The following is a 109991-nucleotide window of genomic DNA, read 5'->3' as shown; positions in this document are numbered from 1 at the left end:
GATCAGGAACATCCACTGCCAGCCGTGCAGGCCCAGACCGCTGATGTGCAACAGCGCGCCGGACACCGGACCGGAAATTACCGAAGCGATTGCCGAGCCGCTGAGAAACACCGCCATGGTCTTGCCGCGCTCAGAGGCCGGCAGCCATTGGGTGAAGTAATAAATGATCCCCGGGAAGAACCCGGCCTCGGCAGCGCCCAGAATGAAGCGCAGCACATAGAAACTGGTTTCACCCTTGACGAACGCCATGGCCATCGCGGCGGCGCCCCAAGTGAACATGATCCGTGTCAGCCAGGCGCGGGCGCCGTAGCGTTGCAGGAGCATGTTGGATGGCACTTCAAACAAGGCGTAACCGATGAAAAACAGACCGGCACCAAGGCCATAGGCAGCAGCGCCGATACCCAGATCGGTTTCCAGATGACTGCGCACAAAACCGATGTTGACCCGGTCGATGTAGTTGACGATGAACATCACCACGAACAGCGGCAGCACATGGCGCTTGACCTTGGCGGCGGCGCGGGCGAGTACCGTGATGTCCGGCGGACTCTGGAGGGTATTCAAGGGGCGACTCCCGATCTTTGTTTTTGTAGGGATGGCCTGCTCAGGCGTAGAGCGATCATGGACGGGGTGATTGATCCCGTCTAATCTAACTTGGCATTCGATTGATACCTGGATTAGATCAATGTTCGAGCTGACCCAACTGCGCTGCTTCACCACCGTCGCCACCGAACTCAACTTCCGGCGTGCCGCCGAGCGGCTGAACATGACCCAGCCGCCACTGAGCCGGCAGATCCAGTTACTGGAACATCACCTGGGCGTCGAACTGTTTACCCGCAGCACACGCAGCGTGGCGCTCACCGCTGCCGGCCGCGCATTCTTCATCGAGGCGCAGAACCTGCTCGAGCGCGCCCAGCAAGCCGCCGTCACCGCCCGGCGTTTTGCCGAGGGCGATATCGGTTCGGTGAACATCAGTTTTGTCGGCAGCGCGGTTTATGAATTCCTGCCCAAGGTCATCGCCGAGGCGCGCCTCAAGCAGCCGCAGGTGAAGATCGACCTGACTGAAATGAACACCTACCAGCAACACGAAGCCCTGCGCGCTCGACGCATTGACCTGGGGATCGTCCGCGCGCCGTTGCTGGAACCGGGCTACGCGACCGAGTGCCTGGTGCGCGAGCCGTTTGTGCTGGCGGTGCCGAGCGGCCATCGACTGGCCGAGGCAGACGATGTGTCAGTGAAGGATCTGGACGGGCAGCCGTTCCTGATGTATTCCCACGCAGCCTATCCGCCGTTCAACGAATTGCTCACCGGCATGCTGCGTTCGGCCCGGGTCGCCCCGGATTACGTGCAATGGCTTGGGTCTTCGCTGACGATTCTGGCGCTGGTCAACGCAGGCATGGGCCTGGCGCTGGTGCCGCGTTGCGCGACCAGTGTGGTGTTCAGGAATGTGGTGTTTCGCGAGATCGATCTGGGCGAAGGGGTGCAGAGCGAGCTGCATCTGATCTGGCGGGAGAACAACGACAACCCGGCGTTTGCGATGTTGCTGGAGGGCATTCGCCGGGCGGTGAAGGATGGATGGGGTTAGGATTGGGCATGCGGTGATGGGGGATACTTCAGCGGTGGTGGTGCCTTTGAAGCCTGAATCGGTGGATTCTCCAATCGCTTACCGTCTGGCCCATAAACCAGGTGTCTGAGATGCTCCGGCATAGGTCGTCGTGCTCTAGCAGTCATGTTGAACCCTCTGATGTCGGGTTGAACTCAACCCATTTAACCTTTGCGGAATCTATCAGCAAAAACTCCGCGCCCAAAGGCGACTTGGTGCCATCTTCATTGAGCCAGTACGGAGATCCCATCAAGAATTGCCCGGTGCTGGATTCGGGAGGCCATTCGACCGGCCAGCCTAGAACGCGCCTTTCGTCGTTCAAATGCAGGGTGATGAATTGATCATTTTGCGCAAACGCGCTGAACCATTCACTCGGATAGGAAGATTGTTTCGTTACGTTTCTACTGCGTAACCACCCATGCAATCGGTCATTGGTTGCCAGACAGCAAGCCATCAACCCAAGCAACAACGAAGCAGAAAATGCCCAGCACGCTTCAGCCTTCGCATCCCACTTCCCTACAGAAAACCCCTTCTCCCCCACCCACACACAAACCGCTCCAACCCCCAGCACCATCCCGTGAATCACAAACGTGAAAATCAGCGCCTGCACAATCTGGCCGAACGTATCCGGCCCCTTGAAGGCCGTCAGGGTGTAGAAAATCCAGGTCGAGACAAACCCCGGAATCAGGTACTGCAACAGCGGAATCACTTCTTTCACCAGATCATCCATGATCGGTCGCTCCTTGAATCAAAAACAATCCTCCAGAAACAGCAATGCCGGCCCGTAACGGGCCGGCATTCAAAGCCTAGTGCTCGCGGGAAAAACGCCCGCAATCAACTGTCACCGCGCATTACACATCCCGCAGAATCTGATCAGCACCGTTCCCTGCCGCCATCAGCACCGCCGCATGAAGGTTGATGCACGAGCCGGATCGTTTCATCATCGCGCAAGGTTTCGAGGAGTAACGCCATGACCCGTTATCAGCCGTTGAACTGTGATCTGCACGACTACCTGGAAATAGCCTGCCTGCGCGGCTATCAGCTGGACATTGAGTTGGTCGACGGTCAGCGTCTGATGGCCCGGGCCGTGACCACGCGAACCAGCAGTGACAAGGAAGAGTTCCTGGTGATCGAGCAACAAGCCGCGCGACAGGAAATTCGCCTCGACCAGTTGCTCGCGATCACACCTCAGGAGGCCAACGCCGAGTTCGGTCGAGTGATCCTTGCCGGAGGAGTTTGCGGAATCTGAACAAAAAAATCCCGCCCGGCATCAACCGGGCGAGATTTTCTGTGACACGCCGTTTTACGCGACGACAGGGATCATCGGATCCGCAGCCGCCAGCGCGATGGCACGGTCAGCCACCGGCGGGTAGATCCACTGGGTGTTGATCTGGGTCTTGAGCGACTTGCCCTCCTCCTTGACCAGTTTTACCTGACGATCCCAGCCTTCGCTGTACACCGCGCCCCAGGCGCCGAGGTCGAGGCAGGTCACGTATTTCGGCTGGCTGTACGGCGTCGGGTCGACCCCCAGAATCTGCGCCGCAACGTTGTTGCCGGCGTGACGACCGAGGGAAATCGCGTGTTGACAGGTCATCAGGGCGAAGTTGCCGATATCGTCGGTGGCCGCGTAAGCCACGTCGCCGGTGGCGAAGATGTCGTCTTGGCCGATGACTTTCAAATGGGTATCAACGTGCAGCCGACCTTGGCGATCGCGCTCGGCAGGAATCTGCTCGGTCAGGGAGCTGGCGCGTACACCGGTGGTCCAGACCACGGTTTTTGCCTCGATGCGCTGGCCGTCCGACAGGGTCACGCCGTTTTCATCGACCGACAGCACCGACACACCCAGTCGCCATTCGACGCCCAACTCTTCGCTCGCTTCGGCAATCGACACGCTGATCGCTTCGCCCATGGCAGCGCCGACTTTCTGCCCACGGTCAACGATGATCACTTGGATGTTGGCATCATCGCCCAGCACGGCTCGCAGACGCGCCGGCATTTCCGTGGCGGTTTCGATACCGGTGAAACCACCGCCGGCGACGACCACAGTATTACGCGCCTGGCTTTCAGGCTGGTCGATCAGGGATTTCAGATGATGTTCCAGGCGGATGGCGGCTTCGATCTGGTCGACGTCAAACGCATACTGCGCCACGCCCGGGGTGTCCGGCAGGGCCAGGCCGCTGCCGGCGGCCAGCACCAGTTTGTCGTAGTTGAACACCTGTTGCGTACCGGCTGCGTCGGTGTAGCCCACGGTTTTCGCCTGTACGTCGATGGTGTTCGCCGCGCCTTTGATGAAGTTGACGCCAACCGCATCGAACAGATCGCCCAGCGGCGCGGCCAGCGTGTGGGCGTTCGGCTCGTAGAAACGCGGACGAACGCGCAGCTCGGCCTGCGGCGCCAGTACGGTGACGTCGATGTTGTCCCGATTGTGAATGTCGACCAGACGCGTGGCGCTCAATGCCGTCCACATGCCACCGAAACCTGCGCCGATTACCAGAATGTGCTGTTTCATTGTTCTCTCCAGGCACGAAGCCAAGTCACTGAATGAGGTTGAAGGATTCACATCATCGGGAGCGGACTCGGTTGTATTTTTCAAGAACGCGGAAGGCTGCTCACCTGACAACGGCGACTGTATTGGTCGCCTTTGAATCCGAAAAGTCAGATTTTGTGATGATTAGCATCGAAAACTTCGATAGCTCAGATCGAACGTAGCCACCTCCCTTAACTCATTGATTTAGCTAAAAACCAATAAATCCGGGATCCTCATAGCCAAACACTCAAGGCGCTCCCGATTTGTTTGCCACGAACAACCCTGATAACATCGGCGACAAATACAGTCGGAGATAGTTATGTCGCTTTACAGTGCGGGGGTCGAGTACGGCATTCACTGCCTGGCCTTTCTGGTAGGCAGCGGCGGTGACCGTCGTGAAGCCAGCGTGCGCGATCTGGCAGAGCTGCAAGGGGTGCCGCTGGATTATCTGGCGAAGATCTTCACCAAACTGGCCAAAGGCAAACTGGTGGAATCCACCGGCGGTGTGCGCGGCGGCTTTACCCTGGCGCGTCCGGCGGATGAAATCACCCTGCTCGACATCGTCAATGCCATCGATGGTCGCAAGAACATTTTCGAGTGCCGGGAGATACGCGGACGTTGCGCACTGTTCGACGGCTCCCCGCCGGACTGGGCGCTGGACGGCACCTGCTCGATTCACGCCGCGATGATGACCGCGCAAAAGCGCATGGAAGAAGCCCTCGCCCAGCAGACCATCCTCGACATCGCCAGAAAGGTCGGGCGCAAGGCACCGGCAGGGTTCAACAGCCAGGTGGAAGACTGGATGCAGGATCGCCGGGAAAAGAAGACCGGTGGCGCCGGCATTCCGCTCACCGACATCTCGGACTGAGCCCGATCAGCAGGCAAAAAAAAGCAGAAACCGATCTCCGGTTTCTGCTTTTTTTATTTCGCCATTACAGGCAGTCGCGCACCGCTTTGCGCAACGACCCGGACTTCGCCCACGGCGGCCCCTGGTACAGGGAAACGCGGCTGCCGTCCTTGTACTTGACCACATCGAGAATCTCGTCGGCGGTGACGATGCTCGGCGCGGTGATCCGGTAGCCATTGGAAATCGCTGTCTGGGACGTCTTGGCAACGTCCTGCTGCCATAGCGGCAATACACACGCGGCGTAGTCCTTGGGAGTCTTGTCGCTGGTCTTGCTGACATTCGGCTCGCCCGGCACCAGTGACGCAGGCAACGAACAACCGGCCAATGCCGCCATCAGCATCCCTCCGATCAACATCCGCATAGTGATTCCTTCATCTGAAAAAACGCAAATGTACCCTGTAACTGTTCGGACATCCATCGTAGCGCTCTGCCGGTACTCCCCGAAAACCGGGCCATTCAGCTCACCGACAGAAGACCATGCCCCACACCGGAAAAATGCGGCTACTCTGTTTTACCGAGAATGTTCCGGAGGTGATCATGCGGCTCAATGAATACGAACACGAACTTCAGCGTGACCTGCAAAGCGTGGCATCGGACCTGAGATGGTCGGCGGTGGACCTCAAGCGCATCGCCGAGCAACTGCGTCAGTCGGGCAACGAGGCGGACGCCCAGGCGGTACTGCGATCCTGCGAAGTGCTGCAAAGCGATGAAGAACGCCTGCAACTGTATGCCCGCGAAGTGAAAGCCCGCGCCATCAGCCGAACCAAAGTCCACTGAACCTCACTCAGCCCACAGCAAAAAGCCCCGGACAACCGGGGCTTTTTCTTCACAGACCTTCAGTCTGTCTTGCGGCCGCGTGCGCGGCTTTTGTACCCCGGCAGCGCAGCGGCATACGCCAGCGCTTCCTCGCGACTGGCAAACGATGCGAGCCGGTCACCCTGCGTGCAGACCCGCCACGGGCCGTTGTTCACGCTGAGTACGTCGTAGCCATTCATGTGCATTTTGTTCAGCATCGCCATGCTCATAGGCACCTCCTGTCTGCTGACGAACTTTTCCACCTTACACCCGCAACGCGCTGCCGTGCCGACCGGACGTCGCACCGTGGCCGCGTCAAGTCTCCGGCACTTTTGCCGCTTCCAGGCACTCAGAAGCTCTAAACCGGTAGCGGCCCAAATATTGCTAATTCATGACAGATTTATGACAACCGGCAATCGGGTAACACATGAAAGTACGAGCAACCGTCATCTGCGAGCAGGATCGACACATTCTCCTGGTGCGCAAACCCAGGTGCCGCTGGACGCTTCCGGGGGGCACCGTCGAACCGGGAGAAACCCGCGCGCAAGCCGCCGTCCGAGAACTCAAAGAGGAAACCGGGCTGGACAGCGATGACATGCTTTATCTGATGGAATTGCAGAACGGCAGCACCCGCCACCACGTCTACGAGGCATCGGTGCTGAACATCGATCAGGTTCGCCCGCTGAATGAAATCGTCGACTGTCTCTGGCACCCGCTCGATGCGGTGCAGAATCTGAACGTCAGTGACGCCACGCTGAGCATCGTCCGCGCCTTTCAGCGACGCCTTTGACCCTCAGCCGGCAAACGCCCGGCGTCCGGCGCTCATTTCCGTGCGCAATTCACCGATGAAATTGGAGATGTCACGAATAGTGACCAGATGTTCAGGAGAAACACCATTGAGCAGCAACTCGACACGCCCGCTGTCGGGTTCGTAAACCTTGATCTGCAAGAGGCCTTGCGCCGTTTCGGTGCAGTCGCAATACAACGGCGAAAAGCCGGATTCGACGATGCGGCAAATATCGGCAATGGCAATCATGGTGGGCACGCCTCACAGGCGTTGGCTCGGGCGACCCGATGAGCATAGATGAGCTTTCACTGCCCCGCCCCTGCCGCCCAGTGTAAAAATTGCCAACCGCTTCACAACTTCAAATCGCGGCTCTCAATGGGCGTCATGGTCCCAGATCCAGTTCCATATTCCCGGCAGATTCACCGGTTTCGACGACTCGCGCACCGTGCGCGCCAGCGCAGCCTTTTCCAGCGCCGCGCGATCGTCATAGAACGGTTTGCCTGCCAGTCGCACGCCGGTGGCGGCGGCACTGTCGAGCAGTATCTGCAAGTACTCGCGGGTGTGACGGGCGGTGTAGCGGTTGAGGTCATGGAAGGTCACTACCACCGGAATCACTCCGTCCACCGTTGGCAATTCGCCGAGGGCAATCCGTTCGCGGACCTCCGACAGTTGTCGCAGCATGTTCGCCCGCCGCCGGGGGCTGGCGTTGAAGCCCCAGATCTTGCCGTCGTTGGCGCTCAGGTCGGTCAGCAACACTTGCATATGGTGCTGTTGATAGGCGGCGAAGGTACGTTTGTCGTAGTTCCAGAACGGCGGACGCAATAACGTCGGCGGCGCGCCGGTGATCGCCGCGATGTCTGCCGAGCCGTTGGTCAGCGAAGTTTCGAGCTCATCCGGGTCGAGCAATCGATGATTGGTGTGCCAATGGGTGGCGGTGTGAAAGCCCAGAATGTGCCCTTCGTCATACTCGCGGCGCATGACTCGCCGACCGATCTCGCTGTTGCCCGCTCGGGGTGCGCGGGTCTGGACGAAAAACACCGCTTTGATCCCCGGTTGCAGCGGGTTGTCCTTGAGGCTGTCGAGCACGGTGTCGGTAGGATTGAAAAGACTCGAAGCGCTGGGGCCGTCATCGAAGGTCAACAGAAAGCGCACAGGCGCCTGCTCTTTGAGCCGGGCTTCGGTCTGCGCGGACATTTCGATGGGAGCGGCGATGCATCCGGCCAACCCGACGACCATCGCCATCGCGCAGAAAAGCTTGAACCACTGTGTCATGTTTTGCCTTGAGCCCGACCGTTGCGGTCATGTTGTCGATTGGCAAAACTCCTTCGCCGCTGCTGCCTCCCTGCGACCCATTGAGATGGGCCGAGGTTGGATAAAGATACACAGGGTTTGGTTCCGGCGCTCGCTCAGCGTGCCAGTGCCTGTTGAAACGAGCCGTCGATGATCCCCGCCGTGGCCAGCGGAGCCGGTAGCGCCTTGACCTTGAACAGAAAATCGGCGGTGCTTTGCAGGTCAGCGGCGGCCTGCTGATCCACCGGGCCGACCGTCATGTGCGCCTGGCGCAACCAGTGCCGCGAAACCTGTTGATCGAGGTTGGCCTTCTTCGCCCACAGGTCGGCGTACTCGTCGGTGTGACTGTCAACCCAGGCCCGGGCCTGCTTCAGGCGCCCAAGGAAATCGGCGATCGCTTCACGCTTGCTGTCGATGGACGGCGCAGACGCGGCGATGGCGCTCAAGCCCGGCATCAGGTTTTTCGCGGTGAGAATCGGCCGGGCGCCGGAGAACACGATCTGCTGGGAAATATACGGCTCCCACACCGGGAACGCGTCGATGCTGCCTTGCGGTAGCGCGGCCGCCGCATCGATCGGCATCAGTTTGACGAAGTCGACGTAATTCTCCGGCAAACCACCCTGCTCCAGTGCGCGAAGAGTCAGCTGCTGACTCCAGGCGCCCGGCCAGTAGGCGACTTTCTTGCCCTTCAGATCCTCGATGGTTTTCACCGGAGAATCCTTGGGCACCAACAGGGCGATGGTATCCGGATTCTGTCGCGACACACCGATCAGCTTCACCGGCGCTTGTTTAGCGGCCAGAAACAGAAAACCCGAATCCCCCAGGAAACCCAGATCCAGCGACCCGGTCTGCAACGCTTCGGCCAACGGCGCGGCAGCCTGGAAGTGTTTCCAGTCAACCGTGTAAGGCGCGTCCTTCAACACGCCGGACGCTTCTATCGAAGCGCGGATGTTGTAGTAATTCTGGTCGCCGACGTGCAGTACCAAGGGTTCGGCAGCGTAGGTCAATGGCGTGGCAAACAGTGCGCTGGTCAACGCGGCGCGTAGGAAACGTGAGAGCTTCATGGCGAGTCCTGCAGAGGGATTTTTATAGACCATAACGCTCTTACAAATCAGATTTGAAATTCGATTAACGCATAAGCTCAGCACCTTCCCTCCGCACTGTTGGCCGAGCAACAGTGGCTCGTCAGAGTGTTTTCCCTGCAACACTTCAAACCTGCAAAACCGGCGTTAAGCCCAATAAATGCGGGACAACGCGCACATGGCACAGAGCCTGCAATATTCCATTCATGCAGGAAGCATTCGATAAAAATATCTTTTTTGACATAAGAATCTGTTGCCTTGCCGGAGCGTGCCCATGAAACCCCTCTTACCGTTTTCCCGCATCAAAACGCTGCTCGCGGCCTGCGCAGTAGCCCTGAGTCTGCATCCTCTGGCCCACGCTGCCGAAGCGCCGCCGGCTGAAGTGCATCTGGATTACGCCTATTACTCGCCGGTCAGCCTGGCGCTGAAACATCTGGGCTACCTGGAAAAAGCCTTGCCCCAGAGCAAAGTCAGCTGGGTGCTGAGCCAGGGCAGTAACCGCTCGCTGGAATACCTTAACAGCGGCGGCGTGAATTTCGCCTCGTCGGCCAGCCTCGCCGCCGTGCTCAGCCGCGCCAATGGCAGTCCGATCAAATCGGTCTACGTCTACAGCCGCGCCGAATGGACCGCGCTGGTGGTGCGCAAAGACTCGCCGATCCAGTCTGTCGCCGACCTCAAGGGCAAGAAAATCGCCGCCACCAAAGGCACCGATCCTTATCTGTTCACCCTGCGCACCCTGCAACAGGCCGGGCTGAAAAAGGACGACGTGGAACTGGTACACCTGCAGCACCCGGACGGCCGCACCGCGCTGGAGAAAGACGATGTCGACGCCTGGGCCGGCCTCGATCCGCACATGGCCGCCAGTCAGGTGCAGGCCGGTTCGCGCCTGCTGTACCGCAATCGCGACTTCAACAGCTACGGCGTGGTCAGCGTCACCGAGCAATACGCCAAGCAACACCCGCAAACCATCGACACCGTGATCAAGGCCTATGAGCAGGCCCGCGAGTGGTCGGTGAAGAACCCCGACGAATTGGCCAAATTGCTCGCCAGCGAATCCGGCCTGCCGCTGGACGTGGCCAAACTGCAATTGTCGCGCACCGACCTGAGCAGCCCGCAGCTGACCGCCAGGGACGTGCTGGCCTCGAAAGCCGCCGCGCCGATTCTGGTCTCCGAAGAACTGGTGCGCCGTGGGGTGAATGTCGATCAGGTCATCGATCAGTTGATCGACACCGGTTTCCAGCAAGTCGCCGCCCAGTAACCCACCAGGCTCACAACAAGTCCGCGCCCGTCGCGGATTTGTCGTGAGCGGAGAACCGTCCATGAGCAACGACTTGCCCGCCCGCCTCGCCGTGCCGGCACCACACCGCAAACGCCCACTGCTGAATCCGCTCTGGCGTCGGCGCCTTAAAGGCCTGGCCCTGCCACTGCTGATCGTGATCGCCCTCGAATTCATCGTACGCATCGGCTGGCTGCCGTCCTACCAGATGCCCGCGCCAAGCGAGATCGCCCTGACCCTTACCGATTTGGCCGAAGGCGCCTTGTGGAAGCACATCGGCGCCAGCCTGATTCGCGTACTGCTGGGGTTCGCCATCGGTGCGAGTCTGGCGCTGGTGTTTGCCGCGTGGGTCGGCCTGAGCCGTGAAGCCGAGGCTTATCTGGAACCGACGTTCGCCGCACTGCGGTCGATTCCCAGCCTGGCCTGGGTGCCGCTGTTGCTGCTATGGCTGGGGATCGACGAGACCTCGAAAATCGTTCTGATCGCCATCGGCGCGTTCTTCCCGGTGTACGTCAACGTGGTCGCGGCGATACGCAACATCGACCGCAAACTGGTGGAAGTCGGGCACATCTACGGCTTCAGCCCGCTGCAACTGGTGCAACGGATTCTGTTGCCCGCCGCCCTGCCCGGCCTGTTCACCGGATTGCGCAGCGGCATGAGCCTGTCGTGGATGTTTCTGGTGGCGGCCGAACTGATCGCCGCGACCAAAGGTCTGGGTTACCTGCTCAGTGACGGTCGCGAAACGTCGCGGCCGGACATCGTACTGGCTGCGATCATCGTCCTGGCGCTGCTGGGCAAACTCAGCGACGGCCTGCTGGCCGTGCTGGAACGTCGCTGGCTGGTCTGGCGCGACGCGTTCACCGGCCAGGGCAGCAAGGATTGAACCGTGCAACTAAGCTCAAACCTTCAGGCAGGTGTTCGCTGGAGGGTCGGCCGATGTGCGGAAGACTGTCGCAATACCGGGGTATCCACGATTTCGTCGCGGTGCTGAGTATTCCCGATGCGCTGATCAATCACGTCGGCGACGCCCCGCTGGCGCATTACAACGCCGCGCCCACCACGTCACTGGCGATCCTTCATCAGCACCAACAACGGCTATACGCCGACAATCTGCGCTGGGGCTGGCGCCCGCACTGGGCCAGGGATCGCGCCGCACCGATCAACGCGCGGCTGGAAAAAGTCGCCCACGGGCCGTTCTTTCGAGCGATCTGGCGTCATCGACTGATCGTGCCGGTCGACAACTGGTTCGAGTGGGTCGATGCACCCGACAAGAGCCGACAACCGTGGCTGATTCGTCGGACCGATCACCAGCCGGTTTTCTGCGCCGCCATTGGCCAGTTTCCGATACCCGGCGAACCTTCACGGGAAGACGACGGCTTCGTCATCATTACCGCCAACAGCGAAGGCGGCTTGCTCGATGTGCATGACCGGCGCCCGATTGTGCTGCGCCCTGACCGGGTTCAGGAATGGCTCGATCCCGCCACGCCCACAGAGCGTGCCGCGCAGATGCTGTTGTTCGAAGCCGAACCCAGCGAAGCGTTCCAATGGCACAAAGTCGGCAAAGCGGTGGGCAACTCCCGCAATCAGGGTGCGGAATTGATTGATGCCGTACCGTAAATAAATGTCGACGTGGTGCGTTATCAAAAGCAGGAATTCACGAATCGAATCCTGCGTGTTACACGCGGTGTTTCAAACGCGAAACATTCAACCTAAACAGTCGTTTGATTGAACTAACCGCCTGTCTGACATTTCAACCGTCATACATACATTTACAAACACTACGGATAGCATGCGCGCCGCATTTCCTTTTGGCATACCAGTTGACCAAAGAGTCAGCAAAACCAGGAATCCCCCACAAACTTACAAGCCTTGCAGAGAATTAAGTTGCGCGACGATTTTGCAATCAAACAGGTCACAGGCCTGGAGTGTATTCATCTGTCCCCGACAGAACGCTTTCAACTCGACTGTTTTATCGGCCATTACATAAAGACTCGAAACCTGCGTGACGTACCCGATATCGACCGCATCCTGCGCGCCACCCTCGAAAGCTATCCCTGCCACCCGCCGGTGATGGTCAACGAGTTGAATGCCTGGATCGACAAGACCTTGGGTTATCGGGCCTCCCACCCCGATTTCACGCACTTGGACGATCTTTGATGAACGAAAAGCCCCGCAATCGCGGGGCTTTTCGTTGTGGCGTTCAGGGTTTCAGCGGGCGTTCCTGATCACGGTCGGACAACTCGCGGCTGTCGTCATGCTTCCAGGTCTGCTCCTTGTGTTTCTCCCGTTCGATTTCTTCTTCGCTCGGTTCGTCATCTTCTTCAGGACGCTTCTGCTCGGTTGCCATGTTCACCTCGCTCTTGAAATTGATCCATTAAGCGTAGAACTTAAAGCCACCAGCGCAATACAAAGAAAAACGCCATGCTCAATAGCATGCTGAGCAACGTGTTGCGCGTGTAGATCACCAGTGCGATTGCCACTAACGAACTCAGCAGATAAGGGTTATCCCACTGCAGATTCAGTTGTTTGTCCGGCATGAACACAATCGGCCCGCAAATCGCGGTCAACATGCCCGGCACGGCAAAACCGAGAAATTGCCGTGCGTTACTGCTTAATCGCAACGGCAAGCGTGGTTCGAGAAACACGTAACGATTGAGGAACACCAGAATCCCCATGCCGAAAATCACAGCCCAGACCATCATGTGCGCTCCCGATACAACTTGTTGCAGATAAACCCGGCCGTCATGCCGGCCAGCCCCGACAGCACCAGCGCCGAACCCCATTGCCAATAACTGAACAACACCGAGCAGAACAGCGACACTGCCACGCAGACCACCGTCGGCACATTGCGCACCACCGGTGTGATCAGAGCGATGAAAGTGGCGGCAATCGAGAAGTCCAGCCCAAGGTGTTCAAGCCCCGGAATGCTGCTGCCGAGCACGATGCCGGCCAGGGTAAAGAGGTTCCAGGCGATGTAGAACGTCAGGCCGACGCCCAGGGCGTACCAGCGGTTGAACTGCTGACGATCGTGCTGACTGGTCAGGGCGAACAACTCGTCGGTGAGCAAAAAGCCCAGGCCGATGCGCCAACGTCCCGGCAACGGCGAAATCACCTGGCGCAAGCTCATGCCGTAAAGCAAGTGCTGCGAGGTCAGCAGCAGCGTGGTCAGCAGAATCGAGAAAATCCCGGCGCCGCCCTTGAGCATGCCGATCGCCACCAATTGCGCAGCGCCGGCAAACACGATGCTCGACAGGCCCTGCCCTTGCAGCGGCGTGAGGTTGGCTTCAATCGCCATTGAGCCGGCCAGCAGCCCCCAAGGGGCGGTCGCCAGGGATAACGGCATGATCGCCGCGGCGCCGCGAAGGAAGGCACTGCGCGGCATTAATGAGTCAGACATAACACGCTTCAACCGTGAGACAAGGCCCCGGACTCTGCCAGCAAACGCCCTTTCATGGCTTGAACAATCTTGCGCAGTTGGCGCAAATCCTTCCTTCCGTCAGTCGTTTACGGGCGTAACATGGCAACCATTCACACACGCGTCAGGGAGACGACATGCTGTATCGAATAGCCGCCGACGGGCTGGTGCTGTTTCATTTGCTGTTCATTCTGTTCGTGCTGTTCGGCGGACTGCTGGTGCTCAAGTGGCCGCGGCTGATGTGGCTGCATTTGCCGGCGGCGGCCTGGGGCGTGGCGGTCGAGGTGTTGCACCTGACCTGTCCGCTGACCTATTGGGAAAACCTGATGCGCCACGCCGCCGGGCAAACAGAGTATGCCGGCGGCTTCATCGAACATTACGTCTGGCCGATCATCTACCCGGCCGGGCTGACCACGCAGATTCAGCTGGTACTGGGCAGCGTGGTGCTGGCGGTCAACCTGCTGGTCTACGGGCGCCTGATTCGCCGCTGGAAACTCAGACGCGCCGCGCGCATTCCGTTTTAGCGCGCTTTCAAGGTTTCCAGCCAGGCCGGATCGAGGCGCGTCTGATCGGTGTCCAGACCGAGCGCCTCCATCCGCGCCTTGTGCGCTTCGACTTCCCGGTGCAATTGCGCGTGATCGCTGGCGTTGCCATCCAGTTCATGCATCTGAGTCAGGCCCAGGTGATAGAAACGCAGCACCTTCATCGCCACCGGATCACCCTTCTCCACCGCCGCCGTCACCTGATGCATCACATTGGTGACGCTCATCAGGCTGCGCTTGAGCCGCCAGCCGTACACTGCCGGAGCCATCCAGGTCTGGTTCCAGAAACGCCCGCGCAACAACGCCGCCGTCAGCAGAAATGCGCCAAACACCCCGCCAACATTGAACCGCAGATTATCCCCGCCCGGCTCGCCGAACAGCGCCACCGCCGCCGTCGAAAACGCCATCGCCAGCACCAGAAACAGCAACGCGATGATCAGCGTGCTGCGCCGGGTCTGCTGGCGATAACTGATGGCATCGATCGGTTGAATCTCGAACATCGCGACAGGCTTCCATGGCTTGAAATAAAAAGAGGCCGGCGCATTATCGCCTCTGAGGCGGATTTAGCTATGCTGGAGCGCCTTTTCATCTTTTCTACGTCCAACGGGGACATGGCGATACCACGCAGATCGTGCCATCTTCATTCATGGATACACACTATTCGGATGCCATTGGCCAGGCCGGCAATGACATCGTTTTAAGGATCACTGCATGACCCAACGACACGTAATCAATGCCTCGGTCAGCCCGAAAGGCAGCCTCGAAACCCTTTCCCAACGTGAAGTTCAGCAACTGAGCCAGGCCGGAACCGGCAGCACCTACACCCTCTTTCGCCAGTGCGCCCTGGCCATCCTCAATACCGGCGCCCATGTCGACAACGCAAAGACCATCCTTGAAGCCTACAAAGACTTCGAAATCCGCATCCACCAGCAGGATCGCGGCGTGCGCCTGGAATTGCTGAACGCTCCGGCCGACGCCTTCGTCGACGGCGAAATGATCGCCAGCACCCGGGAAATGCTGTTCAGCGCCCTGCGCGACATCGTCTACACCGAAAACGAACTCGACGCCCTGAGCATCGACCTCAGCACCTCCCAGGGCATCAGCGACTACGTCTTCCACCTGCTGCGCAACGCGCGCACCCTGCGCCCGGGCGTCGAGCCGAAAATCGTCGTGTGCTGGGGCGGCCACTCGATCAACACCGAAGAATACAAATACACCAAGAAAGTCGGCCACGAACTGGGCCTGCGCAGCCTCGACATCTGCACCGGCTGCGGTCCCGGCGTGATGAAGGGCCCGATGAAAGGCGCGACCATCGCCCACGCCAAACAGCGGATTCACGGTGGCCGTTACCTCGGTCTGACCGAGCCGGGCATCATCGCTGCCGAGGCGCCGAACCCGATCGTCAACGAACTGGTGATCCTGCCGGACATCGAAAAACGCCTGGAAGCCTTCGTCCGCGTCGGCCACGGCATCATCATCTTCCCGGGCGGCGCCGGCACTGCCGAAGAGTTCTTGTACCTGCTGGGCATCCTGATGCACCCGGACAACGCCGGGCTGCCGTTCCCGGTGATTTTGACCGGGCCGAAACACGCCGCGCCGTACCTGGAACAACTGGACGCCTTTGTCACCGCCACCCTCGGCGAGGCGGCGAAAAAGCACTACGAAATCATCATCGACGACCCGGCCGAAGTGGCGCGGCAGATGACCGCGGGCCTCAAAGCGGTGAAGCAGTTCCGCCGCGAACGCAACGATGCGTTCCACTTCAACTGGCTGCTGAAAATCGACGAAGGCTTCCAGCGCCCGTTCGACCCGACCCACGAAAACATGGCCAACCTCAAGCTGCACCGCGATCAGCCGCCTCATGAACTGGCGGCCAACCTGCGCCGCGCGTTCTCCGGGATTGTCGCCGGCAACGTCAAGGACAAGGGCATTCGTCTGATCGAGGAACACGGGCCGTATCAGATCCGTGGCGACGCCGCGATCATGCAGCCGCTCGATCTGCTGCTCAAAGCCTTCGTCGCCCAGCACCGGATGAAACTGCCGGGTGGCGCGGCGTATGTGCCGTGCTATCGCGTGGTGTCCTGACACCGCCTATGAATAAGCCTGAAGACCCATTCTTCAGGGCATCCCATAACACTGTGGGAGCCGGCTTGCCCGCGAAGGGGCCATCGAATTCAGCATCTTTGTTGACTGACGGACCGCCTTCGCGAGCAAGCTCGCTCCCACAAAAAGAGTGTGAACCATGGATCACATCAACCACATCCTGATCGTCGACGATGACCGCGAGATCCGCGAACTGGTCGGCAATTACCTGACAAAAAACGGCCTGCGCAGCACCGTGGTCGCCGATGGCCGGCAGATGCGCAGCTTTCTGGAAGCCAACACGGTCGACCTGATCGTGCTCGACATCATGCTCCCCGGCGATGACGGGCTGGTGCTGTGCCGCGAGTTGCGCGCCGGCAAGCACAAGGCGATCCCGATCCTGATGCTCACCGCCCGCGACGACCAGACAGACCGCATCCTCGGCCTGGAAATGGGCGCCGACGATTACCTGACCAAACCCTTCGCCGCCCGCGAGCTGCTGGCGCGGATCAACGCCGTGCTGCGCCGCACGCGAATGCTGCCGCCCAATCTGCTGATCACCGAAACCGGGCGGCTGCTCGCGTTCGGCCGCTGGCGCCTGGACACCACCGCCCGCCACCTGCTCGATGAAGACGACACCATGGTCGCCCTCAGCGGCGCCGAGTATCGTTTGCTGCGGGTGTTTCTCGATCATCCGCAACGGGTGCTCAGCCGCGACCAGTTGCTCAATCTGACTCAGGGCCGTGACGCCGACCTGTTCGACCGCTCCATCGATTTGCTGGTCAGCCGCCTGCGTCAGCGGCTGCTGGACGACTCCCGCGAGCCGACCTACATCAAGACCGTGCGCAACGAGGGTTATGTGTTCTCCTTCGCCGTGGAGATGCTCGCCGAATCCTGACGGATTTGTATCGCTCTGTATAAATTCGCCGCGCAGATACGTAACCGGTGTTTTTGGGCCGTAACACCACATATCAGCGATACACCCTCGCGTTTGAATGAACCCACCAGAAAGCACTGGTTCACTCATCATCAAACGCAAGGAGAAGCACCATGTTCAAGTCCTCGAAATCCCTGGTACTCGCACTCAGCCTGCTGGGCGGCCTGGCCATGGCCGACCTGGCGTCCGCCAGCTCCCAACCACTGGTTGCCGAATACGGTTCGGAAAACCTGCAGAAGGATCGCGTTGCCGAAGGTGGCGCGGATCGCTTGCAGGAACTGCGTGAACGCGTGGCTGAAGGCGGTGCTGACCGTTTGCAAGATTTGCGCGAACGCGTCGCTGAAGGTGGCGCCGACCGCTTGCAGGAACTGCGCGAGCGCTCGGCCCGCAGCGTACTGGTCGCCGAGAACCGTCCCGAGTTCGGTTCCAAGTATCAGCGCTACTGATCGGCTGTACCCGTCGTACTCGATTCCTGCCGGGGGTGTCACACCCCCGCAGCGATCACGACTTCCCGGTAACGAGGCACTGTCAGATGCCATGCAATATTGCCGTGCCATTGCACCTCGAGCGTCCGGGCACTGCGCAAGACTTGTTCGCGTAAAACATCGTCGCACTCAAGTCGATCCAGCTCGCGCGGCAAGCGCCGTTGCAGCTTGAAAAACTCACCGGCCCACACATCGATTCGACGGCGAACCTCGCTGGCAGCTTCACGCGGGGAACATTGTCGATGATGAATGAGATGAGTCAGCAGGTTGTACACGTCCTCCATGGGGTTTTTCATGATGGAGAAAGACAACAAGTCATTAACAGCCTTCAGCAGGTTCAAGCTCAGCCTGCGTAGCGCCTGCCAGATGTCGCTGTAATAAACACGAGATGGCAGGTGTACACGATCGGCGAAGTAATTGAATTCCACACACACCTGAAACCCGCCGGCATTGCGCCAGACACTTTCAAAATCCTGTTCGGCCGGCTGCGAACCTTCAAGCCGATGCATCGCTGCGCGCAAACAGGGATAGAGATAACTTTCATATTGCTCAAGCGTTCGTTGTCGCCACTGCGCGGGCATCTGCGCCCCCGCCTGCTGAATGATGTCCGCCAGACCGCCCGCCAGACCGGTGCAAAACGGTTGTCCATCGCGGCTTGCCATCTCATGCACGTCACGGATGCTCTGCTCCAGTAACTCAGGTGCCTGACTCAAATCCTCATCGGCCAGATCGTCTTGACAACTGAACCACCCGGTGAGGTGAGCAAACAACAGAAGGTCCTCACAGCCTGCATCGGGCCACATATAACCGGCGTAGAGCCCTGGCTGGTATATATCAAGTTGATGACGCGCATGCGGCCCATCCTCCAGCCCCAGTCGAATCAGCCATTGGCGAGTATGCAGTTCCGCTGCCTGAGCATGGGGGCTTAGCGCAAATGAAAGCCGTTGCAGCCGAGGTGGAAGAGCGAAGTCTTTTCGATGCTGTTTGATTAACGCGTCACGGTCACGAAGCTGCTTGTGCCACCCGCGTACGGTCGAGATGTCGTGCTGCCTGAAAATTAACTGCAGCCAGACGGTGAACTGTGCCGCATCTCGCCTGATTTCGCCAAAAACCGCATGCAGACTTGACCATCTCCAATCCATCGCTTCATCGGAATTCACCTTGGGATCCACTCGACTGAGCCCGACAAAGACGTGGTCATACTCGTTCTCGATCAAACCATTCGAAACCGGTGTCCGATAAACGAAGGCCTCGACCTCGATCAGCGCTGGGCAGTCCAGTCCCATTTCTTCGAACAATCGTCGTCTGGCTGCCGCAAGGATCGGTTCGCCGGCTCGAGGATGACCACAACACGTATTAGTCCATAATCCTTGAGAGTGATATTTGCCCAGCGCCCGTTTTTGCAGGAGCAGTCGGCCTTTCAAATCGAAAATGAAGATGGAGAAGGCGCGATGCAAAAGTCCGTCGCGGTGAACCTGCATTTTTTCGGCAGTTCCGGTTTCCCGATCGTATTCATCTACAAGAATCAGCTCTTCCATTCTCGTCACCGTCGCCCTTCAAGACTGGACGATACGTCGGACCAGGCTTCACTTTGCATGTGGGGTTAAAACTTCATTCTAAAACTAGACAAATTTGAGCAAGTGACAAGTTCGGCACTCAACCTCTCTTTAGACAACATCTGGATATATCTGAAAATTCTACAGTCGATAACCAATCGGTTTTTACTTGAGCATGAATCGCCACAAAAAATACGCTACGTTTCAACTGTCACTCCCGTATAACCCGCCCTTGCCAGAAGTACGCTGTTGGCAACCCGCCCAAAGAGTCTTCTGCAATGTTGCAATCAACCAGCTCAACCTACGCGCAAGCCAGAGAACTCTGGACGTTGGCCTTTAACTATCAAGAACAGCACGCCGGCATGAAAGTCAGGACAGCACTGACGCTCGCGCTTGCGGACATTTACCAATTAGCGCCGATGCATGCGCAAACGCTTTGCCAGATTGTCGAGCTCTTCAACACGGCGTCTCTGGTACACGATGACATCATTGACGAAGACCCTACACGTCGTGGTGCCCCGTCCGTCTGGGTGAAATTCGGTATCGCCAGCGCACTGGTATCCGGTATGCATGGCTACATTGAAGGCCTGCAAAAGTTGAACGCTTTGGGGGATCCGAATCTTATTCACGCAGCCCTGGGAAGTCTCGAGGCGTTGCACATCGGTCAGCACCTCGACACGCAGTTGAGTGCAGGCGACAGCCTGCCGACGCTGGATCAATATCGTTTTATTGCACAAGCCAATACCGGATGCTTTTTCATGTTTATCCTGGACTCATGCCAAAGCCTCAATCCGATGCCGGTAGCAGTTTATTTGGCATTGCAGGACTTGATGCTGGAACTTGCCGTCTATTACCGCTACATCAATGACTACTGCGATATAAATCACACGCCCCACTTCAAGAAAAAAGGCTTTGCCCCTGATTTGGAAGGAGGTCCGAAAACGTTTCTCATGATCCTGGCCAACAGTCCATTAATCAAAAGTAAAAGAACGGACTTGCAGAAGCGCAGAATCATTTCTGACTGGGGTGATGCCGGAGTTTTCACCCGAGCGATGAACATCATGGAAGACAGTTTCAAGACCATTGAGCTTCATTTTGAGCAAGCCCGGTGCCTAGCTGGGGAACGAAACTTCGGTTCTCTACACACGTTCCTGCGGAACGTGCACTTTGAGCAAGAACCACAGGATAACTACTATCAGTCATTAATCAGGTAGCCTGGGCCCCTCGCTACTACCGATAAGCCTTGTTCTCTGACACAAAAGCCCCGCTGTTTCCCCACGACAGCCGTCATGGCTCGTACTAAGCTGCGCGATTGTTTTGTTCAGGGACGATCCATGAAACGATTTGCCGCCTGTCTGCTGTCAATGCTGGCCCTGACGGCCACTGCGGCGGACCTGCAACTGCTCACCGACAACCACCCGCCCCTGCATTTCATGCAAGGCAATCAGCTCGCAGGATTCGGTGTGGACGTGGTGCAGGCCCTGGCGACCCAGACCGGCGATCGTATCCATCTGCAACAAGTCCCGCTGCTGCGCGCCCTGCGCATGGCCAGCGATACCCCCGACACCGGCGTATTCACCGTGCTGCGTACCGACGAACGCGACGATCGCTATCAATGGGTCGGGCCGCTGATCGAAGTCGAAACCGCGCTGTACGCCCGCGACAATCTCCAGCCTCCCGTGCACAGCCTGCGTGAAGCCGATCACCTGGGCCGGATCACCGTGCCGCGCAAATGGCTGGTCTACAGCTACCTGCAAGGGCAAGACCTGAACAACCTCTACGGCGTGGAAACCCCGGAACAGATGATGCGACTGTTCAGCCTGGGACGTACCGATTTCGTGGTCTCCGATACCTGGTCCAAGGCCGCCCTCGCCCGCGAACAAGGCATGGAGCCGGGACGCCTGCAGTACCAGATCCCGTTGATGAAACAGAACACCTACATTGCCTTTTCGCCGCAGACCGATCCGAAACAGGTTGCACGCTGGCAGCAGGCGCTGGATACGTTGCGGACCGACGGTCGTCTGGAGCAACTGCGCCAGCGCTGGCTGAGCAATACCCTACCGCGCTGATCGCGCATCAACACCTTCGATAACAACTATGCGCAAGGGTGTTTTCACATCAAAACCCTCCAGCACTACAGTGGGCCCCATCTTCTCCCCACTCTCTGGAGCAACATCATGAAAGACATCATCGCCCTCGGCTTCATCGTTTCCCTGATCGGCGCCACCTCCGCCATCGCTGCCCCACACGCCAGCACCCCGGTTGTCGCGGCTACGACCATTGGCCAGTCCGGTACCCTGAACGTCGACACCGTCAGCAACGACGCCGAACACCAAGGCCTCAAACTGCAACAGAACGCCGAACAGACCAAACTGTACGTCGCGGAAAACCGCCCGGAATTCGGTTCCAAATATCAGCGCTACTGAGTGATCGGTTTGAGCTGCCAGAAACAGGAAACCCCGCCGAAGCGGGGTTTCTTGCATTCGGGCGTCAGCGCACCAGTCGCGCGGCCAGCGCCTTGGCCTGCAACGCCACGTCGGTGACAGCGGTGCTTTCCCACCACATGCCACGCAGCGGCGGGCCCATGGCGAACAGGCGGTTCGAGACCCGACCCTCTTCATCCAGCACCGCACCGTCCACCGCCGCCGCGATGCCCAGCGCCAACGGCCCCGGGCGAACCAGACCGCGCGCCAGCAATTGCTGTGGCAAAGGTCGCGCGACCCGGCGCCAGTCGTATTCGATGCCGCTTGAGTTGATCAACGCCGCGCCCTGCACCACGCGGGTTTCAGCCTCACCGCGAGGGCGAATGCGGATACCCACGCCGTCGCCCGATACCGGCTCAAGCCCCTTGTAAGACGCCGCCTGAATGCGCAATCGCCCTTCCCGATGCAGTCGCTCGACCAATTCCGCGCTCAGCGGCGGTGAACGATGGTGATGACTTTCCCACCACGGTCGCACATGGCGCACGAACTGCCGGCGCTGCGCATCGCTGGCCTGGCTCCACAAGCGACCGATGTGCGCCCGCACGGTGTCGAGCGGCGCCTGCCAGTCGATGCCTTGGGCGATGGCGTCGCGGCAATGCCGGCGCAATTCGCGCAGTAACTGGCGCGGCGTGCGGATGCTGTGATCCTCGGCGAGGAAGTCCACCCACGCAGGCGGCTGCCGACGCACATGGGGCAACAGCCCGTGCCGGGAAAACACTTCGATCGGCCCGCGATGCCCGGCCTGCTCCAGCGAGACCACGGCATCGACCATGGTCAGGCCGGAGCCGATGATCAACACCGTGGATTGCGGATCGAGCTGGCGCATGGCCGCGACATCCCACGGATCGAGCGCCGCCGCGTTGAGGCCGCTGGATTCTTTTTGCGGGGTGCGGGCAGCCGGGAACATCCCGGTCGCCAACACGGCAAAAGCACCCTGCAACTGTTGACCGTCACTCAAGATGAGCTGCACGGAATCGTTGGAGGCCTGAACATCGACCACTTCGGCGCGCACATGCTCGACCGTCGAACCGTGTTGCGCGCCCACCTGCTGCGCCTCCGCCAGACGCTGCTGCACATACACGCCGAACAAACCCCGAGGTGGAAACAGTTCGCTGACCGGCACATGCTGCTGATCCGACTCTGGCCAGCCACCGCCAGCGATGTGAGCGGTCAGCCACTGGGTCAGGTCATCGGCATCGTCCGGATCGACGCTCATCCGCGCCGCATTGCCGTTGAGCGTGTGGCCCAGCTCCACCGCGCTGTACGCTTCGCCCCGGCCCAGTTCGGCCCGGGGCTCGATCACCAGAATCGTTCTGCGCCCCGGCAAACGCAGCAATTGCACCGCCAGCATCGTACCGCTGAGGCCGCCGCCGACAATCAGGATGTCGGCGTGACGGGTGGCGGTTGTATCGGTTTGAGTCATGCCGTTCTCGCAGCTGAGGATATGCTCGGGCCAGTGTCATTCAGACGCCGCGAAGACGTCTAGACAGACGCGACCTTTTTCTCCTGCCGATGCAGCTCGCCGAGGTTTCGATAGCCGCTGCCCGGATGGATCTCCGGCAGTCTCGGCCCTTCGCCAAACAGCTTCTCGCGCAAGGTGCCCGGCGCGTACTCGGTCTTGTAGACACCGCGCTTCTGCAACTCCGGCACCAGCAACTCCACGGCGTCAATGAAGGTTTCGTGGGTCAGCGCGTAGGCCAGGTTGAAGCCGTCGACGTCGGTTTCATCGACCCATTCCTGCAACAGGTCCGCCACCGTTTCCGGGCTGCCGACGAACAGCGGGCCGAAGCCGCCGATGCCGACCCAGTCAGCCAGTTCGTTGGGCGTCCAGACCTTGTTCGGATCCGCCGTGGAAAACGCTTCGACCGCCGACTGAATGGCGTTGGTGTGTACGTGCTTGAGCGGTTCGTCCGGTTTGAAGCGGCTGAAGTCGATGCCGGTCCAGCCGGAAATCAGCGCCATCGCGCCTTCGTAGCTGACCCAGGATTTGTATTCTTCGAACTTGGCTTTGGCCTTGGCGTCGGTCTCGCCCAAGATCACCGTTTGCAGATTGAAGATCAGGATCTTCGACGGATCGCGCCCGGCCTCGGCGGCGCGGCGGCGGATGTCGGCCACCGTTTTCTTCAGCAGCACTTTCGACGGTGCCGCGACAAAAACGCATTCGGCATGCTCGGCGGCAAACTGCTTGCCCCGGCTGGAAGCGCCGGCCTGATAGAGAACTGGCGTGCGTTGCGGCGACGGTTCGCAGAGGTGAATGCCCGGCACCTGGAAGTGTTTCCCGTGGTGGCGGATCTCGTGGATTTTGCTCGGATCACTGAAAATCCGCCGCTCGCGATCCCGCAGAATCGCGCCCTCTTCCCAACTGCCTTCCCAGAGTTTGTAGCAGACCTCCAGGTATTCCTCGGCGAAGTCGTAGCGCGCGTCGTGTTCGGTCTGGGCTTGCTGGCCGATGTTCTTCGCGCCGCTCTCCAGATAAGAGGTGACGATGTTCCAGCCGGCCCGGCCCTTGGTCAGGTGATCGAGGGTCGACAGGCGTCGGGCGAACGGATACGGATGTTCGAAGGACAGCGAAGCAGTCAGGCCGAAACCGAGGTGTTCGGTGACCAGCGCCATCGGCGGAATCAGTTGCAACGGATCGTTGACCGGCACCTGCGCCGCTTGCCGGATCGCCGCTTCGCCATTGCCGTTGTACACGTCGTAGATGCCCAGCACGTCGGCAATGAACAAACCGTCGAACTTGCCGCGCTCGAGGATTTTCGCCAGATCGGTCCAGTACTCCAGATCCTTGTATTGCCAGGAACGATCCCGAGGGTGAGCCCACAGGCCCGGCGACTGATGGCCGACGCAGTTCATGTCGAAGGCGTTGAGGCGGATTTCGCGGGGCATCAGATGGCACTCCCGATGTTCAGGAGGCGTTTAACGATTTGGTTTGAAGCGGTCATGCAAGGCGACTCCGTGGTTTCCGGATGAGGATCCACAACCCTTAGCAGGAGTCATGCCTGAATATATTTTCTATATTTATCAATGCATTGGGATAACAACCTAAAGTAGTCTGCAAACGGTAGGGAGCAAACTGTTTATTGGCTGTCGGCGCAGCAACAGTCAGATCACCACATTGCGCACGAAGCGCGCGGCCACTTCCCCGTCATTGCGGTAGGTGTGCGGCTGATTGCTGGCGAACATGAAAAACTCGCCGGCCGCGATTTGCTGGGGTTGGTCGCCGAGCATCAGCGTCAGGCAGCCTTCGAACACAAAAATCTGCTCGCTCCAGCCCTCGGCGTCCGGTTGCGACGGATAGACCTCACCCGGTTGCAGGCACCATTCCCACTGCTCCACCGCCCGGGTGGCGTTGGCCTTGGATAGCAAAACGGCTTTGCTGCCGGGGATGCTGCCGGCCCAGGCAAGTTCGTTGATACGGCCGGGATCGCGATTGTCCGGGGCCTGGATCAGATCGCTGAAGGCCACTTCGAGGGCTTCGGCGACGCGGTCGAGGGTGGTCAGACTGACATTCTTCTCACCCGCCTCGATGGCCACCAGCATTCGGCGGCTGACCCCGGACTTTTCGGCGAGGGCCGTCTGGCTCATGTCGGCGGCGTGGCGCAGGCGCCGGACGTTCTGGCTGACGTGTTGCAGGACTGAAGCCCGCTGAACGGAATCTCTGTGCACTATATTGCTCACTGGCTGGGGTTGGGCAGTATACTGCGCAACATTTGGCGCATTGTGCGTCTCCTCCTTAAAAGTGCGCAAGGTCATGACGTCAGCCAACTCCCCTCAAACTCCCCTGCGGTTTTCCCGGTTCAGCAAAGCCGAGTGCGTGCTGGTGTTGATCACCATGCTTTGGGGCGGCACCTTCCTGCTGGTGCAGCACGCGATGACCGTCAGCGGCCCGATGTTTTTCGTCGGCCTGCGCTTTGCCGCCGCAGCTGGCATTGTTGCGCTGTTCTCCTGGAAACACCTGCGGGAACTGACCCTGTTCGAATTCAAGGCTGGCGCCTTTATCGGCGTGGCGATCCTGCTCGGTTATGGCTTGCAGACCATTGGGTTGCAGAGTATCCCAAGCAGTCAGTCGGCGTTCATCACCGCGCTGTACGTACCGTTCGTGCCGCTGTTGCAATGGCTGGTGCTGGGCCGGCGCCCGGGTTTGATGCCGAGCATCGGCATCATGCTGGCGTTTACCGGGCTGATGCTGCTTTCCGGGCCATCCGGGGCTTCGCTGAATTTCAGCCCCGGTGAAATCGCCACGCTGATCAGCGCCATTGCAATAGCGGCCGAAATCATCCTGATCAGTAACTATGCCGGCCAGGTCGATGTGCGCCGGGTAACCGTTGTGCAGTTGGCAACGACCTCAGTGCTGTCGTTCTTGATGGTGGTGCCGACCGGCGAGGCGATTCCGGATTTCTCGTGGCTGTTGCTGAGCACCGCCCTAGGCCTGGGCGCGATGAGTGCGGCGATTCAGGTGGCGATGAACTGGGCGCAGAAAAGTGTTTCGCCGACCCGCGCGACCTTGATCTACGCCGGTGAGCCGGTGTGGGCCGGAATCGTCGGGCGCATCGCGGGAGAGCGTCTGCCAGCGATTGCATTGGTGGGTGCAGGCTTGATCGTGGCGGCGGTGATCGTCAGTGAATTGAAGACCAAAGGCAAAGAGACACAAACAGTCACGGAAGAATTGGAACACGAGACCGAAGGCTAAACGGGGGTTTTACGGCTACTTTGTAGGATTCAGAGACATCCTCGCGTTTGGCGATCCGGGAGCTGGCACGTATGATGCTTCACAAACTTCCGCAGATTAGAAGCCTATGTCCCTGATAGTTCTACTGCTTCTGCCTTTTCTGGGCAGCTGTCTGGCAGCCGTGCTGCCGCACAACGCACGTAACGCCGAATCCCTGCTGGCAGGTCTGGTCGCACTGATCGGCACTGTCTCGGTCGCGATGCTGTATCCGCAGATCGCCCACGGCGGCGTGATCCGCGAAGAATTCACCTGGCTGCCCAGCCTGGGCCTGAACTTCGTCCTGCGCATGGACGGCTTCGCCTGGCTGTTCTCGATGCTGGTGCTGGGCATCGGCACCCTCGTTTCCTTATATGCCCGCTATTACATGTCGCCGGACGATCCGGTGCCGCGTTTCTTCGCGTTCTTTCTGGCGTTCATGGGCGCCATGCTCGGGCTGGTGATCTCCGGCAACCTGATACAGATCGTGTTCTTCTGGGAGCTGACCAGCCTTTTCTCGTTCCTGTTGATCGGCTATTGGCACCACCGCCACGACGCGCGCCGTGGTGCGTACATGGCGTTGATGGTCACCGGTGCGGGAGGATTATGCCTGCTGGCGGGGGTCATGATCCTCGGCCATGTGGTCGGCAGCTATGACCTGGACAAGGTCCTGGCCGCCGGCGATCTGATTCGCGCACATGCCCTCTACCCCATCCTGCTTCCCCTCATTCTTATCGGCGCCCTCAGCAAAAGCGCCCAGTTCCCCTTCCACTTCTGGCTGCCCCACGCGATGGCGGCGCCAACACCGGTTTCGGCGTACCTGCACTCGGCGACCATGGTCAAGGCCGGGGTATTCCTGCTGGCCCGTCTGTGGCCGTCGCTGTCCGGCAGCGAAGAATGGTTCTACATCGTCAGCGGCGCCGGTGCCGCCACGCTGTTGCTCGGCGCGTACTGCGCGATGTTTCAGAACGATCTCAAAGGGCTGCTGGCCTACTCGACCATCAGCCACCTCGGTCTGATCACGCTGCTACTGGGACTGAACAGTCCGCTCGCCGCTGTGGCGGCGGTGTTCCACATTCTCAACCACGCGACCTTCAAGGCCTCGCTGTTCATGGCCGCCGGGATCATCGACCACGAAAGTGGCACCCGCGACATCCGCAAGCTCAACGGCCTGTTCAAACTGATTCCGTTCACCGCCACCCTGGCGATGGTCGCCAGTGCGTCCATGGCCGGTGTGCCGCTGCTCAACGGTTTCCTGTCGAAAGAGATGTTCTTCGCCGAAACCGTGTTCATCAACGCCACCGCCTGGGTTGAAACCAGCCTGCCGATCGTCGCGACCATTGCCGGTATGTTCAGCGTTGCCTACTCGCTGAGATTCACCGTTGATGTGTTCTTCGGCCCGACCGCCACCGACCTGCCGCACACCCCGCATGAACCACCGCGCTGGATGCGTGCGCCGGTGGAACTGCTGGTGTTCACCTGCCTGCTGGTGGGGATTTTCCCGGCCCAGGTGGTCGGCCCGTTGCTGGCAGCTGCCGCGTTGCCGGTGGTGGGCGGCGTGCTGCCGGAATACAGCCTGGCGATCTGGCACGGCCTCAATGCACCGATGATCATGAGCCTGATCGCCATGTCCGGCGGCATCGTGCTGTATCTGCTGATGCGCAACCAGCTCAAGCGCGGCCGCTTCAAGTATCCGCCGCTGGCGGGCCGCCTCAACGGCAAGCAAATGTTCGAGCGCAGTCTGGTGGCGATGATGCGTCTGGCCCGACGGCTGGAGCGGCGGATCGGCACCAAGCGTCTGCAAACCCAGCTGTTCTTGATGGTATCGGCGGCGGTGCTGGCCGGGCTGATCCCGATGCTGCACAGCAGCCTGAGCTGGGGTGACCGGCCGAAGATCCCAGGCTCGATCGTGTTCGTGACCCTGTGGCTGCTGGCAATCGCCTGCGCCCTCGGCGCCGCGTGGCAAGCCAAGTATCACCGTCTCGCGGCCCTGACCATGGTCAGTGTCTGCGGCCTGATGACCTGCGTGACCTTCGTCTGGTTCTCGGCGCCGGATCTGGCCCTGACGCAACTGGTGGTTGAAGTGGTGACCACCGTTCTGATCCTGCTCGGCCTGCGCTGGCTGCCACGGCGGATCGAAGAGGTTTCGCCGCTGCCAAGCAGCCTGCGCAAGGCGCGGGTTCGGCGTCTGCGCGACTTGCTGCTGTCGATTGCCGTCGGTGGCGGCATGGCGCTGCTGTCATACGCCATGCTGACCCGGCAGACGCCGAACGACATTTCCTCGTTCTACCTGAGCCGCGCCCTGCCCGAGGGCGGCGGCAGCAACGTGGTCAACGTGATGCTGGTGGATTTCCGTGGCTTCGACACCCTTGGCGAAATCACGGTGCTCGCCGCCGTGGCGTTGACCGTATTCGCCCTGCTGCGTCGTTTCCGCCCGCCGAAAGAAAGCCTGCAACTGCCGGCTCAACAGCGCCTGCTCGCCCCCGACGTGGTGACCGATCTGGTCAACCCGCGCTCGGCCAGCGACACCGCGCTCGGTTTCATGATGGTGCCGGCGGTACTGGTGCGCCTGCTGCTGCCGATTGCGCTGGTGGTGTCGTTCTACCTGTTCATGCGCGGGCACAACCAGCCGGGTGGCGGCTTCGTCGCCGGTCTGGTGATGTCGGTGGCGTTCATCCTGCAATACATGGTCGCCGGCACTCAGTGGGTTGAGGCGCAAATGAGCCTGCGCCCACTGCGCTGGATGGGCACCGGCCTGCTGTTCGCCACCGTCACCGGCCTCGGGGCGATGGCGGTCGGTTATCCGTTCCTGACCACCCACACCTGGCATTTCAGCCTGCCGCTGCTGGGTGATATCCATATCGCCAGCGCGCTGTTCTTCGATATCGGCGTCTACGCCGTGGTGGTCGGCTCGACCTTGCTGATCCTCACCGCCCTCGCCCACCAATCGGTCCGGGGCCACAAAACCGCTGCCGCCAAAGGAGCCGTCTGATGGAAGAAGTCATCGCAATCGCCATCGGTGTGCTCGCCGCGTCTGGGGTCTGGCTGATCCTGCGACCACGGACGTTCCAGGTGGTGATGGGCCTGTGCCTGCTGTCCTACGGCGTCAATCTGTTCATCTTCAGCATGGGCAGCCTGTTCATCGGCAAGGAGCCGATCATCAAGGACGGCGTGCCGCAGGACCTGCTCAATTACACCGATCCGCTGCCCCAGGCGCTGGTGCTGACGGCCATCGTCATCAGCTTCGCCATGACCGCATTGTTCCTGGTGGTGTTGCTGGCCTCACGGGGCCTGACCGGCACCGACCACGTTGACGGAAGGGAGCCCAAGGAATGACGGCGATGACTCACCTTATCGCCGCACCGATTCTGCTGCCGCTGCTGACCGCCGGCATCATGCTGATGCTCGGCGAAAAGCACCGTCCGCTGAAGGCGAAAATCAACCTGTTCTCCAGCCTCCTCGGCCTCGGCATCTCGGTGATACTGCTGCAATGGACCCAGACCACCGGCGTGCCCGGTTCGATTGGGGTTTATCTGCCGGGCAACTGGCAGGTGCCGTTCGGCATCGTGCTGGTGGTCGATCGTCTGTCGGCATTGATGCTGGTGCTGACCGGAATCATTGGCGTCAGCGCCCTGCTGTTCGCCATGGCTCGTTGGGACGGCGCCGGGTCGAGCTTCCACGCCTTGTTCCAGATTCAGTTGATGGGCCTTTACGGCGCATTCCTGACGGCGGACCTATTCAACCTGTTCGTATTCTTCGAGGTGCTGCTCGCCGCATCCTACGGCCTGCTGCTCCACGGCTCGGGCCGGGCGCGGGTGTCGTCGGGGCTGCATTACATCTCGATCAACCTGCTGGCGTCGTCGCTGTTCCTGATCGGCGCGGCGCTGATCTACGGTGTGACCGGCACGCTGAACATGGCGGATCTGGCCCTGAAGATCCCGCTGGTGCCGGAGGCCGACCGTGGCCTGCTGCACGCCGGCGCGGGAATTCTGGCCGTGGCGTTCCTGGCCAAGGCCGGCATGTGGCCGCTGAACTTCTGGCTGGTGCCGGCCTACTCGTCGGCCAGCGCGCCAGTCGCGGCGATGTTCGCGATCATGACCAAGGTCGGTGTCTACACCTTGCTGCGCCTGTGGACGCTGCTGTTCTCGGGCCAGGCCGGCGCTTCGGCGTACTTTGGCGGCGACTGGCTGATCTACGGAGGCATGGCCACCATGGCCGGCGCGGGTGTGGCGATCATCGCCGCGCAACGCCTGGAACGCATGGCCAGCCTGAGCATTCTGGTATCCGCGGGAATCCTGCTGTCGGCCGTGGGTTTCGCCCAGCCGAACCTGATCGGCGCCGCGCTGTTCTATCTGGTCAGCTCAACCCTGGCATTGAGCGCGCTGTTCCTGCTGGCCGAATTGATCGAACGTTCGCGCACCGCCATCGAAGTACCGCTGGAAGACGAAAATGAACTGCTGCCGCGTCCGCAGGAATGGCAACGACCGGTCAAGGGCATCAACCTCGACGACGATCAGAAAGCCGTGGTCGGTCAGGTGATCCCGTGGACCATGGCGTTCCTCGGTCTGAGCTTCATTGCCTGCGCTCTGCTGATCATCGGCATGCCGCCGCTGTCCGGCTTCATCGGCAAACTGAACCTGATCGGCGCCCTGCTCAACCCGCTGGGCCTCGGCGCCGGCGAACCGATCTCGAATGCCGCCTGGGCGTTGCTGGCCCTGCTGATTCTCACCGGGCTCGGCTCGCTGATGGCGTTCTCGCGCCTGGGGATCCAGCGCTTCTGGTCGCCTGAAGAGCGACCGTCGCCGCTGCTGCGCAAACTGGAATGCACGCCGATTTTCCTGCTGCTCGGCCTGAGCATCGCGCTGACCTTCAAGGCTGAACCGCTGCTGCGTTACACCCAGGCAGCAGCCGATGCCCTGAACAATCCGCAGCAATACGTGATGGCGGTACTCGGCACCCGCGCCGTGCCGAGCCCGGAAGCCAAGGCTGCGCTGCTGGAGGTGCAACCATGAAGCGTCTGTTCCCAGCTCCCTGGTTGTCGCTTGCGCTGTGGTTGCTGTGGCTGGTGCTGAACCTGTCGGTCAGCCCGGGCAACCTGCTGCTGGGCGCCGTACTCGGTTTCTGCGCCCCGCTGATGATGCGCAAATTGCGTCCGCAACAAATTCACATCCGCCGCCCGGGCAAGATCCTGCGATTGTTTCTGCTGGTCGGGCGTGACGTGATCGTCTCGAACCTGCAGGTGGCCTGGGGCGTACTCAACGCCGGTCGTCGGCCGCTTCGTTCACGCTTCATCAAGGTGCCGCTGGATCTGCGCGATGCCAACGGCCTGGCGGCGCTGTCGATGATCTGTACGGTCGTGCCCGGCACAGTCTGGTCGGAACTGGCGCTGGATCGCAGCATTCTGTTGCTGCACGTCTGGGATCTGGATGACGAGGCGCAGTTCATCCAGCACTTCAAGGTCACTTACGAGCGGCCGTTGATGGAGATTTTCGAATGAGCCCGCTGCTGTCGAACGCCATTCTGCTGACGCTGTTCCTGTTTTCCCTGGCCATGGTCCTCACGCTGGTGCGCCTGTTCAAAGGCCCATCGGCGCAGGACCGGGTACTGGCGCTGGATTACCTGTACATCGTCGCCATGCTGATGATGCTGACCCTGGGGATTCGTTATGCCAGTGACACCTACTTCGAAGCGGCGCTGCTGATCGCGCTGTTCGGCTTCGTCGGCTCGTTTGCCCTGGCGAAATTCCTCCTGCGTGGCGAGGTGATCGAATGAACGCTGAACTGTCTTTGTGGGTGGAAATCCCGGTGGCGATTCTGCTGGTGCTCAGCGGTATTTTCGCCCTGATCGGTGCGACCGGCCTGCTGCGGATGAAGGATTACTTCCAGCGCATGCACCCGCCGGCACTGGCCTCGACCCTCGGCGCGTGGTGTGTGGCGCTGGCATCGATCATCTGCTTTTCCGCGCTCAAGTCCGGGCCGGTGCTGCACGCATGGCTGATCCCGATTCTGCTGTCGATCACCGTGCCGGTGACCACCTTGCTCTTGGCGCGGGCGGCGTTGTTCCGCAAGCGCATGGCCGGGGATGACGTGCCGGCCGAGGTCAGCAGCCGGCGTACTGAAACCGGCAGCTAGATCCAGGCGACAGCCAACAGCCCGGCTCCCAATATCAGACACAGCGGCGAGTAAACCCAAGTGTCGAGCCGGGCGAACCGCGATCCCTTCACTTCCTTGAAAAAACCCACCAGCTCCGAATCGCCGATCGCCCGCGCAAACATCAACAGCGCAATCGCGCTGATCACCCATTGCAGCGCCCAGTGATGCACGGCGGGCAGCCACCACCCCACTCGCATGCACACCAGTGCGGCAATCAGTAGCAGGGCTGCCGCCACCACCAGCGTGATCCAGCCTGACGGCTTGAACGCAGGCCTGAGGGTCAGCCCGCCGTTATCCACCGGAACCTGCGGCACCACCGCAACGGCCGCCCATTGCCCACCCATCGCCCAATACACATGCATCAGGCTGATCACCGCGAATATCGTCACCAGCCATTGAGCCAACACAAAGGTCATGGTCGAGAATCCTTGAAAGGGATTTGAACAAAACATCCTAGTCGGCATTTTTCCATGTGCACGACCGATCGGCGGTGCGGTAAAGTGCCGCCCCATGAAATTCACCCGTACCGATCGCTCACTGCTGGCCTGGATGCTCTATTGCTGCGTCCTGTTCAACGTGTTCGCCTGCAGCATCGGTCACGGACAAATGGTCGGTATGCAGCTCAACGGTATCGGCGGACAGTTCTGTGCCGTCGACCCGAGCACCCAGGCGCCGCTCGCCTCGAGTCCCGCCGAAGAAAAACTGCCGACCCTGGCCAAAGCCTTCGGCTGTCCGCTCTGCTCCACCGGAGGCATGGGTCCGGCGTTCAACTCCAGCCTGACCCTGGCGATCCTGCCGGAACAACACAGCCCGCCGCTGCCGGCCATCGTCAGCGCCGACCTTCCTGCCCGCTTTATCTGGCCTTCGGCCAATCCCCGCGCCCCGCCGCTCGCCTGAGTGCCCTTGCCTTTTTGATCTGTCAGCCCACTGCGCCAACGCGCGGCGTTCGCCTGTGCGCTGACTCCGAGAACAAGCATTCAGGATTCAATCAATGAAACAACTTACCTTGCTGGCGAGCCTGTGCGGCTGCCTGTCCGTCAACGTCTGGGCGCAATCCACCGTGGATCTGGCGCCGATCACTATTGATGGCGAGTCCGGCGCCGAACCCGGCCTGAGCCTCGACCAGTCCAGCGGCATGGCCTCGCGCCTCGGCCTCAGCGTGCGCGACACTCCGGCTTCGGTGGCCATTGCCAACCGCAGTGACATCGAACGTCGCGGTTCGCAAAACTTTCAGGACGCGGCCAACACCTTGCCGGGGGTGAACGCCAGTGCGCCGCCGGGCTTTGGCGGGTTCGTCTCCTATCGCGGTTTCACCAGCAGCCAGATCACCCAGATGTTCAACGGGGTCAACGTTTCCGGCGGACTGGCACGGCCCGTGGATTCGTGGATCTATGACCGGGTGGAACTGGTCGGCGGCCCGTCATCGTTGATCAACGGCGCGGGCTCGGTCGGTGGCTCGCTGAACTACGTGACCAAACTGGCCACCCGCGACGAGCAAGCCATCGAAGGCCGGGTCAGCTATGGCACCTACGACACCACCGAAACCGCGTTCGGCCTCAATCACGCGCTGACCGAACCCGGTGCCGACGTTCAGCATTACGCGCGACTCGACGTCAGCCACAACACCAGCAACGGCTACATTGACCGCCAGGAACGCGATGCCTGGAGCGTAGCGTTCTCGCTGCTCAGCGATCTGACGCCGAACCTGTCGCACACCCTGGCCCTGGAATATCAGGACGAACACGAGGACAGCCCGTACTGGGGCACGCCGGTGCTCAACCCCAAGGCCGGCGAGTTGAAGATCGACAAGCACAACCGCTTCAACAACTACAACGTCGAGGACGGCCGCTACGAGCAGCGGACGATCTGGGTGCGCTCGATCATCGATTACCGGATCAACGACAGCACCACCCTGCGCAACACCCTCTATCACCTCGACAGTCAGCGTGATTACCGCAACCTGGAAACCTATCAATACAACGCCGACAACAGCGCGGTGAACCGCTCCACTGCGTATCAGGTGCGACACCAGGGCGAGCAGAACGGCAACCAATTCGAACTGCGCCACGACAACACCCTGTTCGGCCTCGACACCACCTGGTCCGGCGGATTCGAGTACAAGGTCAACCGGACCACCAACTCGCCGCTGAACGTCAAAGGCGCCAGCGCGGTGGACCCGAACAACTACCGACCGGGGCATTTCTATGACATCCCCGGAACGATGCCGGGTTTCGTCAGCGACAAGACCAACGAAGTCACGACCAAAGCGCTGTTTGCCGAAAACCGCCTGGCACTGACCGACAAGCTCTCGCTGCTGACCGGTCTGCGCTATGACGACATCGACCTCGACGTGACCAACCATCGCACGGTGACCGCGAGCAACCCGCGTCATTTGAAGCGCAGTTGGGAACCGGTCACAGGGCGTGTCGGCATGACATACCAGTTCATACCGTCAGCCAATATGTACGTGCAATACAGCACCGCCGCCGAGCAACCCAATGGCACGCAGGACTTCGATGTCTCGACCGGCAAGCAATGGGAAATCGGCAGCAAGTTCGACTACCTGAACGGGCGCGGCTCGGCGACAGTGGCCGCCTACACCATCGAGCGCAAGGACTTCGCAGTGACGGATCCACTGGACCCGACCAGCAGCATTCCGGTCGGCCAGCAGACTTCGAAGGGCATCGAGATTGCCAGCTCTCTGCGGATCACCGACAAGCTGCTGGCCGAAGGCAACTTCGCCTGGGTCGATGCGCAATACGATGAGTTCAACGAGAAGAACGCCGCCGGCGTAGTGGTCTCGCGCAAGGGCAATACACCGACCAACGTGCCGGACCGGGTGGGCAATCTGTGGCTGACCTATGATTTCTCGCCGCAGTGGCAAGGCGGGGTCGATGCGCGGTACGTGGCGTCGGTGTTCGCCGACACGGCCAACACCATGACCGTGCCGTCGTACACGTTGTTTGGCAGCTTTCTCAGCTACAAGGTGGACTCGCACACCACCGTGACCGGGCGGGTGCGCAACCTGACGAATGAGGTGTATGCCGAGTTCGCCCATGTATCGCCGGCGTATTACCTCGGCACACCGCGCACCTTTGAGTTGGCTGTGCAAACCCGCTTCTAAAAGCTTCGCGGGCAAGCCCGTTCCCACAGGAATCGATGTGTTTTCAAAGCTCAGAGCACACCGAAAAACCTGTGGGAGCGGGCTTGCCCGCGATGAGGTCCGTTGATTCAACCTCTATTTCAAATCAGCTGAAACCTTATCTGCCACATCCTTCGGCAGCCACGCCTGCCACACATCCGGATGCGCCTTCATGAACGCTGTCGCCGCATCCCGAGGTGGTGTGTGTTTTTCACTCATCTCGGCCAGCGCCTTGTTCAGATCATCAATCGGAAAGTCGACCTTGCTGAAGAACTCGGCGATCTGCGGATACTGCTTCTGGAACGGCGTAGACACCCCGATCGACAGCTTCGAGGCCAGTGACCGGGTCGGTTTCGGATTGGGGTTGTCGGCGTCGGTCAGGGTCTTCCAGGCCTCGGCATCGAACGGCGGCTCTTCGAGTTGGATCAGCTTGAACTTGCCGAGCAACGGCGTCGGCGACCAGTAATAGAACAGCACCGGCTTGCCCCGGCGGATCGATGAACTGATCTCGGCATCCAGCGCAGCACCGGAACCACTGCGGAAATTGGTGAAGTCATTCTGCAAGCCATACGCCGTGAGCTTCTGCTTGTTCACTACCTCCGATGTCCAGCCGATCGGGCTGTTGAGGAATCGGCCCTTGCTCGGGGTTTCCGGATCCTTGAACACGTCCTTGTACTTCTTCAGATCGCTGACGCTTCGCAGGTCCGGCGCCAATGGCTTGATGCCCTTGGCCGGATCGCCTTTGATCACGTATTCCGGCACCCACCAGCCTTCGGTAGCGCCTTTGACCGTGTCGCCCAGGCTGACGACCTTGCCCTCGGCCTCCGCCTTGACCCATACCGGACTGCGCCCGGCCCACTCTTCGCCGATGACCTGAATGTCATTGTTGGCCAGCGCAGTCTCAAGGGTGATGGTGGTGCCCGGCAAGGTATCGGTCGGCAGGCCATAGCCCTTCTCGACAATGATCCGCAGGACGTCGGTGATCAGGCTGCCGCTTTCCCAGTTCAGATCGGCAAAGTGAATCGGCGCCTGTGCCGCGCTCACCGAAGGCACCACCGTCATCAGGCCGAATGTGGTCAACCCGGCAGCCAGCAACCGTCGAAATCCGTTCATGCTTTTGCACCTCGTGCCGTTCACAGCAATAGCAGGATGGCCTGACAGAAGACCGCAAGCCTCTGAATACTCAGTCAACTGACTGTAGACGAGGTTCCTGCTTTTTCAGGGGCATGACACGCACGAGGCTACTTTTCAGACATTTCCTGCAGGCTCTTCAGCTCGCGTCTGACCATGCTGGCGTATTCCGCAGGCTGCAAAGCGTAGATTTGCGAGGCGACCCAACCCAGCCAGGCGCCCTTCAACTCGGCCTTCGCAGTGAACAGTCGACGTGCTTCTTCACGGGCGCTGTCGAGGTTCTGCAAATGGAAATCGGCGCGGCTCACTCGCTGGCCTTGAACGTCACCAGTTCGCCCTTGCGCCACTTGGCGGCTTTGGCGGTGACGGCTTTCAGGGTTTTGGTCAGGCCTTCCTGCAGTTGTTCATTGGCGGCAAACACGGTAACCGCGCTGTGGCCTTCCTTGAACACGATGGCGTGGCCATCGGCCGTGGTGACGAACGCGTAGTCGCCCAGACCGTACACGGTCATTTTGATTTCGCGAAAGCGGATGTCCATCTTGCCGCCTTCACGGCTGGGCAGTACCGACGCGCTGAAATGATCGCCGACCTTGAGCTTGAGGCCAGGTTTGTCATCGACCACCAATGCGCTTTCGGTGTCGATCTCGGCAACGTAAATGCCTTCGGCGTTTTGCTCGGTGATGTAAACAAAACGTGATTGAAACTGCTTGACCAGCTTTGCCCGCAAATCACCCAGCACGAACAAAGCATGCATATCGAGGTTACTGACTGCCAAAGAAACATCCCCACACTTGAAAAGAGTGCCATACGCGAAAGCGCGCACAGCAGAAAAAGTCGGCCGGGCCGAAGGTGTTGCGCGATGACTCGAATATACGCCTGAGCGAGCGAAGTGCTCATTCAACGCGAGTTGCACAAGACTACTGGAATGCCACTCGCGAAACCTGCAAAGACGTTCTCCAAATGTTGAAGGAAAACGCATCACGGCCGGCCAGGAAAAACTGACTACGAACTTTAGGGAAAAAACTCACCAACAAAAGCATTTTTCCGACATATCGCACGCAAAAAATTGCTTTAGATAGCGCCATGCCGACAACAGGTGTTGGCGATTCTAGAGCAGCGATGCTGTTCGCGACTACCCGCAACACCCTGTAAATGCGGGTCAATCCATGAAAAGGACTTCATATGTGCACTATGACGCATTTTGCCGTGACTCACGAACCCGCCTTTGCCTTGAACACTCCAGCCTTCGAGACTATTCCTGCAATCGAGTGTTGCGGTCAGGCACCGTTGTTTCAGGTAATCCCGGCGGGCAACGGCTTTTTCCATATCAGGGAAAAGTCGACGGGGCTTGTCAGAGGTTTCCGTGAGAATCACAACGCCGCTTGCGCCCTCGCCCGTTCACTGGAATCCCGGATCGAACTCCTGGCCAGCGAACACCTCAGATAAAGAGAGCGATCGACCCCACCATCCTTCAAGGAGTAAACCATGGAACTGCCTGCGTACAATCTGACAACCCTGTTCGACCAATTAGGGCTGCCTTCGGAGGAAACGGCGATCGACGACTTCATCGAAGCCCATCCGCTGGATGCCGATACCAAGCTGATCGACGCCGACTTCTGGAGCCCACAACAGGCGCAAATGCTCAAGGAGTGGCTGCGGGCCGATGGCGAGGAAGCCATCATGGTCGATGAGCTGAATGTGCGCCTGCACCGGGGCAAGTAATCTTGATCAGTGCAGGCTGTCACCGGTTTCAGCGCTCAATTGCGCAAGCCATGCGGCCCTGCACTCTTCCGCCTCGTTACGACTTGCAAACGCAGTGCCCCGGCGTTCGCCATTGAGCAGCACCACCCAGCAGACACTTTGCCCCATCGCGCGCAGACCGGCGGGTACACCGCTGCCGATCATCACCGCGACATCGACTCTGCATTGCATGTTGACCTCCCAACTTCATTAGCAACCTAACTATGTGGGCATGTTAATGATTTGGATCAAGAGGAAACAGCAACGCCGCTGCACAGCTTAATTGCAGTTCCGGCAACAATGGCTCAGCGCGGCTTCTCCGGTTTATAGCCCAGACGTAACCCGCCCCAATGCCGGCCCTTGACTATGATCGGCACCGACAGGTCGTGCATCAACTCGCCGGTATCGCGGGTGTAAGTCTGCAACAGCACCGGTTGCTGGTGGCTGCCGCAACGGATTCCGGTGCGGTCGGCAAATTTGCGTTTGGTGCGATTGTTGACGGTATCGACCTGCACATTACCGGTCAGAGGTTGGCTGAATGCCTGATTGTGGGTCGGCACATAACCCTGCTGCGTGCAGGCGATGGCGAACACCAGACCTTCGTGACGCGGCAGTAACGGTTCCTGGATGGCCGGCAGCACCTGATCGGTGTAGCGATCAAAACGAGTCTGGAACTTGGCCGGCTGGGTGTCGGGAATCGGCTGATACTGACGGTCGAACAGGTCCTCAAGACTGATGCGACCTTGCTCGACATCGGCCTCGAACCGCGCGGCAATCTGGCTGGCCCCTTCGCGGGCGAGGTCGTAGATGCGTTGGTGATAGTCATCCAGCCCGACTTCGGCCAGACGTTCGCTGATGGTTTCCGCCTGCCCTTCCATCTGCACGGCGGCCTCGGCCAGACGCCGGGTCTGTTGGTCGCTGATCGCCAGATCGCTGCGCATCTGTTCGATGGCGGTGAACAGACCGTCGAGCTGCTCACGATTGGTTTCCGCGCCTCGGGCGATTTCACCGACCTGGGTCTCCACTCCGGCTGCCAGTCGCGCGATGTTTTCCAGGTGCTGACCGGTGTGTTCGACCTGCTCGACGCCCGTGTGCAAATCGTCGGAGAGCTGGCGAATCTGCTCCACCACCTGCGCCGTGCGTTGCTGGATGTCGGCGACCATCTCGCCCACTTCGCCGGTGGCCGTCGCGGTACGCGCCGCCAAGCCACGTACCTCGTCTGCGACCACTGCAAATCCACGACCGTGCTCGCCGGCCCGGGCCGCTTCGATGGCGGCGTTCAATGCAAGAAGGTTGGTCTGACTGGCGATGGATTGAATCACCAGTGTCACGCGCTGAATGTCATCGCTGCGCTGGCTCAAGGCTTCGATCAGTTCGCGGCTGCCATTGGCGCGCTGGCTGAGCTGATGCATGCGCGAAATGGAATCCACCAGCTCGGTGCGCCCCGCCGCGCTGCAGTGATGGGCTTCGCTGGCAGCGCCCAAGGCTTCACGGCTGAGCTGCGAAGTGGCTTGCTCAGTGGCGATCATCACTTCAGCGTTGTTGACGATCTGCGCGGCGGCGTCGAGTTGCGATTGAAGCTTGCCGGCCAGCTCCTTGACGGAAAACGCCACGCCAGCAGCTGATAGCGCGTTATGACTGGTGGTGTAGGAAAGGTCGCGAGTCAGCTCGGACATCGCGTTGCTGCTGTCGACCGTTTGCGCATCGGGAACCGCCCGGGAACGCAGGCGCGGCAGCCAGACGATCAGCACCGCCAGCGGCATGCCGATGTACAAGGGCCATTCGCCCAGGCTCATCCCGGCCAGCAACAGCATCAGGGCGATGCTTTGCAGGGTCGGCGTCAGCCAGCGATTCTTCGGCAAAACAACTGGTGCAGGCAGAGCCGCAACCAGAGATCCATCTCTCGTCATTTTGTTACCCCACGCTTGTTCTCATTGTTGTGACTGCATTAAACGCCACTACAACGCCATTATCCATGGTCCGTTAGTCGTGGGTCTGTGGCAGGTCAATGGAATAGCGGGGAGACTTTCCGGCAGACGAGAAAAAGCAAAGATCGCAGCCTTTTGCAGTTCCCGGAGAAACTGCAAAAGGCTGCGATCTTTTCGCGACGACCCGCATTGAAGGGGTCGCCTCAGGAATCAGGCCTGACGCTGGTGCTTGTCGATCTGCTCGTGACGCTCTTGAGCTTCGATGCAGTACTTGGTGGTCGGGCTGATCAGCAGGCGTTTCAGCCCGATCGGCTCGCCGCTGTCGTCGCACCAGCCAAAGCTGTCTTCCTTGATACGCTCAAGGGCCTGCTCGAGTTGCGGCAGCATGCGCTGGTCGCGATCGATCGCGTTTACCAGCCAGGTGCGCTCTTCTTCCACCGATGCGGCGTCCGCCGGGTCAGCCGGGGTGTCCAGGCTCTCGATGGCAATACGGTTCTGCTCAATGCGCTCATGGGTTTCGACTTTCATGTTCTGCAACAGCTCTCGAAAGAAAGCATGTTGCTCGGCATTCATGTAGTCATCTGCCGGCATGGCCAGCAACTTGTCCTTTGTCATTGATATCTCTATAAAAAACGTGCATTAAGGCGAATTAGGGAGCGTTCCGGCGAACCGCCTGCGGTCATCGGAAAGGCATCGTTTATTGCAAACGCCACCCGGCACTCAATTTACGAAGGGGCGGCAGTCTAAGGCCCGTTTGAGGCCTCAGCAACTGTAAATACCGGGAATTTGTCCGACAAGGCCCGGAAACTGCTCTGACACAGGCTTCACAGCGCTCATCGGAGTGCGTTTATAGCAAGAAATTCAGTCGAGCGGCTGTATATAGAAGACAAACGTCAGACGAGCGGCGCTTTGCCGCAATTCGTCACGGTCGCTGACCGTAAAACCCACCCCTCGCAAAGACTGACAAATCCCCCCAACCTCGGCTACGTTATGCCCTCCCCGGTTCGACTAGAAGGAACGCGTCATGAAACTGATCGGCATGCTGGACTCCCCTTACGTGCGCCGCGTGGCGATCTCTGCCAAATGCCTGGGGATCGAACTGGAACACGACCCGGTCTCGGTGTTCCGCCACTTCGAACGTTTCCAGCAGATCAACCCGGTGGTCAAGGCGCCGACCCTGGTGCTCGATGACGGCGAAGTGCTGATCGACTCGACCCTGATCCTCGACTACCTCGAAGCCCTGTCCGGCAAAACCCTGTTGCCCACTGACCTGCCGCAACGGGTCAAAGCCCTGCGCCTGATCGGCCTCGGCCTTGCCGCCTGCGAAAAAGCCGTGCAGCTCTACTACGAACGCAACCTGCGCCCGGCCGACATTCAATACCAGCCGTGGGTCGAACGCGTCGAAGGCCAACTCGCCGCCGCCTTCACCGCCCTTGAACATGAACTCGAAAAACACCCACTGCCCACCGACGGCCCTCTCCAGCAGGACGGCATCACTCTCGCCGTCGCCTGGAGCTTCACCGGCCTCGTCGTCCCCGACCAGATCGACGCTCAACGTTTCCCGCGCATCGCTCAGTACACCGCGTACGCCGAAAGCACCCAGGCGTTCATCGACACCCCGATGACCTGACCATGAGCGCCACCGAAACCGCCGCCCCGGCCCTCAAAGAAATCTTCAACGCCGAACGCCTGCAACACATCGCTACAGAAATGAGCGCCGTGTACCCGGCATTCAAAGCCAAGGCATTTCTCAAGCATGCCAACGACGGCCTCGCCGACCTCTCCGTCATGCAACGCATGGCCCGCGTCAGCGAAAGCCTGCACGCGGTGCTGCCGCTGGATTACGCAAATTCCCTCGCTGTGCTGCGCGAACTTGCCCCGCGACTGAACAGCGGCTTCGTCAGCATGTGCCTGCCGCACTACGTCGCGTGCTACGGCGCGCACGCGTTCGACACTTCGATGGAAGCCCTGAAATACTTCACCACCTTCGGCTCCTCCGAATTCGCCATCCGCCACTTCCTGCGCAGCGACCTGGAACGCTCGCTGGAACTGATGCACGACTGGACCCGAGACGAAAACCACCACGTCCGAAGACTCGCCAGCGAAGGCAGCCGCCCTCGCCTGCCGTGGTCATTTCGGCTGGAACCGGTGCAAGCGGATCCGCTGTTGGCTGCCGGGATACTTGATCGGTTGAAAGCCGATGAAAGTTTGTACGTGCGCAAGTCCGTGGCGAATCATTTGAATGACGTGACCAAAGAGCATCCGGAGTGGGTGCTGGATACGGTTGAGGGGTGGTCGCTGGAAAACAAACACACGGCGTGGATTGCCAAACATGCGCTACGGAGTTTGATCAAACAGGGGAATTCTCGGGCGCTCACGGTTATCGGTGCGGGGGCGAAGGCTGAGGTTGAATTGCTGGATGTGAAGGTGGAACCGGCGGTTGTGCGGCTTGGGGAGACGATTACCTTGTCGTTTACCGTTCGATCATTGGTGCCGGTGGAACAGCGGTTGGTGATTGATTATGCGATTGACTATGTGAAGGCGAATGGCGGGACTTCGGCCAAGGTTTTCAAGTTGAAGACGTTGGAGTTGGCGGGGTTTGAGCGTGAGGTTGTGGTGCGGCGGCAGGTGATCAAGGATTTCACTACGCGCAAGCACTATGCGGGGGTGCATGCGGTGCATGTGGTGGTTAATGGGGAGCGGTTGGGGAGTACATCCATCGACATACTCGTTAACCATTAGATAATCAGCCGATCTAGCAGGAACATGAAGAGCCAACAGTGGAAAAATCAGATCTTGCTCATTTCACGAGCACGCCATACTAAGAACAAGACAAAAACAACACAATCGCTCTACACTTCTCGTTAAGAATCACGGAGGAAAAGTTGAAAGTCGAGCAAATCATAATCAGAGACGTTGGGGGTTTGAATCACCTCCACTTCAAATTAAACAGCAAAATGAACATTCTATGCGGGCCTAACGGCATAGGAAAAACCACTATATTAGAATGCATCGCTCATTGCTTTTCCAATGGAGAGACAATGATCTTGCGTCGAAATGTACTAGCACAAAACAGCAAAATAGAGGCAACGCTATCCCATAACGGAAAGTCGATTCCGGTAAAAATTGAGTTCGACCAATATGAACCAAATCAACGCGCATCAATTACCGGCCACACTGAAAACGCCGGCTACCTGCTATCTCTAAAAACAACAAGAACATTTGCATACACACCATTAAACTCCGTGAGTAAAGATTCAGAAAAGCCCATATATAGCATCTGGGAAGAGAGCAAGTCAGGCGTAAATATTCACGATATAAAAAACTGGTTTGTAAACCGCTATCTTTATTCGGCCCATGAAGGAGCACTTTCCGAAACACAGCTGGCAAACTTCGAATTAGCTAAAAAATGCTTTTCGGCATTAAACCCAGACTTTGCGTTCAGCAGGGTTGTTGCTTCTTCCAACGAAATTCTGGTCAATTCCCCAAATGGGGCAATCTACTATGAGTTCCTCTCTTCAGGCTTCAAATCCTGCTTAGCAGTTTTCTTCAGCATCATCAAGGAAATTGAATTCCGTTTTCCTGGAGTCAGAGCAATCGATTTCGAGGGAGTAGTGCTAATCGACGAGATTGAACTTCATCTTCATCCAGAATGGCAAAATAAAATAACCAGAATACTTTCCGAAATCTTCCCCTTGAGTCAGTTTATCTTGACAACGCACAGCCCTCACATAATACAGGCGGCCGGCCGCAATCAAATATTAGCCCTTGAGTTCAATGACGGAAAGGTAAGCACACGACCATTACCCGAATCAGATTATGGATTTAACGGTTGGACTGTGGATGAGGTTCTCACTGATGTTATGGGTATGACGGACACTCGAACGCAGCTTTTCAATCGTCTCATGAAGGATTTCACATTAGCAATTGATCAAGAAGACATACAATCTGCAGAACTCGCCTTTAAAGAGCTGGATAGTTCTCTCCACCCACTTAGCCATTCACGCAAGCTCCTGAGACTTCAATTAGCGTCACTGGGATGGAGCGAACAATGATTAAACTCGAGCGGCGCTTCCATCCTTTATGCTTAAACCCAAGCGAAACGACTAGACTCACAAAAATTTTTAAAGAAAAATCAACTTCAGTATGGAATTTTAACGACCTTAAATCAGCACTGTTAGAAACCAGCATTGGAAAATGCGCCTATTGCGAGTGCGACCTCACAAAAGAAAGCAAATATATGGAGGTTGAGCACTTCCTTGACAAAGACACATATCCAAACGAAGTCGTAAATTGGCAAAATTTATTGCCTTCCTGCAAGAGATGCAACGGTTCCAAAGGCAGCCACAACGTTGTAAAAACTCCCATAATCGATCCATATACTTCCGACCCCCGTCACCACCTTCAATTTCGGCTTTATCGATTTCGCGCCAAAACGAATATAGGTTTAGAAACGATCGGAGCCGTGGACCTAAACAATTCTGACCGCGCAGTCATGGTCCGATTCGAGATCGGAGAGCGACTTCACGAGACGCTCCTAAAAGCGCGAGAAAGGCTCGAAGCCTACAAAGCAAATTTGTCAACCAGAACGAAAAATCTTTTAATCGCCACAATTAAGAGCGTGCTTACAGAGTGTCAATGCTTCGCCGAATACTCTGCCACAACTGCAACAGTATTGCATTCTGACTCAGAGTACGGTTATATAAAAACCGAAATGTGTAACTTAGGACTATGGGACTCAGAACTCACGGATCTTGACTCTGCATCCTCCTTGCTCAAGCTAGATATTTGCTGAAACCATTTATAAATTTATAGAAGCACAAGAGCGGGCGATTTTTTTCAAAAAAAGCGACGGACAAAAAGAGGGACTATTTTTAAAAGTTCTTTCTCTTTTCCGTCCCCCTAACCACCCAGAGTTACCAACTGCCATATGGAACGCCAAACTTCTCTATATAGCGCTTAGCCTTCTCATTAACCGGATATGCGTAGCGCCCTCGATTCTTGCCTTGACTTGGGCCCAACGGCTCAATCTCAGCTTGAGCCCCAGCCACCTTGACCGGGTGATGACAAGAATCTCTAACCCACACTTGCACAACTCCGCCCGGCGCCAACCCCAGATAAACCGACGAAATATAGGTAGCCGTTTGCTCTGGCGCTTTCGCGCATCGCTGGTTGACCGACGTAAGCATCAGTTGCCTGGCTTCTTCGGGTATATCCACCCAAACACGATAGGTTTGTGGCTCTACGATCGATTGCCAGCGAACGTAGATTCGTTTGGGAAGATCCGCGCCTACCACTGCTTTCGCAGAACTACCTACACCGTGCCAACCTTTGGCGGATTCTGTGCCATCTTCTGGTTGCCCACCCGAAGCCGATCCAGAACCTGTGTGCAGGAACGTTCTTCCTCTGATGTCTTCCACAGCGGTGTCTTCAACCCAGACCGTCATGTAGCGAGGTTCGGTAATGCCGAGCTCCCACCATTCGGACTTGGGATCATTTTCGCCTGACAACGGATCAGTCAAATGACAGCCAGCAATCAGCAGGCATAGCAAACTTATGAATTGCCTCATGTGCTGACAGCTACCAACTCCCGTACGGAATACCGAATTTATCGATATAGCGCTTGGACTTTTCACTGACCGGATACGCATAACGCCCTTCATTTTTGCCCTGACTAGGCCCCAACGGCTCGATCTCTGCTTGGGCGCGCGCGACTATGACCGGGTGATGGCATGAGTCCCTTACCCAAACCTGCACAACACCGCCAGGCGCAAGTCCCAGATAGATCGACGCCATATACCTTCCTTTTTGATCAGGTGTCTTCGGGCAACGCTGATTGGTCGATGACACCATCAGTTGCCTGGCCTCCTCAGGAATGTCCACCCAAACCTGCCATGTCTTCTGCTCTACGATGGATTGCCAGCGTACGTAAATACGAATGGGTAGGTCGGCACCCACCACTTTTCTTCCACTGCCGCCAACGCCCTTCCAGCCCCTTGCGGACTCTGTTCCGTCTTCAGGTTCACCGCCAGCGGCGGTGCCGCCGCCAGTCCTAAAGAAGACTTTGCCGGTGATATCTTGGACGGAGCTGTCTTCCACCCAGACCTTCATGTAATCAGGCTCAATAAAAGCCATCTCCCACCATTCGGACTTAGGATCATTTTTAGCGGAAAGTGGATTAGCAGACTGGCAGCCAGTCATGAAAAGTGCACAGATGAGAGTGGCGAGTAACTTCATTACCAGAGCGTCCAGTCAGGTACGTGAGGATGTTGCACACGAATCGCGTCTGCCGTAGGCGCATTGATATAGACGGCACGGAGACCACTGCCGTCTCTGCGGCCGAGGGGATGATTCCAGTTTGCGGACATGTGAATGTACTTCAGCTTCAGCTGTTTTTCCTCTTGCGGTGTAGTGCTGTAGTCACCTGCCACAAACCGGTTGCACAGCGATTGAAGTTCGGAAGGAACAGCTAACTCTGGCGTGTCCGGAATATCGTTGAATCGAACACCCTTTTCTTTAGCCAACTGGTGCATTACACGCAGATATACCCTGGATAGTTTACCGCTCACGGGGCGCTTGAGCTGAACCGCCACGTAAACGCGTTTCTTGCGAGTACTGAGTCTATCTTGCAGATCTACCGGAAGGAGCCGTGCAGCGGGGGTGACGATTTCCAACATATCCGCCGGCCAACCTTTGTCCAACCATTGTTTTTTCACAACCAGCGCATCTTGGTAAATCGAGGTGGAGGACACATCGGTAAATTGCGAAACCTCAAGGGATTGCATAGGGCTGATGAGCACACACTCTTCAACCTCATCGCGGTAACCCCCACCAATATCCGAGTGAACGCCTGGCAGCGTGATCTCCAAATGGTCGGCTTTGACGCGACTCAGCGCAAAATTCGCTCGGCACTCATCTCGGGCAGATAATTGAACGACATCTGTAAAAAAACGACGGTCAAGGTACAACTTGATGCCCGTTGCGATTGGACTTTTGACGTCACCCAGATTCGACCATCCAGCAATCGAAGGCACCGTGTCAAAGAGGCCGATGAAGCCAATATTTATGCTGCTTTTGAATTGATCAACGAAGGTCCGGCTGAGGTGCTTTTCAACGTTTCTTAAAACATCCCCTAAAGGTCCCTGTTTTCCACGGGCGACTTCGTTGGCGAAATGCCGAGCGGCAGCAGCTCCGCGACTAAAACCGAATACATCAAATTTCAGCGAGGTAATTTCCCCATTGGGATGTAGATCCAACACGTCTTTTACACGCAGTTCAATCTCAGCAAATGAGCTTTGAACTCGTCCTGCAACACCGGTATCACCTCGCCCAGTACCAGCACCGAACGTACTGTCCTGTTTACCAGATCGCGTTCCAATCCCCTCGACATACACCATCCGAAACGCTTGTTTGTACAAGCTATCCCCTTCGGCTTCCTGGGGTGCGAAATACAGCTCACTCAGTTTCTGCACATTACTTGTGTCGTTGGCGTAGCTGCTATCAGGATCACTCATGAAAGGCTTGCAACTGGTATCGATATCTTCGGGCGCAATTGGATGATGGGCACCACAAAGCAAGCCTGCTGCGGTGTTATTCGCATTATTCCCCGTCCCATCGAAGAACACTCCGATCCGCAGGGCTATGCCAATTTTTTCACGTGCCGATGCCGGTTCCTTCCCGTGTTTCTCATACTCAGCCCAACGCTGGGCATGAATATCGACGGGGTTGGTGCCTGTGTTGCGATAGTTTTTAGGTGGGTTGGGAATGTAGCCACTCAATCCTTGATTCCTCGTTCTGATCCTTGAGAACGGGCAGGAGGGTGACAGTCGATGCAAGGTGGCGCAAGCCGTGGCCCAGTGCCAGCGCTTGGCTTCATGCGGAGAAGAACGGCTCCTCTTGTCACCGCAGAATTGGGTTTATGCCTTGAGATACACGTAATCCAGCACCTGACTCACAGCCAACCTCACAACAAGCGCTGGTGCGCACTCGCCACGCAAGTCACGCACCAGGCCCATCTGACCAGTTACCACTGGCCGCTTGCGAGACAGCCGACGATTTCCCAACCGCTGTACTCCCACCAGGAATATCGATCATCGGAGCAACTTCTGGCCAGACTGGCCATGTGGATTTCGCCCGCTGTTTGTTGGGTACCGAAAGGCGTGCCAATAGAAGCTGTTACTTGATTGACAGTTTGAGGAGCCTTAAGGGTGGTTGGATGTACGGAAGCATTCGCAACGGTGGCGGTGAAAGCGAGCGTTGCGGATACGGCCAGAGCAGTGATGGACTTTTTCATTTTCGAATCCTTTCAGTTATCTGACATGCGGCTTGTGCATTGGCCTGACCTGCCTCAATCAATAATCTGAACAGATCGGGCGCTCGTAAAAAGCCTACCACCGCGCTGCCGGCTGCACAGTCGCTCAACTGTGCTATTGACAAGCTGATGGAGTGAGGGGAGAGATCTTTTCGAACGCTCAGGACTCGGGCGACGCGCCAGGTTCTTTTCCTGTCTATCACCCTGCGTGCAATGGTGGCGCCGAGCCACGAATGATAAGGTTCAGCCTCAAAACCAGGGACGACACCTCGTGCACAAACAATGTCTTGCAGCAGCGATAACCTTCACCATCAGCCTTTCCGCTCTTGCCTCTCCTGTGCCGCAGGAAGAGCTCGAAGAGTGCCAACGAATAGAAAACTCGGCCAAACAGGTCATGAAAACCAGGCAGCAAGGCGTGCCCATGGCTTCGGTGTTGGAACTGGCCGAAGCGGCAGGTAAGCAGAACGAGTATGTGGGTGAGGTGTTCAAGTCGTTGATTCGCGAGGCGTACGAGATTCCTCAATACTCAAGCGAGAGTTTGCAACAGAAAGCGATCAGCGATTTCCATTCCAATTTCTACAAGGCTTGCATCGTGACGGCGGAAAAGAGAGCAAACGCCAACGGTTGAGCTTAACGAACAAAAAAGGGAGCAGATTCAGGTATTGAATCTGCTCCCTTTTTACTGAAGTACTGCCTTAGGTCTTCAGTTCGACGTTATCCAACGCCTGATTCACCGCCAATTCCCCAAGCATCACAATCTGCGCAATCCCTATCGCGGTCTTACGGTGAGCGGGCTCCAGCGTGGCCGCAAAGTTGTTGAGCATTTCGCTGGCCGAGCCTAGGGATTCGCTGGCATTGGCGAGCAGTGATTCGGTGTCATACGCCGGATTGGCCAGGTACATCGGATCATGTTTGTGATGACTCCCCATAACCCGTTGCTGCGGAGTCAGGTAATGGTCGAGCGCGCGTTCGGCTGCCTCGTTCAGGGTTCGGGAGTCGGGGAATTTGTAGGGTGAAACCGGATCGGTTTCCGGGGGGTTCGGTGTTGGTTTGATCATGGTGAAACTCCTGATTTTCAATAGGAGCTACCAGCATCACTTGCAGATGATGGGTGGCAGCCATGTGCGGGTCTGCAAGACCGGGAAACCAGGCACCCGGCAGACCCGAGGGTCTCCCGCACAAAGCCGCCATTGAGCGGACGCAAACAAGCGTCCTTTTGGCAGGCTGTGCGACTGGTTTTTCCGGCGGGCTTGCAGACCCGATCACTGATGGGCAGTGACGGGAATCAAGTTACGGTCGGAGGTCCAGACGCACAAGCCGGCGGATTCTGTCTTAGGTGTAGGGGACGGCGCAAGGCGCTGTGGGCGTCTGGGTGTGACTTCAGGACTGATTTAAACAACCAATGCGCGCCGCGTTTACCTCCGGGCAGAAGCCGGACTGTCACTCAGTCCGGCCCCCTCGTCACAAAAGCACATTTCAGTTTCCTGGCCAAAAAGCCCCATCACCTTCGCCAGCAGTAAAAGCCGCCCCTTCAATGTGATAAACCTGCGGCTCCTCCGAAAAATACCCCTCCAATCCCAGCATAAAGACCCTGTGGTCTTCCCCTGCTTCAAACTGCGTGTGAGCCTCAAGCGACTCCCACCGCACGATCAAATTGAGCCGCTCCGGCGTTTCAATCCCCTGCGCAAGCATGTGCCCGCCATACCCATTCGCGCGGCGGAGCAAAGGCGCAACCTCGGCAAATGCACGCCGGAACTCATCAACACGTTCTGCGTGAACAGGCAGCAAAGCGATCTCATAAATCATGACGCATCCCCCACGGAACCCGCCCGAAGCGACGGCACGACCGCAATCGCAATCTTCCCTTGAAGACCATTGTTAGGACTTTCCAGCCGCGCATGCGCCAGCGGAATCTCCGCAAGCGAATACACCGCGCCAACATGTGGCCGCAGTTGACCGCGCTCCACCAGGGCACTCAATTCATCGAGCTTGCCGCGGTTCTGGCGAGTGAAAACGAAGTGATAGCTCGCGTTCTTGCCCCACGCCTGGACGAGGTTTTGTGGTTTGGCGATGTCGACGATCGAGACCACGCGGCCAAGTTGTGCGAGGACGTCGGGGCTGCGCGAGAGGGTGTCGCCGCCAATGGTGTCGAATACCACGTCCACTCCCAGGCCATTGGTTTCTCGCAGGATGGCGTCGACGTAGTCGTCCTTTTCGTAGTCGATGATCACATCGGCGCCCATGCGACGGACGAACTCGGCGTTTGCTTCGCGCGCGGTGGTGAACACTTTGGCGCCCATCGCTTTGGCGAGCTGGATGGCGACGTGTCCGACGCCTCCCGCGCCGCCGTGGATCAGAATGCTCTCCCCCACTCTGAGCGCCGCCCGCACGATCAGCGCTTCCCACGCCGTCCCGCCGACCAGGCTCAGGCTGGCCGCTTCGAGATGGCTCAGCGAGCGCGGCTTTTTGCCGATGATGCTGGCGGACGCCACGTGGTACTCGGCATAACTGCCGGGGCCGTCGAAGATTTGCGGCGTGTACCAGACTTCATCGCCGGGCGCGAAAGCCGTCACGCCGGGGCCAACCGCTTCGACTACGCCGGAGACGTCATGTCCGGTGATGGCCGGCAGTTGCACCAGATCCTGATAGTCGCCGCGTCGGACCTGGTAATCCAGTGGATTGATCGAGGTGGCGTGTACCCGAACGAGCACTTGCCCCGCCTCCGGCACGGGTTTGGGTAAGTCGCAGAGTGTGAACGATTCCGGGTTGCCAAATGATTCAAGCAGCATCGCTTTCATGGTGATTCCTCGCATCGACAATAAGGGATATCGAGATATCTCGATATCATCCAGTAAATTTTTTTACAGCTCTTTCCCTATGACCTCGGCCAAAGCGCTGATATTGGCTTCATTGCGCTTGTAGTAGGTCCACTGACCGATGCGCCTGACTTCAACCAGGCCCACGCGCTGCAGCGTTGCAAGATAACCGGACACCGTTGACTGGGAGAGTCCGATGCCCTCTTGAATACTGCTCACACACACGCCCACCGTGTGAACGTCGCCCTCATCCTGCGGGGGGAAGTTCTTTACGGGGTCTTTCAAGCCTTTCAGGATTTCAAGCCGTACCGGGTTTGAGAGTGCTTTGAATACTTCGATCAGGTCCATGCCGCGAGAATATCGAGATTATTCGATATGTCAATACGCTGTTTGACCAGCGGAAAACGAACCGCTGGCCGGATCATCGTGAAGATGTCCTCACTTCCTGTTGTCAGGCAACAGACTGGACGCTGATCGTGCGTTCGGCAACCTGCCCGGCAGACTGCCTTTGGCTTTTTGATAACGAACTCAACGCTGACGCAACGGCAGCATGCGCAGCAGCGTGTTGTCCCGCACCCAATAGTGATGAAACAGTCCCGCCGCCGCGTGCAGGCCGATCAGCCAATAGCCCGTACTGCCCAGCAGTTCATGCCAGTACTTGATCTGCTTGGCCAGGTCCGGATCGACCGCCACCGGCGCCGGCACAGGAAAGCCGAAATACGGAAAAGGTTTGTCGCCGGCCGCGAGCATCAGCCAGGCCAGCACTGGCGTGACAATCATCAGCCCATACAGGGCCAGGTGCATCAGGTGCGCGATTGCCGTCTGCCAGGCAGGCGGTTTGGGGATAATCGGCGGACGTGGCGTCAGGCGGCCAAACAGGCGCACCCATACCAGAACAAAAATGCTCGCGCCGAACATTCCGTGCAGGCCCATTAACAGGCCTCGCGCTTCGCTGCCTCGGGGCATGAAGCCTTTTATTTCAACGCAGGCATACACGCCCACGAACAGCGCCAGCATCAGCCAGTGCAAGGTGATCGACAGTTTTCCATAACGGGGTGCGGCCAGGTCGCGGGTCATAGTTGCCTCGTGATTGTTGTAAGCGAAGGCCGATTCGTTCGGCTGTCTCGATCCGGTTGCCGGGCGAACCGACGGCGTCACACTGCCGTGACAGTCTTAAGACAATCTGAAGATCCGACATTCGTTAACCTTTTTTCACCTTCAGACTTCGTTAAGAAATGGTCCGGATACTCCACTCAAACCTATTGAGGGAGGCGTTCAGCCCATGCCCGATTCTGACTGGAACATCCCCCTGCCCCTGCGTTTCGGCCAAGGCGAAACACCGCGGATGCAACTGTCGAGCGCCCCACCCGGCGACGCTCAACGAGCGGCGTTCGAAGCGTTTATTCAACAACGTTTTCGCAAGGCCCACGGCGCCGATATCCGCCATTTCATGCCCGAACTGTTTGGTGTGCACAACGACTCCGGCGACCTTTGCGCGGTTGCCGGAGTACGTCGTGCGCACCTTGAACCACTTTTTCTCGAACGTTACCTGGATGAACCGATCGAGCCGTTGATCAGCGCGGCGGCAGACCATCCGGTGGAGCGCAGCGCGATTGTCGAAGTCGGCAATCTTGCCGCCAACGACACCGGCAGCGCGCGCCTGAGCATCATTGCCATCACTTACCTGCTGGCCATGGGCGGTCTGGAGTGGGTGACGTTTACCGGCAATATCGGGCTGGTCAACAGCTTCCATCGCCTGGGTCTGAAACCCGTGACGCTGTGCGCCGCCGACCCGGAACGCCTGGGCGATGACCGTCACCACTGGGGCAGTTACTACGAAAGCAAACCCTGGGTGCATGTCGGCAACATCCGCGCCGGTTTCATCCATCTGCGCAACATCGGTCTGTTCAGCCGGCTGGGATTGCCGACGTCTATCGAAGGAGCCTGCCATGTCGCTTGAACGTCAACGATTCCAGGAAACCCTGCGCAGCCATGCAGGGCGCAATGACAACGCTTTGGCATTGTGGGGCGACACGCTGAAAATCAGTTACACGACGCTGTACGCCGAGGTGATGTACCGCCAGCAGCGCCTGCGCGATGAGCAGGTGACAGTCATCGCCCTGGCGCTGGACAATGGCGTCGAAGCCATACTCTGGGATCTGGCGGCGTTGTTTGAAGGCTTGACGTGCGTGACCCTGCCGCCGTTCTTCAGTCCGGCACAACGTGCCCATTGTCTGGAACAAAGCCAGGCCGAACGAGTGATCGCCGAACCGGAGCTGGAGCCAGAATTGCTCGCTGCCGGTTATGAACAACGCGGTGAATTCTGGTGCCGCGCCTTTGAAGGCCCGAACCGCCTGCCCGCCGGTACCGCCAAACTGACGTTTACCTCCGGCACAACCGGCACACCGAAAGGCGTGTGCCTGAGCGCCGACAGTCTGCTGCGGGTCGCTCGGGAGCTGGAAGAGGTCAGCAAACCCACAGCCCCTCAACATCACGTGGCGTTGCTGCCGCTGGCAATCCTGCTGGAAAACCTTGGCTGTTACGCGGCCCTGTACGCCGGCGCAACGCTGAGCGTGCCGAGCCAGAAAACCCTGGGCATCCAGGGCGCCAGCGGCGTCGACCTGCCGCGCTTGCTGGGCTGCCTGGCCCACCGGGCGCCCGAGAGTCTGATCCTGGTGCCGCAATTGCTTTTGCTGTTGGTCAGCGCTGCCGAACAGAAAGCCTTCGATCCGCAATCGCTGCGTTTTGCCGCCGTTGGTGGCGCACGGGTTTCCGAGGATCTGCTGCACCGCGCGCAACGAATCGGCCTGCCGGTCTACGAAGGTTACGGCCTGTCAGAGTGCGCCTCGGTGGTCTGCCTCAACCGACCCGGCGCACGTCGTCCGGGCAGTGTCGGGCGGCCCCTGCCCCATGTCGACGTGCGCCTTGCCGAAGACGGAGAGGTGTTGATCAAAGGCTCGACCTTGCTCGGTTACCTTGGCGAGCCGACGTACAGCGATGAATGGTGGCCCAGCGGCGATCTGGGCGAGTTCGACCCGGAAGGTTTTCTCTACCTCAAGGGCCGCAAGAAGCATCAGTTCGTTACCAGTTTCGGACGCAACGTCAACCCGGAATGGGTCGAGTCCGAACTGACTCAGCGCCAGCACATCGCACAGGCCTTTGTGTATGGCGAGGCCTTGCCGCACAACCACGCCCTGCTCTGGCCGCACCGTCCGGACTGCACCGATGCTCAGTTGGCGGCCGCCGTCGCCGCCGCCAACGAGGCCTTGCCCGATTACGCCCAGGTGCATCACTGGACACGCCTCAAACAACCTTTCACGGCCGCCAACGGCCTGCTCACCGCCAACGGTCGCCCGCGCCGCGAGGCAATCGTCGCGCAGTACCGCGCCGTGCTTGCCGAATCCGCCCTTTGCGAGGAATCCGCACCATGAGTTTTTTCGACACCCTGCAAGAAGCCACACACCAGGAACGCCACGAGCTGTTCAATTTGCCGATCATCCTCGATGCGCTGCAAGGCAAGGTCAGCCTTGAAAGCTATCGCGCGTTTCTCGCCCAGGCCTACTACCACGTGCGCCACACCGTACCGCTGATGATGGCTTGTGGTGCGCGCCTGCCGACGCATCTGGAATGGCTGCGCAAAGCTGTGTGCGAATACATCGAGGACGAATACGGCCACGAGCAATGGGTGCTCAACGACATCGAGGCCTGTGGCGGTGACCGTAACGCTGTGCGTGATGGCCAGCCGTCGCTGCCGATCGAGCTGATGGTCAGCTTTCTTTACGATCTGATCGCCCGAGGCAATCCGGTGGGTCTGTTTGGCATGGTCAACGTGCTGGAGGGCACCAGCATCGCCCTGGCCACCCATGCGGCGGGCAGCATCCGCGAACGTCTGGCCCTGCCGGAAACGGCGTTCAGCTACCTCAGCTCCCACGGCTCGCTGGACATCGAGCACATGCAAACCTATCGCCGGCTGATGAATCAGCTGGAAGATCCGGCCGACCAGGCGGCGGTGATCCATGCCTCGAAAGTCGTCTATCGGCTCTACACCGACATGTTCCGCGGCCTGCCCCGTGACACGGAGGCTCAACATGCAGCTGCATGAAGCCCGTGTGGTGCTGACCGGTGCCAGCGGCGGCATCGGGATAGCGATCACGCGTGCCCTGTGCGCTGCCGGTGCGCAGGTCCTGGCGGTCGCGCGGCATCAGGAATCGCTGCGCCCGTTGCTCGATCTTTACCCACAGAACCTGTGCTGGGTCGCTGCCGACCTGACATTCCTCAGCGACCGGCGCAAGGTGCTGGCCGCCGCCGAGGCCATCGGCGGCATCAACCTGCTGATCAACGCCGCCGGGGTCAATCATTTCGCAATGCTGGAACAGCTCGACGACAGCGACATCAACGCCATGCTGGCGGTGAACATCGGTGCGCCGATCTGCCTGACCAAACTGTTGCTGCCGCTGCTCAAGCAGGCCGACAGTGCCATGGTGGTAAACGTTGGCTCGACCTACGGGTCGATCGGCTATCCCGGTTATGCCAGTTATTGCGCAACCAAGTTTGCCTTGCGCGGATTTTCCGAGGCCTTGCGCCGAGAGTTGGCGGATACCCGGGTCGGTGTGTTGTACGTGGCGCCCCGCGCCACACGCACCGCCATGAACAGCCCCGCCGCCCAGGCATTGAACGACGCACTCAAATCCAGCATCGACGATCCGCAAGCCGTCGCTGCCGCCGTGATCCATGCGATTGCCGGTGATCGCCGCGACCTCTATCTGGGCTGGCCGGAGCGCTTCTTCGTACGCCTCAACAGCCTGCTGCCCAATCTGGTGGATCGCGGTCTGCGCAAGCAATTGCCATTGATCCGCCGCCTGAGTGAAAAACCCGAGAACGAGACGCCGAAACCATGAAAAAACTTCTCGCCTGTGTGCTGCTGGGCGCCCTCAGTCAAAGTGTCTGGGCGCTGGACGCTGCCGATCAACAACGCCTCAACAGCATCCAGCAGAGCTGGGCACACATCCAGTACGAAACACCGGAAAAACAGCGGGCCGCTGCATTTGAACAGTTGGCCGTCCAGGCAACGCACTTCGCCACCGAACGGCCGGCCGTCGCCGAGGCCTGGATCTGGAAAGGCATCGTCACCAGCAGTTGGGCCGGTGCCGAGGGCGGACTGGGTGCTCTGGGTAAAGCCAAGGATGCCAAAGCCGATCTGGAAAAATCCCTGACCCTGGACCCCAAGGCGCTGCAAGGTTCCGCCTACACCAGCCTCGCCGCGCTGTACGATCGGGTGCCCGGCTGGCCGATCGGTTTCGGCGACAGCGACAAGGCTGAGCAACTGCTCAAGCAGGCCCTGCAACTCAACCCTGATGGCATCGACAGTTTGTACTTTTGGGGCGATCACCTTTACCGTCAAAAACGCTACGCTGAAGCCAGAGCAGCGCTGCTCAAGGCCCTGCAAGCCGCTCCGCGCCCGGGCCGGGAAAGTGCCGATGCCGGGCGCCGCAAAGAGATCGCCGCGTTGCTGGTGGACGTAAACAAGAAACTCGACTGACAGGAGTCCGTGTGCGCTTATTACTGATCGAGGATGACGTGGCCCTCGGCGAGGGCATTCATCAGGCACTGGGGCGCGAGGGCTACACCGTCGACTGGCTCAAGGACGGCAGCAGCGCCCTGCACGCCCTGCTCAGCGAAACCTTTGATCTGGCGGTGCTCGATCTCGGCCTGCCACGCATGGACGGCCTGGAAGTACTACGCCGTCTGCGTAGCACTGGTTCTAACCTGCCGGTGCTGATCCTCACCGCCCGCGATGCCACCGAAGACCGCATTGCGGGGCTGGACGCCGGCGCCGACGATTACCTGATCAAGCCCTTTGACCTGGCCGAGCTCAAGGCCCGCCTGCGCGCCCTGCTGCGACGCAGTGCCGGACGCGCGCAGATGCTGATCGAGCACGCCGGCATCAGCCTCAACCCCGGCACCCAGCAAGTCAGCTATCTGGGGCAGCCGGTGGTGCTCACGCCCAAGGAATATCAGTTGCTGCACGAACTGCTCTCGCCGCCGGGTCGGGTCATGACCCGCGACCACCTCACACAACTGCTTTACGGCTGGAACGAAGAAGCCGAAAGCAACACCCTGGAAGTGCACATTCATCACCTGCGCAAGAAGTTCTCCACCGACCTGATCCGCACCATTCGCGGCGTGGGTTATCTGGTGGAGGAGCGCCGATGACCTCGATCCGGCGCCGCACCCTGACCCTGATCATCAGCCTGATGCTCGCTGGTCTGACTGTGCTCAGCCTGTTCAACCTGCACGACAGCAACCACGAAATCGCCGAGGTCTACGACGTGCAACTGGCGCAGAACGCGCGTCTGCTGCAAGGCGTGATGCGCATGCCGTTGCCGGGGCAGGAACACGCGGATCTCTATCGGGCGTTCAACTCGGCACTGGCCGAAGCCGTGCCCAAAGGGGACGGCCATCCCTACGAAAGAAAACTCGCCTTTCAGGTCTGGAATGCCAAGGGCGAAATCCTGGTGCATACCGCCAGCGCGCCCTCCTTCAGCACGCCGCCGATCCAGCCAGGCTTCAGCGACGTGGAGGATCTGAACAAGCGCCACTGGCGGGCGTTTGTCCTGGAAGACAAACAGAACGGTTTGCGCATCTGGGTGGGTGAACGTGGCGACGTGCGAGCGGATCTGGTTGACCGGATCGTCCGCCATACCCTGTGGCCGAACGTAATCGGCAGTCTGATCCTGGCGGCGATGATCTGGCTGGCCATCGGCTGGGGGCTCAAGCCGCTGGCCAATATGGCGGCGACCCTGCGCGCCCGCCACAGTGGTGCTCTCGAACCGCTGCAACTGACGCCGCTGCCCAGCGAACTGGAACCGATGCAAGCCGCACTCAACCGCATGCTTGCGCAGATCCAGGAAGTGCTCGGTCGGGAACGCCGGTTCATCGCCGACGCCGCCCACGAAATGCGCACGCCGCTGGCGGTACTGCGGGTACATGCGCAAAACCTGCTGGAGGCTGGCACCGAGCAGGAACGTCGCGAGTCACTCGAATTTCTGATCGCCGGGGTGGATCGCACCAGCCGACTGGTCAATCAGCTACTGACCATGGCCCGCCTAGAACCCAAGGCCAGTGCGCCTGCCAACCAACGCATCGACCTTGGCGACACCGTGCGCAACAGTCTGGTGCAACTCACGCCATGGTTGCTGAGCAAACATCTGGAACTGGCCTTTGACGTCAGCGACCAACCTTTTCCAGCGTTCGCCGATGCTGCCACCATCGACATTGCCTTGAACAACCTCATCACCAACGCCGCCAACTTCTCCCCGGAGCACGGCGTGATCAGCGTGCAATTGACCCGCGTCGACGGTTTTTACCATTTGGACGTTGAAGATCAGGGCCCGGGTATCGATGAAACGGACCGGGCGCGATTGTTCGAGCGGTTCTACAGCCGGGGCAACCCCGGGGGCGCGGGCCTGGGGCTGACCATCGTCAATACCATCGCCACCCGTCTGGGTGGGCGGATCACACTGCAAAACCGGGTCGAGGGAGGCCTGCGGGCGACGCTGTCGATTCCCGCCGGTTGAACAGGTCTTGGGACCGTTGAGTCAAGGCGTAACCATCGGCGGCGCCTTGCTTTGCAGTGCCATTGAGTCGGCATTGGAACCCGACACTGTCTCGGGCACCGCCACCCAAAGCAGCACCAGCGCTACCAGCGCCACGGCCGCCAAGGTCAGAAACCCGGCGCTGTAACCGGCCTCTTGAACCACGATGCCCGCCAGACTGTTGCTCAATGCCGCGCCCAGTCCGAACACTGTCGAAATCGCCCCCAGACTGACGTTGAAGTGGCCGGTCCCCAGCGTCAGGTCTTTCACCACCACCGGAAACAGCGCGCCGAAAATCCCCGCGCCGATGCCATCGAGCAACTGCACCGAAACCAGCCACCACGGATCGTTCGACAGCACATACAGCACACCGCGCAACGGCAAAATTAGAAACCCCGCCAGCAGCAACGGCTTGCGTCCCCAAAGATCGGCCTTCGCCCCCACCAGCAGCGCGACCGGCACCATCACCAGTTGCGCCGCGACGATGCAGGCAGACGTGAGCGGCGTGGCCATCTGCAGATTGGCCTGCGCCAGCTTCTGACTCACCAGCGGCAACATCGCCGCGTTCGCCAGATGAAACAGCGCGCAGCAAATCGCGAACATCAGCAGCGGTCGGTTGGTGAGCAACACGGAAAAGCCCGAGGGCTGCTTGCCCTGCCCCGTTTCGCTGGGGGAAAGACCTCGGGCGAGATCGTGGTCAATCGCGTCTGCCGACACAAAGGAAACGGCAATCACACTGGCCAGCGCCATGACCGCCATCAAATAAAACACCGCGACCGGGCCGAACAGGTACGCGGACAAACCGGCCAACAACGCGGCGCAAGCGTTGCCGGCGTGGTTGAAGGTTTCGTTGCGCCCGGTTCTTCGCGTGAAGGCACGAGGCCCGGTAATCCCGAGGGTGATCGCGCAAATGGCCGGCGCGAAGATCGAAGCGGCGACGGCACTGATGGCTTGCGTCACCGCCACCAGGCTGAACGACGTCACAAACGGCAGCAGCAGACAGCTTGCGGTGACCACCAGCGCGGCAATCGCAATCAGCGACCGTTTGAAGCGCGTGCTGTCGACCAGCGCACCTGCCGGGGTCTGGGTGATGAGCGCGGCGATCCCGGCAAGGGTCATGACCAGACCAATACTCGCCGGCTCCCACTGGTGAACCGCCAGCAGGTAAATCGCCAGATAAGGACCGAGCCCGTCACGCACGTCGGCGAGGAAGAAATTCAGGCTGTCGAGGGACAGGTTATTGCGGCGATCGAGGTGAGTGGCCACGGGAAACGTCTTCGTTGTCGAGGTTCTGCGAAATGACTCAACCTCCGCAAATCGAATGACCCATTGGCGGTGATTTTAGTTGCATGGAAGGGGGGGCGAACTTGCCCCAAAGGCAGCGCATTGCAGATGAATTGACGAGTAACCGACGACACTATCGCCAAGTGCTCTAAAGAACTGTCAGTTCTGTCAGGTTACTTGCCGTTTGGCCAGGTTTACGCTGGCCTCTACGACAGTAAATCGAGGCGTCCAACATGTTCCGGATTCGTCATTTTGTGCCACAAGGTGTTCTCTTGTTGGCGATGCTGAGTTTGATCAGCCATGCTCAAAGCGCCGTCACGTTTACCTATTTTCTACCTGTGGACTTTGAGTGCAACAACGGTGTGACAACGCCGGGCTACAGCGTCTACGTCGTCGGCAACCTCCCGGAAATCGGCAGTTGGGATGTGACCAAGGCAGTGAAACTGACCCCCTCTGCCTACCCGACATGGACCGGTCAGACCAAGTTCACCCTTTTAACTGAAAAGACCTCCGTGGAATGGAAATGCATCATCCGCAGTGAGACGAATCCATCCGACGTAAAACAGTGGCAAGCCGGCGCCAATAACCAGGTGACGACGGCGTGGAGCCCTACACCGAAAAGCATTGGCACGTTCTGACGCATCGTTTTTTTGATCTCAGGGGTTGAGCAACAACCCCTGCTCCGCCTCACACAACCCCACGACATAATCCCAAACCACCCGCAACCGTACCGACTTGTGCAACTCGCGCCGCGTGCTGATCCAGTAGCTGCGTTCGATGCTCTCATCGGGCAACAGCGGCACCAGATCCGGGTCCGAAGCCGCCATGTAACAAGGAAGAACGGCAATGCCGAGACCTGAGCGCGCCGCCTGCTGCTGCGCGATCACGCTGGTGCTGTGAAACACCACCCGTGGGTTGCGACAGAAGCTGTTGAGAAACATCAGTTCCTGACTGAACAGCAGATCATCGACGTAGCCGATCCACGCGTGCCGTCCGAGATCTTCGCGACTGCGCAGCGGCGGCGCATTGTCGAGATAGGCGCGGCTGGCATAGAGCGCGAGCCGGTAATCGGTGAGTTTGCGGGTGACCAGCATGTCCGCCGCCGGCCGCTCCAGGTGAATGCTGATTTCCGCCTCGCGATTGAGGATGCTGACGAAGCGCGGCACCGCCACCAGTTCCACTTCCAGCCCCGGATAGCGTTCGAACAACCCGATCATGCGGCTGGCGAGAAACATGATGCCCAGCCCTTCTGTCACTCCGACGCGAATCTTGCCCAGCGGCGCCGTGGACTGGGTGATTTCTTCCTGAGCCAGGAGCGCGACGTTCTCCATGGCTTCGGCATGTTTGAGTAGCGCCTCTCCCGCCGGGGTCATTTCGTAGCCTTGGGCATGCTGGACGAACAACGCGGTGCCGAGGCTTTTTTCGATGGCTTCGATATGTCGGGCGACGGTGGCGTGCGTGGTGTTCAGGCGGCGGGCGGCGGTGAGCAGTCGGCCGCTGCGCTGCAACTCGAGAAAGAACCGCAGGTCGTTCCAGTCGAACATGGCTTGTCCTTGTCGGCTATCGTCATAAAGCGCTGTTTGAAAACGCACAGCGGCTGCGCAAAAACTAACATTCTTTTGACGAAAGCTAACAACTAGGATGACCGACAACAAAAACAATAAGCGAGGTCAGGGAATGCAGACGTCCCTTGATGAATTCGACTACATCGTGGTCGGCGCCGGGCCGGCCGGGTGTTTGCTGGCCAATCGGCTGTCGGCCGATCCACAGCAGCGCGTGCTGTTGCTGGAGGCTGGCGGGCGCGACAACTACCCGTGGATTCACATTCCCGTGGGTTACCTGTTCTGCATCGGCAACCCGCGCACCGACTGGTGCTTCAAGACCGAAGAACAACCGGGCCTCAATGGCCGCGCGCTGAGTTATCCGCGCGGCAAAGTGCTGGGCGGCTGTTCGTCGATCAACGGCATGATCTACATGCGTGGCCAAGCCAACGACTATGACGGCTGGGCCGCCGAAGGCAATCCGGGCTGGGCCTGGAACGATGTGCTACCGCTGTTCAAACAGAGCGAAAACCATTTTGCTGGTGCGGCGGACTTTCATGGCGACAAGGGTGAATGGCGAGTCGAACGCCAGCGCCTGTCGTGGCCGATTCTCGATGCCTTCCGCAGCGCTGCCGAACAGAGCGGCATCGCCAGCATCGACGACTTCAACCAGGGCGACAACGAGGGTTGTGGTTACTTTCAGGTCAATCAGAAAGCCGGGGTGCGCTGGAATGCGGCGAAAGCGTTTCTGAAGCCGATTCGCGATCGGGCCAATCTCACCGTGCTGACTGAAGTCGAAGTGGATCGCGTTTTGTTCGAAAACGGTCGCGCTTCGAAAGTCAGCGCCCGTTGGCAGGGTCAACAAAAGAACTTCAAGGCGCGCAAGGAGATCGTGTTGTGCGCCGGCTCCGTGGGCTCGCCGAGCATTCTGCAACGCTCCGGAATCGGCCCGCGTCCGCTGCTGGAAAAGCTCGGGATCGGCGTGGTGCATGAATTGCCGGGCGTCGGCGGCAACCTGCAGGACCACCTGCAACTGCGGCTTATCTACCAACTGGAAAACGCCCGCACCCTCAACCAGATTGCCGGCAGCATGTGGGGCAAGATGGGCATGGGCCTGCGTTACCTGTACGACCGCAGCGGGCCGTTGTCGATGGCACCGAGTCAGCTGGGTGCGTTTGCCCGCTCGGGGCCGGAACAGACCTCGGCCAACCTCGAATATCACGTGCAGCCGCTGTCGCTGGAGCGTTTTGGCGAGCCGCTGCACAGCTTCCCCGCATTCACCGCGTCGGTGTGTGATTTACGGCCGCAGAGCCGGGGCCGGGTCGAGATTCGCTCAGCCGATCCGCAAACCGCGCCGCTGATCCAGCCCAATTACCTCAGCCATCCCGAAGACCTGCGTGTGGCCGCCGACGCGATTCGCCTGACCCGGCGCATCGTCAGCGCTCCCGCCTTGCAAGCCTTCAACCCGGTGGAATATCTGCCAGGCGCCAGCCTGCAAACCGAAGAACAACTGCACGAAGCGGCGGCGAAGATCGGCACGACGATTTTCCATCCGGTCGGCACCTGCCGCATGGGCAACGACGCGGACGCCGTGGTCGATGCGCAGTTGCGCGTGCATGGCGTGCCCAATCTGAGGATCGCCGATGCGTCGATCATGCCGCGCATTACCTCGGGCAACACCTGTTCGCCTACGCTGATGATTGCTGAAAAAGCGGCACAGCTGATTCTCAACCCAACCGCCCGGAGTTTTCCCGCCGAAGAAAAAGCACTGACCGCACTCTCTTGACCAAAGGAACAGCGGCACCCGCCCACAAGGTCGGCGCCGACAGTGGAAACAACAAAAACAATCACTGTGAGGGATACCGATATGTCAGAACACGTTCAGCCTCTGGACGCCGTGCGCAGCGCGGACGCCAGCCCCGATACCCGAAAGGTCATCTTCGCCTCGTCCCTGGGGACGGTGTTCGAGTGGTATGACTTCTTCCTCTACGGCGCCCTGGCGGCGGTCATCAGCAAGCAGTTTTTCGCCGGGGTCAACGACACCACGGCGTTCATCTTTGCGCTGATGGCATTCGCCGCCGGCTTCATCGTGCGGCCGTTCGGGGCGCTGGTGTTTGGTCGGTTGGGGGACATGATCGGGCGCAAATACACCTTCCTCGCAACCATCATCCTGATGGGCGTGGCGACGTTCGCCGTGGGCCTGCTGCCGACCTACGCCAGCATCGGCATCGCGGCGCCGATCATTCTGGTGATACTGCGCATGCTGCAGGGCCTGGCCCTCGGCGGCGAATACGGCGGCGCCGCGACCTACGTGGCCGAACACGCGCCGATCGGCAAACGCGGTTTCCACACCAGCTGGATTCAATCCACCGCGACCCTTGGCTTGCTGCTGTCGCTGCTGGTGGTGCTCGGTTGCCGCTACTTCACCGGCGATCAATTCGAAGTCTGGGGTTGGCGTATTCCGTTCCTGTTGTCGATCGTGCTGCTGGGTATTTCCACCTGGATTCGCCTGAGTCTGCACGAATCGCCGGCCTATCTGAAAATGAAAGAAGAAGGCAAGGCCAGCAAGGCGCCGATCCGCGAGTCCTTCGGCAAATGGGAAAACCTCAAAGTCGTGCTGATCGCCCTGTTCAGCATCAACGCCGGCCAGGCGGTGACTTTTTACGCCGCGCAGTTCTACGTGCTGTTCTTCCTCACCCAGTTCCTGAAAATGGACCCCGCGGTGGCCAACAGTCTGCTGATCATCAGCGTGGTGATCGGCGCGCCGTTCTTCATCATTTTCGGCTGGCTGTCGGACAAGGTCGGGCGCAAACCGGTGCTGATGCTTGGCTTGCTGCTGGCCACCGCGCTGTACTTCCCGATCTTCAAATCCCTGGCCCACTACGCCAACCCGGCCATCGACCACGCCAGCCGACAGGCACCGATCACCGTGGTGGCCGACCCGGCGACCTGCACCTTCCAGTTCGATCCGGTGGGCAAGGCCAAATTCGACAGCCCGTGCGACAAGGTCAAGACCTTCCTGGTCAAGCAAGGCCTGCCCTACTCCAGCGTCGCCGCGCCGGCGGGCAGCACGGTGCAAGTGAGCGTCGGCGATGTGAAACTCGACGGCTTCGACGAGGCGGCTCTGCGCGGCGCGATCACCCTCGCCGGCTATCCGCAACAGGCTGATTTGCAGCAAATCAACAAACCGATGATCGTGGCCCTGATCGTCGGCCTGATCATCATCTCGGCCATGTGCTACGGCCCGCTCGCCGCGCTGATGGTCGAACTGTTCCCGACCCGCATCCGCTACACCTCGATGTCCCTGCCGTACCACATCGGTAACGGCTGGTTCGGCGGTTTCCTGCCGACCGTGTCGTTTGCGCTGGTGGTGTACACCGGGGATATTTTCTACGGGTTGTGGTACCCGGTGCTGATTACCGGGGTGAGCCTGGTGGTGGGGATGATCTGTCTGCGTGAGACGAAGAATATCGATCTGGACAAGAACTGATTGATATTCGTGTGGCGGGGGCGCAATGCCCTCGCCACCCTGCGGAATTTCAAACCTCCGCCTCCAACAACTCAAACTTCACCTGATCGGGATAAAACGCCACGTAGTCCTTGATCTGGCTGACCGAAATCTTTGGATTTTCGTACGTCCATACCGCGTTCGCCCCTTCGTGCCCCGGCACTTGCAGACTGAAATAGTTGGCATCGCCCTTGTACGGGCAGTAGGTGGTGTGGTCGGTGCGGGCGAAGTATGTTTCGTCGATGTCTTCACGCGGGATGTAGTAGACCGGCGGGTAATTGGCTTCGAGCAGCACCAGGGCTCGGGCCGAGGCGGCGACCTGTATGCCGTGGAATTTTACAAGCAGGCAGCCAGGCTGCTCGGCAACGGTGATGACGGGACTGGGACCGGAACTTTTCATCGGTTTCTCCTGACGGCGGCGAAGGCACCGGTTCAGGTATAACCCATGTGGGGGAATCTCGTCGGATCCGCAGCCGAACGGTTTTTTCTCCGATCAGTAACAACCGTCGCTTGCGAAGGCGGCGGTTTCTGTTTTCATATCACGCGCAAAACGACCAAGACGCCCACCGACAGGAGTCATCATGCGCAAGGATTACCTGGCTTTTTTCATCTCGCTGTTCCTGTCACGGCTGGCGGATCAGATCCTGTTGTTCATCGTGCCGCTTGTGGTGTTCCAGACCACCAACAGCGCGTCCTGGGCGGGGCTTGCATTCTTCGTCGAGTCGCTGCCGCGTTTTCTCGCGTTTCCGCTATGCGGAGCCCTGTGCGACAAGTTCTCGCCCATCAGGATCCTGCACATCAGTCAGGTCTACCGTGCTCTGCTTTGCGTGCTGGCAGTAGGGCTTTATGCCGTCTTCGGCGGTATCGCGTGGCTGGTGGTGCTGTCGGCGCTATGCGGCGTGCTGACGACTCAGGGCATCATGGCCCGCGAAGTGCTGATGCCGCGTATTTTCCAGCACTACAGCTACACCAAAACCCTGTCCTACTCGCAGATAGCCGACCAGACCGGACTGGTTCTGGGGCCTTTGGTGGCGGCATTGCTGCTCGAAGTGTCGGCCTGGCACTGGGTGGTGCTGTGGGTGGCCGGGCTGTTCCTGCTCGCCGACCTGAGCATGCGGGTGTGGCAACGTTTCAGCCGTATCACCCTGGAGGTGTTCGAGCAGCATCAGGACATCTGGCTGCAGCCTCTGCGCATCGCTTTCAGGCATATCCGCGAACGGGCGGAGCTGAAAAAGATCATCACACTGGCTGTGGGGGTCAACCTGATTGTCGGGGTCACCCTGGCCACTTCGGCGGCCATGGTGCTGGGTCAATACAGCGCCGGCAAGGACGACTACGCCATGCTGCAAGCGGCTGGCGCGGTGACCACCATCGTGATTCTGTTTTTCCTCGCCCGGGTGGTATTGCCGTTGCGCGTACTGGGTGGGGTTGCCTGTTCGATGCTCGCCGCCGGCGCCTTCATCAGTGCCCTGAGCCCGAACCTGGCGGGTTATGTGCTGGGTTTCCTGCTGATCGTCGGCTTCGACAAAATGTTCAACGTCTACATGCGCAGCATTCGCCAGCGAGTCATTCCACCTCAGGACTTCGGCAAGACCGTGGGCGTGGTCACCCTGCTCAACAACTTGTCGCAACCGCTGGCCGGTCTGCTGGTCGCACTGCTTGTTGCGCCATTGGGGACGCAACGTGTGATTCTGATTCTGGCCGTGCTGGCGACGCTGCTGGGCGTGGCGGCTTTCGGGTGGTTTGCCCGAGTACGTAATGCCCCCGCTACGTCGATCCTCGAGACCGAGCAGTAACGGATTTCACTGTCTTAGAGCGATGTCCAAAAACAAAAAAACCGCAGCCTGCGAAGGACTGCGGTTTTTTCGTTTCAGATTTTCCGGTTTCAGATCAGGCTACGATATCGGTCGCCACCGCCTGCCCCACCACACCCACGGCGAAGTCCACCGAACCCTGGCCTGTGAGGTCAATCATCAGGCTGGTCTGGTTGGTCTGTTCGAAGTAAGTGAGGATCGCGTCCCCGGCATGCCCTGTGAAGCCGCTGACGAAGTTCAGTGTGGCTGCGCCGGTGGCGAACCCGGCGATGCCTGACAGGTCGATCTTGTCCAGGCCGCTGGTGAAATCCATGATCCAGTCCGGCGCGGTCATGGTCGAGTCGCTGGCCGCGCCGAACACGAAGGTGTCTGCGCCCTCACCACCCCACAGCGAATCACCGCCGCCACCGCCGTAAATGATGTCGTTGCCGGCACCGCCGACCAGGTCGTTGGCCGCTGCGTTGCCGATCAGCAGGTCATTGCCCGAGCCGCCAATGGCGTTTTCCACGGTCACGCCGTGAGCGATGGACACGTTGCCCACCAGACCGCCGACATCGGAGAACGCCCCTTCGTTGAGGTTGATCTTCTGGTTCTGGCTGAAGCCGGAGAAATCCAGCGTGTCATTGCCGCCGCCGTCCCACACCGAGAACACCACTTTGGAAGTGTTCGAGGTAGCGCTGTAGAAGTCGCGATCGGCGTTCGAGTTGAAGCCGTACACGGTGTTGTCGGCACGGGTTTCGAAGTTGGCGCCGTAGAGTTTCTGCACCGCGACGATGTCGTCCATCAACGGTGCCGAGGCGTAGGCGCCGCTGCCGTCCTTGCTGAAGTTCTGGTCGGTGTTGGCTTCGCTCCAGTAGCTCATCAGGCTGTAGCCACGGGTGTCTTCGGCGTATTTGGCGTCGCCGTAGGTCGGGTTGCCGTTGCCGGCGTTGTAGGCGCCCGGGTGCGACAGGCCGAGGGTGTGGCCGATTTCGTGGGTCAGTGTCTGGCGCCCGTAGTTGTTGGTGTCCGGGGTCTTGTTGACCTGGTACTGATCGTTGATCAGGTACCACGACTGACCGTCGTAGCTGCTGCCCTGCGGCAGGTAGGCGAACGCCGCGCCGCCGGTGCTGACGTCGTAGTTGCCGAAAGTCATGTGGCCGTCGCCACCCTTGCCTTCGGTGAAAGTCACGTTGGCCACGTCGGACCACGATTGCATCGCCAGCACGGCCTGGGCCTTTTGCTGGGCGCTGAACTCGCTGAAGTTACCGAGTTTCGGGTTGTAGTTCGACGGTTTGTCGGTCAGGAACGTGTAGGTCAGATCAATCTTGCCGTCGGCATTCTTGTCCTGCCACGACATGCCCTTGCGCAGGATTTCGTCGGCGGCCTGGTCGGCGGTGAACGATGGTTTGCCGTTGACGGTTCCGGTGCCGCGATCGTACAGGTGGCTGAAGGTGTCGACGGCGGTGAAGGCGCTGCTGGCCTGGGAGGAAGGTTGAGACATGGTGTACGTCCTTGTTTCTGAAGAGTCAGTGTCAGACAGAAAAACGGCGATCTTCTGGCGAGATCGTCCTGTCACTCGCCCTGTTAGGCAGATTGAACCTGCCACAGCCGCCAACGCGGGCGCTAATCAATTTCTCGATAGCGTCCCGGATTGCTCCGACGGGGGCTGTCATGACCGGCAAACTATTCATCTGTATATCCATACAGATAAAAGTTGCCCGATCGCCCGAGTCAGGCCATTCTGTGCGCCTCTTCGGGCAATGATCGACGACGGTGGTTATGCGGCTGTACCTCTGTGAAAAACCTTCCCAGGCCAAGGACATTGCGGCCGTGCTCGGCGCAAAGCGTCGGGGCGACGGCTGCTGGCTGGGAACGGACGTCACGGTGACCTGGTGCATCGGCCACTTGCTGGAACCCGCACCGCCGGACGCCTACGACGCCAAATACAAGCGCTGGGTGCTGGCCGACCTGCCGATCATCCCGGACAAATGGAAAATGACCGTAAAGCCGCGTACCGCCAGCCAGTACAAGGCGGTCAAGCGCCTGCTCGGCGAGGCCAGCGAACTGATCATCGCCACCGACGCCGACCGCGAGGGCGAAATGATCGCCCGGGAGCTGGTGGAGCATTGCCGCTATCGCGGGCCGATCCGCCGCTTGTGGCTGTCGGCGCTGGATGAAGCCTCGATCCGCAAGGCGTTGGCAGCGCTCAAACCGGGCGCTGAAACCTTCAGCCTGTATCACTCGGCACTCGGGCGCTCGCGGGCGGACTGGCTGATCGGGATGAACATGAGTCGCCTGTTCACCCTGCTCGGCCGGCAATCGGGCTATCAAGGCGTGTTGCCGGTGGGCCGGGTACAGACGCCGACCTTGCGACTGGTGGTGGATCGCGACCGCAGCATCGCTGATTTCGTGCCGGTCGCGTACTGGGCCATCGATGTGCAACTGCTGCACAACGGCACGCCGTTCACGGCGCAATGGCGGGCGCCGGGCGATGCCTGTGACGATCAGGATCGCTGCCTCAATCAGGCCCTCGCCCAGCAAGCGGCCGCCGCGATCGGCAGCGCTGCCAGTGCCCGGGTGGTCAAGCTGCGCACCGAGCGCATGCGCGAGGTGGCGCCCCTGCCCTTCGACCTCGGCACCTTGCAGGAAGTCTGCTCGAAAAAGCTCGGCCTCGGTGCCCAGGAAACCCTCGACATCGCCCAGGCACTTTACGAAACCTACAAGGTCATCACCTACCCGCGCAGCGATTGCGGCTATCTGCCCCTGAGCCAGCACAGCGAGGCGCCAGGGATTCTTGCGGCACTGCGTCAGGCCGATCCGAGTCTTGAAGCATTGCGCGAGCATCTGGAGCCACAGCGCCGATCGCGCGCCTGGAACGACGCCAAGGTCAGCGCCCACCACGGCATCATCCCGACCGCTGCCGCGAAAAATCTCGAACGCCTGAACGGCAAGCACCGCGCGGTCTACACGCTGGTTCGCGCGCGGTATCTCGCACAGTTCCTGCCCAATCACGAATACGACCGCACCCAGGCCGATTTCGATTGCGCCGGGGAAGCCTTGCGCGCCGTCGGCAAGCAGATCATCGAGCCGGGCTGGAAACGCGCGTTGCCCGAAGCGCTGGCCCCGGCCAAGGGGCGTGAAGCCCCCGCGCCACAGACGCTACCGACACTGACCCAAGGCGCCGAATGCGCCGTGGCGGACGTGAAGCTCAAGGACCTTTGGACGCAACCGCCCAAGCCCTATACCGAAGGCGACCTGATCAAGGCCATGAAGAACGTCGCCAAACTGGTGGAAGATCCGCTGCTCAAGCAGAAACTCAAGGACACCACCGGCATCGGCACCGAAGCTACCCGCGCCTCGATCATTCAAGGGTTGCTGGATCGCGGTTATCTGGTGAAAAACGGCAAGGCGCTGTCCGCCACGCCCGCCGCCTTCAGCCTGATCGACGCCGTGCCGCGGGCGATTGCCGACCCCGGGACCACGGCGATCTGGGAACAGGCGCTGGACATGGTGCAGAGCGGCGAGATGAGTCTGGAGGAGTTCGTCACCAAACAGGCCGCATGGATGAGCAAGCAAGTGACCCGTTGCGCCGGGCTGAACCTGGCCATCAGCGGCCCGCCACCTGCCGGCAAAGCCGCTGCGCCATGGAAGAACAAACGCAAGACCACTCGGCGCAAAACCACCGGAACCGGCAAACGCTCGGCAAAACCGGCAGCCAAATAGCCCGCTGCACGCTACTGTTTCTGCAGTGATGGTCAGGAGGCAGCGGCATGTCTGTCATCGAACTGCGCGTCGCCCGGCGCGACGAACTGGACACCCTCGAAAACCTGATGCAGTTCTACACCTATGACTTCAGCGAGTGGCTGCCGCTGAAGCTGGGAGGACATGGTTTCTTCCCGATCCAGTTGAAAGACGATTACTGGCGCCAGCCAGCGACCCGGCCATTCCTGATCCACGTCGACGGCGAACTCGCGGGGTTCGTGACCGTGGATGACCACCTCCTCATCGAAGGCGCCGACTTCAACATCGGCTATTTCTTCGTCAGCCGGCGCTGGCGTGGCCAAGGCGTCGCGCAGTTTGTCGCCTCTGCCCTCTTGAGCCACTTGCCCGGTCGATGGCAGATTTTCCATGTCGACGCCAACCTGCCTGCACAGCGGTTCTGGGCCCGGTTCATCCCCGAGCTGAGCGGCGGCGACTTTACTCGCCAGACCAAAACCGTGGACGGCTATCCCTGCACGTTCTACTGCCTGCGCAGCCTTACTCCCACTGCCTGAAGCCCCCCTTTTTTCATTCCAGAATGACTTTGTCCGACAATATGTAGTGACCAAAAATAATCACTACAAAACCGTTGACGGCATCGTTTTGCTTTTGCATGATGCAGACGTCTCCCCGATCGGGAGCACTGGCAACACGCTTGAGCAAGCTCGTCTGACCGCCGAGCTGTTTTTTCCGGATACACGCTGCCCACAAGGCAGATTGAAGAAGCTGACCTGGCCTGAACGTCCAGTACAAGGACGAGAAGCGCTGGCGAAAATTCTCAAGACGCTTGTGGTCGACCCTGAAAATGTCGTCAAGGAGCCTCCCGGTTTTCGCTGCTTCTCCTCGTTGTGACGCTATTGCGTAGCAGTTATTCAACACGACTACATGCAACAGACGCATGACCCCGTACTTCACACGGGCGACCGCTGACGTCCTGGTTTCGGTGCCAGGGATCAACTAACCGATGGGCTACCTGTATTAGCGAATCAACTTTGAAAGATCACCAGACTGGTCAAGGGGCAATATGATGAATCTGAACAATCAACCTACTATCGAAGAACTGGCTCGTATGTTCGCTGCGCAAAAAGACAGCCACGACAGCCATATTCTGTGGATCAGCAAGTCGGGTCAGGTCCATATCGACTGCCTGTCGCCCCATGCTGGTGAAGAAGAGTTCGATCGGAACAACCAGAACCTGCTGGCCCGCCTGAAGATGTACCGCCGTGGCCACGGCTATGTCGGCAAGAAAGCCGCGGCCGACAAGGACTTCATCGGTAATGTTCTGCAAACGCTGAAACAGGCGTGGGACTCGATGCAGAACAAGAACGAAGTTCGGGTGATTGATCGGTTCTGCTAAGTTAAAACTTCAATAAAACAAGGGCCTGCTTCGAAAACGAAGCAGGCTCTTTTTATTGCTCGCAAAAAAAGCTCATGAACGAGTTTCCAGCACCAACTTCATAAACGCCTCAGCCGCCGCACTGTGATAGTTGTTCTTGCGCCGCAACAACGCCGCTCCCCGCTGCGGCGCTTCGCTCTCGACCCGCAACCTGCGCAACGCCCGGTCCTCGGTCGCAATCGCCTCGGGCAGCATGGTCGCAATCGGCGCATGCCGGATCACTTCCAGCAACGTACTCACCGAATTCACCTCTATCTGCACCTTGGGGGTGATGCCGTTCTGGCGGAAGTATTCATCGATCGACAGGCGCGTGAAAAAATCCGGCGCCAGCAAGGCGAAATCCAGCTGCGCAATGTCATCCGGGGTCAGCACCGAAGCGCTGTCATACAACGGATGTTCACGCCCGACCATCACCCCCAACGTCTCGACAAACGCCGGAATGCACTCAATGTCCGGATTGCGCACTGGCGTGAAGGCAATCGCAATATCCAGCGAGTCATCCGCCAACCCGGCCTCGATGTCGTCCATCGACAACTCGAAAATCTCCAGGTGAATCCCCGGATACCGCGCCACGTAATCGCGCACCAACGGCCCGACCAGGTACGCCATGAACGTCGGCGTCATGGCCAGCCGCAGCGAGCCTCGGGACAGATCCTTCACGTCATGCAACGCGCGCTTGCCCGCCTCCAGCTCCACCAGCACCCGTCGCGCGCATTCGATATAGGCCTGTCCGGCGTCCGTAGGTTTGACCGAGCGCGAGGTGCGATCAAACAGATCGACACCGAGGGTTTCTTCCAGTTGGCGGATCTGTTGCGACAGGGTCGGCTGCGACACGTGCAGCGCCTCGGCCGCCCGGGTGAAGCCGCCGTGATCGGCCACGGCCAGCAGGTATCGCAAATGTCGCAGCAGCATGGGACGCTCCATCTATAGGCAGCACTTATGCTTGGCATTGTATATCGGTCTTGGACGCTATGGATCAATCGGCAGAAGATGAATCCCACACAGCAAGCCAACCCCGAAAGGAGAAGCACCATGCAATCCCAAGCCTACAACGACAGCCGCATCGCCCTCACCACCCGCGCCCTGGATGCCAAGGCTCAGAAAAACCTGTCGTGGCAGGACCTGGCCGACGGCACCGGCCTGAGCCTGGCCTACGTCACCGCCGCCCTCCTCGGCCAGCACCCATTGCCGAAAGCCGCTGCCGAAGTGGTCGGCGACAAGCTTGAGCTGAGCGCCGAAGACGTCGCCGCTCTGCAAATCATCCCGCTGCGCGGCAGCCTCGACGGCGTGCCGACCGACCCGACCATTTACCGCTTCCACGAGATGATCCAGATCTACGGCACCACCCTGAAGGCGCTGGTTCACGAGCAGTTCGGCGACGGCATCATCAGCGCGATCAACTTCAAGCTCGACATCAAGAAAGTCGAAGACCCTGAAGGCGGCTCCCGCGCCGTGGTCACCCTCGACGGCAAGTTCCTCCCGCTGCGTCCGTTCTGATCCCTCCCGGGCCCGCACCCCGCGTGCGGCCCCCTCCAAACCTGATTTGCCAAGTCATCACCACATCTGTCTGGAGGCTGCCCCATGCAAAAAATTCTGTTGACCCTGGCCCTGCTCGCCGGCCTCGCCACCCAGGCCCAGGCTGATGAAGAGGCCGTCGCCTACCGCTACGGCATGTCGCTGGACATCGCGCAAGTCGTGAGCATCACCCCGGTCGCCGACGTCTGCGGCGTAGTGCCGGTCGAAATGACTTACCTCGACAGCCACGGCGCAAAACACATTCTTCAATACAGCGAATTCGGCACCGGCTGTTCGAACTGAGAGGACACACCATGAAAAACCTGATCGAAGGCTTCCTGAAGTTCCAGAACGAGGCGTTTCCGCAACGCACCGAGCTGTTCAAACACCTGGCGACCACCCAAACCCCGGGCACCTTGTTCATCACGTGCTCCGACAGCCGTGTAATACCGGAACTGCTGACCCAGCAAGAACCCGGCGAGCTGTTCGTGATCCGCAACGCCGGCAATATCGTGCCGTCCTACAGCCCGCATCCGGGCGGGGTTTCGGCGACGGTGGAATACGCGGTGGCCGTGCTCGGCGTAACCGACATCGTGATCTGCGGCCACTCCGATTGCGGCGCGATGACCGCCATCGCCCAGTGCAAATGCATGGATCACCTGCCCGCCGTCAGCGGCTGGCTGCAACACGCCGAGTCGGCGAAAGTGGTCAACGAATCGCGGCTACACGCCAATGACGCCGCCAGGCTGAGTTCGATGGTGCGGGAAAACGTGATCGCGCAACTGGCGAATATCCAGACTCACCCGAGCGTGCGCCTGGCTCAGGAGAAAGGCCTGCTGAATCTGCATGGCTGGGTGTACGACATCGAGACCGGCTCGATCGACGCACTGAGTGCCGACCGTCGCACCTTTGTCTCGCTGGCCGAGCAACCGTCGACGTGCGCGGTGTACGGTCAGGCAGTCGAAGCGGCTTGAAGACACAACGCCGCGCCCGTCATTGCGACGGGCGCGGCGTTGTTCTGTTCAGCGTTTTACGCCCAGATCGATCTGCGTCATGCGGCTGCGTACGGTGAACACGCCGTCACCGGAGAGGATCGCGCTGCGGGCAAACAGGCGGCCGCTTTCCCAGTTCGAAAGCCCCAGTTCCGGCTTGTTCAGCGCGTACTGGCCATCGACCCAACGGGTGATCCCGTTGCCCACGAACGGCGCGTTGACCGCGCTGTAGAAGCGCTCCTGAACCGCCGCGTCCTCGCTGATCAGCGACACGGTGAACTGCGGGCTGTAACGGTTGAACAGCGCGATGGCCTGATCCAGATCGTCGACGATCATCAGGCTGGTTTCCGGGGTTTCTTCCCATTCCCACTCGCGGCCCAGTTGAGCTTCGGGCAGCGGCTCGGCCAGGGCTTCGGTCTGGTAACCCTCGGCGCGATAGACCTCGACCGTCGCGTTCTGCCAGTCGCTCGGCAGGTAGCTTTCGCTGCCTTCGACGATATGCAATTTGCAGCCCTGACCACGCGCGGTGCCGGCCTGCTGCAAGGCGTCGAGGAACAGCGGCACCAGTTCGGCAGCACGGTCGCGCTGGATCAGGCAGACGTTCAACGTGTTGCAGACTTTGCGATCCAGCGAGTTGCGCACCACAGCGGCAAAGCGCCTGGCGTCGGCATCGCGGTCGGCGATCAGCCACGCGCCACCGGTGCCGTGCAGGCTGACGGCGGTACCGGCCTGCTGGGCGATGCTGCCCAACTGGCTGACTGCACGGCCCGAACCACGGGCCACCGCCAGCGACAGACGCCGGTCGGCGAACATCGCCCAACCGGCGGCGTGGTTGACGCTCTCCACCAGCGACACCGCACCCGCCGGCAGACCGGCATCGGCCAACGCCGGGTTCAGGGCGTGGGTGACGATCGCTTGCGCGGTGCCCAACGCATCGCTGCCAATGCGCAGCACGGCGGTGTTGCCGGTGCGCAACACGCCTGCGGCGTCGGCGAAGACGTTTGGCCGGCCTTCGAACACGAACGCGACGATGCCCAGCGGCGACACTACCTGCTCGACCTTCCAGCCATCATGTTCGACGCTGCTGATCACTTTGCCGCGGGTGGCCGGCGCATCACGCCAGGCCCGCAGGCCGGCGATCATGTCGCGGCGCATGCGCTCGTCGGCGAGCAAGCGGGTAGTGGAACGGCCGCGCGCCTTGGCCCGTTCGATGTCGGCGAGGTTGGCGGTTTCGATCAGTGCCCAGGCGTCCGGGTTTTCCAGACGTTGGGCAAACAGATCGAAGAAGCGGCTGATGGCCTCGTCCGACACCGCGGACAACGCGGTAAACGCCACCGCTGCACGCTCGATTGCCACCGAGGCTGCCTGCTGATCCGCCACCGGAATCAGCAACAGCTCGCCGCTCACCTGCTCCACCAGCAGATGGTCGCCGGGTCGGAAACGCTCGGCCAGTTCGGGGCTGACCACGGTGACGCGGTTACCGGCGAAAGGGATAGGCGTGCCAGCGACGAGACGTTCGAGCGCGAGAGACATGGAGCGGATTCACCATATTGAGGGCGGCCGGAAAATGTATAGGTTGGCCTCCCTCAACGCAACACGGGTTCAGAACACCGACCAGCCAATCCGCGAACTGAGCATTTCCAGCGCCGCCATCCCCGCCAGCGAATTGCCCGCCGTGTTCAACTCAGGCGACCACACGCACACCGTGAACTGCCCCGGCACCACCGCGACAATACCGCCACCGACGCCGCTCTTGCCCGGCAGACCGACGCGGTAGGCGAAGTTGCCCGCCTCGTCGTACAGGCCGCTGGTGGCCATGATCGAGTTGACTTGCTGGGTCTGGCGGCGAGTAAGAATCTGCTCGCCGCTGTGCTTGCAGAAACCGTCGTTGGCCAGGAAGCAGAACGCCCGGGCCAGATCGATGCAGTTCATGCGCAACGCGCAGTGGCTGAAGTAGCTGCGCAGCACCGCTTCAACGTCGTTGTGGAAATTGCCGAAGGATTGCATCAGGTACGCCATCGCTGCGTTGCGCGCGCGGTGCTGGTATTCGGAGTCGGCGACCTTGCCGTCGACCATCACCTGCGGATTGCCCGACAGCCGCCGCACGAAGTCGCGCATCGACAACGCCGGTGCGGCAAAGCGCGACTGGTTGATGTCGCAGATCACCAGCGCCCCGGCATTGATGAACGGATTGCGTGGGCGGCCGCGTTCGAATTCCAGCTGCACCAGCGAGTTGAACGGCTGGCCGGACGGCTCGTGGCCCAGGCGTTCCCAGATCGCCTCGCCGGAATGTTCGATGGCCTGCACCAGGCTGAATACCTTGGAAATACTCTGCACCGAGAACGGCGTCTCGGCGTCGCCGGCGCAATACATCTCGCCGTCGTTGCCATACACGGCGATGCCCAGTTGATTGGCCGGCACGGTGCCGAGGGCGGGAATGTAGTCAGCCACTTTGCCCTGCCCGATCAGGGGCCGGACAGCGTCAAGGATCTCGTTCAACAGCGCTTGCATGCCGGGTCTCGAAGTCTCGCCCCATGGGATTGCGGGGACACGGTGGCTAGACGCTGCGCCCGGCAATCGAATCACACCGGCGCTGTGTATCGCAGTGTGTACGGCCCGACGCCCGACACATCCCGCGCACAAATCCGGCCCTTTGCGACACATCCGCGATACAGCCTGACGCTCAAATACGCCTGTCGATCGGCAACCCCGATCAAGCCTTTGAACTCACCTATCGCATTGGAGATTCACCATGACCAAGCTCTCGAAAACCTCCCTGACGCTCGGCCTTCTGCTTGCCGGTGGCCTGGCTCTGTCCAACGCGGCTTCGGCCTCGGAAGCGTTCAGCGTCAAGCAACTGGATCACGGCTACAGCCAGACCCAGGCCAAAGCCGACTCGGCGGAAAAAACCTCGGAAGGCAAATGCGGCGAAGGCAAGTGCGGCGCCGGCGAGTAACCCTTTTCATGGGGCACGCCGGTGCCCCGTTTTCCCCCTTGAATGAATGGAGCCTTGCCATGACCACAGCTCTCTCGTCGGCCGTCAAAGGCCTGCATGTGAACCTTGACCGCGCCGGCCAGTGGCTCGCGCCGCTGACCTTGCGCCTGTTCATCGCCTGGGAGTTTTTCGAATCGGGGCTGGAGAAATTCAACGGCCAGAACTGGTTCGAAGACATTCAGGAGCGGTTCCCGTTTCCCTTCGACCACTTGCCGGCCACGCTGAACTGGGAACTGTCGATGTGGGCCGAGCTGATCTGCGCGCTGGCGATCCTGATCGGATTCGGCACGCGGATTTCGGCGATTTCTCTGATTGTCGTGACCGTCGTCGCCACCGCTGCCGTGCACTGGCCGGCGGACTGGTCATCGTTGAGTGAGCTGGCCCAGGGTTACGCGATCACCAACAAGGGCTTCGGCAACTTCAAGCTGCCGGCGATTTACTTGGCTGCGCTGCTGCCGCTGGTGTTTGCCGGGGCCGGCAAGTTGAGCGTGGATGCGTGGCTGGCGCGGTTTTTCTGGAAACGCGCCAGCCACTGAGGATCAATGCGCCCGGTCCAGCCCGGCCAGCAACGCACTGTCACGGCTGTAGATGTCCGGCGCGTAGAGCACACGCCCCTGGCCATCGACCTGTGCTGTCCAGTAAGTCATGAGGATCGGCACCGGATTGCTCAGGCGGAATTCATGGGTGGTGCCGGTGGCCAACAAGGTGTCGGTGCGCGCCTTTTCCGCCGGGCTGAGCAGGAAATCGCGCAGCTTCATCGGATGCTCGACCCGCACGCAGCCGGAGCTGAACGCCCGTGGCCCTTTGTCGAACAGCGCCTTGCTCGGCGTGTCGTGCAGGTACACCGAGAACGGGTTGGGGAAACGAATGACCATTTGCCCCAGCGGGTTGCGTGGCCCGGCGTCCTGACGCAGGAGGATGTTGCCGGGGTTGTCCCAGTCAATGTCGGCGGCGGCCAGCGGCTGGCCGTTGGCGTCGAGCACTTGCAGGTTCTGGCGGCTGAGGAAGGTCTGATCCTTGCGGATTTCCGGCAGCTTGTCTTCCTTCCAGATGGTCGGCGGCACGGTCCAGGTCGGGTTCAGCGTCAGGCGCGTGACCCGGGATTTGAGCAGCGGGGTCTGGCGTTCGGCGCGCCCGACCTGGGTGCGGGTCTGCCACACCGGCAGGCCACCTTGATAAAGCGTCAGCTCGGCAGCGGCGACGTTGACCAGCAGACCGTCCGGCTCCATGTCTTGGGCCATCCAGCGGAAACGTTCAAGGTTGACCCGCAATTGTTCGCGACGGGTCAACGGGCTGATGTTCAGCTCCGCAATCGTCCCCGGCCCGACCACCCCGTCGGCCTGCAACGAATGGTTGGCCTGAAAACGCTTCACCGCCTCCACCAATACGCCGTGATAAGCGTTGTCCGGCGTGCCGACCACACTGCTCAGATAACCTTCGCTGTAGAGCCGGCGGGCCAGTTCCGGCAAGCGTTTGTCTTCCATGTCCGGACGCAGCAACGGGCCGTTGCCCACCGACGTCCACTGAGGCAGGGCTTGCAGGCGCTGCGCGGCATACAGATGACGCAGGTTCTGGTACTGCGCCAACTGCGGCCGGGCCAGATCGAAGGCGGCGGGAACGTTGTGCACGCCTGGCACGGCGATCGCCAGCAATTCAGCCTGACGGTCGCGAGGCGTTTCGTCGGAATGCCACAGCGGTTCGAAGTGCGATTGCAACAGGCGGCCGTAATGCAGATCCTGCAGGGCTTGCAGGTAATAGCGGCTGATCTCGATATCGGCGCACAGTTCTCCATCCTGCGGGGCAGTGAGCGCTACCGGATAGCGTTTCGGGTTCAGGCCATCGTCGGCCAACAGCTGCAATTGCGCATGCAAGGCCGGCAATTGCCCGCCATCGGCCCACACTGGCAGCCAGTCCTGCTGCTGGTAGAACGCGCGCAACTGATCCAGCGCCGGGCCGTTGAGACTAGTGCCGATCGTCGGGCACGCCTGGGGCAGGCTGATCAGCGCGGCCTGCAGCGGGCTCTGCGGTTCGATGGGCATTTCCGTCGGCACGGGCGGCATCGTCGGGAGTCCCGGCAACGGCTCTTCGGCGCAAGCGACAAACGGCGCAGCGAGCAAACAAATGCTCAAGTAGCATGCGTACTTTTTGAACAACTGCTTTACTCCAATCCATGGCCGTCTTGATTGACGGTCAACCTTACCTCAGGTGCGGTGCACAGTCAGGCCCGATTCGCGGGCTTGCCGGGAACGACTGGACGTCAGGAGCCTAAGTGCCAAACAAGTAGCAAGTGGAGACTCACTTTAAATGTTGACGTTTTTGCGCCGACTTCTGCTGACTGCCACCGCCCTTGGCGTGCTGACCAGTCCAGCCTTTGCCGCCGGCACCACTTCGCCGGTTCTCTACACCAGCCTCGCGCACGCCGCGCCGGAACTCAATCCCCAGGCGCTGAAAGGTGCCTTGAACGCCATGCAATGTGCGATCAACAACGGCGCGAAGCAGTCTCGTCATCTGGCGATCATCGACTATTCGCAGCCGTCCACCGAGCGCCGGTTGTGGATCTTCGACCTGACGCGGAAAAAACTGGTGCTGCGCGATCTGGTCGCCCACGGCTCGAACTCCGGGGAAAACTTCGCCACCCGGTTCTCCAACCGTGAAGGCAGTTTTCAGTCCAGCCTCGGCCTGTTCCGGACCCAGGAAAGTTACCAGGGCACCCACGGTTACTCGCTGCGCATGGACGGTCTGGAACCGGGCATCAACGACATGGCCCGTGACCGCGCCATCGTCATCCACGCCGCCGACTACGTGAACCCGTTCTGGAGCAAACGTACCGGCCGTCTGGGCCGCAGCCAGGGTTGCCCGGCCGTGCGACCGCAAGTGGCCAAACGGGTGATCGACAGCCTGAAGAACGGCCAATTCATGTTCTCCTGGTATCCGGATCAGCAGTGGCTGAAATCCTCGCCGTACCTCAACTGCCAGCCACAACAGATCGCGAGCATTCTCAGCACTCACGCCAGCTGAATACGCTGTGGGAGTGCGCTGGCTCCCACAGGTTCGGTTTATTACAGATTTGTCATCGAGTTGTCGGTTTGCCGAGCGGATCGCCCGGTAGCTTGAAGTTGTCCCGGCCAGAACGCCGATCAACTTCAACGATTCGAGTGACTCATCATGAAAACCCTGATCCTCGCCTTCACCGCCCTCCTCGCCACCGGTTCCGTGTTCGCCGCGCCTGCGCCGGACGCTGCCGTCATTCATGACAAAACCGGCTTCTTCGTGCACCTGGATGTCGACAAAGTCCTCTCCAGCACCGATATTTCCCAGGCCTGCGGCGTGATCCCCGCGCAGCTCAACTACCTCGACCACCAGGGCCGTGAACATGTGCTGGACTATCAAGTGCAAGGCAGCGGCTGCACCAACGACCATTGAGGCGCAGTAGCCATGAATATCCTTGTTGTCGAAGACGAACCCAAGGCCGGCAATTATTTGCTCAACGGCTTGCAGGAACTGGGCTACAGCGTGAGCCTGGCCCGGGACGGCGCCGACGGTCTGCACCTGGCGCTGGAATTCGACTTCGACGTGATCGTGCTGGACGTGATGATGCCGAAAATGGATGGCTGGGAAGTCCTGCGCCGGCTGCGCAAGGAAACCGACACTCCGGTGCTGTTCCTGACTGCCCGCGACGACATCGCCGACCGGGTCAAAGGCCTGGAACTGGGCGCCGACGATTACCTGATCAAGCCGTTTTCCTTCGCCGAACTGGTGGCACGCCTGCGCACCCTGACCCGGCGCGGTCCGATCCATGAAGAAGAGCAATTGCAGGTGGCCGATCTGCAGATCGATGTGCTCAAGCGTCGGGTCAGCCGCGCCGGCAACCGGATCACCCTGACCAACAAGGAATTCGCCCTGCTGCAACTGTTCGCCACCCACACCGGGCAAGTGCTGTCGCGCTCGCTGATCGCCTCGCGGGTGTGGGACATGAATTTCGACAGCGACACCAACGTGGTCGATGTCGCCGTGCGCCGCCTGCGGGCGAAGATCGACGATCCGTTCCCGCTCAAGCTGATCCACAGCGTGCGCGGCATCGGCTACCGCTTCGATACCCAGCCATGAAAGTCGCCGGCACGTATTCCCTGACCTTGCGCCTGGCGCTGGTCTTCGCCGTGCTTGCCTTCGCCGCGCTGGCAGGCCTGGGCGCGGCGCTGTACAACCAACTGGAAGCAGCTCTGATTCGCCGCGACGACATCCAGTTGGTCAGTCGCGTCGATCAGTTGCGCACCTTCCTCAACGACAGCAACACCCTGGAGCTGATCAAGAACAAGCCGGCGCTGTTTCAGAACATGCTCGGCAACCGCGAAGCCTTGCTGACCATCGGCGCACCCGGCCAGCCGCCGCTGCTGGTGGTCAACCCCGGCAACCTCGCCACCCCGAACTTGCCCGCCGTACCGATCGATCATCCGATGGCCCTGAGCGATGTACAGCACTTGCCGAGCGTCGACGGTGTGCCGTTTTCGGCGGTGGCGGCGACCATCGACTCGGGCGATCTGGGCAACCTGCAGGTGCTCACCGGACGCCTGATGACCGAGCGCACGGCAATGCTCGCCAATTACCGCCTCAGCGTGTATGGGCTCGCATCATTGGCCGCGATCGTGCTGGCGCTGGTCGGCTGCCTGCTGGTGTATCGCGGTTTGCTGCCATTGCGGCGGATTGCCCGGCATGCCCACGGAATCGGCATCGCCAACCTCGGCGAACGCCTCGACCGCCACGGCACGCCCCGGGAATTGCAACCGATGATCGAAGCTTTCAACGCGATGCTCGACCGGCTTGACCGAGGGGTTGCGCAACTGAGCCAGGTCTCCACCGACATGGCCCACGAACTGCGCACGCCGATCAACAACCTGCTCGGCGAGACCCAGGTCGCCCTGCAACAGAACCGCAGCGTCGACGCCTATCAGCAGTTGCTCGCCTCCAACGTCGAAGAACTCGAACGGCTGGCGCGGATGCTCGACAACATGCTGTTTCTCGCCCGCACCGACCCGGCCAGCGCGCTGAGTCAGCGTCAGGAACTGGACGCCTGCGATGAGATGCAGCGCATTGCTGATTACTTCGAAGGGCTGGCCGCCGACGTCGGCATCAGCATCGAGGCCCGTGGCAGCGGCGTGATCTGGGCCGAACCGATGCTGCTGCGCCGCGCCCTGGCCAATCTGTGCGCCAACGCGATCAAGTACGGCGCGGCGGATTCGACGCTGCAGGTCGAGGCCGTGGCTGAAGCGGACGGCAGTTATCTGCGGGTACGCAATCAGGGCGCGACCATTCCTGCCGAACACCTGTCGCGGCTGTTCGAACGCTTCTACCGCGTCGATCCGTCCCGCGAGCGCTCGGCCCAATCCAACGGACTGGGCCTGTCGATTGTCGCGACCATCATGCAATTGCATCAGGGCCGCTACAGCGTCAGCAGCGCCGACGGCATCACCTGCTTTGAACTGTTCTTTCCGGCACGGGAGACGCGAGACGCAGGTGTGTGAAGGCACCGAGCGCAAACGCCGCGAACATCAATGCCGAGGCCACGCCGAAAGTCATGTGCAAGCCGGCCGCAATAACTTCGGCCGGTGCCTGAGTCGGATCGTCCGTGGCCAGTGCAAACACCGCGCCCATCGCCGCCGCCCCGGTGATCAACCCCAGATTGCGCGACAGCCCGAGCATGGCCGAGACCACGCCGCGCTGATCCTGAGCAACGCCGGACATCAACCCGGTGTTGTTGGCGGCCTGGAACAGCGCATAACTCAAGGCCACCACCGTGATCGGCAGCACGTATGCAAGCACTCCGAAACTCACCGGAAACAGCGCCAACAAACCGCAACCGCAGGCCAGGCCGAACAACGCACCCGGCACCATCCGCCGCGCGCCGAAATGATCCACCAGCCGCCCGGCCGGTACGCCGCTGAATGCCGCCAGCAACGGCCCGATCGACAACACCAGTCCGACCTGAGTGCTGGTGAGCCCCAAACCTCGGCTCAGGTAAAACGGCCCGACCACCAGCGTGGTCATCATCACCGTGGTCACCAGCAAGGTCAGCGCCAGACTGCTGCTGATTCGCGTGTCGGTGAACAATGACAGGTGAATCAGCGGCGCCTTGCTCCGCTTCTCGACCAGGATGAACAACCCCACGCCCAACAGGCTGAGCAACAGCAACGTCGGGGTAAGTCCTTCGATTGTCATCGCCAGCGCATAAGCCGCCAGCGTCAGCATCAACACGGCGGTGCCGGGATAATCAAATGCAACACCCGAGCGCACGATCCGATCCTTCGGCAAATAGCGATACACCAGCCACGCATTGAGCAAGCCCAACGGCACGTTGATCACAAAAATCGACTGCCAGCCGACATACGCCATCAACAGCCCGCCGAGCGACGGCCCGAGGGTCGTGCCGGTGGCCGACATCGTAGCCAGCAAGCCCATCGCACTGCCGGCTCGGGATTTGGGTACCGCGTCGGCCACCAGCGCCACCGTCAACGCGAACATGATCGCCGCGCCCAGGCCCTGCACCGCCCGCGCACCGATCAGCCAGCCAAGGCTCGGCGCCAGTGCGCAGGCCAGCGAAGCAGCGGTAAAGATGCCGATGCCGATCAACAGCAAACGCCGCCGCCCGAAGCCGTCACCCAGTCGCCCGACGCTGACAATCAACGTGGTGACCGCCAGCAGATAGGCCAGCACGATCCACTGCACCTGTTGAAAGGTCGCATCGAACGCCGCCGCCAGCGTGGGCAATCCGGAGTTGGCGATGCTGGTGTCGAGCGACGGCATCAGCATCGACAGCGCCAGACTGGTCAGCGCCCAGCGGGCTGAAGGGCTCAGGGGTTCTCGGTGCATGGGAGGCTCACAAGGCAGAAGTCATGGGACATAGCCTGAGCCTCGACAATACAAGGCGCAAGACGCATGCTTTGCACTTGATACCTGCATGGAACGCCATGTCATGAATGCACCGGATCTGAACCTGTTGATCACCCTCGACGTGCTGCTGAGCGAAGGCAGCGTCGCTCGCGCCGCCGAACGCCTGCGTCTGAGCCCGTCAGCCATGAGCCGCGCGCTGGCCCGGCTGCGCGAAACTATCGGCGATCCGCTGCTGGTGCGCGCCGGCCGAGGACTGGTGCCGACCCCGCGTGCGCTGGAGCTGCGTGACCGGGTCAGTTATCTGGTGCAGGAAGCCGAAGCGGTTTTGCGCCCGGCAGAAGTGCTCGATCCCGGCCAGTTGCGGCGCACCTTCACCCTGCGCAACACCGACGGTTTTGTCGAAACCTTCGCCGCCGCTCTGCTCGCCCGCATCGCCGAAGAGGCGCCCGGCGTGCGCCTGCGCTTTGTGCAAAAGGCCGACAAGGACAGCACGCTGTTGCGCGTAGGTCGGGTGGATCTGGAAACCGGCGTGGTCGACGACAGCACCGACCCGACGCTGCACAGCCGCATTCTGTTCCGCGATCAGTGGATTGGTGTGGTGCGCTTGGGGCATCCGTTGAGCAGCGGCAAGGTCAGCGCCAAACGCTTCGCCGCAGGCCAGCACATTCTGGTGTCACGCCGTGGACGCAGCAGCGGCCCGGTGGACGAAGCATTGCTCGCCTTCGGCCTGACGCGGGACATCGTCACCTCGTTTGGCGGGTTTTCGGCGGCGCTGACGCTGGTCCGTGAATCAGACCTGATCGCCACTGTCCCGGAGCGTCACACCAGCAAACTGCGAACGGGTCTGCACAGTTTCGCCTTGCCATTCCGGATGCCGGACATCAGCGTATCGATGCTCTGGCACCCGCGCATGGACGCCGACCCGGCGCATCGTTGGCTGCGCAATTGTGTGCGGGAAGTCTGCGCCTAACGCGCGTCCCCGCCAGCGGGTTTGTAGAACAGGAATTTCTTGGTCTCGGCGGTTTTTCTGTATTCCTTCGCCCAACTCGGATGAACGTTGCGGTCGTGGAAATACAGGGCGCCATGGGTGCGGTCGGTGAGCTGGCGGTTCAGTGCCTTGCCGGCGATTTCCTTGGCCAGCGCGTATTCGGCGTCCTCCTTGACCTGATCCGGACGCCCGTCGCACCACCAGGAAAACTGGCAACTCCTGGTTTCCGAGCCCTGCTTGACCACCTCGCAGACCGTGCCCGGAAAGCCGTCATGCCCGAGACGGTTCATCACCACACTGGCCACGCCTTCCATGTCGGCAGTGTCCTTGCCCTTGGCTTCCCAATAGATACTGCGTGCCAGACAGGTGATCGGATCGTCCAGCGGCGCAGCGCCGGCGGGGTCGACCGCCTGGGCTTCGGTCGGAGTGATGGCTTCGGATTTGGGTGCTGGGGGCGCGTCGGGTTTGTCGGCCGCTTTCTCTTCCAGTACTTCGGCTTTCGCTTCAGCCTTTTCCTTGATCGGCGCCTGATCGGTGGCCAGTGCCGTACCGCTCAGCAGGGTCAACGCAAGACAGCAAAGCAACCCGTTCAATCCCATGATCATTCTTCCGGCAGGGCCCGCTGCGGGCAAAGTGTTACGTGGTTGAGACGCCCGGATCCCGGGCTCTTCGCGAAGTGTAGACGGCAATTTTCACAGGATCGTTCCGCAGAAAAATCCGTGCCATGAAGAAAAAGACATTGCACCAACCGGGGCCCTTTCGCGCATGATGTGCGCACTCAGCCCAAGGGAGATTTCCATGCGCTTCATGCCATCCGTTCTGCGACTCGCCGCGTTGTCCGTGGGCCTGGCGCTGGCCACTTCGGCCATGGCCACCGACGAGTCGCAATTGATCGAATCGATCAACAGCTACCGCAGCCAGCCGCAGCGTTGTGGCAGCCAGGCGTCCAGCGAATTGCCGCCGCTGTCGGCCGATCCGCGCCTGATTCTGCCGGCCACCGGCGTGGTGGATTTGCAGCAGGCGATGTCCAGCGCTCGCTACCCGATGGTCAACGTGCAGGCGATCACCCTGAACGGACCACGGGACGCGGCGTCGGCGATGAAGGCGATTCAGGAGAGCTTCTGTCAGGTGGTGCTGGATCCGCAGTTCGTCGATATCGGTGTCAGTCGCGCCGACCGTGACTGGCGCATCACTCTGGCCCGACCGCTGCTGTCGGCCCGCCTCGGCGACGGTCAGGCGGAAGGCCAGAAACTCCTCGAACAACTCAATGCCGCCCGCGCCCAACCGCGCCAGTGCGGCAGTCAGGCATTCGCGGCGACCACGCCGCTGGCATGGAACGCCGTGCTTGGCGGCGTTGCCCAGGAACACAGCCGCGAGATGGCCAACAACAATTATTTCGACCACAAGGACCGCAACGGCGGCACTCCCGGCGACCGCGCCGAACTGGCCGGCTACAGCGGCCAGCAGGTCGGCGAGAACATCGCCGCCGGGCAGGACACGGTGCAGAAGGTCGTCGCCGGCTGGCTCGCCAGCCCCGGTCATTGCGCCAACCTGATGAACCCTCAGTATCGTGAGCTCGGCGCTGCGTACGCAGTCGATCCGAAGAGCAGTGCCGGCATTTACTGGACTGCGATGTTTGGCGGGGAGTAAACCTCAAGGCAGTTCCTCCCCCCGAGGGGAGGAAGTAAACCGCAGGCAATAAAAAACCGGAGCCAGGCTCCGGTTTTTTTATGGTCAATGAGTCCTCATCCCCGCCGCATACATCGCCAGTTTCAGCAGACTCGCCACCACCGCCAGCGAAACCACGCTGCCGGACCAGATCAACAGCAACCAGCCCAGGCGTTTGTACCAGCGGCTTTTCACTTCACGCATCTCAATGGTAGCCATCGCCAATCCTCACTTTGCCGCGGAACACGTAGTAGCTCCAGAAGGTGTACATCAGGATCACCGGCAGGATGAACAGCGCACCGATCAGGGCGAACAGCTGGCTGGTGGCCGGTGAAGCCGCCGCCCACAGGCTGACCGACGGCGGGATGATGTTCGGCCAGATGCTCAGTGCCAGACCGATGTAACCGAGGAACATCAGCGCCAGGGTGAACACGAACGGCCAGTGGGTGTGGCGCTGACGCAGCGAACGCAACAGCCCGAACAGCGCCAGCACCGCCAACACCACCAGCCCGGCGAACACGGTCAGGTGCGCATGGTTGAACCAGCGACTGGCTAGTTCCGGATGCAGTTGCAGCGTCCACACGCCGATCACCACCACCATCGCCAGCAGCAGCCACGCCAGTGGACGGCTGTAGTGACGCATCCGCGATTCGAGCATGCCTTCGGTCTTGACCAGCAACCAGGTGCTGCCGAGCAAGGCGTAGGCGATCACCAGACCGACGCCGCAGACCAGCGGGAACGGCGCCAGCCAGTCGAGACCGCCACCGGCAAACTGCCGATCCACCACCGGAATTCCCGACACATACGCGCCGATCACCACGCCCTGGGAGAACGTCGCCAGCAGCGAACCGCCAATGAACGCCCAGTCCCACAGATGGCGTTTTTCAGCCGGCGCCTTGAAGCGAAACTCGAACGCCACCCCACGGAAAATCAGACCCGCCAGCATGAAGATCAACGGCAGATACAGCGCCTCGAGAATCACCCCGTAAGCCAGCGGAAACGCGCCGTACAAAGCCGCGCCGCCGAGCACCAGCCAGGTTTCGTTGCCGTCCCACACCGGTGCGACGGTGTTCATCATCACGTCGCGTTCCTGCTCGTCGCTGATCATCGGGAACAGGATCCCGAGGCCCAGATCGAAGCCGTCCATGATCACGTACATCATCACCCCGAAGGCAATGATCACGCCCCAGATCAACGAGAGATCGATACCTTGAATACCCATGACTCAACGCTCCTTTTTCAGTGGATCCGGGTCGCGGATTCGAGGTTGTCGGTGACCGCCGAAAGTGGCCGGCGCGGGGTCTGCACCTGAGTGCCTTCGGGCGGATGTTCGTGGTGCGGCTGCGGGCCCTTGCTCACCAGTTTCATCATGTAGCCGATGCCCACGGTGAACACCGAGCAGTAGATGACGACGAACAGCGCCAACGAGGTGCTCATCTGCGCCACCGAGTGATGGGACGCCGCGTCATGGGTACGCATCAGGCCGTACACCACCCAGGGCTGACGCCCGACTTCAGTAGTGATCCAACCGGCCAGCAGCGCGATCAGACCGCTCGGCCCCATCAGCAGCACCAAATGCTGGAAGCCGCGATGAAGGTAGACCTTGCCGTTGCGCCGCAACGCCAGACCCAGCACGCCGACGAGGATCATCAACATGCCGAGCCCGGCCATGACGCGGAAGCTCCAGAAAATCACGGTCGAGTTCGGCCGGTCTTCTTTCGGAAAGCTCTTGAGCGCCGGGATCTGCTTGTCGAGGCTGTGGGTGAGGATCAGGCTGCCGAGGTACGGAATCTCGATCGCGTATTTGGTCTTCTCCGCCTGCATGTCCGGAATGCCGAACAGCACCAGCGGGGTCGGCCCGTTGTCGGCGTTTTCCCAATGGCCCTCGATGGCGGCGATTTTCGCCGGTTGATGCTCCAGGGTGTTCAAGCCATGGGCGTCACCGACCACCGCCTGGATCGGCGCGACAATCAGTGCCATCCACAGCGCCATGGAAAACATCTTGCGCACCGGTTTGCTGTCATTGCCGCGCAGCAAATGCCAGGCTGCCGATGCGCCAACGAAGAACGCAGTGGCAACGAACGCGGCAATCGCCATGTGCGCCAGACGGAACGGAAACGACGGGTTGAACACGATGGCCAGCCAGTCCAGCGGCATCACTCGACCGTCAACGATTTCGAAGCCTTGCGGGGTCTGCATCCAGCTGTTGGAGGCGAGAATCCAGAAGGTCGAAATCAACGTACCGATGGCGACCATCACTGTGGCAAAAAAGTGCAAGCCACGGCCGACGCGGTTCCAGCCAAACAGCATCACCCCGAGGAACCCGGCCTCGAGGAAGAACGCGGTCAGCACTTCATAGGTCAGCAACGGCCCGGTGACGCTGCCGGCGAAGTCGGAGAATCCGCTCCAGTTGGTGCCGAACTGGTACGCCATGACCAGACCCGATACCACGCCCATGCCGAAGTTGACGGCGAAGATCTTCGACCAGAAATGGTAGAGATCGCGGTAAGTGTCGTTACGGGTTTTCAGCCACAGGCCTTCGAGCACCGCGAGGAAACTCGCGAGACCAATGGTGATCGCCGGGAAGATGATGTGGAACGAAACCGTGAACGCGAATTGAATTCGCGCCAGGTCCAGTGCCTCCAGGTTGAACATGATGATGTCCTCATCAAGGCTGAAAAGCGGCAGCACACGGCCGGGCCACCGCCAGGCGCGAACGCCTGCAGCCAGTCAAAATGCAAAAGGGTTGGATCGCGTGGTTCGGTCAGGCCACCGACGACGGGATCAGGTTGCTCGCCTCGGCCGCTTCGAGGCGGATCGCCACGAATTTGGAGGTCGGCGTGTAGGTGCGGTCGCCGTAGCTTTCCAGCGGCACCAACGGGTTGGTTTCCGGGTAGTACGCGGCAGCCTGCCCGGCGGGAATGTCGTAGGCGATCAGGGTGAAACCGCTGACCCGACGCTCGCGCTCGTCGCCCCACAGCGCCACCAGATCAACCTTTTGCCCCGGTTCGAAACCGAGTCGGCGGATGTCCTGTTCGTTGGCGAATACCACGTCGCGCATACCGTAGACCCCGCGATAACGGTCGTCGAGGCCGTATAGCGTGGTGTTGTACTGATCGTGGGACCGCATGGTTTGCAGGATCAGATGCGGTTTGACCGGCAGGTTGCGCACGCCTTCGCTGATCAGATGTTCCGGCAGCACACACGGGGTGAACTGGGCCTTGCCGGATTCGGTGTTCCAGACCCGGTCGGAGGCGTTGTTGCCGAGGTGGAAACCACCGGGGATCAGCAGCTTCTCGTTGAAGTTCTCGAAGCCCGGAATCACGTCGGCGATCAGGTTGCGGATGCGCCCGTAGTCGCCCACCGCCCATTCCCAGTCGATCGGGTGTTTGCCCAATGTGGCGGCAGCGATCCCGGCAATGATCGCCGGCTCGGATTTCAGGTGCGCCGACTTCGGCTTCAGTTGGCCGAACGACAAGTGCACCATGCTGAAGGTGTCTTCCACCGTCACGCCTTGCGGACCTTCGGCCTGGACATCGATGTCGGTACGGCCCAGGCACGGCAGGATCAACGCATCACGCCCGGTCACCAGATGGCTGCGGTTGAGCTTGGTCGAAATGTGCACGGTGAGGTCGAGTTTGCGCATCGCGGCGTGGGTGCGCGGGGTGTCCGGCGTGGCTTGAGCGAAGTTGCCGCCCAGACCGATAAACACCTTGGCTTCGCCGCGCTCCATGGCGCCAATCGCCATCACCGTGTTGTGGCCGTGCATGCGCGGCACCTTGAAGTTGAAGCGTTTTTCCAGGGCGTCCATCAGTTCGGTCGGGGCCAGTTCGTTGATGCCCATGGTGCGGTCGCCCTGCACGTTACTGTGCCCACGCACCGGCGACAGCCCGGCGCCCGGACGGCCGACGTTGCCGCGCAGCAGTTGCAGGTTGATGACTTCTTGCAGGGTCGGCACCGAGTGTACGTGCTGGGTCAGGCCCATGGCCCAGCACATGATCACGCTCTTGGCCCGGGCGTACATGCGCGCTGCCAGTTCGATGTCATGTAGCGGCACGCCGGACTGCTCGACGATGTGCTCCCAGCTCGTGGCGTCGACTTCGGCCAGGTAGCTGTCGAGGCCCGACGTGTGCTCAGCAATGAAGGCGTGATCGAACACCGGCTCGCCGCCGGTGGCCTGGGCTTCACGCTCCCACTCCAGCAGGAACTTGGCCATGCCGCGGATCATCGCCATGTCGCCGCCCAGTGCCGGGCGGAAGTACGCGGTGTTGGTCGCTTCCCAGCCGTTGCTGAGCATCTCGATCGGGTTCTGCGGGTTCTGGAAACGCTCCAGCCCACGTTCCTTGAGCGGGTTGATGCACACCACTTGAGCGCCGCGCTTCACCGCTTCACGCAGCGGTTCGAGCATGCGCGGGTGGTTGGTGCCGGGGTTCTGGCCGATCACGAAAATCGCGTCGGCATGGTGCAGGTCTTCATAGACCACCGTGCCTTTGCCGACGCCGAGGCTCTCGCCCATGCTCACCGCACTGGCTTCGTGGCACATGTTCGAGCAGTCCGGGAAGTTGTTGGTGCCGTAGGCGCGGACGAACAACTGATAGAGAAACGCCGCTTCGTTGCTGGCGCGACCCGAGGTATAGAACTCGGCCTCGTGGGGCGAGTTCAGGCCTTTGAGGTGCTTGGCGATCAGCGCAAAGGCGTCGTCCCAAGTGGTTTCGACATAGCGGTCGACCCGCGCGTCGTAGCGCATCGGATGGGTGATCCGGCCCTGATACTCAAGCCAGTAATCGCTTTGCTCGGCCAGGGTCGAGACCGTGTACTTGTTGAAGAACGCCGGATCGACCAGGCGGCCGGTGGCTTCCCAGTTCACCGCTTTGGCGCCGTTCTCGCAGAACTTCAACATGCTCGCGACGGGTGCTTCACCCCAGGCACAACCTGGGCAGTCGAAGCCGCCGTTCTGGTTGGTCTTGAGCATGGCGCGGATGTTTTTCAGGGCGTTTTCACTGCCCAGCCAGTTCTTGGTGAGGCTGATGACAGCGCCCCAACCCGCAGCGGCGCCCTTGTAGGGTTTGTAACGGTCGACTTGTGACATGGGACTTCTCCATGACGATGCACACAGGCAAAAACCTGATCGGGTTTAAACAGCGACGACTGACTTTCAAGTTAAAAAGCGGTCGTTTCGTTTGACGGGGCCAAGGATAGGAACCGCTGCAAAAACTTGTCTAATCGCTATTAATGACTGCGTTATCGAAAGCATCTATCACCGACTTAATCCCTTTAAATCCAGGCACTTGCAAAACCAAGCAGGGAAGAACAGCGAATAATTATTTCATCATCGACAGCATCAATCGGCCGGTAATCAAGAGTGATTGGACGCTGTCTCAAGTTGCTCATAATCTGCGCCGACCCAATCCCTTCAATAGCGGATTTCACCCAAGCGAGGCTGTCATGTCAGAGCGCGTCTTGATCGATGGTTACAACCGCCGCGTCGACTACCTGCGCATGTCGGTCACCGACCGCTGCGACTTCCGCTGCGTGTATTGCATGGCCGAAGACATGCAGTTTCTGCCGCGCCAACGGGTGCTGACGCTGGAGGAGATCTATCAACTGGCGCAGAGCTTCGTTGCACTGGGCACCCGCAAGATTCGCCTGACCGGCGGCGAGCCGTTGATTCGTCCCGGTGTCGTCGGCTTGTGCAAGCAGATCGCCGCCCTGCCCGGCCTGCGCGAACTGTGCCTGACCACCAATGGCTCGCAGCTCGGCAAACTGGCCAGCCCGCTGTTCGATGCCGGGGTCAAACGCCTCAACGTCAGCCTCGACAGCCTCGATGCCGAGCGCTTCAAGCAGATGACCCGCACCGGCGACCTGGGCCAGGTGATCGACGGCATCGACGCCGCACGCGCCGCCGGATTTACCCGCACTAAACTCAACTGCGTGGTGATGCATGGCCGCAACGATCACGAGATCAATGATCTGGTGCAGTTCGCCATCGAGCGGGATCTGGATATTTCCTTCATCGAGGAAATGCCGCTGGGGATCATCAGCGAACACAGCCGCGCCGAGTCGTTCTTTTCCAGCACTCAGGTGCGCGAAAAGATCGCCGAGCGCTACACCCTGATCGACTCCGCCGAATCGACCCAGGGCCCGTCGCGCTACTGGCGGCTGGCCGAAGCGCCGCACATTCGACTGGGGTTTATTTCTCCCCACAGCCACAACTTCTGCGGCACCTGCAACCGGGTGCGGCTGACGGTCGAGGGGCGTTTGCTACTGTGTCTGGGGAACGAGCATTCGGTGGATCTGAAAGCGGTGCTGCGGGCTCATCCGGGTCAACCGGAACGACTCGAGAAAGCCATCATTGAAGCGATGAAACTCAAGCCTTACCGGCACAATTTTGAAGTGAACGACGACGTGCAAGTGGTGCGTTTCATGAACATGACCGGCGGCTGATCCGCCACGTTTGCAAGGCAGAGAGCCGCATGATCATCCGACCCAAGGTCAATCAATTCGCCATTCTCTTCACCCTCAAAGGCTCGATTGCCAAGCGCATCGCCCTGCGCGCCCTGATGGTGACGCTGCTGGCGTCGGCCATCGTGCTGGTGGAAATGCTCCACCCGAGCAACTTCACCAAGGTCAACGCCACGCCGTTCACCCTGCTCGGCCTGTCGCTGTCGATCTTCATGAATTTTCGCAACAACGCCTGTTACGACCGCTGGTACGAAGCGCGCAGGGCCTGGGGCGAAGTGATCGTGCATGTGCGCTCGATGATTCGCGAGACCCATGTGATTCGCGAATCTGCGCAGCGCCGTCTGTTGCTGCTCAACCTCGCAGGTTTTGCCCATGCGCTGAATGCGCGGTTGCGCCGGGAAGACGAAGCCGCCGCCAGCGCCGAGTGGATCACCCCGCAGCACGATGCGCAGGTGCCGGACTACAGCGGGCGCATCCTGCAGACTGTCGGTCAGCAATGCTCCGATCTGCACGAATCTGGCGAGCTCAGCGAATGGCGTTACATGCTGCTGGCCAATCACCTGACCAGCCTGACCCAGGCGCAGGCGGTGTGCGAGCGGATCAAGAACACGCCGCTGCCCTTCCCTTACACCCTGCTGCTGCACCGCACGATTTACCTGTTCTGCATCCTGCTGCCGTTCGCCATGGCCGAACCGCTGGGCTGGCTGACGCCACTGTTCACGGCAATTGTCAGCTACACCTTCTTCGGGCTAGATGCGATTGCCGATGAACTGGAAGACCCGTTCGGCCGGGATGAAAACGACTTGCCGACCGATGCGCTGGTGCGCAGCATCGAGCGGGACATTCTGGCGGAGCTGGGGACTGAGCCGTTGCCGCCAGCGCTGAAACCGGTGGACTACGTCCTCAGTTAATCGACTGCCTCCCCCTTCCGGGGAGGGAAACTCATCAATCCAGATGCGCCCAGGTCATGCGGAACGACGCCCCGCCCCACGGTGAATCGCCGACGTCGACCTGCCCGCCATGGGATTGCGACACCCGCTGCACCAGCGCCAGACCGAGGCCAAAGCCGCCTGTGCGGCGGTCACGGCTGGCGTCCAGGCGCGAGAACGGTTCGAAGATTTTCTCCCGTCCTTCCAGCGGCACGCCCGGGCCGTCGTCGTTGACCTGCACTTCGTATTGATCGCCGATGCGCACCAGCGACACCTCGACCCGCTGCTCGGCATAGCGAATGGCATTGCGCAGCAGATTGATCACCGCCCGCGCCATGAACCGCGGTTCGATCCGTACTTCATCGACTCGGCAATCAACGATCAGCAATTGCACACCGGCCGCCTCGGCCTCCAGGGCTACGCTGCCGACCACGCTGTCGAGCCAGTTGGCCGCCTGGATGTTTTCGCGGGTAATCACCGTCGCGCCACGTTCGAGGCTGGCGTAGGTCAGCAGTTCGGAGACCATTTCTTCCAGCTCGCCGAGGTCGGCATACATGTCGGCGATCAGTTCGCGGTTCTGGCTGGCGTCCGGTTGCTGCTTGAGTTGATCGAGCTCGAACGACAACCGGGCAATCGGCGTGCGCAGTTCGTGGGAGACGGCGTTGGTCAGTTCGCGCTGATTGGCGATCAGCCCTTCGATGCGCGCTGCCATCAGGTTGAAGTGGCCGGCCAGGTCGCGGATGTTCGAGCGTTTGGACAGCTGGATCCGCACCGAGAGGTCGTTGTCGCCGAAACGCTCGGCGGCCAGCCGCAGTTTTTCCAGATCGCGCCAGTGCGGACGAACCCAGAAGTACAGGACGATGCCCAGCAGCACAGCCAGCATCAGGTAGGCCCCGGCAATGTAGAACGGCATCAGGCTCGGCTCGGGCGGCAGCTTGATGCTGAGCAACTGCGAACCTCCGTCGATGTTGCTGATGAACTGGGTGTAATCGTCACGAATAACCAACACATCCTGGGCCAGTTCGGCTTTTTCCTGATCATTGAGGTTCAATTGGTCAGCCTCGACCAGGCTCAACGTCAGCCCGTAGTGCGGACGCAACGCCTCCAGTTGCGCCTCGCGCGCCGCGCCCTGCTGGTCGCGCATGTGTTCGACCAGCGACCAGGCCTGACCGCGCACCGCTTCACGGTTGTAGGCCTGCATCTGGTTGTCGAGCAACGCGTTGAAGGTGTGCTCGACGGTTTGCAGCGCCGCTACCAGCCCGACGGTCATCACCAGAAACAGCCCGAGAAATAACCGCAGCATCTACAACTCCCACGCGAACGGATTGAACAGGTAACCCTTGCCCCACACGGTCTTGATGCACACCGGTTCGCGAGGGTTGTCCTTGAGTTTGTTGCGCAACTTGCTGATGTACACGTCGACGCTGCGATTGAGGCCATCGAACGCGATGCCGCGCATGCGGTTGAGAATGTCATCGCGCGACAGGATCTTGCCGGCGGCGCTGGCCAGCAGCCACAGCAGTTCGAATTCCATGGTGGTCAGCTCGATCAGCTCGCCCGCCAGACGCACTTCGCGGCAACTGCGGTCGATGATCAGGTTGCCGAATTCCAGTGAACTGACCACGCCGCTGTCCGGCACCTGCCGGCGTTGCAGGGCCCGCAGGCGCGCGAGCAGGACCGGCGGCTTGATCGGTTTGATCACGTAGTCATCGGCGCCGGACTCCAGTCCCAGAATGTGGTCGAGGTCATCTTCCTTGGCCGTCAGGATGACAATCGGTGTGTCCGACACGCTGCGGATTTCCCGGCATACGTGCAGGCCGCTCTGCCCTGGCAGCATCAGGTCGAGCACCACCACTTTGGGCTTGAATTCGAGAAACGCGGCCACGGCCAGATCGCCGCGATGCACCGTGCGTACCTCGTAGCCGTGTTGTTCGAGAAAGTGGGCGATCAGCGCGGCCAGCCGCTCATCGTCTTCCACCAGCAGGACTCTGCCAAAACCCAGGTTATCCATAACAACCGCCGCCAACCGCTTTGTGAAGTGGGCGCCATTATGGCGGCATTCGCGGGCGAGTCGTTTATCGCAGGCAGCAAAAACCGGCCTCCGGGGCCGGTTTTCGTTGATGTTTCATACTCTTAAGAGTTTTTAACAATTCATGCCGCGACGGGTACGCCGCTGTGGAAGCGGAATTCCTCGTCCGGCGATTCGATCAGGTCCTGCTCGGCGGCGCGGACTTTCTCGATCACCTGGGCGATATCCTTGGCGTCACCGTACTGGTAGGCCAGTTTCAGGTAACCCTGGAAATGCCGGGCCTCGCTTTTCAGCAGGCCGAAGTAGAACTTGCCGAGTTCTTCGTCCAGATGCGGCACCAGCGCTTCGAACCGCTCGCAACTGCGCGCTTCGATGAAGGCGCCGACCACCAGGGTGTCGACCAGTTTCACCGGTTCATGGCTGCGCACCACTTTGCGCAGGCTCGAGGCATAACGGCCGGCATGCAGCTGGCGCAGTTCAATCTTGCGTCGCTTCATGATGCGCATCACCTGCTCGTGGTGCACCAGTTCTTCCCGGGCCAGACGCGACATCATGTTGATCAGATCGACGTGGGAATGGTACTTGGCGATCAGGCTCAACGCGGTGCTGGCGGCCTTGAACTCGCAGTTCTTGTGGTCGATCAGCAGGGTTTCCTGATCGGCCAGCGCGGCCTGGACCCAGGCGTCAGGCGTGCGGCAACCAAGGAATTCGTGGATTTCGGGAAGGATCATGGGGCTCACGGTCAAAAGGTGTTCGAGCGAAGGGCGCCGATTATACCGGCCTGCCCGCAGACCACCAGCGGCCGGCGTTGATATGCATCAAGTCGCAGACGGATGCGCAGCAACTATAGTTGTGCAACGCCGTGCCTTTTCATTGCTGGAGACTCACTCATGCAAGCCATTCGCAGCATTCTGGTGGTCATCGAACCCGAACACGCGGAAAGCCTGGCGCTCAAGCGCGCCAAGCTGATCGCCGGGGTGACCCAGGCCCATCTGCACCTGCTGGTCTGCGACAAGAAGCACGATCACGCCGGCATGCTCAGCGTGCTCAAAGCCGCGCTGCTGGCCGACGGCTACAGCGTCACCACCGAACAGGCGTGGAACGAGAGCCTGCACGAAACCATCATCGACGTGCAGCAGGCCGAAGGCTGCGGGCTGGTGATCAAACAGCATTTCCCCGACAGCTCGCTGAAAAAGGCCCTGCTGACCCCGGCGGACTGGAAGCTGCTGCGCCACTGCCCTACTCCGGTGCTGCTGGTGAAGACCGCCGGTTCGTGGAAGGACAAAGTGATTCTTGCAGCGGTCGACGTGGGCAATGCCGACGGCGAACACCGTCATCTGCACACCACGATCATCGACCATGGGTTCGACATCGCCAGCCTGGCCAAGGGGCACCTTCACGTGATTACCGCTCATCCGTCGCCGATGCTGTCGGCGGCCGACCCGACGTTCCAGCTCAAGGAAACCATCGAGGCGCGCTATCGCGAGCAATGCCGGGCGTTTCAGGCTGAATTCGACATTGATGACGCTCATCTGCATGTCGAGGAAGGCCCGGCGGACGTGCTGATTCCGTTCATGGCGCACAAGCTGCAGGCGGCGGTGACGGTGATTGGCACCGTGGCGCGCAGCGGGGTATCCGGTGCCTTGATCGGTAACACGGCTGAACAGGTGCTGGATACGTTGGAAAGTGACGTGCTGATACTCAAGCCTCAGGAGGTTGAAGACCATTTGGTCGAGTTGGCGGTCAAACATTAAGGCCCGCGGTGCCTGAACCGGCCCCTTCGCGAAGCTTTTGACCTTTAGTCGCCGAGGGCATCCTTGAGAAAACCGGGGGCGATGTAGCGCTGATAGTGCGCTTCCGACAGCAGGAAAAATTCCCGATCAATGGCATCGCGCAGTTCCGGCAGGTTCCAGTCGCGAAACTCCGGCAGCAGCACCATGCCGTAGGCTTCCAGATTAATGATCACCCGCGCGCCCCGGGCGATCAGCTGATATGCCCAGCAATATTCCGACTGATGCGGCACGAAGCGGATCTTGCGCTGCTCCAGCTGATGGCGCAGACGCGCCGGATCGAAGACCTCGACCTTGCTCGCCATCACTTGTGACAGCAATTGCTCAAGACGCAGCCAGACCGCGCGCTTTTCCTCCTCGTTGTAACCGTTCCAATGGATCACTTCGTGGTGGAAACGCTTGCAGCCACGGCACACCAGATCACCGTAAACGGTGGAGCAGAGGCCGACGCAAGGGGTCTTGATGGTCTGATTGGGCATAGAGTGGGCAAAACACTTGAAACGCGGAACAGGTCGGCATGTTAGCCCTTTGTCCGCCATTCATCACCCCTCAAACGTCAGGGACAAGCGCCGGATCAGGGTTTGCCCCAGCCGCGCACAACGCAACCAAAGTCCAATAGAGCGCGACTTACCTTTAAATTTTTTTTGCCGTAGAATCAGCCAGCCTTTTTAGGCGCCAATGTCCGTTAGAAGCTGTTTTCAAAGCGTCACGAGCACAGTCGTTCCTTCAGAGCGGTGTTGGCGTAAGGTTTTTCCAGCGGGGAAAAGCCATACGCCAACCCTCATCAGCTCCCCGTTCTGCAGGCGTAAAACTTTGAAAGCAGCTTCTGTAAGGAATTGCCGGTAATTCTGGCCGAACGACCCACAACGTCGTGAGGAGCATGAGTACGGCAATTTCGGGATGAGCGTCCCGGACACCCATTTGGGACCACTGATGAGGGTAATAACTGTGCTTGAAGCCTACCGCAAACATATCGAAGAGCGTGCAGCCCTGGGTATCGTTCCCCAGCCGCTTAACGCCGAACAAACTGCAGGCCTGGTCGAGCTGCTGAAGAATCCTCCGGCTGGCGAAGAAGCTTTCCTCGTTGACCTGATCACCAATCGCGTACCACCAGGAGTGGACGAAGCCGCCTACGTCAAGGCCGGTTTCCTCTCCGCACTGGCCAAGGGCGAAGTCTCCTCCCCTCTGCTGGACAAGAAGCGCGCTGTAGAACTGCTCGGCACCATGCAGGGCGGCTACAACATCGTGACCCTGGTTGAACTGCTGGACAATGCCGAGCTGGCGCCAGTGGCCGCCGAGGAACTCAAGCACACCCTGCTGATGTTCGATGCTTTCCACGACGTGGCTGAAAAGGCCAAGAACGGCAACGTTCACGCCAAGGCCGTGCTGCAATCCTGGGCTGACGGCGAGTGGTTCAAGAAGCGCCCGGTGCTGGCCGACAAGATCAGCCTGCGCGTCTTCAAGGTGACTGGCGAAACCAACACCGACGACCTGTCCCCTGCGCCAGACGCCTGGTCGCGTCCAGACATCCCGCTGCACGCCCTGGCCATGCTGAAAATGGCCCGTGACGGCATCGTTCCGGACGAGCAAGGCAAGACCGGCCCGATGAAGCAGATCGAAGAAATGCGCGGCCAGGGCTTCCCTATCGCCTACGTCGGTGACGTGGTCGGTACCGGTTCCTCGCGTAAATCGGCGACCAACTCGGTCCTGTGGTTCTTCGGCGACGACATCCCTTACGTTCCGAACAAGCGCGCTGGCGGTTTCTGCTTCGGCAGCAAAATCGCTCCGATCTTCTACAACACCATGGAAGATGCCGGCGCACTGCCAATCGAGTTCGACGTATCGAACATGAACATGGGCGACGTGATCGACCTGTACCCGCACGCAGGCAAAGTCTGCAAGCACGGTACCGACGAAGTCATCACCACCTTCGAAATGAAGACCCCGGTGCTGCTGGACGAAGTCCGCGCCGGCGGCCGTATCCCGCTGATCATCGGCCGTGGCCTGACCGAGAAGGCTCGCGCCGAACTGGGTTTGCCAGCGTTCGACCTGTTCAAGAAGCCTGAAGCACCGGCTGAAAGCACCAAGGGCTTCACCCTGGCGCAGAAAATGGTCGGCAAGGCATGCGGTCTGGCAGAAGGCAAAGGCGTTCGTCCTGGCACCTACTGCGAACCGAAGATGACCACCGTAGGTTCTCAGGACACCACCGGTCCAATGACCCGTGACGAACTGAAAGACCTGGCGTGCCTGGGCTTCTCCGCTGATCTGGTAATGCAGTCCTTCTGCCACACCGCGGCTTATCCAAAGCCGATCGACGTGACCACCCACCACACCCTGCCTGACTTCATCATGACCCGCGGCGGTGTTTCCCTGCGTCCGGGCGACGGCATCATCCACTCGTGGCTGAACCGCATGCTGCTGCCGGACACCGTGGGTACCGGTGGTGACTCGCACACCCGTTTCCCGATGGGCATCTCGTTCCCGGCCGGTTCCGGCCTGGTCGCGTTCGCCGCTGCCACCGGCGTCATGCCGCTGGACATGCCGGAATCGATCCTGGTGCGCTTCAAAGGCAAAATGAAACCTGGCATCACCCTGCGTGACCTGGTTCATGCCATTCCTTACTTCGCCATCCAGAACGGTCTGCTGACCGTTGAGAAGAAAGGCAAGAAAAACGCCTTCTCCGGCCGCATCCTGGAAATCGAAGGCCTGGAAGGTCTGACTCTGGAACAGGCGTTCGAACTGTCCGACGCCTCGGCCGAACGCTCGGCTGCCGGTTGCACCATCAAGCTGTCGAAAGAGTCGATCACCGAGTACCTGCAGTCCAACATCACCCTGCTGCGCTGGATGATTGGCGAAGGCTACGGCGATGCGCGTACCCTGGAGCGTCGTGCTCAAGCGATGGAAGCCTGGATCGCCAACCCGCAACTGATGGAAGCCGATGCCGACGCCGAATACGCCGAAGTCATCGAAATCGATCTGGCCGACATCAGCGAGCCTGTGCTGTGCGCGCCGAACGACCCGGACGACGCCCGTCTGCTGTCCAGCGTTGCTGGCGAGAAGATCGACGAAGTGTTCATCGGTTCGTGCATGACCAACATCGGTCACTTCCGCGCTGCCGGTAAACTGCTGGATCAGGTCAAGGGTCAGCTGCCAACCCGTCTGTGGCTGTCGCCGCCGACCAAGATGGACGCTCACCAACTGACCGAAGAAGGCTACTACGGCATCTACGGCAAAGCCGGCGCCCGCATGGAAATGCCAGGCTGCTCGCTGTGCATGGGTAACCAGGCACGCGTTGAGCCGAACAGCACCGTGGTGTCGACCTCGACCCGTAACTTCCCGAACCGTCTGGGCGACGGCGCGAACGTCTACCTGGCTTCGGCTGAGCTGGCGTCCGTTGCTTCGATCCTGGGTCGCCTGCCGACCGTCGAGGAGTACATGGAATACGCTGGCAAGATCGACAGCATGGCGGCCGATGTTTACCGCTACCTGTCTTTCGACCAGATTGCCGAGTTCCGTGAAGCGGCTGCGAACGCCAAGATCCCTGTCGTTCAAGCCTAACGCTGCAACGCAATGAAAAACGCCGCCCATCGCGAGATGAGCGGCGTTTTTTTATGCCTGCCGGATGGGGCTTCGCCCCGCGCTGATCGCAGGCACAAAAAAGGCCGACCTGCGAGGCAGATCGGCCTTTCTGTTTCACAAGATCAAACGGGATCTTGTGTTGGATCTCACGCCGTCAGCGAATAGATCAACGCCGAAATGGCCACCAGACCCACTGCGGTGACAAACACGTTCGACATCTGCCCACGATAACGGGCCATCGCCGACACTTTGCGGATCGCGTACATCGGCATCAGGAACAGGATCGCCGCGATGACCGGGCCACCGATGGTTTCGATCATGCCGAGGATGCTCGGGTTCAGGGTCGCCACGATCCAGCACACCACCAGCATGAACGCCGCCACGATGCGGTCCAGCGCCTTGGCGCCCGGACGCTTGCCGCTTTTGACGATCAAGCCCTTCAGGCCTTCGCTGGCACCGATGTAGTGGCCGAGGAACGACTTGGAGATCGCCACGAACGCAATCAGTGGCGCCGCGAACGCGATGGTCGGGTTGCTGAAGTGGTTGGCCAGGTACGACAGGATCGACAGGTTCTGCGCCTTGGCTTCCGCCAGTTGCTCCGGCGACAGGGTCAGCACGCAGCTGAACACGAAGAACAGCACCATCACCACCATCAGCAGGTGCGCGCGGGACAGGATCTGCGAGCTGCGCTCATCCGCGTGAATGCCGTAACGACGCTTCTGATCCACAGCAAACGCCGAGATGATCGGCGAGTGGTTGAAAGAGAACACCATCACCGGAATCGCCAGCCACAGCGTGTGCAGCAGCGCCGACGGTGCCGGCACTTGCGAAGCGGTGGTCAGGATGCCGCCGTTCCAGTGCGGAATCAGGTACACCGCCAGGAAGAGCAGCGCGACGATGAACGGATACACCATCAGGCTCATGGCCTTGACGATCACTTGCTCGCCGCAGCGCACCACGGCCAGCAGGCCGAGGATCAGCACGAACGAAAGCAGCGCGCGCGGTGGCGGCGTGATGTGCAGTTGGTGCTCGAGAAAACTGGCGACCGTGTTGGTCAGGCCAACGCTGTAGATCAGCAGGATCGGGAAGATAGCGAAGAAGTACAGCAGGGTGATCAGCGCGCCGGCCTTGATGCCGAAATGCTGTTCCACCACGTCCGTGATGTCGGCGCCTTCGCGACCGGAAAGCACGAAGCGGGTCAGGCCGCGGTGTGCGTAGAACGTCATCGGGAAGGCCAGCAGCGCGAGGATCACCAGCGGCCAGAAGCCACCCAGACCTGCGTTGATCGGCAAAAACAGGGTACCGGCGCCGATGGCCGTCCCAAACAGTCCCAACATCCAGGTAGTGTCATGGCGATTCCAGCTCGACAGTTCGGCTGGTGCTGCCGCCTCAAAGCGTTGTTCGACGCTATTGGCCTGATCATTCATCCGGTCGGATCTCCGCATTCCGGTCACTTGCCACTCGGTCAGGACGCGTCGGAAAAAACCGACAGACATGCTCCGGCCGAAACAGGGGCGCGATTCTCCGCGATAAATGAGCAGAAGCAAAGACTTAGCTGAGGAATGGTTGTGCGGAGCAGATCGGAGGCTTGTCGCTTTTGGGAAAAAGACTGTCGGCGCCAGATACGTCACATGTCGTTCTATGGCATGTGCTGGCGCCGAATGTGCCATGGGAAAACCCGATCAGATCGATCGGGCCAATATGAAGCCGAGGGACATGCAAAAGATGCCCAACCCCAGCAACCCCCAGATCGGGCGCATTTCTTTCCTGTTCTTGATCCGTATTTTTTCGGCCCACTCATCGTGTTCCCGTTCCAATTGCTCCATTCTGGCTTTGGCGTCATAGGTGCTCATGTTGATTTCCTTTTGGGTCATGTGTCTGAAGATTGCGAAAACGAACGTTCAAAACTTGAAAAAGACGCCCGCTAACGCCGCGCTTGCCGTCAACACGCCGGCCACCACCGCGACTGGATAGAAATACGTCTCCCACTTCAGCTTCTTCTCTTCCGCCAGAAGCTTCTGCCGCTCAGCCACCAGTTTTCGCGTTTCGTTATGCAGCCTGTCCAGTTCCAGGTTTTCACGGTTGTTCTGAAGCATTGGCCTTCCTTGGCTGATGGCAATTTCCGTCCGGGTTGCCGCTCCGTCCTGAAGAGCGCATCCCGTCCTGCTCTCTATGGTTCCGCGCTTCTCACCCCGCCGTATAGCGGATGAATCCGGCAGCACTTGTAGGCAACATCCGTAAATCCCGCAGGATGGTGCGTCCATTTCCTAACGTTTTTAAACAACCTCACTGACCGGCATTTTTCGGCTATACCCAATGGCGAATTGACTGACATTCCCGTCCAGTCCCCCTCGCCTGTGGAGCCATCCCATGCCCCTCGTCCGCGTCGACATCAAGAAGAACCCGGACCCGACGTTCGCCAAACGCATTGGCGAAGTGATCTACGCCGCCCTGCGCAGCGAGATCAATGTGCCGGAACATGACAACTTTCAGGTGCTGGCCGAGCACGACGACCAGCACTTGATCTATGACCCGCAATATTTGGGAATCCAACGCAGCGACGGCATCGTGTTCATCCAACTGACCATCAGCGAAGGCCGCACCGTGGAGATGAAACAACGGCTGTTCCAGACCATCGCGCGCAACCTGAACCAGCAACTGGCCGTGCGTCAGGAGGATGTGTTTATCAACCTGGTGGAGGTGAAAAAAGAGAACTGGTCGTTCGGCAACGGCATCGCCCAGTACGTGACCTGATCCTGTGACCACCGGCGCCGGCCTCACCTTCTGACGAAGCACCCGCGCGCTCCCCGCATCAGCTCCTACACTGCCTGATGCGGGGCCGCGCCAGCCATTGCCAAACCGCTCTGGAGTCAGCACTCTGAACCGACTTTTGCGCCCGAAGACCGACGATCACAGGAGCCGAGTAATGCCCGCCACCGTTCTGGTACTGGTTGAAACCATCAATGACTATTTGCCGATTCTTGAACATCAGGGTTTTCACCTGATTCTCGCGCCGACCCCTGCCGAACGCGCGCAAGCCATCGCCACCCACGGGGCGCGGATTGACGCGGTGCTGACCCGCGGCCCGCTGGGTTTATATGCTGAAGAGATCGCCGCATTGCCCGCGCTGAAAATCATCTGCGTGATCGGCGCCGGTTACGAGCAGGTCGACCTGCAGGCCGCCAGCGACCGGGGTCTGATCGTGACCAACGGCGCCGGCGTCAATGCTTCGTCGGTGGCCGACCACGCCATGGCCATGCTGCTGGCGCTGGTGCGTGACGTACCGCGCTGCGACGCAGCCGTGCGTCGGGGCGAGTGGCCGAAAATCATGCGCCCGTCACTGGCCGGCAAGCGCCTGGGGATTCTCGGACTGGGCGCGGTGGGGATGGCGATCGCCAAACGCGCAAGCCTGGGCTTCGACATGGAGATCAGCTACCACAACCGTCAGGTGCGCAGTGATGTGCCTTACGCCTTCTGCTCGACCCCGACCGAACTGGCCCGGGCCTCGGACTTTCTGGTGGTCGCCACGCCCGGCGGCATCGGCAGCCAGCATCTGGTGACCCGCCCGGTGCTCGATGCCCTGGGGCCCAACGGTTTTATCGTCAACATTGCCCGCGCCAGCGTCATCGCCACCGCTGAACTGATCAGCGCACTGGAACAACGTCGCATCGCCGGGGCGGCGCTGGATGTGTTCGATCACGAGCCGCAAGTGCCCGATGCACTGAAAAACCTCAGCAATGTGCTTCTGACCCCGCACGTCGCCGGATTATCACCGGAAGCCACCCAGGGCACCGTGGAACTGGTGGGCAAAAATCTGGTGGCTTTCTTCTCCGGCCAACCGGTGCTGACGCCCCTCCAGTTGCCGCCGAAACTGAACAACCAGCGCGTGCACTAAAGCGCGCCAGGCAAAGTTCAAGACGCCGGGATTCGGCGTCTGCCGAAATCATGCCAAGCGTGGCGGCGTTGGGCTGCGGGACGCCACGCCCATTCCTAAAGTTGATTACCGTCCAACACGCTAACCTATAAGACCGGACCGCGCTTGTGACGACCCGAGCGCGCCATTAGATTAGCCAATGATGTCTGGCCTCCAAAATAAGCAGAAGGGATAAGCATGGCGCTTACTGACCAGTCCACCCGTATCCGCTCTGGCGAAGAACTCGATGCCAGCCTGATCGATCCGTACCTCAAGGCTCATATTCCGGGCCTGACCGGCACACCGCAGATCAGCCAGTTTCCCGGCGGCGCGTCGAACCTGACCTACCTGCTGGAATACCCGGACCAGGAATTCGTCCTGCGCCGTCCGCCGTTCGGCCACAAGGCCAAATCCGCCCACGACATGGGCCGCGAATTCCGCATCCTTAACCAGTTGCGCGACGGTTTCCCGTATTGCCCAAAAGCCTACGTGCACTGCACCGACGATTCGGTGATCGGCGCCGAGTTCTATGTGATGGAACGGGTCAAGGGGATCATCCTGCGCTCGGACCTGCCGCCGGAGCTGGGGCTGGATTCGGCGAAAACCGAAGCCCTGTGCAAGAGTTTCATCGACCGTTTCGTCGAACTGCACCGGGTCGATTACAACGCCTGCGGCCTCGGCGATCTGGGCAAACCGGAAGGCTACGTCGCCCGCCAGATCAAAGGCTGGAGCGAGCGTTACGAAAAAGCCCTGACCCCGGACGCTCCGCACTGGGAACAGGTCAAAGCCTGGCTCACCGACAAGATGCCGGCCGACCACCCGACCTCCAGCATCGTCCACAATGACTACCGCTTCGACAACGTGATTCTCGACCCGAACAACCCGATGCAGATCATCGGCGTGCTCGACTGGGAACTGACCACCCTCGGCGATCCACTGATGGACCTGGGCAACACCCTCGCCTACTGGATCCAGGCCGACGACCCGGCACCGGTGCAACTGATGCGCCGCCAGCCAAGCCACGCGCCAGGGATGCTGACCCGCCGCGAATTCGTCGACTATTACGCCGAACGCTCGGGCATCCAGATCGACAATTTCGATTTCTACTACACCTACGGCCTGTTCCGCCTGGCCGGCATCGTGCAGCAGATCTACTACCGCTTCTTCCATGGCCAGACCCAGGACAAACGCTTCGCGCAGTTCATTCACATGAACAAACTGCTGGAGCAGATGAGCCTGCAGGTCATTGCCAAATCCAGCCTCTGATGACGGCGTTATAACAAGGCTTACTACAAGGGAATCCCATGTCCAAGACTCAGTTGTTCGACCTCGACGGCAAGATCGCTTTCGTCTCCGGCGCCAGCCGCGGCATCGGTGAGGCCATCGCCAAACTGCTGGCCCAGCAAGGCGCCCATGTCATCGTTTCGAGCCGCAAACTCGAAGGCTGCCAGCACGTGGCCGATGCCATCATCGCCGACGGCGGCAAGGCCACAGCAATCGCCTGCCACATCGGCGAAATGGAACAGATCAGCCAGGTCTTCGCCGGAATCAAGGAACAGTTCGGCCGGCTGGACATCCTGGTCAACAACGCCGCGACCAACCCACAGTTCTGCAACGTGCTGGACACCGACCTTGGCGCCTTCCAGAAAACTGTCGACGTGAACATCCGCGGCTACTTCTTCATGTCGGTGGAAGCCGGCAAGCTGATGCGCGAAAACGGCGGCGGCAGCATCATCAACGTGGCCTCGATCAACGGCATCTCGCCGGGGATCTTCCAGGGCATCTACTCGGTGACCAAGGCTGCGGTGATCAACATGACCAAAGTCTTCGCCAAGGAATGCGCGCAGTTCGGCATCCGCTGCAATGCCCTGCTGCCGGGCCTGACCGACACCAAATTCGCCTCGGCCTTGGTTAAGAACGACGCGATCCTGAAACAGGCCCTGACGCAGATCCCGCTCAAACGCGTCGCCGACCCGAGCGAAATGGCCGGCGCCGTGCTGTACCTGGCGAGCGACGCGTCGAGCTACACCACCGGCGTGTCGCTGAACGTGGACGGCGGATTCCTGTCCTGAGCCGCTTCTGACGCAAAAGAAAAGGGCAGCCCGAGGGCTGCCCTCTTCATGCCTCCAGAACCTTCGGCAACTGCCAGCCGAAATGCACCGACAACAACCGCAACAACAAACACGCCGCCCCCGCCAGCAACGCAGCCGCCACCGGCGGCACACCCAGCCTGCGCCCGACAATCAACACCTCCGCCCCGACAAACGCCGAACTGGCATACAGATCCGCCTGCAACACCACCGGCACCCGCGCCAGCACAATGTCACGCAACACCCCGCCACCGACCCCGGTAATCGTGCCCATCAACATGGCCACAAACGGCGAGATCCCGAAATTCAAGGCCTTCTGCGCCCCGGCCACGGCAAACAGCGCCAATCCCGCCGCATCCAGCACGATCAGGGTCAAACCGGACCAGCCCAGTACCAGCTCATGAAAAACAAACGCCACCCCGCCCATGGCAAACGCCAGCGCCGGATAGCGCCAGTCCGCCACAGCCTTGGGCGGCGTAGCACCGATCAACAGATCACGCGTCACCCCGCCACCGAGCGCGACGATGAACGCAATCACCATCACCCCGAGCAGATCGAGCTGACTGCGCATCGCCGCAATCGCGCCTTCCACGGCAAAGACTGCGGTGCCAACCAGATCGGCCACCAGCACAATCCACTCGACCCGCGCCTTCAACGGCGCCCGGCTTATTGAGTGACGCAACGGGTCTTGGTGATGTGTCGAGTCACTTGCCCGTCGGCATAGGCATCACCGGCGACCTCGGTATTTTCCATGACCTGACAAGTGCGCTCAGGTGGCGGAGGCGGTGCTGCCGGCGGAGGGGGTGGCGGACTGGCGCAACCACTGAGCAGCACCAGACCGAAAGCCGACAACAACGAAGCACACACGCGTTTCCCAGGATTGTTCATAGGATGACCCGCGATGAATGGAAGAAAACTCCCGTCGCCGAGCAGGACAACGCCCGGCTATGGAAACCGAACTACTCATTCCTTATAGACCAGTGGGGTGTGAGTGCCAGTGAAATGGTGGGACTGGGGGGAATTGGCTGTCGATTTTGGGGTGGGGTTGGTGATTGGATCGTGGGGTCCGACAAATCGAGGACAGCCTTGAGAACCAGCCCTCACCACAGCCCTCCCGAAACGTCGGACCGCCCGTAGGGAGAGGGAGCCTACGGAGTTGCTCATTCAAGTTATATCGACCTGAACCATCGAGGCGAACTCAAGCTTTGAAGAGCACACAAGTCGGCTTAGCGCTCTTCACCACTCACCACGATGAGCGTTAGCTCGAGTAAGGCTTTTGACGTGCTGGCCCCGTCGGCAGGCTGAGTGGAGGGATTGATCCGGGGGGGGGGAGCGCAGCGACCGTTTGGCGAAGCCAAACACATCGAGAGGAGGTGCAGCGAAGCAAACCGTAGGCGATGCCCCCGGATCAATCCCGGAGCGAAGGAACCCGAGCCACAGCGAGGGCCGTACGTCAGGGCACAGACCTTTTGGTTACTTTTGGGGCGTTCCCTCTGTGTCAGGCTACCTGTCGCCCTTGTTGATTGACTCGTTCATTCAAGAGGGTGAAGGTGCATAACAATGTCCAATTTAGGCAAGCGCTACGACA

Annotated in this window: 120 protein-coding genes (1 of these 120 running past the window's edge); 65 read left to right on the top strand and 55 right to left on the bottom strand. The window is 60.1% G+C overall.

The features are described 5' to 3' along the window. A protein-coding gene (locus CAG25_RS19745; RefSeq protein ID WP_085610585.1) for an MFS transporter crosses the window boundary here: on the bottom strand, positions 1-561 show its start. 807 nt of this gene lie to the left of the window's left edge; only the first 561 of its 1368 coding nucleotides appear in the window; it begins with the start codon at positions 559-561; its stop codon lies off the left edge, out of view. A gap of 121 nt (positions 562-682) precedes the next feature. Here CAG25_RS19745 and CAG25_RS19740 point away from each other — a divergent pair, with 121 nt between their 5' ends. Continuing rightward, positions 683-1582: a LysR substrate-binding domain-containing protein gene (locus CAG25_RS19740; protein ID WP_064379392.1), complete on the top strand. Its 900-nt coding sequence runs from the start codon at positions 683-685 to the stop codon at positions 1580-1582. 142 nt (positions 1583-1724) lie between these two features. Here CAG25_RS19740 and CAG25_RS19735 read toward each other — a convergent pair whose 3' ends face one another. Next, a complete protein-coding gene (locus CAG25_RS19735; RefSeq protein WP_085610586.1) occupies positions 1725-2330 on the bottom strand; it encodes a DUF6338 family protein in 606 nt (201 codons plus the stop codon). Between the two features lie 240 nt (positions 2331-2570). On the opposite strand from CAG25_RS19735, the gene CAG25_RS19730 reads away from it, so the two are divergent. Then, the gene (locus tag CAG25_RS19730; RefSeq protein ID WP_085610587.1) at positions 2571-2849 is read left to right on the top strand and encodes a Rho-binding antiterminator; all 279 of its coding nucleotides are present in this window, start codon (positions 2571-2573) and stop codon (positions 2847-2849) included. Between the two features lie 54 nt (positions 2850-2903). Here the strand turns inward: CAG25_RS19730 and CAG25_RS19725 are convergent, their stop codons facing one another. After that, positions 2904-4109, bottom strand: coding sequence for an NAD(P)/FAD-dependent oxidoreductase (locus CAG25_RS19725; protein WP_085610588.1), 1206 nt, complete (start codon positions 4107-4109; stop codon positions 2904-2906). Positions 4110-4446: 337 nt separating this feature from the next. Here CAG25_RS19725 and CAG25_RS19720 point away from each other — a divergent pair, with 337 nt between their 5' ends. Continuing rightward, on the top strand, positions 4447-4995 hold the full coding sequence (locus tag CAG25_RS19720; RefSeq protein WP_085610589.1) for an Rrf2 family transcriptional regulator: 549 nt from the start codon (positions 4447-4449) through the stop codon (positions 4993-4995). Positions 4996-5059: 64 nt separating this feature from the next. On the opposite strand, the gene CAG25_RS19715 is transcribed toward CAG25_RS19720, so the two are convergent. Continuing rightward, a complete protein-coding gene (locus CAG25_RS19715; protein WP_041475321.1) occupies positions 5060-5395 on the bottom strand; it encodes a hypothetical protein in 336 nt (111 codons plus the stop codon). 176 nt (positions 5396-5571) lie between these two features. Here CAG25_RS19715 and CAG25_RS19710 point away from each other — a divergent pair, with 176 nt between their 5' ends. After that, positions 5572-5811 carry a hypothetical protein gene (locus CAG25_RS19710; RefSeq protein ID WP_007950501.1) on the top strand — a complete coding sequence of 80 codons (240 nt, stop codon included), beginning with the start codon at positions 5572-5574 and terminating at the stop codon, positions 5809-5811. Positions 5812-5870: 59 nt separating this feature from the next. Here CAG25_RS19710 and CAG25_RS19705 read toward each other — a convergent pair whose 3' ends face one another. Continuing rightward, complete coding sequence (locus tag CAG25_RS19705; RefSeq protein ID WP_085602946.1) at positions 5871-6059, bottom strand: DUF2188 domain-containing protein; 189 nt, start codon at positions 6057-6059, stop codon at positions 5871-5873. 197 nt (positions 6060-6256) lie between these two features. On the opposite strand from CAG25_RS19705, the gene CAG25_RS19700 reads away from it, so the two are divergent. Then, complete coding sequence (locus CAG25_RS19700) at positions 6257-6619, top strand: NUDIX hydrolase (RefSeq protein ID WP_085602944.1); 363 nt, start codon at positions 6257-6259, stop codon at positions 6617-6619. A 3-nt stretch (positions 6620-6622) separates the two neighbouring features. Here the strand turns inward: CAG25_RS19700 and CAG25_RS19695 are convergent, their stop codons facing one another. From CAG25_RS19695 to CAG25_RS19685, 3 genes are all read right to left on the bottom strand, one after another. Then, a complete protein-coding gene (locus CAG25_RS19695) occupies positions 6623-6865 on the bottom strand; it encodes a DUF1652 domain-containing protein (protein ID WP_011334667.1) in 243 nt (80 codons plus the stop codon). A 123-nt stretch (positions 6866-6988) separates the two neighbouring features. Beyond that, positions 6989-7888: a polysaccharide deacetylase family protein gene (locus CAG25_RS19690; RefSeq protein WP_085610590.1), complete on the bottom strand. Its 900-nt coding sequence runs from the start codon at positions 7886-7888 to the stop codon at positions 6989-6991. Between the two features lie 134 nt (positions 7889-8022). Continuing rightward, a complete protein-coding gene (locus CAG25_RS19685) occupies positions 8023-8970 on the bottom strand; it encodes an ABC transporter substrate-binding protein (RefSeq protein WP_064597360.1) in 948 nt (315 codons plus the stop codon). A gap of 292 nt (positions 8971-9262) precedes the next feature. Between CAG25_RS19685 and CAG25_RS19680 the strand changes: the two genes are divergently transcribed. The 4 genes from CAG25_RS19680 (at position 9263) to CAG25_RS19665 (ending at position 12421) form a co-directional block, all read left to right on the top strand. Continuing rightward, positions 9263-10246 carry an aliphatic sulfonate ABC transporter substrate-binding protein gene (locus tag CAG25_RS19680; protein ID WP_085610591.1) on the top strand — a complete coding sequence of 328 codons (984 nt, stop codon included), beginning with the start codon at positions 9263-9265 and terminating at the stop codon, positions 10244-10246. 61 nt (positions 10247-10307) lie between these two features. Beyond that, positions 10308-11147: an ABC transporter permease gene (locus CAG25_RS19675; protein WP_085610592.1), complete on the top strand. Its 840-nt coding sequence runs from the start codon at positions 10308-10310 to the stop codon at positions 11145-11147. 53 nt (positions 11148-11200) lie between these two features. Next, entirely contained in the window at positions 11201-11881 is a 681-nt protein-coding gene (locus tag CAG25_RS19670) for an SOS response-associated peptidase (protein WP_085610593.1), read from the top strand. A gap of 267 nt (positions 11882-12148) precedes the next feature. After that, positions 12149-12421 carry a hypothetical protein gene (locus CAG25_RS19665; RefSeq protein ID WP_039767674.1) on the top strand — a complete coding sequence of 91 codons (273 nt, stop codon included), beginning with the start codon at positions 12149-12151 and terminating at the stop codon, positions 12419-12421. Positions 12422-12464: 43 nt separating this feature from the next. Here CAG25_RS19665 and CAG25_RS28680 read toward each other — a convergent pair whose 3' ends face one another. From CAG25_RS28680 to CAG25_RS19655, 3 genes are read right to left on the bottom strand one after another with little or no spacing between them, the layout of a single operon-like run. Beyond that, the gene (locus CAG25_RS28680) at positions 12465-12611 is read right to left on the bottom strand and encodes a hypothetical protein (RefSeq protein ID WP_007950514.1); all 147 of its coding nucleotides are present in this window, start codon (positions 12609-12611) and stop codon (positions 12465-12467) included. A gap of 40 nt (positions 12612-12651) precedes the next feature. Further along, positions 12652-12963, bottom strand: a complete 312-nt coding sequence (locus CAG25_RS19660; protein ID WP_178076444.1) for an AzlD domain-containing protein — start codon at positions 12961-12963, stop codon at positions 12652-12654. Continuing rightward, positions 12963-13661, bottom strand: coding sequence for an AzlC family ABC transporter permease (locus CAG25_RS19655; RefSeq protein WP_085610595.1), 699 nt, complete (start codon positions 13659-13661; stop codon positions 12963-12965). Before CAG25_RS19655 ends, CAG25_RS19660 begins: the two co-directional genes overlap by 1 nt. 155 nt (positions 13662-13816) lie before the next feature. Here CAG25_RS19655 and CAG25_RS19650 point away from each other — a divergent pair, with 155 nt between their 5' ends. Beyond that, positions 13817-14203, top strand: coding sequence for a DUF2784 domain-containing protein (locus CAG25_RS19650; RefSeq protein WP_085610596.1), 387 nt, complete (start codon positions 13817-13819; stop codon positions 14201-14203). On the opposite strand, the gene CAG25_RS19645 is transcribed toward CAG25_RS19650, so the two are convergent. Further along, complete coding sequence (locus CAG25_RS19645) at positions 14200-14721, bottom strand: DUF3087 domain-containing protein (RefSeq protein ID WP_085610597.1); 522 nt, start codon at positions 14719-14721, stop codon at positions 14200-14202. The two genes, CAG25_RS19650 and CAG25_RS19645, sit on opposite strands and share 4 nt — an antisense overlap. Before the next feature lie 211 nt (positions 14722-14932). Here CAG25_RS19645 and ppnN point away from each other — a divergent pair, with 211 nt between their 5' ends. The 3 genes from ppnN (at position 14933) to CAG25_RS19630 (ending at position 17686) form a co-directional block, all read left to right on the top strand. Further along, a complete protein-coding gene (gene ppnN, locus CAG25_RS19640; RefSeq protein WP_085610598.1) occupies positions 14933-16306 on the top strand; it encodes a nucleotide 5'-monophosphate nucleosidase PpnN in 1374 nt (457 codons plus the stop codon). Positions 16307-16463: 157 nt separating this feature from the next. Further along, complete coding sequence (locus tag CAG25_RS19635; protein WP_039766999.1) at positions 16464-17201, top strand: response regulator; 738 nt, start codon at positions 16464-16466, stop codon at positions 17199-17201. A gap of 152 nt (positions 17202-17353) precedes the next feature. Beyond that, the gene (locus tag CAG25_RS19630) at positions 17354-17686 is read left to right on the top strand and encodes a hypothetical protein (protein ID WP_085610599.1); all 333 of its coding nucleotides are present in this window, start codon (positions 17354-17356) and stop codon (positions 17684-17686) included. Positions 17687-17724: 38 nt separating this feature from the next. On the opposite strand, the gene idi is transcribed toward CAG25_RS19630, so the two are convergent. Then, the gene (idi, locus tag CAG25_RS28895) at positions 17725-19263 is read right to left on the bottom strand and encodes an isopentenyl-diphosphate Delta-isomerase (protein ID WP_237233727.1); all 1539 of its coding nucleotides are present in this window, start codon (positions 19261-19263) and stop codon (positions 17725-17727) included. 296 nt (positions 19264-19559) lie between these two features. Between idi and CAG25_RS19615 the strand changes: the two genes are divergently transcribed. The 3 genes from CAG25_RS19615 (at position 19560) to CAG25_RS19605 (ending at position 21707) form a co-directional block, all read left to right on the top strand. Continuing rightward, positions 19560-20495 carry a polyprenyl synthetase family protein gene (locus CAG25_RS19615; protein ID WP_085610600.1) on the top strand — a complete coding sequence of 312 codons (936 nt, stop codon included), beginning with the start codon at positions 19560-19562 and terminating at the stop codon, positions 20493-20495. A gap of 120 nt (positions 20496-20615) precedes the next feature. Next, positions 20616-21350, top strand: coding sequence for an ABC transporter substrate-binding protein (locus tag CAG25_RS19610; protein ID WP_085610601.1), 735 nt, complete (start codon positions 20616-20618; stop codon positions 21348-21350). 108 nt (positions 21351-21458) lie between these two features. Next, positions 21459-21707, top strand: coding sequence for a hypothetical protein (locus CAG25_RS19605; protein WP_085610602.1), 249 nt, complete (start codon positions 21459-21461; stop codon positions 21705-21707). A gap of 64 nt (positions 21708-21771) precedes the next feature. Here CAG25_RS19605 and CAG25_RS19600 read toward each other — a convergent pair whose 3' ends face one another. The 3 genes from CAG25_RS19600 to CAG25_RS19590 all read right to left on the bottom strand — a co-directional run bounded on the left by CAG25_RS19600 (position 21772) and on the right by CAG25_RS19590 (position 25430). Then, positions 21772-23187, bottom strand: a complete 1416-nt coding sequence (locus CAG25_RS19600; RefSeq protein ID WP_085610603.1) for an FAD/NAD(P)-binding protein — start codon at positions 23185-23187, stop codon at positions 21772-21774. Between the two features lie 59 nt (positions 23188-23246). Next, positions 23247-24650, bottom strand: a complete 1404-nt coding sequence (locus CAG25_RS19595; RefSeq protein ID WP_085610604.1) for an LLM class flavin-dependent oxidoreductase — start codon at positions 24648-24650, stop codon at positions 23247-23249. 216 nt (positions 24651-24866) lie between these two features. Continuing rightward, positions 24867-25430, bottom strand: coding sequence for a helix-turn-helix domain-containing protein (locus tag CAG25_RS19590; RefSeq protein WP_085610605.1), 564 nt, complete (start codon positions 25428-25430; stop codon positions 24867-24869). Between the two features lie 85 nt (positions 25431-25515). On the opposite strand from CAG25_RS19590, the gene CAG25_RS19585 reads away from it, so the two are divergent. The 7 genes from CAG25_RS19585 (at position 25516) to CAG25_RS19555 (ending at position 32600) form a co-directional block, all read left to right on the top strand. Then, positions 25516-26454, top strand: a complete 939-nt coding sequence (locus CAG25_RS19585) for a DMT family transporter (RefSeq protein ID WP_085610606.1) — start codon at positions 25516-25518, stop codon at positions 26452-26454. A gap of 106 nt (positions 26455-26560) precedes the next feature. Further along, positions 26561-29461, top strand: coding sequence for a monovalent cation/H+ antiporter subunit A (locus CAG25_RS19580; protein WP_085610607.1), 2901 nt, complete (start codon positions 26561-26563; stop codon positions 29459-29461). Beyond that, the gene (locus CAG25_RS19575; RefSeq protein ID WP_003192163.1) at positions 29461-29805 is read left to right on the top strand and encodes a Na+/H+ antiporter subunit C; all 345 of its coding nucleotides are present in this window, start codon (positions 29461-29463) and stop codon (positions 29803-29805) included. Before CAG25_RS19580 ends, CAG25_RS19575 begins: the two co-directional genes overlap by 1 nt. Beyond that, on the top strand, positions 29802-31481 hold the full coding sequence (locus CAG25_RS19570; RefSeq protein WP_085610608.1) for a monovalent cation/H+ antiporter subunit D: 1680 nt from the start codon (positions 29802-29804) through the stop codon (positions 31479-31481). Before CAG25_RS19575 ends, CAG25_RS19570 begins: the two co-directional genes overlap by 4 nt. After that, positions 31478-31966 carry a Na+/H+ antiporter subunit E gene (locus CAG25_RS19565; protein ID WP_085610609.1) on the top strand — a complete coding sequence of 163 codons (489 nt, stop codon included), beginning with the start codon at positions 31478-31480 and terminating at the stop codon, positions 31964-31966. The genes CAG25_RS19570 and CAG25_RS19565 overlap by 4 nt, the downstream gene beginning before the upstream one ends. After that, complete coding sequence (locus tag CAG25_RS19560) at positions 31963-32241, top strand: K+/H+ antiporter subunit F (protein WP_011334688.1); 279 nt, start codon at positions 31963-31965, stop codon at positions 32239-32241. The genes CAG25_RS19565 and CAG25_RS19560 overlap by 4 nt, the downstream gene beginning before the upstream one ends. After that, positions 32238-32600 (top strand): Na+/H+ antiporter subunit G, encoded by a 363-nt coding sequence (locus CAG25_RS19555; protein ID WP_064379433.1) that lies wholly within the window; start codon positions 32238-32240, stop codon positions 32598-32600. The genes CAG25_RS19560 and CAG25_RS19555 overlap by 4 nt, the downstream gene beginning before the upstream one ends. On the opposite strand, the gene CAG25_RS19550 is transcribed toward CAG25_RS19555, so the two are convergent. Beyond that, positions 32597-33037 carry a DUF3995 domain-containing protein gene (locus CAG25_RS19550; protein WP_007950535.1) on the bottom strand — a complete coding sequence of 147 codons (441 nt, stop codon included), beginning with the start codon at positions 33035-33037 and terminating at the stop codon, positions 32597-32599. The two genes, CAG25_RS19555 and CAG25_RS19550, sit on opposite strands and share 4 nt — an antisense overlap. Before the next feature lie 94 nt (positions 33038-33131). Between CAG25_RS19550 and CAG25_RS19545 the strand changes: the two genes are divergently transcribed. Further along, positions 33132-33518: a DUF2946 domain-containing protein gene (locus tag CAG25_RS19545; protein WP_085610610.1), complete on the top strand. Its 387-nt coding sequence runs from the start codon at positions 33132-33134 to the stop codon at positions 33516-33518. 94 nt (positions 33519-33612) lie between these two features. Then, a complete protein-coding gene (locus tag CAG25_RS19540; protein WP_085610611.1) occupies positions 33613-35745 on the top strand; it encodes a TonB-dependent siderophore receptor in 2133 nt (710 codons plus the stop codon). A 114-nt stretch (positions 35746-35859) separates the two neighbouring features. Here CAG25_RS19540 and CAG25_RS19535 read toward each other — a convergent pair whose 3' ends face one another. The 3 genes from CAG25_RS19535 to CAG25_RS19525 all read right to left on the bottom strand — a co-directional run bounded on the left by CAG25_RS19535 (position 35860) and on the right by CAG25_RS19525 (position 37669). Next, positions 35860-36876, bottom strand: a complete 1017-nt coding sequence (locus CAG25_RS19535; protein WP_064597408.1) for an ABC transporter substrate-binding protein — start codon at positions 36874-36876, stop codon at positions 35860-35862. Positions 36877-37004: 128 nt separating this feature from the next. Further along, on the bottom strand, positions 37005-37202 hold the full coding sequence (locus CAG25_RS19530) for a hypothetical protein (protein ID WP_039767035.1): 198 nt from the start codon (positions 37200-37202) through the stop codon (positions 37005-37007). Next, positions 37199-37669 carry a hypothetical protein gene (locus tag CAG25_RS19525; RefSeq protein WP_007950541.1) on the bottom strand — a complete coding sequence of 157 codons (471 nt, stop codon included), beginning with the start codon at positions 37667-37669 and terminating at the stop codon, positions 37199-37201. The genes CAG25_RS19530 and CAG25_RS19525 overlap by 4 nt, the downstream gene beginning before the upstream one ends. Positions 37670-38076: 407 nt before the next feature. Here CAG25_RS19525 and CAG25_RS28890 point away from each other — a divergent pair, with 407 nt between their 5' ends. Both CAG25_RS28890 and CAG25_RS19515 read left to right on the top strand, forming a co-directional pair. Further along, on the top strand, positions 38077-38340 hold the full coding sequence (locus CAG25_RS28890) for a hypothetical protein (protein WP_085610612.1): 264 nt from the start codon (positions 38077-38079) through the stop codon (positions 38338-38340). A 39-nt stretch (positions 38341-38379) separates the two neighbouring features. Then, the gene (locus CAG25_RS19515) at positions 38380-38616 is read left to right on the top strand and encodes a DUF2789 family protein (protein WP_039767041.1); all 237 of its coding nucleotides are present in this window, start codon (positions 38380-38382) and stop codon (positions 38614-38616) included. 6 nt (positions 38617-38622) lie between these two features. Here CAG25_RS19515 and CAG25_RS19510 read toward each other — a convergent pair whose 3' ends face one another. The 3 genes from CAG25_RS19510 to CAG25_RS19500 all read right to left on the bottom strand — a co-directional run bounded on the left by CAG25_RS19510 (position 38623) and on the right by CAG25_RS19500 (position 41177). Next, entirely contained in the window at positions 38623-38826 is a 204-nt protein-coding gene (locus CAG25_RS19510) for a hypothetical protein (protein ID WP_039767042.1), read from the bottom strand. A 113-nt stretch (positions 38827-38939) separates the two neighbouring features. Next, positions 38940-40163, bottom strand: coding sequence for a methyl-accepting chemotaxis protein (locus CAG25_RS19505; protein ID WP_371857733.1), 1224 nt, complete (start codon positions 40161-40163; stop codon positions 38940-38942). Between the two features lie 609 nt (positions 40164-40772). Continuing rightward, positions 40773-41177: a TraR/DksA C4-type zinc finger protein gene (locus CAG25_RS19500; RefSeq protein WP_085610614.1), complete on the bottom strand. Its 405-nt coding sequence runs from the start codon at positions 41175-41177 to the stop codon at positions 40773-40775. 409 nt (positions 41178-41586) lie between these two features. On the opposite strand from CAG25_RS19500, the gene CAG25_RS19495 reads away from it, so the two are divergent. The 4 genes from CAG25_RS19495 to CAG25_RS19480 all read left to right on the top strand — a co-directional run bounded on the left by CAG25_RS19495 (position 41587) and on the right by CAG25_RS19480 (position 45357). Then, positions 41587-42192, top strand: coding sequence for a glutathione S-transferase (locus CAG25_RS19495; protein ID WP_085610615.1), 606 nt, complete (start codon positions 41587-41589; stop codon positions 42190-42192). A 2-nt stretch (positions 42193-42194) separates the two neighbouring features. Beyond that, a complete protein-coding gene (locus CAG25_RS19490; protein ID WP_085610616.1) occupies positions 42195-43304 on the top strand; it encodes a DNA alkylation repair protein in 1110 nt (369 codons plus the stop codon). A 143-nt stretch (positions 43305-43447) separates the two neighbouring features. After that, positions 43448-44617, top strand: a complete 1170-nt coding sequence (locus CAG25_RS19485) for an AAA family ATPase (protein ID WP_085610617.1) — start codon at positions 43448-43450, stop codon at positions 44615-44617. Then, a complete protein-coding gene (locus CAG25_RS19480; protein WP_085610618.1) occupies positions 44614-45357 on the top strand; it encodes a hypothetical protein in 744 nt (247 codons plus the stop codon). The genes CAG25_RS19485 and CAG25_RS19480 overlap by 4 nt, the downstream gene beginning before the upstream one ends. Before the next feature lie 121 nt (positions 45358-45478). On the opposite strand, the gene CAG25_RS19475 is transcribed toward CAG25_RS19480, so the two are convergent. The 4 genes from CAG25_RS19475 to CAG25_RS19460 form a co-directional block, all read right to left on the bottom strand. Continuing rightward, complete coding sequence (locus tag CAG25_RS19475) at positions 45479-46132, bottom strand: DUF2931 family protein (RefSeq protein WP_085610619.1); 654 nt, start codon at positions 46130-46132, stop codon at positions 45479-45481. Between the two features lie 10 nt (positions 46133-46142). Next, a complete protein-coding gene (locus CAG25_RS19470) occupies positions 46143-46799 on the bottom strand; it encodes a DUF2931 family protein (protein ID WP_085610620.1) in 657 nt (218 codons plus the stop codon). Beyond that, positions 46799-48340 (bottom strand): DUF2235 domain-containing protein, encoded by a 1542-nt coding sequence (locus tag CAG25_RS19465; protein ID WP_085610621.1) that lies wholly within the window; start codon positions 48338-48340, stop codon positions 46799-46801. The genes CAG25_RS19470 and CAG25_RS19465 overlap by 1 nt, the downstream gene beginning before the upstream one ends. 245 nt (positions 48341-48585) lie before the next feature. Further along, positions 48586-48855: a hypothetical protein gene (locus CAG25_RS19460; RefSeq protein ID WP_085610622.1), complete on the bottom strand. Its 270-nt coding sequence runs from the start codon at positions 48853-48855 to the stop codon at positions 48586-48588. Positions 48856-49144: 289 nt separating this feature from the next. Between CAG25_RS19460 and CAG25_RS19455 the strand changes: the two genes are divergently transcribed. Further along, a complete protein-coding gene (locus tag CAG25_RS19455) occupies positions 49145-49501 on the top strand; it encodes a hypothetical protein (protein WP_085610623.1) in 357 nt (118 codons plus the stop codon). A 67-nt stretch (positions 49502-49568) separates the two neighbouring features. Here the strand turns inward: CAG25_RS19455 and CAG25_RS19450 are convergent, their stop codons facing one another. From CAG25_RS19450 to CAG25_RS19430, 5 genes are all read right to left on the bottom strand, one after another. Further along, a complete protein-coding gene (locus CAG25_RS19450; RefSeq protein WP_074688720.1) occupies positions 49569-49931 on the bottom strand; it encodes a DUF6124 family protein in 363 nt (120 codons plus the stop codon). A 418-nt stretch (positions 49932-50349) separates the two neighbouring features. Further along, a complete protein-coding gene (locus CAG25_RS19445) occupies positions 50350-50679 on the bottom strand; it encodes an antibiotic biosynthesis monooxygenase (RefSeq protein ID WP_085610624.1) in 330 nt (109 codons plus the stop codon). Beyond that, positions 50676-51671 carry a zinc-dependent alcohol dehydrogenase family protein gene (locus CAG25_RS19440; protein WP_085610625.1) on the bottom strand — a complete coding sequence of 332 codons (996 nt, stop codon included), beginning with the start codon at positions 51669-51671 and terminating at the stop codon, positions 50676-50678. The genes CAG25_RS19445 and CAG25_RS19440 overlap by 4 nt, the downstream gene beginning before the upstream one ends. Positions 51672-51734: 63 nt before the next feature. After that, positions 51735-52037 carry a helix-turn-helix transcriptional regulator gene (locus CAG25_RS19435; protein WP_007950555.1) on the bottom strand — a complete coding sequence of 101 codons (303 nt, stop codon included), beginning with the start codon at positions 52035-52037 and terminating at the stop codon, positions 51735-51737. A 180-nt stretch (positions 52038-52217) separates the two neighbouring features. Further along, entirely contained in the window at positions 52218-52766 is a 549-nt protein-coding gene (locus CAG25_RS19430; protein WP_085610626.1) for a cytochrome b, read from the bottom strand. Positions 52767-52971: 205 nt separating this feature from the next. Here CAG25_RS19430 and CAG25_RS19425 point away from each other — a divergent pair, with 205 nt between their 5' ends. The 7 genes from CAG25_RS19425 to CAG25_RS19395 are packed head-to-tail and all read left to right on the top strand — an operon-like array spanning position 52972 to position 59266. Next, positions 52972-53649, top strand: a complete 678-nt coding sequence (locus CAG25_RS19425) for a thermostable hemolysin (RefSeq protein ID WP_085610627.1) — start codon at positions 52972-52974, stop codon at positions 53647-53649. Next, positions 53639-55120 (top strand): AMP-binding protein, encoded by a 1482-nt coding sequence (locus tag CAG25_RS19420; RefSeq protein ID WP_085610628.1) that lies wholly within the window; start codon positions 53639-53641, stop codon positions 55118-55120. Before CAG25_RS19425 ends, CAG25_RS19420 begins: the two co-directional genes overlap by 11 nt. Beyond that, positions 55117-55791: a TenA family transcriptional regulator gene (locus CAG25_RS19415; protein WP_085610629.1), complete on the top strand. Its 675-nt coding sequence runs from the start codon at positions 55117-55119 to the stop codon at positions 55789-55791. Before CAG25_RS19420 ends, CAG25_RS19415 begins: the two co-directional genes overlap by 4 nt. Then, the gene (locus tag CAG25_RS19410) at positions 55778-56587 is read left to right on the top strand and encodes an SDR family oxidoreductase (protein WP_085610630.1); all 810 of its coding nucleotides are present in this window, start codon (positions 55778-55780) and stop codon (positions 56585-56587) included. Before CAG25_RS19415 ends, CAG25_RS19410 begins: the two co-directional genes overlap by 14 nt. Then, a complete protein-coding gene (locus tag CAG25_RS19405) occupies positions 56584-57228 on the top strand; it encodes a tetratricopeptide repeat protein (protein WP_064597437.1) in 645 nt (214 codons plus the stop codon). The genes CAG25_RS19410 and CAG25_RS19405 overlap by 4 nt, the downstream gene beginning before the upstream one ends. An 11-nt stretch (positions 57229-57239) precedes the next feature. Further along, the gene (locus CAG25_RS19400) at positions 57240-57902 is read left to right on the top strand and encodes a response regulator (protein WP_064597443.1); all 663 of its coding nucleotides are present in this window, start codon (positions 57240-57242) and stop codon (positions 57900-57902) included. Continuing rightward, positions 57899-59266 (top strand): ATP-binding protein, encoded by a 1368-nt coding sequence (locus tag CAG25_RS19395; protein WP_085610631.1) that lies wholly within the window; start codon positions 57899-57901, stop codon positions 59264-59266. Before CAG25_RS19400 ends, CAG25_RS19395 begins: the two co-directional genes overlap by 4 nt. A 21-nt stretch (positions 59267-59287) precedes the next feature. On the opposite strand, the gene CAG25_RS19390 is transcribed toward CAG25_RS19395, so the two are convergent. Further along, complete coding sequence (locus CAG25_RS19390; protein WP_085610632.1) at positions 59288-60550, bottom strand: MFS transporter; 1263 nt, start codon at positions 60548-60550, stop codon at positions 59288-59290. A 251-nt stretch (positions 60551-60801) separates the two neighbouring features. On the opposite strand from CAG25_RS19390, the gene CAG25_RS19385 reads away from it, so the two are divergent. Further along, the gene (locus tag CAG25_RS19385; protein WP_085610633.1) at positions 60802-61206 is read left to right on the top strand and encodes a carbohydrate-binding module family 20 domain-containing protein; all 405 of its coding nucleotides are present in this window, start codon (positions 60802-60804) and stop codon (positions 61204-61206) included. Positions 61207-61224: 18 nt separating this feature from the next. Here CAG25_RS19385 and CAG25_RS19380 read toward each other — a convergent pair whose 3' ends face one another. Next, a complete protein-coding gene (locus CAG25_RS19380; RefSeq protein WP_085610634.1) occupies positions 61225-62112 on the bottom strand; it encodes a LysR family transcriptional regulator in 888 nt (295 codons plus the stop codon). A 133-nt stretch (positions 62113-62245) separates the two neighbouring features. Here CAG25_RS19380 and CAG25_RS19375 point away from each other — a divergent pair, with 133 nt between their 5' ends. Together CAG25_RS19375 and CAG25_RS19370 are read left to right on the top strand one after the other, a co-directional pair. Further along, entirely contained in the window at positions 62246-63895 is a 1650-nt protein-coding gene (locus tag CAG25_RS19375; protein ID WP_085610635.1) for a GMC family oxidoreductase, read from the top strand. Positions 63896-63976: 81 nt separating this feature from the next. Further along, on the top strand, positions 63977-65599 hold the full coding sequence (locus CAG25_RS19370; protein WP_085610636.1) for an MFS transporter: 1623 nt from the start codon (positions 63977-63979) through the stop codon (positions 65597-65599). A gap of 49 nt (positions 65600-65648) precedes the next feature. On the opposite strand, the gene CAG25_RS19365 is transcribed toward CAG25_RS19370, so the two are convergent. After that, complete coding sequence (locus CAG25_RS19365; protein ID WP_085610637.1) at positions 65649-66017, bottom strand: DUF427 domain-containing protein; 369 nt, start codon at positions 66015-66017, stop codon at positions 65649-65651. Positions 66018-66198: 181 nt separating this feature from the next. Here CAG25_RS19365 and CAG25_RS19360 point away from each other — a divergent pair, with 181 nt between their 5' ends. Further along, positions 66199-67413, top strand: a complete 1215-nt coding sequence (locus tag CAG25_RS19360) for an MFS transporter (protein WP_085610638.1) — start codon at positions 66199-66201, stop codon at positions 67411-67413. A gap of 94 nt (positions 67414-67507) precedes the next feature. Here the strand turns inward: CAG25_RS19360 and CAG25_RS19355 are convergent, their stop codons facing one another. Beyond that, positions 67508-68914 (bottom strand): serralysin family metalloprotease, encoded by a 1407-nt coding sequence (locus CAG25_RS19355; RefSeq protein ID WP_085610639.1) that lies wholly within the window; start codon positions 68912-68914, stop codon positions 67508-67510. A gap of 278 nt (positions 68915-69192) precedes the next feature. On the opposite strand from CAG25_RS19355, the gene CAG25_RS19350 reads away from it, so the two are divergent. Both CAG25_RS19350 and CAG25_RS19345 read left to right on the top strand, forming a co-directional pair. Further along, on the top strand, positions 69193-71136 hold the full coding sequence (locus CAG25_RS19350; RefSeq protein WP_085610640.1) for a DNA topoisomerase III: 1944 nt from the start codon (positions 69193-69195) through the stop codon (positions 71134-71136). 47 nt (positions 71137-71183) lie between these two features. Then, positions 71184-71687 carry a GNAT family N-acetyltransferase gene (locus CAG25_RS19345; protein ID WP_085610641.1) on the top strand — a complete coding sequence of 168 codons (504 nt, stop codon included), beginning with the start codon at positions 71184-71186 and terminating at the stop codon, positions 71685-71687. 13 nt (positions 71688-71700) lie between these two features. Here the strand turns inward: CAG25_RS19345 and CAG25_RS19340 are convergent, their stop codons facing one another. Then, positions 71701-72072 (bottom strand): hypothetical protein, encoded by a 372-nt coding sequence (locus tag CAG25_RS19340; RefSeq protein WP_085610642.1) that lies wholly within the window; start codon positions 72070-72072, stop codon positions 71701-71703. A 127-nt stretch (positions 72073-72199) separates the two neighbouring features. Here CAG25_RS19340 and CAG25_RS19335 point away from each other — a divergent pair, with 127 nt between their 5' ends. After that, positions 72200-72529, top strand: a complete 330-nt coding sequence (locus tag CAG25_RS19335; RefSeq protein WP_047293552.1) for a hypothetical protein — start codon at positions 72200-72202, stop codon at positions 72527-72529. A gap of 72 nt (positions 72530-72601) precedes the next feature. Here CAG25_RS19335 and cynR read toward each other — a convergent pair whose 3' ends face one another. Then, the gene (cynR, locus tag CAG25_RS19330; RefSeq protein ID WP_085610643.1) at positions 72602-73480 is read right to left on the bottom strand and encodes a transcriptional regulator CynR; all 879 of its coding nucleotides are present in this window, start codon (positions 73478-73480) and stop codon (positions 72602-72604) included. Positions 73481-73600: 120 nt separating this feature from the next. Between cynR and cynS the strand changes: the two genes are divergently transcribed. The 3 genes from cynS to CAG25_RS19315 all read left to right on the top strand — a co-directional run bounded on the left by cynS (position 73601) and on the right by CAG25_RS19315 (position 75057). Further along, positions 73601-74065, top strand: coding sequence for a cyanase (gene cynS / locus CAG25_RS19325; RefSeq protein ID WP_011334741.1), 465 nt, complete (start codon positions 73601-73603; stop codon positions 74063-74065). An 84-nt stretch (positions 74066-74149) separates the two neighbouring features. Continuing rightward, on the top strand, positions 74150-74386 hold the full coding sequence (locus CAG25_RS19320; protein WP_085610644.1) for a DUF2790 domain-containing protein: 237 nt from the start codon (positions 74150-74152) through the stop codon (positions 74384-74386). A gap of 11 nt (positions 74387-74397) precedes the next feature. Continuing rightward, positions 74398-75057: a carbonic anhydrase gene (locus CAG25_RS19315; protein WP_085610645.1), complete on the top strand. Its 660-nt coding sequence runs from the start codon at positions 74398-74400 to the stop codon at positions 75055-75057. A 48-nt stretch (positions 75058-75105) separates the two neighbouring features. Here the strand turns inward: CAG25_RS19315 and CAG25_RS19310 are convergent, their stop codons facing one another. Together CAG25_RS19310 and glsB are read right to left on the bottom strand one after the other, a co-directional pair. After that, complete coding sequence (locus tag CAG25_RS19310; protein ID WP_085610646.1) at positions 75106-76608, bottom strand: aldehyde dehydrogenase family protein; 1503 nt, start codon at positions 76606-76608, stop codon at positions 75106-75108. 69 nt (positions 76609-76677) lie between these two features. Then, complete coding sequence (gene glsB, locus CAG25_RS19305) at positions 76678-77586, bottom strand: glutaminase B (protein ID WP_011334745.1); 909 nt, start codon at positions 77584-77586, stop codon at positions 76678-76680. Between the two features lie 241 nt (positions 77587-77827). Here glsB and CAG25_RS19300 point away from each other — a divergent pair, with 241 nt between their 5' ends. Further along, the gene (locus CAG25_RS19300; protein ID WP_007950576.1) at positions 77828-78031 is read left to right on the top strand and encodes a hypothetical protein; all 204 of its coding nucleotides are present in this window, start codon (positions 77828-77830) and stop codon (positions 78029-78031) included. A gap of 59 nt (positions 78032-78090) precedes the next feature. Then, complete coding sequence (locus tag CAG25_RS19295; RefSeq protein ID WP_085610647.1) at positions 78091-78606, top strand: DoxX family protein; 516 nt, start codon at positions 78091-78093, stop codon at positions 78604-78606. 3 nt (positions 78607-78609) lie between these two features. Here CAG25_RS19295 and CAG25_RS19290 read toward each other — a convergent pair whose 3' ends face one another. Next, positions 78610-80223 carry a murein L,D-transpeptidase gene (locus CAG25_RS19290; protein ID WP_085610648.1) on the bottom strand — a complete coding sequence of 538 codons (1614 nt, stop codon included), beginning with the start codon at positions 80221-80223 and terminating at the stop codon, positions 78610-78612. Positions 80224-80374: 151 nt separating this feature from the next. Here CAG25_RS19290 and CAG25_RS19285 point away from each other — a divergent pair, with 151 nt between their 5' ends. The 4 genes from CAG25_RS19285 (at position 80375) to CAG25_RS19270 (ending at position 83589) form a co-directional block, all read left to right on the top strand. Next, a complete protein-coding gene (locus tag CAG25_RS19285; protein ID WP_085610649.1) occupies positions 80375-81088 on the top strand; it encodes a murein L,D-transpeptidase catalytic domain family protein in 714 nt (237 codons plus the stop codon). 147 nt (positions 81089-81235) lie between these two features. Continuing rightward, positions 81236-81493, top strand: a complete 258-nt coding sequence (locus CAG25_RS19280; RefSeq protein WP_085610650.1) for a DUF2790 domain-containing protein — start codon at positions 81236-81238, stop codon at positions 81491-81493. A gap of 12 nt (positions 81494-81505) precedes the next feature. Then, positions 81506-82177: a heavy metal response regulator transcription factor gene (locus CAG25_RS19275; RefSeq protein WP_039767117.1), complete on the top strand. Its 672-nt coding sequence runs from the start codon at positions 81506-81508 to the stop codon at positions 82175-82177. Continuing rightward, positions 82174-83589 (top strand): heavy metal sensor histidine kinase, encoded by a 1416-nt coding sequence (locus tag CAG25_RS19270; RefSeq protein WP_085610651.1) that lies wholly within the window; start codon positions 82174-82176, stop codon positions 83587-83589. The genes CAG25_RS19275 and CAG25_RS19270 overlap by 4 nt, the downstream gene beginning before the upstream one ends. Here the strand turns inward: CAG25_RS19270 and CAG25_RS19265 are convergent. Beyond that, a complete protein-coding gene (locus CAG25_RS19265; RefSeq protein WP_085610652.1) occupies positions 83534-84934 on the bottom strand; it encodes an MFS transporter in 1401 nt (466 codons plus the stop codon). The two genes, CAG25_RS19270 and CAG25_RS19265, sit on opposite strands and share 56 nt — an antisense overlap. 103 nt (positions 84935-85037) lie before the next feature. Here CAG25_RS19265 and CAG25_RS19260 point away from each other — a divergent pair, with 103 nt between their 5' ends. Continuing rightward, positions 85038-85925, top strand: coding sequence for a LysR family transcriptional regulator (locus CAG25_RS19260; RefSeq protein WP_085610653.1), 888 nt, complete (start codon positions 85038-85040; stop codon positions 85923-85925). Here the strand turns inward: CAG25_RS19260 and CAG25_RS19255 are convergent. Further along, positions 85922-86542: a cell wall hydrolase gene (locus tag CAG25_RS19255; RefSeq protein WP_085610654.1), complete on the bottom strand. Its 621-nt coding sequence runs from the start codon at positions 86540-86542 to the stop codon at positions 85922-85924. The two genes, CAG25_RS19260 and CAG25_RS19255, sit on opposite strands and share 4 nt — an antisense overlap. A 199-nt stretch (positions 86543-86741) precedes the next feature. Here CAG25_RS19255 and CAG25_RS19250 point away from each other — a divergent pair, with 199 nt between their 5' ends. Continuing rightward, positions 86742-87593, top strand: a complete 852-nt coding sequence (locus CAG25_RS19250; RefSeq protein ID WP_064597492.1) for a CAP domain-containing protein — start codon at positions 86742-86744, stop codon at positions 87591-87593. 84 nt (positions 87594-87677) lie between these two features. On the opposite strand, the gene CAG25_RS19245 is transcribed toward CAG25_RS19250, so the two are convergent. The 4 genes from CAG25_RS19245 to CAG25_RS19230 all read right to left on the bottom strand — a co-directional run bounded on the left by CAG25_RS19245 (position 87678) and on the right by CAG25_RS19230 (position 92700). Then, positions 87678-87830, bottom strand: a complete 153-nt coding sequence (locus CAG25_RS19245; RefSeq protein ID WP_074688757.1) for a DUF2474 domain-containing protein — start codon at positions 87828-87830, stop codon at positions 87678-87680. Further along, complete coding sequence (gene cydB / locus CAG25_RS19240; protein ID WP_085610655.1) at positions 87817-88833, bottom strand: cytochrome d ubiquinol oxidase subunit II; 1017 nt, start codon at positions 88831-88833, stop codon at positions 87817-87819. The genes CAG25_RS19245 and cydB overlap by 14 nt, the downstream gene beginning before the upstream one ends. Before the next feature lie 17 nt (positions 88834-88850). Continuing rightward, the gene (locus CAG25_RS19235; protein WP_085610690.1) at positions 88851-90266 is read right to left on the bottom strand and encodes a cytochrome ubiquinol oxidase subunit I; all 1416 of its coding nucleotides are present in this window, start codon (positions 90264-90266) and stop codon (positions 88851-88853) included. Between the two features lie 109 nt (positions 90267-90375). Beyond that, positions 90376-92700 (bottom strand): FdhF/YdeP family oxidoreductase, encoded by a 2325-nt coding sequence (locus CAG25_RS19230; RefSeq protein ID WP_085610656.1) that lies wholly within the window; start codon positions 92698-92700, stop codon positions 90376-90378. 356 nt (positions 92701-93056) lie between these two features. Between CAG25_RS19230 and moaA the strand changes: the two genes are divergently transcribed. Further along, complete coding sequence (moaA, locus tag CAG25_RS19225; RefSeq protein WP_085610657.1) at positions 93057-94055, top strand: GTP 3',8-cyclase MoaA; 999 nt, start codon at positions 93057-93059, stop codon at positions 94053-94055. Between the two features lie 29 nt (positions 94056-94084). Further along, the gene (locus tag CAG25_RS19220) at positions 94085-94984 is read left to right on the top strand and encodes a bestrophin family protein (RefSeq protein WP_085610658.1); all 900 of its coding nucleotides are present in this window, start codon (positions 94085-94087) and stop codon (positions 94982-94984) included. Positions 94985-95018: 34 nt separating this feature from the next. Here the strand turns inward: CAG25_RS19220 and CAG25_RS19215 are convergent, their stop codons facing one another. The 3 genes from CAG25_RS19215 to CAG25_RS19205 all read right to left on the bottom strand — a co-directional run bounded on the left by CAG25_RS19215 (position 95019) and on the right by CAG25_RS19205 (position 97762). Beyond that, positions 95019-96305 carry an ATP-binding protein gene (locus tag CAG25_RS19215; protein WP_085610659.1) on the bottom strand — a complete coding sequence of 429 codons (1287 nt, stop codon included), beginning with the start codon at positions 96303-96305 and terminating at the stop codon, positions 95019-95021. Next, positions 96306-97013: a response regulator gene (locus tag CAG25_RS19210; protein WP_011334763.1), complete on the bottom strand. Its 708-nt coding sequence runs from the start codon at positions 97011-97013 to the stop codon at positions 96306-96308. A gap of 140 nt (positions 97014-97153) precedes the next feature. After that, the gene (locus CAG25_RS19205) at positions 97154-97762 is read right to left on the bottom strand and encodes a tRNA-(ms[2]io[6]A)-hydroxylase (RefSeq protein WP_085610660.1); all 609 of its coding nucleotides are present in this window, start codon (positions 97760-97762) and stop codon (positions 97154-97156) included. 159 nt (positions 97763-97921) lie between these two features. On the opposite strand from CAG25_RS19205, the gene CAG25_RS19200 reads away from it, so the two are divergent. After that, complete coding sequence (locus tag CAG25_RS19200; RefSeq protein WP_085610661.1) at positions 97922-98785, top strand: universal stress protein; 864 nt, start codon at positions 97922-97924, stop codon at positions 98783-98785. A gap of 44 nt (positions 98786-98829) precedes the next feature. On the opposite strand, the gene CAG25_RS19195 is transcribed toward CAG25_RS19200, so the two are convergent. Continuing rightward, positions 98830-99300, bottom strand: a complete 471-nt coding sequence (locus tag CAG25_RS19195; protein ID WP_085610662.1) for a DUF1289 domain-containing protein — start codon at positions 99298-99300, stop codon at positions 98830-98832. 469 nt (positions 99301-99769) lie between these two features. On the opposite strand from CAG25_RS19195, the gene acnB reads away from it, so the two are divergent. Next, positions 99770-102379 carry a bifunctional aconitate hydratase 2/2-methylisocitrate dehydratase gene (gene acnB, locus CAG25_RS19190; RefSeq protein ID WP_039767143.1) on the top strand — a complete coding sequence of 870 codons (2610 nt, stop codon included), beginning with the start codon at positions 99770-99772 and terminating at the stop codon, positions 102377-102379. Positions 102380-102546: 167 nt separating this feature from the next. Here acnB and CAG25_RS19185 read toward each other — a convergent pair whose 3' ends face one another. The 3 genes from CAG25_RS19185 to CAG25_RS19180 form a co-directional block, all read right to left on the bottom strand. Next, positions 102547-103827, bottom strand: coding sequence for an HAAAP family serine/threonine permease (locus CAG25_RS19185; RefSeq protein WP_085610663.1), 1281 nt, complete (start codon positions 103825-103827; stop codon positions 102547-102549). 255 nt (positions 103828-104082) lie between these two features. Then, positions 104083-104253: a hypothetical protein gene (locus CAG25_RS28675; protein WP_172829490.1), complete on the bottom strand. Its 171-nt coding sequence runs from the start codon at positions 104251-104253 to the stop codon at positions 104083-104085. A 48-nt stretch (positions 104254-104301) separates the two neighbouring features. Further along, positions 104302-104496 carry a hypothetical protein gene (locus CAG25_RS19180; RefSeq protein ID WP_064597508.1) on the bottom strand — a complete coding sequence of 65 codons (195 nt, stop codon included), beginning with the start codon at positions 104494-104496 and terminating at the stop codon, positions 104302-104304. A 274-nt stretch (positions 104497-104770) separates the two neighbouring features. Here CAG25_RS19180 and CAG25_RS19175 point away from each other — a divergent pair, with 274 nt between their 5' ends. The 4 genes from CAG25_RS19175 (at position 104771) to CAG25_RS19160 (ending at position 108385) form a co-directional block, all read left to right on the top strand. Continuing rightward, positions 104771-105154 (top strand): tautomerase family protein, encoded by a 384-nt coding sequence (locus CAG25_RS19175; RefSeq protein ID WP_064597510.1) that lies wholly within the window; start codon positions 104771-104773, stop codon positions 105152-105154. Between the two features lie 172 nt (positions 105155-105326). Continuing rightward, positions 105327-106295 carry a 2-hydroxyacid dehydrogenase gene (locus CAG25_RS19170; protein WP_085610664.1) on the top strand — a complete coding sequence of 323 codons (969 nt, stop codon included), beginning with the start codon at positions 105327-105329 and terminating at the stop codon, positions 106293-106295. 216 nt (positions 106296-106511) lie between these two features. After that, positions 106512-107579, top strand: coding sequence for a phosphotransferase family protein (locus tag CAG25_RS19165; RefSeq protein ID WP_085610665.1), 1068 nt, complete (start codon positions 106512-106514; stop codon positions 107577-107579). Between the two features lie 38 nt (positions 107580-107617). After that, positions 107618-108385: an SDR family oxidoreductase gene (locus CAG25_RS19160; RefSeq protein WP_064597516.1), complete on the top strand. Its 768-nt coding sequence runs from the start codon at positions 107618-107620 to the stop codon at positions 108383-108385. 46 nt (positions 108386-108431) lie between these two features. Here the strand turns inward: CAG25_RS19160 and CAG25_RS19155 are convergent, their stop codons facing one another. Beyond that, positions 108432-109085: a trimeric intracellular cation channel family protein gene (locus tag CAG25_RS19155; RefSeq protein ID WP_256575396.1), complete on the bottom strand. Its 654-nt coding sequence runs from the start codon at positions 109083-109085 to the stop codon at positions 108432-108434. Positions 109086-109991: the final 906 nt, after the last annotated feature.

Source organism: Pseudomonas sp. B16(2017) (assembly GCF_002113205.1).
Taxonomy (GTDB): Bacteria; Pseudomonadota; Gammaproteobacteria; order Pseudomonadales; family Pseudomonadaceae; genus Aquipseudomonas; species Aquipseudomonas pharyngis.
This window is presented reverse-complemented; position numbering and strand designations above follow the sequence as displayed.

Bases quoted from the DNA above. Each gene is read 5' to 3' on its own strand.
- CAG25_RS19740 (WP_064379392.1), top strand. From the start codon at position 683: ATGTTCGAGCTGACCCAACTGCGCTGCTTCACCACCGTCGCCACCGAA.
- CAG25_RS19735 (WP_085610586.1), bottom strand. From the start codon at position 2,330: ATGGATGATCTGGTGAAAGAAGTGATTCCGCTGTTGCAGTACCTGATT.
- CAG25_RS19730 (WP_085610587.1), top strand. From the start codon at position 2,571: ATGACCCGTTATCAGCCGTTGAACTGTGATCTGCACGACTACCTGGAA.
- CAG25_RS19725 (WP_085610588.1), bottom strand. From the start codon at position 4,109: ATGAAACAGCACATTCTGGTAATCGGCGCAGGTTTCGGTGGCATGTGG.
- CAG25_RS19720 (WP_085610589.1), top strand. From the start codon at position 4,447: ATGTCGCTTTACAGTGCGGGGGTCGAGTACGGCATTCACTGCCTGGCC.
- CAG25_RS19715 (WP_041475321.1), bottom strand. From the start codon at position 5,395: ATGCGGATGTTGATCGGAGGGATGCTGATGGCGGCATTGGCCGGTTGT.
- CAG25_RS19710 (WP_007950501.1), top strand. From the start codon at position 5,572: ATGCGGCTCAATGAATACGAACACGAACTTCAGCGTGACCTGCAAAGC.
- CAG25_RS19705 (WP_085602946.1), bottom strand. From the start codon at position 6,059: ATGAGCATGGCGATGCTGAACAAAATGCACATGAATGGCTACGACGTA.
- CAG25_RS19700 (WP_085602944.1), top strand. From the start codon at position 6,257: ATGAAAGTACGAGCAACCGTCATCTGCGAGCAGGATCGACACATTCTC.
- CAG25_RS19695 (WP_011334667.1), bottom strand. From the start codon at position 6,865: ATGATTGCCATTGCCGATATTTGCCGCATCGTCGAATCCGGCTTTTCG.
- CAG25_RS19690 (WP_085610590.1), bottom strand. From the start codon at position 7,888: ATGACACAGTGGTTCAAGCTTTTCTGCGCGATGGCGATGGTCGTCGGG.
- CAG25_RS19685 (WP_064597360.1), bottom strand. From the start codon at position 8,970: ATGAAGCTCTCACGTTTCCTACGCGCCGCGTTGACCAGCGCACTGTTT.
- CAG25_RS19680 (WP_085610591.1), top strand. From the start codon at position 9,263: ATGAAACCCCTCTTACCGTTTTCCCGCATCAAAACGCTGCTCGCGGCC.
- CAG25_RS19675 (WP_085610592.1), top strand. From the start codon at position 10,308: ATGAGCAACGACTTGCCCGCCCGCCTCGCCGTGCCGGCACCACACCGC.
- CAG25_RS19670 (WP_085610593.1), top strand. From the start codon at position 11,201: ATGTGCGGAAGACTGTCGCAATACCGGGGTATCCACGATTTCGTCGCG.
- CAG25_RS28680 (WP_007950514.1), bottom strand. From the start codon at position 12,611: ATGGCAACCGAGCAGAAGCGTCCTGAAGAAGATGACGAACCGAGCGAA.
- CAG25_RS19660 (WP_178076444.1), bottom strand. From the start codon at position 12,963: ATGGTCTGGGCTGTGATTTTCGGCATGGGGATTCTGGTGTTCCTCAAT.
- CAG25_RS19655 (WP_085610595.1), bottom strand. From the start codon at position 13,661: ATGTCTGACTCATTAATGCCGCGCAGTGCCTTCCTTCGCGGCGCCGCG.
- CAG25_RS19650 (WP_085610596.1), top strand. From the start codon at position 13,817: ATGCTGTATCGAATAGCCGCCGACGGGCTGGTGCTGTTTCATTTGCTG.
- CAG25_RS19645 (WP_085610597.1), bottom strand. From the start codon at position 14,721: ATGTTCGAGATTCAACCGATCGATGCCATCAGTTATCGCCAGCAGACC.
- ppnN (WP_085610598.1), top strand. From the start codon at position 14,933: ATGACCCAACGACACGTAATCAATGCCTCGGTCAGCCCGAAAGGCAGC.
- CAG25_RS19635 (WP_039766999.1), top strand. From the start codon at position 16,464: ATGGATCACATCAACCACATCCTGATCGTCGACGATGACCGCGAGATC.
- CAG25_RS19630 (WP_085610599.1), top strand. From the start codon at position 17,354: ATGTTCAAGTCCTCGAAATCCCTGGTACTCGCACTCAGCCTGCTGGGC.
- idi (WP_237233727.1), bottom strand. From the start codon at position 19,263: ATGGAAGAGCTGATTCTTGTAGATGAATACGATCGGGAAACCGGAACT.
- CAG25_RS19615 (WP_085610600.1), top strand. From the start codon at position 19,560: ATGTTGCAATCAACCAGCTCAACCTACGCGCAAGCCAGAGAACTCTGG.
- CAG25_RS19610 (WP_085610601.1), top strand. From the start codon at position 20,616: ATGAAACGATTTGCCGCCTGTCTGCTGTCAATGCTGGCCCTGACGGCC.
- CAG25_RS19605 (WP_085610602.1), top strand. From the start codon at position 21,459: ATGAAAGACATCATCGCCCTCGGCTTCATCGTTTCCCTGATCGGCGCC.
- CAG25_RS19600 (WP_085610603.1), bottom strand. From the start codon at position 23,187: ATGACTCAAACCGATACAACCGCCACCCGTCACGCCGACATCCTGATT.
- CAG25_RS19595 (WP_085610604.1), bottom strand. From the start codon at position 24,650: ATGCCCCGCGAAATCCGCCTCAACGCCTTCGACATGAACTGCGTCGGC.
- CAG25_RS19585 (WP_085610606.1), top strand. From the start codon at position 25,516: ATGACGTCAGCCAACTCCCCTCAAACTCCCCTGCGGTTTTCCCGGTTC.
- CAG25_RS19580 (WP_085610607.1), top strand. From the start codon at position 26,561: ATGTCCCTGATAGTTCTACTGCTTCTGCCTTTTCTGGGCAGCTGTCTG.
- CAG25_RS19575 (WP_003192163.1), top strand. From the start codon at position 29,461: ATGGAAGAAGTCATCGCAATCGCCATCGGTGTGCTCGCCGCGTCTGGG.
- CAG25_RS19570 (WP_085610608.1), top strand. From the start codon at position 29,802: ATGACGGCGATGACTCACCTTATCGCCGCACCGATTCTGCTGCCGCTG.
- CAG25_RS19565 (WP_085610609.1), top strand. From the start codon at position 31,478: ATGAAGCGTCTGTTCCCAGCTCCCTGGTTGTCGCTTGCGCTGTGGTTG.
- CAG25_RS19560 (WP_011334688.1), top strand. From the start codon at position 31,963: ATGAGCCCGCTGCTGTCGAACGCCATTCTGCTGACGCTGTTCCTGTTT.
- CAG25_RS19555 (WP_064379433.1), top strand. From the start codon at position 32,238: ATGAACGCTGAACTGTCTTTGTGGGTGGAAATCCCGGTGGCGATTCTG.
- CAG25_RS19550 (WP_007950535.1), bottom strand. From the start codon at position 33,037: ATGACCTTTGTGTTGGCTCAATGGCTGGTGACGATATTCGCGGTGATC.
- CAG25_RS19545 (WP_085610610.1), top strand. From the start codon at position 33,132: ATGAAATTCACCCGTACCGATCGCTCACTGCTGGCCTGGATGCTCTAT.
- CAG25_RS19540 (WP_085610611.1), top strand. From the start codon at position 33,613: ATGAAACAACTTACCTTGCTGGCGAGCCTGTGCGGCTGCCTGTCCGTC.
- CAG25_RS19535 (WP_064597408.1), bottom strand. From the start codon at position 36,876: ATGAACGGATTTCGACGGTTGCTGGCTGCCGGGTTGACCACATTCGGC.
- CAG25_RS28890 (WP_085610612.1), top strand. From the start codon at position 38,077: ATGTGCACTATGACGCATTTTGCCGTGACTCACGAACCCGCCTTTGCC.
- CAG25_RS19515 (WP_039767041.1), top strand. From the start codon at position 38,380: ATGGAACTGCCTGCGTACAATCTGACAACCCTGTTCGACCAATTAGGG.
- CAG25_RS19510 (WP_039767042.1), bottom strand. From the start codon at position 38,826: ATGCAATGCAGAGTCGATGTCGCGGTGATGATCGGCAGCGGTGTACCC.
- CAG25_RS19505 (WP_371857733.1), bottom strand. From the start codon at position 40,163: ATGATCGCCACTGAGCAAGCCACTTCGCAGCTCAGCCGTGAAGCCTTG.
- CAG25_RS19500 (WP_085610614.1), bottom strand. From the start codon at position 41,177: ATGACAAAGGACAAGTTGCTGGCCATGCCGGCAGATGACTACATGAAT.
- CAG25_RS19495 (WP_085610615.1), top strand. From the start codon at position 41,587: ATGAAACTGATCGGCATGCTGGACTCCCCTTACGTGCGCCGCGTGGCG.
- CAG25_RS19490 (WP_085610616.1), top strand. From the start codon at position 42,195: ATGAGCGCCACCGAAACCGCCGCCCCGGCCCTCAAAGAAATCTTCAAC.
- CAG25_RS19480 (WP_085610618.1), top strand. From the start codon at position 44,614: ATGATTAAACTCGAGCGGCGCTTCCATCCTTTATGCTTAAACCCAAGC.
- CAG25_RS19475 (WP_085610619.1), bottom strand. From the start codon at position 46,132: ATGAGGCAATTCATAAGTTTGCTATGCCTGCTGATTGCTGGCTGTCAT.
- CAG25_RS19470 (WP_085610620.1), bottom strand. From the start codon at position 46,799: ATGAAGTTACTCGCCACTCTCATCTGTGCACTTTTCATGACTGGCTGC.
- CAG25_RS19460 (WP_085610622.1), bottom strand. From the start codon at position 48,855: ATGAAAAAGTCCATCACTGCTCTGGCCGTATCCGCAACGCTCGCTTTC.
- CAG25_RS19450 (WP_074688720.1), bottom strand. From the start codon at position 49,931: ATGATCAAACCAACACCGAACCCCCCGGAAACCGATCCGGTTTCACCC.
- CAG25_RS19445 (WP_085610624.1), bottom strand. From the start codon at position 50,679: ATGATTTATGAGATCGCTTTGCTGCCTGTTCACGCAGAACGTGTTGAT.
- CAG25_RS19440 (WP_085610625.1), bottom strand. From the start codon at position 51,671: ATGAAAGCGATGCTGCTTGAATCATTTGGCAACCCGGAATCGTTCACA.
- CAG25_RS19435 (WP_007950555.1), bottom strand. From the start codon at position 52,037: ATGGACCTGATCGAAGTATTCAAAGCACTCTCAAACCCGGTACGGCTT.
- CAG25_RS19430 (WP_085610626.1), bottom strand. From the start codon at position 52,766: ATGACCCGCGACCTGGCCGCACCCCGTTATGGAAAACTGTCGATCACC.
- CAG25_RS19425 (WP_085610627.1), top strand. From the start codon at position 52,972: ATGCCCGATTCTGACTGGAACATCCCCCTGCCCCTGCGTTTCGGCCAA.
- CAG25_RS19420 (WP_085610628.1), top strand. From the start codon at position 53,639: ATGTCGCTTGAACGTCAACGATTCCAGGAAACCCTGCGCAGCCATGCA.
- CAG25_RS19415 (WP_085610629.1), top strand. From the start codon at position 55,117: ATGAGTTTTTTCGACACCCTGCAAGAAGCCACACACCAGGAACGCCAC.
- CAG25_RS19410 (WP_085610630.1), top strand. From the start codon at position 55,778: ATGCAGCTGCATGAAGCCCGTGTGGTGCTGACCGGTGCCAGCGGCGGC.
- CAG25_RS19405 (WP_064597437.1), top strand. From the start codon at position 56,584: ATGAAAAAACTTCTCGCCTGTGTGCTGCTGGGCGCCCTCAGTCAAAGT.
- CAG25_RS19395 (WP_085610631.1), top strand. From the start codon at position 57,899: ATGACCTCGATCCGGCGCCGCACCCTGACCCTGATCATCAGCCTGATG.
- CAG25_RS19385 (WP_085610633.1), top strand. From the start codon at position 60,802: ATGTTCCGGATTCGTCATTTTGTGCCACAAGGTGTTCTCTTGTTGGCG.
- CAG25_RS19380 (WP_085610634.1), bottom strand. From the start codon at position 62,112: ATGTTCGACTGGAACGACCTGCGGTTCTTTCTCGAGTTGCAGCGCAGC.
- CAG25_RS19375 (WP_085610635.1), top strand. From the start codon at position 62,246: ATGCAGACGTCCCTTGATGAATTCGACTACATCGTGGTCGGCGCCGGG.
- CAG25_RS19370 (WP_085610636.1), top strand. From the start codon at position 63,977: ATGTCAGAACACGTTCAGCCTCTGGACGCCGTGCGCAGCGCGGACGCC.
- CAG25_RS19365 (WP_085610637.1), bottom strand. From the start codon at position 66,017: ATGAAAAGTTCCGGTCCCAGTCCCGTCATCACCGTTGCCGAGCAGCCT.
- CAG25_RS19360 (WP_085610638.1), top strand. From the start codon at position 66,199: ATGCGCAAGGATTACCTGGCTTTTTTCATCTCGCTGTTCCTGTCACGG.
- CAG25_RS19355 (WP_085610639.1), bottom strand. From the start codon at position 68,914: ATGTCTCAACCTTCCTCCCAGGCCAGCAGCGCCTTCACCGCCGTCGAC.
- CAG25_RS19350 (WP_085610640.1), top strand. From the start codon at position 69,193: ATGCGGCTGTACCTCTGTGAAAAACCTTCCCAGGCCAAGGACATTGCG.
- CAG25_RS19345 (WP_085610641.1), top strand. From the start codon at position 71,184: ATGTCTGTCATCGAACTGCGCGTCGCCCGGCGCGACGAACTGGACACC.
- CAG25_RS19340 (WP_085610642.1), bottom strand. From the start codon at position 72,072: ATGCGTCTGTTGCATGTAGTCGTGTTGAATAACTGCTACGCAATAGCG.
- CAG25_RS19335 (WP_047293552.1), top strand. From the start codon at position 72,200: ATGAATCTGAACAATCAACCTACTATCGAAGAACTGGCTCGTATGTTC.
- cynR (WP_085610643.1), bottom strand. From the start codon at position 73,480: ATGCTGCTGCGACATTTGCGATACCTGCTGGCCGTGGCCGATCACGGC.
- cynS (WP_011334741.1), top strand. From the start codon at position 73,601: ATGCAATCCCAAGCCTACAACGACAGCCGCATCGCCCTCACCACCCGC.
- CAG25_RS19320 (WP_085610644.1), top strand. From the start codon at position 74,150: ATGCAAAAAATTCTGTTGACCCTGGCCCTGCTCGCCGGCCTCGCCACC.
- CAG25_RS19315 (WP_085610645.1), top strand. From the start codon at position 74,398: ATGAAAAACCTGATCGAAGGCTTCCTGAAGTTCCAGAACGAGGCGTTT.
- CAG25_RS19310 (WP_085610646.1), bottom strand. From the start codon at position 76,608: ATGTCTCTCGCGCTCGAACGTCTCGTCGCTGGCACGCCTATCCCTTTC.
- glsB (WP_011334745.1), bottom strand. From the start codon at position 77,586: ATGCAAGCGCTGTTGAACGAGATCCTTGACGCTGTCCGGCCCCTGATC.
- CAG25_RS19300 (WP_007950576.1), top strand. From the start codon at position 77,828: ATGACCAAGCTCTCGAAAACCTCCCTGACGCTCGGCCTTCTGCTTGCC.
- CAG25_RS19295 (WP_085610647.1), top strand. From the start codon at position 78,091: ATGACCACAGCTCTCTCGTCGGCCGTCAAAGGCCTGCATGTGAACCTT.
- CAG25_RS19285 (WP_085610649.1), top strand. From the start codon at position 80,375: ATGTTGACGTTTTTGCGCCGACTTCTGCTGACTGCCACCGCCCTTGGC.
- CAG25_RS19280 (WP_085610650.1), top strand. From the start codon at position 81,236: ATGAAAACCCTGATCCTCGCCTTCACCGCCCTCCTCGCCACCGGTTCC.
- CAG25_RS19275 (WP_039767117.1), top strand. From the start codon at position 81,506: ATGAATATCCTTGTTGTCGAAGACGAACCCAAGGCCGGCAATTATTTG.
- CAG25_RS19270 (WP_085610651.1), top strand. From the start codon at position 82,174: ATGAAAGTCGCCGGCACGTATTCCCTGACCTTGCGCCTGGCGCTGGTC.
- CAG25_RS19265 (WP_085610652.1), bottom strand. From the start codon at position 84,934: ATGCACCGAGAACCCCTGAGCCCTTCAGCCCGCTGGGCGCTGACCAGT.
- CAG25_RS19260 (WP_085610653.1), top strand. From the start codon at position 85,038: ATGAATGCACCGGATCTGAACCTGTTGATCACCCTCGACGTGCTGCTG.
- CAG25_RS19255 (WP_085610654.1), bottom strand. From the start codon at position 86,542: ATGGGATTGAACGGGTTGCTTTGCTGTCTTGCGTTGACCCTGCTGAGC.
- CAG25_RS19250 (WP_064597492.1), top strand. From the start codon at position 86,742: ATGCGCTTCATGCCATCCGTTCTGCGACTCGCCGCGTTGTCCGTGGGC.
- CAG25_RS19245 (WP_074688757.1), bottom strand. From the start codon at position 87,830: ATGGCTACCATTGAGATGCGTGAAGTGAAAAGCCGCTGGTACAAACGC.
- cydB (WP_085610655.1), bottom strand. From the start codon at position 88,833: ATGGGTATTCAAGGTATCGATCTCTCGTTGATCTGGGGCGTGATCATT.
- CAG25_RS19235 (WP_085610690.1), bottom strand. From the start codon at position 90,266: ATGTTCAACCTGGAGGCACTGGACCTGGCGCGAATTCAATTCGCGTTC.
- CAG25_RS19230 (WP_085610656.1), bottom strand. From the start codon at position 92,700: ATGTCACAAGTCGACCGTTACAAACCCTACAAGGGCGCCGCTGCGGGT.
- moaA (WP_085610657.1), top strand. From the start codon at position 93,057: ATGTCAGAGCGCGTCTTGATCGATGGTTACAACCGCCGCGTCGACTAC.
- CAG25_RS19220 (WP_085610658.1), top strand. From the start codon at position 94,085: ATGATCATCCGACCCAAGGTCAATCAATTCGCCATTCTCTTCACCCTC.
- CAG25_RS19215 (WP_085610659.1), bottom strand. From the start codon at position 96,305: ATGCTGCGGTTATTTCTCGGGCTGTTTCTGGTGATGACCGTCGGGCTG.
- CAG25_RS19210 (WP_011334763.1), bottom strand. From the start codon at position 97,013: ATGGATAACCTGGGTTTTGGCAGAGTCCTGCTGGTGGAAGACGATGAG.
- CAG25_RS19205 (WP_085610660.1), bottom strand. From the start codon at position 97,762: ATGATCCTTCCCGAAATCCACGAATTCCTTGGTTGCCGCACGCCTGAC.
- CAG25_RS19200 (WP_085610661.1), top strand. From the start codon at position 97,922: ATGCAAGCCATTCGCAGCATTCTGGTGGTCATCGAACCCGAACACGCG.
- CAG25_RS19195 (WP_085610662.1), bottom strand. From the start codon at position 99,300: ATGCCCAATCAGACCATCAAGACCCCTTGCGTCGGCCTCTGCTCCACC.
- CAG25_RS19185 (WP_085610663.1), bottom strand. From the start codon at position 103,827: ATGAATGATCAGGCCAATAGCGTCGAACAACGCTTTGAGGCGGCAGCA.
- CAG25_RS28675 (WP_172829490.1), bottom strand. From the start codon at position 104,253: ATGAGCACCTATGACGCCAAAGCCAGAATGGAGCAATTGGAACGGGAA.
- CAG25_RS19180 (WP_064597508.1), bottom strand. From the start codon at position 104,496: ATGCTTCAGAACAACCGTGAAAACCTGGAACTGGACAGGCTGCATAAC.
- CAG25_RS19175 (WP_064597510.1), top strand. From the start codon at position 104,771: ATGCCCCTCGTCCGCGTCGACATCAAGAAGAACCCGGACCCGACGTTC.
- CAG25_RS19170 (WP_085610664.1), top strand. From the start codon at position 105,327: ATGCCCGCCACCGTTCTGGTACTGGTTGAAACCATCAATGACTATTTG.
- CAG25_RS19165 (WP_085610665.1), top strand. From the start codon at position 106,512: ATGGCGCTTACTGACCAGTCCACCCGTATCCGCTCTGGCGAAGAACTC.
- CAG25_RS19160 (WP_064597516.1), top strand. From the start codon at position 107,618: ATGTCCAAGACTCAGTTGTTCGACCTCGACGGCAAGATCGCTTTCGTC.